Here is a 115,343-nt window from a genome sequence, read left to right as displayed (position 1 = left end):
CTCTGCGGCGCGCCCTGTTGCTGCTGCTGCTGCCCGTTCTGCGAGTCGAGCACCTTCTTGGCCAGGCCGATCATGTTCGAGAGCTTGGACATGCGGTCCGTTCCTTCCGTCGGGCGGAAGGACCACGTTTCCACGCGATCATGAGAAGTACGTGAGACCAGGATGAGAGATTCACCCCGTGGCCTGGCGAGATACGTCGATGTCCGACATCGTGTGGACCACGCGGGACGGCCGGACGGCCACCGAACGACGGAGGCACAGTGCATTCCCATCTCCCTGGACCCGGCCGCCGCACCCCGGTGAGCACCTACCGGCTGCAGCTCGGCCCCGACCTGACGTTCGCGGACGCCGAGAAGACGCTCCCGTACCTCGACACCCTGGGGGTCACGGACCTCTACCTCTCGCCGGTGCTGCAGGCGGCGCCGGGTTCCACGCACGGGTACGACGTCGTGGACCACACCCGGATCAGCGACGTCATGGGCGGCCGCGAGGGCCTCGAACGGCTCGCGGCGGCGGCGCACGCGCGCGGGATGGGCGTCGTCGTCGACGTCGTACCGAACCACATGGCCGTGCCGACGCCGGCCTGGCACAACCGCGCCCTGTGGTCCGCGCTCAAGCACGGTCACGAGTCGCCGTACGCGGACTGGTTCGACCTCGACATCGCCGCTGGTGAGGGCCTCCTCATGCCGGTGCTGGGGGCGCGGATCGGCACGGTGCTCGCGGCGGGGGAGCTCGTGCTCGACCGCGCCGTCGTGCCCGGGGAAGGGGATGAGGAGCAGCCCGTCCTGCGGTACTACGACCACCTGTTCCCCGTGCGCCCGGAGACGGAGGACCTGCCGCTGGCCGAGCTCGTGGGGCGGCAGCACTACCGGCTCGCGTACTGGCGCGTGGCCGACGAGGAGCTCAACTACCGGCGTTTCTTCGACGTCGGCACGCTGGCGGGCATCCGCGTGGAGGACGACGACGTCTTCGACGCCACGCACGCCCTGCTGTTCGAGCTCTTCGACGCGGGCGTGATCGACGGCTTCCGCATCGACCACCCCGACGGGCTGGCCGATCCCCGCGGGTATCTGCGCCGGCTGGACGCGGCGACGGGCGGGGCGTGGGTCGTGGCCGAGAAGATCCTGGAGGAGGACGAGGCGCTGCCCGACGACTGGCCCGTCGCAGGGACCACGGGCTACGACACGGCGTGGCGGCTGCACGCCCTCCAGGTCGACCCCGACGGCGCGGCCCCGCTCGCCGGCCTGATGCACGAGGTGACGGGCGAGCAGACCACCCTGGGCGACGTGATCGAGCAGGCCAAGCGGCAGATCGTCGAGACCTCGCTGTACGCGGAGATCCACCTGCTGACGACCATGCTCGCCGACATCTGCCGCGAGGACGTGCGGCTGCGCGACCACACGTTCCGGTCCCTGCAGGACTGCGTGGTCGAGCTGGTCGTCGCGTTCGGCCGGTACCGCGCGTACGTCGTGCCGGGGGAGGAGGCCCCGCCCGAGGCGGAGCGCGTGGTGCGGGAGGCGGCCGACGTCGCCCGGACGCGCCTCGACCCGGACCGGCACGACACGCTCGACCTCGTCGTCGAGCTGGTGCTCGGGCGCGAGGCCGGGTCCGCGGGCCGGCGGGACGAGGAGCGGCGTGCCGAGTTCGTCGTCCGGTTCCCGCAGGTGTGCGGCGCCGTCATGGCCAAGGGCGTGGAGGACACCGCGTACTACCGGTGGACCCACCTGGTCAGCCTGTGCGAGGTGGGTGCGGCGCCGGCGCGTTTCGGCGTCGGGCCGGACGAACTGCATGCCCATGCCCGGCAGACCGCGGAGTCGTGGCCCGCGACGATGACCGCCGGCTCGACGCACGACACGAAGCGGGGCGAGGACGTGCGGTCGCGGATCGGGGCAGTCTCCTCGCATGCGGATGCGTGGATCTCGCTGGTGCGGCGGCTGCGGGAGGCGACGTCGGACGTGCGGCCCGCCGACCTCGACGGGCGGACCGAGAACCTGCTGTGGCAGACGCTCGCGGGGACGTGGACTGTTGCTGGACCGATTGAGGCCGAAAGGCTTGCTGATTACCTGGTCAAGGCGTCGCGGGAGCAGAAGTCCTGGACTCTGTGGACGGCGCCGGATCTTGCTCGGGAAGCCGGTCTGGTGGAGTACGCGACCTCGCTGTTGGCGCATCCCGAGGTGGTCGCCGGTTTTGCCGACTGGGTGGAGCGGGTGACGCCGACGGTGCGGCGGTCGGTGCTGGCGACGAAGCTGCTGCAGCTCACGGTGCCTGGCGTCGCTGATGTGTATCAGGGGACCGAAGTGACCGGGACGTCGCTGGTTGATCCGGATAATCGGCGGGCCGTTGATTTTGAGGGGCTTGCGGCTGTACTTGAGTCGCTGGATGCGGGGCGGACGCCGTCGGGACTGGCCGAGGAGAAGCTGGTGGTGACGGCTGCTGCGCTGCGGGTTCGGCGGGCGTATCCCGGGGCGTTCGTCAGCGAGGGGGCCGGGTATGAGCCGCTGCCGGTGACGACTGCGCGGGCTGTGGGGTTCGTGCGGTCGGACGGTGCTGGGCCTCGGGTGGCTGTGGTGGCTACGCGGCTGGGGGATGCGCCCGGGCTTGATGAGGCTCTGGTGGTGTTGCCGGATCTTGGTCCGGGGGAGGGGTGGCGGTCTGTGCTGACCGGTTCTGTCTTTGAAGGTGGGGCCGTGCGGCTCGGGGAGCTGCTGGGGGCGTGGCCGGTTGCGTTGCTGGTAGCGGACTCGGGTGGTGCTGCTGGTGCCGGTGCTGCTGGTGCCGGTTCGGCGGACGGGGCCGGCGCATGAGCGGGGACCTGCGGGTCTGGGCGCCCTCGGCGTCGCGCGTCGACCTGGTGCTGCCCGCAAACGGCACCACGGAGGCGATGGTGGCCGACGACGGAGGCTGGTGGCGCTCGCCGCGGCCCCTGCTGGCCGGCACCGACTACGCGTTCTCGCTCGACGGCGGACCGTCGCGCCCCGACCCGCGCAGCCCCTGGCAGCCGGTCGGTGTGCACGGTCCGTCGCGCACCTTCGACGTCGGCGCCCACACCTGGGCCGACGGCGGTTGGGCCGGCCGCGACGCGCTCGGCGCCGTCACCTACGAGCTGCACATGGGGACGTTCACGCCCGAGGGCACGCTCGACGCCGCCGTCGGGCGCCTGGACCACCTGGCCGACCTCGGCGTCGAGATGATCGAGCTGATGCCGGTCGCCGCGTTCGGCGGGCACCACGGCTGGGGGTACGACGGCGTCGCGCTGTGGGCCGTGCACGAGCCGTACGGCGGGCCGGCGGCGCTCCAGCGCTTCGTCGACGCCGCGCACGCTCGCGGGCTCGCAGTCTGCCTCGACGTCGTCGACAACCACCTGGGGCCCTCGGGCAACTACCTCGCCGAGTTCGGTCCGTACTTCACCGACGAGCACCAGACGCCATGGGGCTCGGCCGTGAACCTCGACGGCGACGGCTCCGCGGAGGTGCGGGCGTTCGTCATCGAGAAGGCGCTGCGATGGTTCCGCGACTTCCACGTCGACGCCCTGCGGCTCGACGCCGTCCATGCGCTGGTGGACGACTCGCCGCGGCATGTGCTGGCTGATCTTTCTGATGCCGTTGCTGTGCTTGCGGCCGATCTGGGGCGGCCGTTGTCGCTGGTGGCGGAGTCGGATGCGAACGATCCGCGGACGGTGACGCCTACCGGTTCTCAGTTTGAGGGGCGGGCCGGGTACGGGATGACGGCGCAGTGGGCCGACGACGTCCACCACGCCCTGCACACCCTCCTGACCGGCGAGCGGCAGGGGTACTACGCCGACTTCGGCACCCCGGAGACGCTCGCCAAGGCGCTGACCGACGTGTTCGTGCACGACGGCGGCTGGTCCACCTTCCGCGGCAAGAACTGGGGCGCGCCCGTGCCGCCCGACATGGACCGACGCCGCTTCGTCGTCTGCTCGCAGAACCACGACCAGGTCGGCAACCGGGCGCTCGGCGACCGGCCGTCGCGCGTGCTGTCGCCGGGGGCGCTCGCGGTGAGCGCGGCCGTGGTGCTGCTCGGGCCGTTCACGCCGATGCTGTTCATGGGCGAGGAGTGGGGCGCGACGACGCCGTTCCAGTACTTCTCGGACCACGAGGAGCCGGAGCTCGGGGCGGCGATCTCGCGCGGCCGGGCCGCAGAGTTCGGTGGGCACGGGTGGGCGGAGCTGTACGGGGCGGATGTGGTGGTGCCTGATCCTCAGGCGGTGTCGACGTTTGAGGCTTCTCGGTTGGACTGGGGCGAGGCTGCTTCTGAGGGTGGGGCGCGGATGCTGGAGCTGTATCGGGGGCTGGTGGGGTTGCGGCGGTCGGAGGCGGCCGTGGCTTCGGGGGATCGGGGTTTGACGTCGGTGCGGGTGCAGGACGGGGTTGTGGTGATGACGCGTCTGGCTGCCGAAGGCGGTGGGCGCGTGGATGTGGTGCTGGCGGTGGAGGAGGGGTTCGTGTCGGTGGTTGTGGAGCGCGACCTTCGGGCGGCGTCGGTGGTACTCGATTCCGGGGCGGCGCTTGGGGGTGAGGCCGCGGTCGTGGAGAGCCGGGACGGGGCGGTGGCGGTGACCGTGCGGGGGCCTGGGGTTGTTGTGCTGCGGTGAACGGCCGCCGGGGCAGCGGGTTGATTCGGCTCATGCGCACGACCTGCGCAGGCTAGGAGGCAGGCAGGAATGTCGCCATTGGCGTGGATCAATGCGCGAAAATTCCGCAATATCCGTCGGCGCCGCCTAAGGCTTGGTGTCGTCGCCCATAGGCTATAGCTTTCGCAACTCAACCCGTAGGGGTGCCGGATGGCAGAGGAAATATGCTGCCCTGTGAAAATCCGTACCAATCGTGGCGGAACTAGACGTGCTGGCCATATCTCTGGCGGGCGAGATTGAGGTAACTGAGCTCGTTGGGACCGAACTGGACTTCGGAGGTACTAGCTCGATCGGCCGGCCCTTCCCTGTGCCAGACGATTTCGATGGTGAAGCTGCTAACGCTCCAGCTGCGTGTCGACTCCAACAGAACAACTACCGCAAGTCGCTGACGTCGATCGTCCTCATTCTCGACCGGTGCCCAAAGATCAATGTCGGTGCCGTGGTTGGTGTCACTGCGAACTGTCTGGAGAGCCCGTAATGCGGTTAGTGTGAGTTCGCGACGAATCCACGCTGTTTCGCCTTGTTCAGCTTGCCCGTTCGCTTCCATGCTCGATGCGACGGTGTCTTGCGGCAGGTAGGCGGGCACAGCGAAAACGGGAACGGGCACGAGATCAAGCACCACACAGCCAGCCTTGGCCGCCTCGCTTGGAGTGGTTCTCGTGGCTTGGCCAATTCGTCGCCCTATCTCCGAGTTCTCGGAGATCTGAGCGAAGAATGTCATTAAATTCTGGATGGCGGCAAGGGAATGCGTCGTACCCAATGGATCTTGAGTTTCAGTCGGCATCGCACGGAGCGCCACGCGGTCCATTCCGTCAGACAATACATCCCCGACGAGCCGCTCGACAGATGAATTATTCAGCATGGCGATTTCTTCGATCGCCTCTATCAGCCGTCGCGCGTAGTCAACATCACCCGGGTCGGTTGGAAGGTGAACAACCGCTTCCCGTTCGCCAGGTATGGGGCTAAAAATCCATGTCTCGTCAAAAGATCGTCGAGAATGCAGGGACCACTCGTCTTGCGAGTTAAGGAATTTCGACAACCTACGCGGCGTCAACATATCAACGTTTCGTCCAGGCCGGAACCCCGGAGTCGGGCTCACTGGTCGTATCGCCATTGTGCCGCCTCCTTCATGAGTTCGTCGAGCGACTTGGGTGTCAGCAGGTTACGTCGGGGGATGTGCACGACGATGCTGTTCTGATGCGAGGGTACCGGCGGGAGATGCTGACCTTGCAGGTAGAACGTGGCGAAGTTGCCGTAAATACCGGCGTCGTTGACTTCGAGCCACGTTGCTGGAGGTCCGCTGACCACTGTGATGCAGAGGATCGCCATCGAGTGGCGGTTGGGAGCCGACAGAATCACTGCTGATCGGCGGTCGAGTTGCCATGCGATCGACTCGGCGCGCTGGACATCCAGACGTTCTGTGCACTTCGACTGCACGTCGAGCTTGGGGTGGAGCGCGTTGGGCGCGTAGTCCCGGTCGGACACCAGGGTTAAGTCGACTGCGGCGAGGTCACGGCCAGCCAGGGAGACGTCGAGTCCCGCAGTCGCCGCGACGATGCCGATGGCGTTGCGGGCGAAGGCCTCCTTGTGGGCGGACAGAGGAATCCCGGTGTTGTCACCGCCTAGTTCGGCTGATTCGTTCGAGGAGACCTCTGTCACGCGAACTAAGGTACAGGCGAAAGGTCAGAAAGGCGCATGCTACAAAGTGGCGGCTATGGCAGAAAATTCTGGACCTTAGTGTTCAGTTCTGAGTGAGAGGGCTGTCGGTCCTCGTCCGCAACCCACCTGTTCGACCCACGCAGACGACCACTGACCTGGTGGTGTGAGTACATGCCGAGCTCGTGCGTGCTGCCGAGCGGCTCGCGCTGGGACGCCGTCGACCCGTGGAGCAGATCGTCGTCGAGGCGGCGGCGGGGCCGCATGACCTGTAGGTCGTCCTCGGCCGTTGATCGGCCTGCCGGGGTATGGACATGGTGCTGGCCACGGCGTCGGGCGCCTGACAGGATCTGCGGGTGCCATTCGCCCCTGACCTGACCATTCAGCCCGAGCAGCGAGTCGCACTGTGCGCGGACAGCCTGGCCGGTCTGTCGGTCGGTGACGCGCTCGGTGCCCAGTACTTCGTCCCCACCAACGATCCGGTGTCGCTCCTTCGGGACGGGACACTGCCCGACGGGCAGTGGCCATGGACCGACGACACCGACATGGCCTGCACGGTCGCTGCCGAGCTGATCGAGCACGGTGAGATCGACTGTGAGCGGATCGCCCGGGACTTCGCGCAGCGTTGCGATCCCTACCGCGGGTACGGCGCCGGTGCGGTCCAGGTGCTGCACCAGATCCGGGACGGCGTTCCGTGGCGCCAGGCGACCGTGGCCGCGTTCCCTGCTGGCTCGTTCGGCAACGGCGCGGCTATGCGCATTGCCCCGCTGGGCGCGTATTTCGCCGGCGACCTCGATCGTGCGGCCGAGCAGGCGATCCGGGCGTCGGAGGTTACGCACGCGCACCCCGAGGGGATCGCCGGTGCGGTCGTCGTGGCGGTGGCCACCGCGTTCGTGGCTGGCGTGCGGACGGCGCAGGTCCGGCCGGAGCCTCTTGAGTTGCTCGAAAGCGTCGAGCCGTACCTGCTGCCTGGTGCGACGGCGAGGGGCGTGGCCGCCGTCCGCGGCCTGCTTGGCGCGACGGTGGGGGAGGCTGCCTGGTCGCTCGGGAACGGGTCGCGTGTGTCCGCCCAGGACACGGTGCCGTTCTGTTTGTGGACCGCGGCTACCTTTCTGTCTGACTATCCCGGGGCGATCAAGGCTTGTATCGAGGCTGGTGGCGACGTCGACACCACTGCTGCGATCGTCGGCGGGATGGTGAGCGCATACACGGGGGTCGGTGGCCGGGACGGCGTCGTCGGCGTGCCGGGTGCGTGGCTGGGGCGGCGGGAGGGGCTTCCCGCGTGGCTCTCGTGAACGACTTCGACCTGCTTACGGCGCAATGCTCTTGGCTCGAGCGGGAGAGCGCCGACATCGGTCGTCCGGTGCCGCATCAACCGGTCGACCTTCCTGGCATGCCTGTCATGGCTGGCCTGTTCTCTACGGCCACGGTCACGCCTGTGCGGTTCGACGGCGTCGAGCACGAGATCCTTGCGTGGGGACCGCCGGCGGATCGTCGCGGGTGGTTGTGCCGGCTGCCATGGCAGGACGACGACGCCGACGTTCCAGAGGCGCTGCGGGCTGTCCGGGCGGTGACAGGTGGGATCGTCGAGCACTTCGGTGCTGTCACAGATTCCTGGTGGTGGCTCGACTGTGGTGACGTGCTGACCCGGGAAGCGTCGGGCCGGCCTGTTGAGGAGACACTCGGCGCGTACGAGTGGATCTGGGCCGACGAGGGCCTCCGTATCCCGATCGAGGCTGCTGACTACGTGACGGTCGCCGCCGAGGCGAACGGGAACCTCACCCTCGCGCACCGTCGCACTGGGGAGGTCGTCTGGTTCGCGCCGGACCACTCCGAGACCGGCGTCACCGTTCTGCCGGGATGCCCCGAGTACTCCTTGTACACCTTCGACGGCGCTCCGGATCTTGCCTCGTGGGTTGAGGTTGGCGCGACCCAGTGGGCGAGGAACTGAGAATGCTGAGCGAGCTGGAGCCGGGGCTTGTCGTGCTTTTTTAGCTGTCGATGATGGGCAGCAATGCGGGGGACCTTCCTGTTCTGTCAGGGCGCCGGCGGTAGCTGGAGCGCACTCGGAGAGATCGGCGGTAGCGTCGCGATCTTCTCCAGCAGGTACTCCGCGACGTCCTCCATGGAGCGCTCGCTCAGGCTGATGTGGCCGACGGTCGCAGGAAGTCCGGTGATCGCTGGTCGATTCGTACCGATGACGAGGGGCAGCAGGTAGTCCTCGGTCCGTTTGCTCGCCGCGTTCCTGCCGATCTCGAACTCAAAGGTGGTCCAGTCGCGCTCGGGGTAGTCGTCGGACAGACAGACGATCATGTACTGCGCCTGCCGGCCATAGACCCGGGCAAGTTCTTTGCGCAGGTCTTTTCCCCAGAGCTGCGCCTGCTGGTCGAAGTCGTAGAAGACCTCGAGCCCACGAGCCTTGAGAACCTCGACCAGGTTGTCGACGACCGCTCGGTCGCTCCCCGCGAACGACACCGCGACGTCGTACTCGTACCCGACCCTACGAATGTTCACCTGGGACTTGACCCGGGAAAAGTCGAGGTGGTCGAGATAGAAGCGGAGAGTCGGGTCGTCGATCGTCAGTGTGTCGTTCTCGTATATGAGAACCTCGGACAGCCCATTTTCCTCGATCACCGTAGGGAGTGCCTTGATCGCGCGGTAGAACGAGCTCCGGATCCGGTCCTTCTTGCGAGGGTCCGCGGGCGTGACGACAGCGTGGTAGAGCTCGTCACGGGAGATGTGGTTCTTGCTGCTCTTGGCGACCTGCTCGATGATCTCGTAGTAGGTGTCGTGCACGGAACGCGCTCCGCGACGTCCCCGAGCCAGGCTGACCACCTTCTTGAGATAGCGCCCGTCGTACTGCTGGACCACGAGCGAACCGATCTCGGGAAGGTCGACAGAAACCTGCAGCTCATCGGCAGCGGTTCGCATCACGTCGGCCTCGACGCAGCTCAACCGGCAGATCGCCTGGAAGATCGAGGGCGACCCGTTGGCGGCCTCGATCGCCGTGGCTCTGCTCGCCGCGTCGAACCTGATGTTGAGGGCCTGCTCCCCTTTCGTCATGAGCGCATCCATGAACGCGTCGCTCTGCGTGCCGAGCTGCCACGTGTCGTTCCGGATCGCCAGCTCGGGGTCGTGGCCGAGGATGGCCTCGCTGGTCTTGGCGATCCCGATCATGAAGAGGCGGATCCCGCGTTCGTGCCAGAGCTTGAGGTTGGAAGCGAGCTCGGTGCGTGCTTCCAGGGACAGGTGGTGAACGTCGTCGATCACGACCATCTCCAGCGCCCTCAGCCTCGCCTCGACCGCCTCGGCCGTGGTTGCTACCCCGAGCTCGGCGCCGAAGACGTCGATGATGCTCCGCGACTTGGCGTGGGTCCGACCGTTGAAGGAGTGGACCCGCTCCGCATCGATCCCGGCCGAGTCCAGCGCCCGTTTGGCGACCGTCGACTTGCCGCTCCCCGAGGGCCCGACGAGCGTGACGTGCTTGCCTGGCGTCACCAGCGATCCCTTGAGCCGTTGAGCTTCAGCCGGGGCCACATAGGTGACGTCCGGCAGGCTCGACTCGCTGAAGACCTGGCCGAGCCGGTACACGTCCCGCGTCATAACACTCCTCTGACCTGGGTGGTGATGCCTGGTGGGCCTCCATCCTTCCCGACCCGCGTCGTGCGCCGCCACTATCGGTGAAAGCTTGTTTCCATCATCTGAGGTATCTGGAAGAATTAGGGTGAAGGTGACGTACGGGACATGGTCCACGGTGGACGGCCCTGCCCTGTCCTGCGCGGAGAGGGGCTGACCCTGGCGACGTCCGACAGCTGCCCGTTCTGCAGGATCGTCCGCGGGGATGACCCTGCTGCGCGCGTGGTCTATGAGGACGAACGCGTCGTGGCGTTCTTCCCCACCAAGCCTGCCGTTGTCGGGCACGTCCTCGTCGTGCCGCGCCGTCATGTGCCGGACGTGTGGGCGCTGGACGAGGGTGAGGCTGCCCACCTGGGCAAGGTCTGCGTCCGGCTCGCCGGCGTGATCAGAAGGGCTCTCGATCCCAGCGGCCTCAACATCATCCAGTCGAACGGCGCGTCCGCCACGCAGACGGTGTTCCACCTGCATGTGCACCTCGTGCCGCGGCGAGCCGGCGACGCGATGGGACGGATCTGGCCCACGAAGGCGCGCTACCCGGCGTCCGAGAAGGACGAGGCGTGGTCACGCCTGCGAGTGGCCTCCTGGACCGAGGCGCCTGCGAGAGAAGGCCCGAGCGGCGAGGACCGTCGCAAGCACCTCGAGCTCGTCCAGGCCGTCGTGGCCCGGATGGCCGCGGCCTCGGGAAACGTGAAGACCTGGCTGCTCCCCGTGGTCATCGCGCTGTACGGCTTCAGCATCACCGAAGGCTCCGTCGCTCTTGCGCTGCTCGGGCTGGCCACGGTGATCCTGTCCATGTACGTGGACGCGAACTACCTCCGCGTCGAGCGTGATTTCAGGGGTCTCTACGACGCTGTCGCGCGGAACACGCGACCGGTCCGGGCCTTTTCGCTGGATCCTTCCGGGACTGCTGCACCGGTGCCGCCCGGCTCGTGGCGGGGCCTTTTGGCGGCCTCGGCCCGGCGATGGGTGCCGGGCTGGAGGGTCTGGCGCTCGTGGTCCATCCTGCCGTTCTACGGGGCGCTACTTCTGATCGGGCTGGTGATCGCGATCGGCGGGACCTGGTGAGACGCCACTCAGTTGGCATCTCTGACCAGTCGCTATGCTCGTCGCGCACACGCGTGAGATGAATCGAGGACTGGATGCCTCATCGAACGCACCAGAGATGTCGTTCGAAAGGGTCCCGTCATGAGTGCGTACGTTGTGTTCTTCAAGGAAAGCACCCACGACCAGTCCGAGGTCGACGCCTACCTCGAGAATGTCGGGAAGTCGTTCGAGGGGCACGACGCGAAGATCCTTGCCGCATACGGCGAGCAGCAGGTGCTTGAGGGACCGGCGCCTGAGGGAGTCGTCGTGATCGAGTTCCCGACGACGGCCGCGGCGCGTGCCTGGTACGAGAGCCCGGCCTACCAGGCCGCGGCGGAGCACCGGTTCAAGGGAGCGAACTTCCGCGTCGTCATCGTGGAAGGTGCCTGACCGCACCTGTTCGCAGGACAGGTGGTGGTGCGATGACTCATCTGCCGCCCGCGCTCGTACAGTGGCCTTTGTGTCGATCCAGGTAGCCGTCTGCGGCCCACGTCACTGCACCGATCAGGACGCCGAGAATGCGCGCGAGATTGGCCGCTTGCTGGCCCAGGCCGGCGTCGTCGTGCTCAACGGCGGGGGTATTGGAGTCATGGCTGCTGTCTCTGCCGGGGCTCGATCTGCCGGCGGCATCGTCGTCGGCGTCCGACCGGGGGCGACTCGCGACGACGCCAACTCCGACCTCGACGTAGTCCTTGCCACCAACATGGGTGAGGCGCGCAACGCGATCTTGGTGTGGTCAGCTGACGCCGTGATTGTCGTCGGAGGCTCGTGGGGCACCTTGTCCGAGCTCGCACTCGCGCGTCGGCGTGGCGTGCCGGTCATCAGCATCGGGGGCTGGCAGCTCCTTGATGCCGACGGCGAACCGGTGCCGGACGCCCCGCCTGCCGCGGCCACGCCGGTCGAGGCTGTGGACTTTGCGCTCAGCCGCGCGTGAGCCGCCTCGGAATCGGGCCGTAGCGGCGACTGATCTGCTGTTCAGCGCCTGCGGTATCGCGTCGCGTATGCCCGGATGAGCTCGCTTGCCGGTCCGATGTCCTCGGGTCGCAGTGCGCGCTTGGGCAACACAACCGGCGTCGAGAGGACAGCAGACGAGACGTGGAGCACGAAGGCATTCTTGCCCTCGATCGCGAGGAGGACCGCCGCCCACGTGAACGTCGACGACACGACCGACTGTTCGACCGCGACGCCGTCGACGGTGATCTGGAGGCTCGTCGGACGGCGGGCTGCGCTGTGGGCATTCCAGATCAGCCGTGGGACAAGAACGGGCGCAATCACGCCGACCCAGAACAGTACGGCTGCTGATGCGAAGACCAGCGTGAACGAGAAGGACCTGCCGACAGGATCGTTCCGCCAGCCGACAGACAGCAGCATCCCGATCAACAAGAGCGCGATCAAGAACACGACGAGCGCGCGCGGAACACCTGCCAGTCGGATGAGCGCGACGATGTCGCGACGTTCGGGGTTCCACTGAGCGGAGATCGTGCGCGTGGTGATTGAACCGTCGGAAGCCACCCGCGAAGTCTGGCACGCACCGACCTCGATGTACTGGTTGCTGCCCATTACTGCACGGCTGACATTTCTCGGCGGTGCCGGGACGTCTCTCTGGCTCACCGTCGCGCGCTCAGGGTCTTGCCGTGATCGAACAGCTGACGTTCGACGACGTCGGCCGTGGTTGCCCAAGAACTAGCCCAACGGGCTACGGTGTCCAGGTAGAGGGCGTACTGGTCGCGAGTCCAGGTCCAGTTCGTCCGCCAGGTGAGCTCGGCCTGCTCGTTGAAGGCTCGGACGACGAACCGGTCGAGAATCAACGGGCGCGGACCTGGCGCAGCATCCCAGCCGGCGAAGTAGAGCACCTTGGTGAAGAACGCCGGCCCGAGGCCTCTGAGGTTCGTGTCGCCACCCTTTTGGAGGCGTCGATAGGCGGCGACGGCGCCGTCCTCGCGGAGCGTCGTCATGGACTCAAGGAGCCGGTCGCCAGCGTCCTTGCGCGAGTGCAGCGGGCGGCTGCGCCGGGCGACGCCGATGCCCCCGGCCCCGGTACCCCACACGCACGCTGCGACGTAGCACTGCACCGCCTGGGCGGGCGTGTCGACGTCCGCGGAGAGCCTAAAGACGTCATCGCGAGTGATCCGGTGGAACTTGCCTGTTCCCTGGAGAAGATCGAGCTCGTCCGGCCAGAGGCCTTCCGGCAGCCATCGCTTCCAGGTCTCTGGGTTGAACGGCACCGCCTGGCCCAGCACGGCCTCACCGCGATCAGGCGCGATCTTCTCTCTCAGCAGCGCCGGAAGATCTGTCATCGCACGACCCTGCGGAGCGGTTGCGCGCCACTCCGTCGCGAACAGAGAGTGGACCGGACCATCTACCTCTTACCTCGTCTCTTCGTTGTTCCCGCGTCTGCGGAGAGCCCTCGTGGCGATCTCGCCTGACAGCCTGTCTGTCACGGATCTGGCCCGGTCGACGGTGCCATTGCCGACCCGTCTGGCAGCGTCGATGCCCTCGGCTCCGGTCTGCAGCGCCATGTCCTTCACCTCAGTGACGGCGTCCACCCATCGCCTCGCTTCCAGAGCCTGTCGGTCGTCGTCGATCCCGAGGCGTCCGTGGAAGTCGACGACGGCGGTCGCTACGTGGTTGCCGGCCTGCACCACGGCTCTGGACGAGGTCGGGTGCAGGAGCACCTTCGAGTTTGCTGTCCCCGCCGCTCTGTCGATTCGGGCCAAGAGGCGGGCGGTGCTGTGCGAGATGAGCTCCAGCCGCTTTCCGCGGGCGACCTTCAGCGCGATGCGATGACTGTCCAGCTCCTCCGGCGATGTGTCCAGCACACGGTCAAGCTCGAGCACTCCGATCGCCTCCTGCAGCTGGAAGCAGCGAGCGAGAACCGCGAGCCACTCTCTTACCGTGGACTCGGCGTCCCTCGACGCTGTGGCGAGATCACCGATGGAAGACTTGTGCTCGAGCTTCTCCGCGAGGGCATCGATCCGGCGCAAGGCGTACGCCTGGGTCTGTGCGATGGTCATCGGCGTGGCCTGGACCTTCGACCAGGTCACCTCCGAGACGCGCCCTACGTGCTCCCGGATCGTCATGGCCTCCTCGATCACGAGGTCCGCTCCGACCATCTCGGCGAGCGCAGCGTCCTTCTGGGCCCGCAGGATGTCGTCGACCTTCGCATCGATCGCGGCGAGATAGTCGGTGATCTCCTCCATGGCCTGCTGCATCGCGAGCTGCGCCATGATCCCGGCGGCACCCGCTAGTACCGCCGGGTTCGTCAGCAGTGCGCCAGGACCTTTCGCCGCGAACTCGACGAACCCCTTGACCTGACCGCTGGGTCCCTTCAGCACGCCGGAGCTCAAACCGGTCTTCGAGCTCGTCCGCAGCCCCCACTTGTCGACGAGCTGCGCCGACTCCTTGGACAGCTTCACCCAGCGACCGGAGCTGGCGGCGAGGTCGGAACCCGTCTGCGTGATGCCGGCCGCGGCGCCGAGCCGGGGCCCGAGCCGTTGGAGACCAAGGTCCTGTGACGGCAGACCCTCAGCGCTGAGGAATCGTTCGACGGCCTCAGCGTTCCCGATGACGGCCAGACCGCCGCCGTCACTGATCAGCTGGATCGCCTGGTTCACAGGAGGCTCACCGGTCGCTTGCCGAGGGCCTGAGTTCGTGTCTCCGCCACGGTCAGGTCGAAAAGGACCAGGGCGAGCTGAGCCTGCTCGCTTTCCTTCAGCTTCCTCGCGCTCATCGGGATGCTGTCGACGACCAGGGCCAAGGGGTTGGCTGCCAGGTGCCGGCAGAGGTCTGTGCCGAAAAGCACCTTGAACCAGTGGGCGCCGTCCTTCGGTCGGGGCTCTTCGCTGCGCACCACGCCTACACCCACTACCTGCGCCACGGGATTGTCCCGGTGCACGGACTCTCGCACCCAGATCAGGTCGCCGGTGGTGATGCCCAGCTTCCTCGGCAGGTGCCAGGTGTGGATGTCTTTCTTGCCTGCCATCACCTTCGTCGGTGGTTCCTTGTATCCCCAGGACTCTGTGTTCGTCGGGTTCACCGGATAGAGCCAGTGCGTCATTGCTGCCTCCATGTGACACAGGCTTGGGGCTTTGTCCGCTGTCGCCTTCTGCGACAGCGCGTATGCCACCGCCCAACCTTCGTCGAGATCGCGTTGCCGTGTCTGCTCGCGGACCGTTGTTCACCCGGGCGAACTGCCGAGGCCGCCGCCGCTGACGCCGCAGGTCAGCAGGCTTGCACCGCCGTGCGGGTGAGATACGGGCACGTGGCTGCATGTGGTGCCAGTACCTACGCGATCCCTACAACCTGGACACATCGGCCCGATCAATGGTCAGGCCATTCACAGGACGGGCCCTAAGCCGGATCTGGCAAGACGCGAGAGTGATCTGCCACCTTGTCCAGCTGGTCACGAAGGACCGCAACTACGACGTCCGCCGCAGCAGCAGGTGTCTCGTGCTCCCAGATCCGCACGACGCGCCATCCCATCTCCGTCAGCACACGGTTTGTGTCAGCGTCACGGGCCGAGTTGGCAGCAAGCTTCGTGGCCCACCACCCAGCGTTGGAGCGAGGCTTTGTTCCGTGGACCTGGCATCCGTGCCAGAAACAGCCATCAACCATGACGGCGACTCTGGCACGAGTGAACGCGATGTCGATCGTCCGACGCCGCTGCCCGGGAATCGGGTACGCAACTCGGTAACGCAGCCCACGGGCGTGGAGCTCGCGGCGAAGCGCTATCTCGGGGGCCGTGTCCTTCCGCCGTGCCGTCGACATCCGGCGGCTGATCGACGATGACGAGGCCCCCGGGTGTGCGCCGACATGTTGCGGCACCATCCCCGCCGTCGCCCTGGGCGGGGTGCTCTCAGGCAGTCGCTCAGCGTCGCGCAAAGCCCGCCTCTTCAAGCACCTTGCTCGCGGCCTGCCCAAGATCGGTCGTCGGATTGAGGTCGCCATTGATCTGCGTGGGCAGTGCGATTCGAAAGGTCACCGAGTTGTGCTCGACGTGAGGGATTCCTGCGACGTCCGACGACTGCAGTACGCGGATCCGCTCATCTCTCATGTCGTAGAGCCGTTCGAACGTCGCCATCAGACGCTTGGCGTACCTCGGTCCGTTCCGGTCAGCCGTGTGGTCGTACCCAACCCCGATGTCGCCGCCGTACTGGCGTACCCGCGTGATGAACTGTTCGCGGACGGAGGTGCTCAACCGCTCTGCGATGGCATCGACCAGCGCGGGGACCGAGGTGCCGCCCACCGCCGCAGGTGGCAACCACCGGACGCCGATGCTGAACAGGTAGAGAGCTGTTTCTGGCGCTCCCGTCACAGGATGCCCTAGCTCTACCTGGTGGAATCCCTGGATGAGGTGGCTGGTCGTCGCTCCCGTCGTTGCCTTCACCTCGACGCCCACCTCGCCCAGCTGAACGTCACGTGACGACGGGACGCTCCCGAACCAGCACGCCACCACTTCGTCTGGCGCACTCGACTGGCGCGTGAGCTCGTCCAGCAGAATCAGTTCACCGACCAGACCAGTGAGGACCTCGCTGCCAAGTTGCTGCTGTGCAAACAATGCGGCGATCACTGGCTCCGTGCGGGAGAAAGCTGGCTGCCGTTCTCTTCCGAACCCGTTGGCCAAGAGCTCCGCACAGATGAATGCGGCCACGCCTGGCAGGTTCGATGCCTCGGGGAGGGCCATGCGGTTGGCGGCGAGCGCACCGCCTCCCCTGGTCGTCCACGTCTGGTGCTCGAGCACATCCCGGAGAGCACGCGTCACCGGCTCGATCGGGTCCCCGACAAGGAAGATCTCGATAGTTCCTTTGTCGTCGCGCGAGACAGCGACCGTGTGCGCGGTGTCCGCCCAGATGAGGTCGCGGTCCCCCTGAGTGCTCGCGCGTGGGTGCCGATCGATCTCGGCCCTCAGCCACTCGAAGGACTCGGTGCGGTCGTAGGTCAACGCCCTGCCTCCGATCGTGCTCGGACGTGGTCGGGTCCCCCGAGCGGGATCGAGACGCCGACGGCGATCGTTGGGTCCGCCCCCTGGTGCCCGACAAGGTGGAAGAGGATCAGGCCGTCTTCCCCGGGTGGGCGCCTGCCGTCAAGCACCTGTGGCGGGTTCATGCCTCTCGCGACGTAGTCGAACAGGTCATCGCCCTGGATGCCGTCGCCGGAGTAATTCCTCGATCCCCAGTCCGCGTCGAGCGACGTCGTACCGTCTGCAAGCCTTCGCATCATGGGCCGCGCTGGCCAACGGAGGTGGGCAAGCGGCCCCCCGGTCAGCGGTTCACCGCGCCCGAACCGAACACCGACCCAGAACCTCGGCTGCCTTCGGGCTCGTGCCGTGGGCTCGACGAGACTCCACACCATCGGAGAGTCGTCGGTCGTCAGGAGACCGGGGACGGTTCGAGGCACGACAGCCGACCACAGGCGCAGATATGCCGCGACGGTGTACGGCGAGTCCTTGGACAGATCCAGCGAGCCTGCGACTAGGGGAGACCGGTAGAGCGGGAGGCACGGGTCACCGTCGGGTATCTGCGCGTGATGGGCTACCGACCGCCACCTGGCGGCCTCCCCGCTGTCCGGACCCGGCCCGTGGTCCTCGTACCGCAGAGATTCGAGCAGCTCCGCTGCATCGGTGAGGCTGAGCGCCTCGGAGAGCAGCAGGCCGCGTTGTCCCGATCCGGAGGGCACGGCGATCACGCCGTCATCGGAGAAGACGCTCGCCACGAGCTCAAGGTTGTCCCCGTCAGAGCCGGCTGGGTTCATGTGGCGGACGAATGGTTTAGGCCCCGGGAACAGCGGCTCGGCCTGAAGGTTTGCAATCTTCCCTGTCGCTTTGAACGCACGGCCCTGCAGGATGACCGGGGTCGGCGCAGCGCCCGACCCCATGGCTTTGAGTACGTCGCGCCGGAGGGCCTCATCGTTTTCGTGATAGTGGGTAAACAGGTCGATCTGGTCACGTGTCGTCAGCACACGGCACAGGTCGATAATCGTGCCCCGATAGCCGAACCAGCGCTGCATCTGCATCTGGGTGTCAGCGAGCGGGGTGGATGCGCTGCGTGTGAACAAAGTCGTAGTCAGGCCCTCGAGAGTCAGTCCGCGCGACATGACATTGCCGGACACGAAGATCGTAGAGAGGTTGGTCGCCGCGCGCCAGGAGCCGTCGGCGCACTGTCGAGGCGAGAACTCAGGACGGTCATCTGCTCTCTCGTCACTGTTGATGACAGCGACGCGAGTGCCGGGCACGACGTCCTCGAGGATCAGGCGAGCCACGCTGTCCCACTCGTCCAAAGTCGGGACTTGGCGCTCTTCAGCCGGGGCTAACCTGCCCACTACAAGGTCCGCGGTCTCGCGGTACGAGTCGAGCCATGCTGTCCACCGATCGCGGTGCTCGACCATGTCGGTCGCGATCCCCTCGACGCCGAGGTCACGGCCTTCGGACGCAGCCTCGCTAGACCGAGCTGACGACGCGCCGCCTGCCCAAGCAATCACGGCGTCGGCGGTATCGAAGTGTTCGTCCTTCTCCGCGGACGGGTTGATAAGCATCGACATGGGGTCGATGACCGCGGACCGTGCCTCCCCGAAAGTCGAGTATCGCTTGCCCCGCGCATGGAACGGGCCGAGCCGGTCAGGCGAACGCAGTAGGCGCACGGCTGCCGCCACGAGGTACGCCCTGACGGCATCAGGCACACGCTCTTCTTCAGGGATGTCGTCGGTTGCCACGCAGAGTGGTGCGTCTGCCAGGTCCTTGTAGAAGGTTTCTCCGCCCGTGTACCAACCTCTGAGCCCGTCCTCTGTGCGAAAGGTCGACTCGCGAACGGCAGCGTTGCCTCTGGCTCCTGGGGTGCGCAAGCTGGCGACGAAATCGGTAGGAGCGAGCGGGTTGGTGCCGTCCTGCAGGAAGTTCGCTTGGGGTGTCGCTGTGTACGCGAGATAAGTCGCGAAGATCTCCGGTCGCACCGTCTCGCCCGGCCGCTGTCGTGACTCCCACAGATCGATGATGCGCCGTGGCACAGGCCTGTTGCCTGCGACCGCCGACGTATCGACGACAGAGGCGTCATCAGCCTCGTCATCGATCACGAGTAGGTGGAACGATTCGCCCCGCTCCGATGCGAGGGGGTAGACGACATCCTGCAGATTGCGACTTACTCGTTCCAGGTGCGCAGCGTTCTTCATCACTACGGCGATGACCGGGCGCCGACGCGCCAGGGCGCGGTTCATGCGGGGCCCCGGCATCTCGTAGAGATTGCTGAGGTCGGTGCCCGGCAGATCGGATGCCAGGCCGCCCGGAATGCGTACTCGACGAGTGTGAGCGTTCGCGTCGGTGTCGATCTGGTCCACGAACCGCTCGAACGTCTGGAGCCAGAGGGCTGTCCTCGTGCCGGCGAGGATGACGAGTGCGTCGACGCCCCGATCGAGCGCCATCGCAGCGACCGCCATCATCGATGCTGTCTTGCCCGACTGCACAGCGCCCATGACCAGTCCTCGGCGCTCTCGCGTCAGCGGCCAGGCAGGACCGCCTGGCTCCCCTGCGCCGAAGATCCCGTGGTCCACGATGTACCGTGCGTCATCAGCGATCACCTCACGGCTAGTCACGCCTATGCCCGACGCTGCCAGCCTGGTTTCGTACGCCGACCACCACGTTGCGGGTCTTCGGGCCAGCGCGACGTGCTCGACGCCGTACCTAGCACCAGCCTCGCTTCTCATGCGCGGACGTAACCCTCGGGCGCGTGAGCGTGGTCGACGATCAACTTGAGACCAGAGGAACCAAACCGCTCGACCAGGGCGGCGTGCGCGTCTCCAGGGTCGACGTCCAGGATCGCGAGGATCTCGCTGACCACGAAGCCGATCCAGCGCCACTGCTCCTTCGACTGGTTGCGGACAGGCTTGCCCCACCTGGCCGCAGAGTCACTGATGGCCGGCACCGCGTCCTCCAACCGGTCGACGAGCTGGTCGTCCAAGGCGACGGCTGCCGCGGACAGAGCGACCAGTGTCGCCACCAAGCGAAGTTCCTGCCACTTTCCGGTGCCGCGGTCGTTGCCGCTACGGAAGCGCTTGGGCCATGCGTCTGCCACGGTGGCGTGGGCATCCAGGGCGTGATCGATCAGGAGCATAAGATCCCGGACCGTCGTGGATTTCTGCAGAGGGTCGCCCGAGTTTGCCTGCACTCGCTGCAACAACGCGTTGATGTGGGCAGACGTGGAACGCGTGATCCCGTCTTTTCCTGCGTCGTTGAGAAGTAGCGCTGCGGCGACCCACGACAACACCTTCGTACGCTTGTAACCGACGTCGCCGAACTGGTACCGCGCAAGGACCTCGCTCGTCGACTTGAGGTCTCCCCAGTCATCCGAGAGGAAGGAAGCCACGCTCAGATCCGTAGAGTCTCCCCCCATGACGAGGAGGCCACGCATCAGGTCGAGCCTGTGATACAGGGCATTACGAATTTCTTCGGCGTTGAGAGACTTGCCCTGCGTGTTATACAGGGAAAAAACCTCATGAATCTGCGCCATCGTAGCCGTCTTATAGATGATGACGGGGATCTTGTACGTAGCCGCCTGCTCGAAGACATATCGAACACGCCGAGGCGTCCCCTGGACCGGGATGGTGAGGTCCCGGATCTCGCCGTAGTACTTTTCACGCAGTGGCGCAAGATCACCAACAAGAGGGTTCGGGCTGTCAGGCGTCTCGCTCGACCGGAGCGGGAACGGAAAATGGTTCTTCCGTTCCATCTCCGTGGTGAGGCGGTCGCGCTCGTTCTTGTTCCAGATCTCCTTGAAACGCGGATAGTCGGTCTCGAACACATGCGGAAGGTCCGGCTCGTTCCACTCCAGACTCTTCTGAGCGACAACATCGAGAGCATGCGGGTGCGCGCCTGTAAAACGCAGGACCGACGTGAGTCGCTGCTTGCCATCGACGACCTCGTAGACGGTTCCGCGGTCCTCGCTCTTCTCCAGGATGATCACCGACGGTAGCGGGATGCCGCGGAGGATTGACTCGATAAGGCGCTGAGCGTAGTTGGTCGGCCAGACATCAGCCCGCTGGTAAGAAGGGCTGAGGTCCAGCTCGTCGTCGCGGGCATACTGGATGAATGTCTGGATCGGCCAGGTCTCAGCCCTGGCATCGATCATGCCGCTCGGTTCGGCGCCATCGTCGTCGGCGGCGTCGTCCCACGACGCAGCCCACGCGAGAGAAGCACTGGTCTTTGTCTCTGTCCCCTCCGCGGTCTGCTCCATCGCCTGTAGGAACTCGTCACGTCGCGCAGACGCCTCTTCGAGCAGCAACGCGAGAGCTGCGAAGAGCTCGTTGCCGGCATGCGTGGGCACGAGATTGAGAGCCTTGGCCAAACTCGCGTCAAACGCCTGCGGCGACGAGTCGTCCAACGTGATCCCTAGTCGGATCCAGCCCTCGACCTCCAGCAGCTTCTGACGCCACGTCCCGTCGTCGAACCGCACGTCAGTCGCCCGAAAAGCGAACGGCTCCCGACCGAAGTCTTCGGGTAGGGGACCAGGCTCGCTGAGGCGGGCGAGGTAGTCCGCCACATTTTGCTGTACGTCGGTGAGGGCCTCCGGCATGAGTTCTCTCCTGTTGTCGTTCGTATGTCCTACGGCGAGGAGCCGCTCGATCAGCTTGCTGGCCTCCTCCGGCTCGAGCTGCGCGACCTTTGCCATGGTCACAGCGTCCACGAGCCTGTTGATGCCTACGGACGTGATGGTGTCTCCGGCGGACCAGCAGCCGGTATCCCACTCGACGCCCACGGCGTCCGCGATGACCGCAGCGCAACGGTGCTTCGACCGCACGTCGACCAGATCCATGCCGATCGCAGTGCCGAGCGCTTCGAAAGCCGATCTCTTCTCTTTGGCGCCAGGCCCCAGCGGCTCAGGGTCTCGCCCGCCGAGCACGTACATCCGCGCGACGGCGGAAGCCTTCGAGGTAGCGCTCGTGTACTGCACCGATTGCTGCTCCTTCGGCTCTCTGACCTGGATTCATCACACTACACAGCGAGGTGAGAGTGTTGGCCTGATATCGGGTGAGCGATCCGGCTAGACGCGGGGTGAACTCCGCCGCGACGGTCTACACCGCCTCAGAACAGCGTTCGCTCGCGGGGACCAGAGGAGCCGACGCCCGACGCGCCTCTCCTTGCGCTGCTGGCTGTCGTGATCGGATCGAAGTTCCATGCAGAGTGTTTACGGCAGTTTTCGAGCAGCACGTCGAGGTCTCCGAAATAGTTCGGCTCTACTGAATCGAAATGGTGCTTCATGAAACGAACGAGGGCAAACTGAACAGTGCCGACATGGACGGCGTTGCCGAACTGCTTGTACGACTGCGCGTCGGGCTGAAGGTCTCGCATCGCTGCATAGACCTGGTCAGGGAAGCCCTGCACTCTTCCTGCCTCGTATGGGGTCAGTCTGCGGAGGTCCTTTCCTAGGATCGGAGCTTGGTTGATAGCGACGAGTGCCGGGGTGTAGGTCGCTTTTTTGACCCGCACGCCCGACGGGCGGACCTGAATGAGACAGTCGCGAAGTGACGTGGCATCCTGCGCCTGCCACTCGAACTTCCTCCAGGCGTTGTTTCCCAAGGCGCGGATCTCAGCGAGCAGCGGCCGTCTCGCCGGCCGCTCAAGGACGTCAGCAAACTCTGCGACGAATCGCTCCGACTTATCGAGGAACTCGTCCTTCCAGGGGCGCGCCTTGCGACCGAGCCCGTCGTGCGCACGCGCATCGTCGCGCTCCCTCTGCGCCCACACCGGATCAGTGACGTCGAACCAGATGGGATGGCCAGGAAATCGAGAGCCGCGTGCGTTTGGCCGGTGGTTCGTGCTCGCGCTCACCTTCTTTACCAGAGTCTCGTAGACCTTGAACCAAGCGGCGTCCGTGACCTTGTAGGGCTTGGTGTCCCCGCGCAGTGCTGTGACTTCCTTCGCGCGCGGGGCGAGGACCGTATCTCTGGCCGCGCGCAGCCATCCCTCGGTGATCGCGGCTGGTACACCGTCGGCCAGCGACGTCTCTGTCAGTGACCACTTCTCTGCCTGCCATCCGGGCGTTCGTGTTGGTCCCACAAAGGGCGCTTCTTCCCCGTGGGCAAGGTCGCCGCGCAGCCCGAGGATGAACACGCGCTCCCTGCTTTGGGGGCCGCCGCCATGCTCAGGCGAGAGGAAGTGCGGCGAGAACACCGTCGGCTCGTCGCTCACTACATACCCGAGCGCTCGGAGAGCCGTGATGATCGTGCGGAAAGTAGTTTCTCGGTGTTCCGGCCCGATGAGGTTCTTCACGTTCTCGAGGAACACGATCTTTGGCCGCCGGATCGCTACTACAACCAAGATGTTGTAGAACAGGGTGCCCCGAATCCTGTCGAGCACACCCATCTGCTTTCCCGATTTACTGAATGCTTGACAAGGAAAACCAGCCGTCAGCACGTCAAACTCGTCGGGGATCTTGCCCAGGTCTATCTGGCCGCTGCGTGCCCGTTCCAAGAGTTCGTCGATAGTGTGGCTCGCATCGATCTGCACATCGTCGTTGATGTCTTCTGCGAACGGGACGTCTTCGCCAGAGAGCCACGCCTTCCTGTAGACGCTCGCGGCGTGCCTGTCCTTCTCCGCCACATAGACGCAACGCCCGCCGAGCTCAGAAAGGGCCGCGTGGAACCCTCCGACTCCGGCGAAGAGGTCGACGAACGTAAACGCGTCGCTGGTCACTCGACTCCTGTCACGGTCACGGCGCGCCGAAGATCCAGCCGCGTCGTACATCAGTCCGAACTTGCCCTACGGAGTAGGTAAGCAGCTTCGCGCTCGCGACACAACTTCCGACACCCCGTCCCTGCCCAAGCTCACCCCGGATCCGCTAGGCACTCGAACTGGTACAGCTGCTCCGGTTCCTTCCTGGGTGCCAGGCTACGTGCCGCGAGGGTCCAAGCGCCCAACACAGCCACCATGACCAACTCAGGCCACTGTCGCGCTCATGGGACGAGCAACGGCGACGTGGCATGTCAGGACCATGCGGTCAGTGCGAGACACTGCTGTGCGGACCTCTGAGTCCTTTGCTCGCAACGTCAGCGACCACCCGTCCTGGCTCGCTCGGCCCCCTCACGTCCGGCAACCGCTTGAGTCAGCACGTTTGCACTACCCATCACGCCTTCGCCGCCGGCTCCCTTACGGTCAACCCGTCTTGGAGAGCGGCCTCAACCACGCTCCGCTCGATCGGGAACTCCGTCCCGAGGAACGCCTCCAGAGCATCCCGCCGACCAATGCCGCGGCGCTTCATGGACTCGACGATGTCCCGCCCGGTGATGAACACGACCGGATGCTGGTCCTCACGAATCTCGGTATACGCCTGCTGGCTGATGAACGACGTCGTCACGAAGACACCGAACTCCCGGTGCTTGAGCCGCGAGATGAGGCGGCTGATCATCTTCACACCAACACCGGTGTCGAGCCCGTAGCACTTGGCTTCGAGCGCGAACTGGAGTCTGACCGGGTCTGTCAGAGGACCCAGCCGATACGTCCCGAGCGCGTCACGGCCGCCGTCCCGGCTCGGGCGGGTGACTTCGACTGCTTCGACGTTGCTGTCGAACCGTGCCCAGATACTCGCTGCGAAGTGCTCGAACTGGATCGGGTCGTGGCTGAAGTGCTCGTAGATGGTTTCGAGGATCCACCGGTCGGCAGCCAGCGGGAGCTGCTCCTCCTTGGTGCGGATCGCGATCGTCCTCGGCGCTTCAAGAGCGCGGTACGACCGGCTCTTCACCCAGGCCCGCCACTCCGGTGGGCAGGCGCCTCCGAGCGGGTCGCCCGCCAGGATCTGGTCGATCCAAGAACGCGTGACGGCTGGTGTGTTCAGCATGGTGAAGTGGGCGCGGTAGTTCTGGAATCTCAAGTCCCGCGTCGTCCGCCAGACCGCGACGAGTTCCTCGTCGCTCTCCAGGCGGGGTGAGCCTGGCGCGAGAAGCCCGCGGAAGACGACGTCCCTGCCCGACGACTTCTGAAACAGGAGAAGGGGCGGCACCGCTGCTCTGTCGTTGGCGTCGCCGCGCGACCAGTCAAAGATGTCTCGCAGGAGCAGGTTGCCCTTCCGCTGCGTCTCGTGGAGACCGCGCCCAGGCTTCCGGTTGTCGCCGTAGTACGTGAAGTCGCCGGTGGTCGGGTCGAGCTGGTCGGGCCAGTCGGTCTCTTCGCCCGAGGTGTACAGGACGACGAGGCGTACATCCTGCTTCTCGACGCTGCCCTTGTATCGGAAACCACCCTGGTTGCCCACCGGCAGGAGCTTTCCGATGGGATCGTCGCCCATGTTGCCCTTCGACCCACCCTGGTAAACCCGGTCCAGCACGAGGTCGGCCATCTGGAGATCAGCGAAGAACACGCTCTCTGACATGCCGCAATGCTGGCACACGGGTCGTAAATAGCTTGGCAGCGCTCGGCCTGCGCCCAGTACCGCGAGGCGCTGTTCAACCCACCTCACCCGCACATTCACCCCGCCAGCCACCCAACCGGCCAGCCCTCCAGGCTTACGCTGCGCCGCGTGACACCAGACGACCACCGGCCGAACACCGCCAGCGCCACCTTCGCGGCGACATACGACTTCGCGCCCGCACAGTCGGACTACGCCGATCTCCTCCGCAGCATGCCCCAGATGCGGATATTGAAGGCGCTCGCCTGGGTGATGCTCGCCCTGCTCGCAGTTGCCGTCCTGATGGGCTTCTTCCTCGTTACCGACGACGGCCAACCTGCCCTCGACGCGCCAACGCTCCTGCCCCTCATCATGGTCGCTGCCTTGGCCGCCCTGGTCGCCTTCGGCTACGCGCCCTTCGGCGGCCGCGCCGCCTGGCGCAAGCCGGCGAACCGCGAACCCGTGCACGCGGTTCTGGACAACGAGGGCTTCCGGCACGAGGGTCCCAGCGGCAGCCAGTCCTTCACGTGGAGCGTGGCCACGCGTGCCCTGGAGACGAACCAGGGGTACTACGTCTACGTGTCGAATGGACTGGCCTCACTCGTCTACTGGCTGCCCAAGCGCGCCGTGCCCCTTGGCGACCAGGCAGCGGTCCGGGCTCACATCCAGGCTCACGTCCCGCGGTACCAGATTCGCTGAGCTGGGCCACGGACGCTACCAACCTCGGTTCCGGGGCAGCCGCCGAGGCACCCACCCCCGACTCACCACCCCCACTAGCCCCGGCGGCACCGACTTCCGCGCCCACGCCCGGAACACCACGTACATCACCACCAGCAGCACCCACCGCAGCACCACCGCGCCAGTGCTCGCGGCCGGGTTGTCGCAGAACGCCGTCGCCGAGCTGTCGTTGAGCGAGTGCACCACCATCACCAGCGCGATCCCACCCAGCGCGCCCCACGTGCCGCGACCTCCGTACAGGTGCCACAGCCGCCAGGCAATCGCCGCAGCAAGACCGGTCCAGAGCCAGTGCAGCGGCGAGACGGTGAACACCCGGAAGATCTGCTCCTGCACCACCGCGGAGGGTGTGGCATCCACAACGTCCGTCCCGCAGAAGTTCGGGCCCGACGCCGTCGCCGTCGCGTAGGCGTACTGCGTGGTCTCGGTGATCGCGAAGCCGAAGCCCGAGGCCAGGCCCACCGCGAGACCGGCGCGTGGGTCGCGGTAGCGGCCCAGCGCGAAGAGCAGCAGCGGGACGAGGAGCTTGGTCCCCTCCTCGACGACGCCGACCCACGCGGTCGCCGTCACGATCCCGTCCTCGTCGATGATCCACGAGTTGATGTTCGCGGCGATCAGGATGACGGCGCCGCTGGTTCCGACCGCGACCGCCAGGACGGTGACCGGGCGGACGACGTCGTGCAGCGCGAGCTGGCGGTCCACGAAACCGTAGAAGGCCCAGCAGACGCCGCCCATGCCGAGGAGGCTCGCCAGGGCCATGACGTGGATGTTCCCCGTCGCCTGGTAGAGGACGGACCCGCCCATCAGGACGACGATGCTGCCCAGTAGGTACCAGGCCCACGGGCCCCAGAACCGTCCCCGGAAGTGCCGACCACGTGCGGCGGCTGGATCGCCGTCGGCTACCTGGCCGGTCCAGGCGCGGCCGTCCCAGAACCGCTGCCGGGCCGCGCGGGTGCTCGGGTCGGGGTACCAGCCGGCGGCGGGAACGCCGTCCCGCCGTCGGGCGGCGAAGAACGCACCCGACGTGCCCGCCACGAACAGGATCGCGCCCACCACCACGAGTGCCATGACTGGAGAGAACCAGCAGGGGCGCCGGTCCGCCATCGGAGACGATGCTGCGGGCCGGCGCCGCTAGAGGACGGGTACTCGCGATGGTGCGGAACGGTCAGCGCCCTCGTCGATCAGCGCCCCTCGCTTCGCGAGGCTCGCCCGGAGCCCCGCGCGGAATCGTCGCGAGGCTCCCGGCGATGCCAGCATCGCGGACACCTCGTCGACCGTGAGCTCGCTCCGGCTCGCCAGTCTGAGGCCCGCGGCGTACGGCCGCTCACCCGCGGCAAGTAGCCGCTGAACACGTTCGAGAACGCTCAGCAGCACCGAGCGGTTCGCCTGATCGTTCCTGGCGATCAACGCCAGCAGCCGGTTGTCGTTCCACTCGGAGTCGGACTGGTGCACGAGTGCGCCGAGGACGTCCGCGGGCACATCGGGCCTGGTCGCGAGCGCCTGCCACACGAACGGGTACGGACTGGTGGCGAGCTCACGCATCTCGTCGGGCGTCGTCGTCGGCGCGAGTGCACGGTCGCGGTACTGGCCAGGCTCACGCATCGTTAGCCACCCGACAGTCCGAGCAGGCCAGCGGCGAGCTCGGCCGAAAGTGCGTTCGGTACACGTCGTACCGCTGCTCGCCGATGCCGCAGAGCGTGGTACCGCCGTCGGCGGCGTGCTCGACTGCGACCGTGGTGGCGATCGACGGCCACTTCAGATCGACACCTGCGGGGACGGGGCCGTTCGCGCTGATCCAGGTCTCCAGCTGGGTGCGCCACCGGCGCGCGTCCTCGAGCTCCTGACTCGTGAGGGTCCGGATCTCGCCGGGTACGAGTGCCATCGCGTGCTCCACGGGGCTCATTGTGTCGGGCATCCGCCCGTGTCGGTGACCGTCGCATCCGTGGTCGGCAGAGCCCCGAATTCCCGTGCGCTCCCCACCACCCCCGACCTACAGTCCACCCATGGCGAGAAGCACCCGCGGGTTCCGACCCCGCCCACTCAGGCGGGAGCTGTCCTGAGACGAGGTACCCATGGCGTTCCGACGCTTCTACCGCCGCACCTTTCTGAACCGCCGCGGCCACCACGCCGGCGCGTACGCGCTGGCCGACATCACCACCGAGCCCGGCTTCACCCGGGACGAGCAGGCCAAGCGCGTCAGCGCACGCCTGACCATCGCTGACTGCGGCCGCGTCGTCACGATCGACCTCGACGCCGACACCCCGGCCGACGCACGCAACGCCCTGCACAAGGCGCGCCTGCTGCGCGACATCGTCGACCGGTCCGTGGACGCCCTCGAACGCGCCGTCGCGGACGCCGGCCTGTCCAGCAAGAACAAGGGGTGAAGACGCCCGCCTCGCCGAGAGCCCGCGCCGTCCCGCTCGTACGATCGAAGCGTCAGGAGCCCGCGGCCCAGACCCGCGGGCGACGCTCGACGAGGAGCGATCATGTCTGATGAGACCCACACGGAAATCGACCCCCTCACCCGGCTGAGGGAGATCACGGCGACAAGCTCCGACGGCGCCGTGCTCGACCGGCTCGGCGCGGCCGGCCTGGTCGACCTGGGGGAGGACCTGCCCGTGCGCGACGTCCTCTACGAGGCCGAACGGGAGGGAAGGAACCTGGCCGCCGCCTTCGGCGAGGACGACGACGTCGCCGCGCTCGACGCCGCACCGATCGGGCGCATCAACCCCCGGCAGTCCCGGCGCAGCCTGCCGGGCGGACGCCTGCTCGGCATGTACGTCCAGGACTGCATCATCAACACGGAGGCGGAACCGCCGTACCACCGGCTCCCGAGCTTCGGCTCGCTCAACCCGTACCACATCGTCTATCTGCTCAAGTTCCCGCCGAACGCGACCCACACAGTCGAGGTCACGCTCCAGGTGTTCTCGGCGGGGACGGTGCGCATCACGGGCCTGAACAGCCCGGCCGCGCTCACCGTGGGGCAGAGCTCGTTCCCGCTCAAGGTGCCCGTCGGGGTCAGGACGACGAACGACGGGTTCGCGAGCATCCTGATCCAGCGCAACGGCGAGGTCGGGTTCGACTGGTTCTCCGCTGTCGTCTTCTGACGGGGCTCTTGTTCGGCGGGGCCGGAGGCGGTTGCGCGGCACACGGGCGGGCGCCGTCCCCGGAATTGAAGTGGTGCCCTGCCACCCGCTCCGGCAGGCTGCACGAGCATGACCCGCGTCCGCCCCACCTGGCCCGACCTGCCCAACCACATCCAGACGGCGATCGAGGACCGCCTCGGGGCCAAGGTCACCTCCTGGGTCTCGCACGACGGCGGATACTCGCCGGGCCTCGCCAGCGTCCTGACGACCGAGCGCGGCCAGGTCTTCGTCAAGACCGCCTCCCCAGACCAGACCGAGGCGCTGCGCCTGCACCGCAAGGAGGCGGCCAAGGCCGCGCTCCTGCCCGGGACGCTTCCGTCGCCCGCCTTCCTGTGGTCGCTGGAGGTGCCCGACGACGGAGCGGCGGCCTCCGCCTTCAGCCCGGACGGGGATGATGACGACGCCGACGCGCCCACCTGGGCCGTCCTCGCCTTCGAGCCGGTGCACGGCCGCGCCGTGCGCACCGACCCGTGGGACCTGGACGACGTCGACCTGCTCGCCCGCCTCGCCCTTCAGATCGGCGAGCATCCGGCGCCCGACGGCGACGTGTTCCCCGACGCCGCGGAGAAGGCCCGGACGGAGGCGCAGGCCCTGGCCGACGAGCGTCCGCAGGGGCTGGCGACCTACGACCCCTGGTTCGCCGAGCACCTCGACCTGATCGCGCAGGTCGCCGCCCCGGAGCGGCAGGCCGAGGCGTCCGGGGGCGACCGGCTGGTGCACGCCGACTTCCGGGCCGACAACGTGCTGATCCTCGGGCCTGACGACTCGCCGCGGGGCGTCGTCGTCGACTGGCCGCACGCCGCCCGGGGCGCCGCGTTCCTCGACCTCGTCGGCATGCTGCCGGCGATGCACGGGCTCGGCGGGCCGTCGCCGTCGGAGGTGCTGGACCGGACGCCGCTCCCGGTCGGCACCGATCCCGACGCCGTCGTGACCCGGGTCGCGGTGCTGGCCGCGTACTTCGTGCACGGGTCGCTCCAGGCGCCGCCGCCCGGCATCCCGCACCTGCGCCAGTTCCAGCGGGTGCAGGGCGAGGCCAGCATCGCCTGGCTGCGGGACCTGATGCAGGCAGGCTGAGCGGGAGTGTCAGTGGCTCCGCGTACCTTCCTCGCCATGGGTACATGGAGCACTGACATCCTGGGCAACGACAGCGCGCTGGACGCGCTGGCTGACCTCGCGCACAGCGGGTTCTCGTTCACCGGCCTGGCCGAGGAACTGCAGGAGGACTACATCGACGTGTCGGCCGGCGCCGCCGTCCTGGCGCTCATCGAGGTAGCGCTGGCCGTGCGGGGGCTGCGTGAGCTGCAGCAGGCCGACGCCGTGGAGGCCGGCCGGGCCGTGCTCGACGACGAGCGCGCCGCCTGGCTGCTCGCGCAGACCGACCGGGTGCTCGCGCCGAACTCGGAGGTGTACGACCTGTGGCTGGAGACGAGCGACGAGTCGTTCCGCGAGTGGCGGGGCAAGGTCGACGCCGCGATCGAGGACCTGCGCGGGGCGCTGGGATCGGCTGCGCCGGCCGGCGCCATGGGCGGAGGCTCCGGTGACTGACCGTCACGACTCCCCGGGCTCGGCAGACTCCGACGACGACGCGCACCTCGGGCCGAAGCACCCGGCCTTTGCCGCGCACTTCCGCGACCCGATCTATGACGACGAGGGCGACGACTTCGCCCCGTTCGGCAACGACGAGGGCTGGGACACCCTTGTCGTCGCGGCCAAGCGGGTCGACGAGCTGAGCAGCAGCACGACCCTGGCGCAGATCGAGCCGGAATGGTTCGACGACAAGGCCGCGGTCGTAGCCGGTATCGACGAGGACGACGTCGACATGATCGACGCGGTGATCGGCGCCGGTTTCACGCTGTTGCGCCTGACCGGTCAGATCGACGAGTTCGGTCGCGGGTTGCTGCTGCAGGCGCTGGACGCGCGCGACCGGGTCTACGACCCGCAACCCCAGACCGAGCGGATGCGGGCCGACCTGCAGACGTTCGGCCCTGGCTGATCGGCGAAGACGGGGCTTCAGGCCAGCGCCGCGGCGATCACCAGCGACCCGACCACCACACCGAACGCGGCGACCAGCGTCACCAGCACGGACGAGACCGTCCACCGCACGGGCGGCAGGACCCGCGTGAGCAGCACGAAGACCGGAACCAGCACCAGCACCGAGGTCAGCACGCCGGGCATGAAGCTCCACGAGACGACGCTCAGCAGCACGTGCCCGGCGGCGTTGACCAGCAGGGCGTAGCCCACCCACACCAGCACCTGCGCGCTCCACGCCGCACGCCGGGCGACGGCAGCGACGGCCAGCACCAGCGCCAGACCGGTGACGATCGCCAGCGCGACCGCGAACTGCGCCTGGTCCCCGTACAGCGCGCTCCCGGGGAGCCGGGGGTGGTCGGCCTGCCAGCGCGGCAGGTCTCGCAGCAGCTCCTCGGCGTTGTGCACCGCCAGCGCCACGACGGTCACGGCCCACAGCAAGGCGAGCCGGCCCCGGTCGGGCACCGCGACGCCGCTCGTGCCCGCGGTCTGCGCCGCGCGTTCCTCAGCCACGGCACGAAGGTAGCGTTCCGGCACCGGCACCGGCACCGGCACCGGCACCGGCACCGGCACCGGCACCGGCACGCGTCAGAACAGTGCGTCCTGCTCCGTCCCGGGACCCGTCCCGCCCGGCGCGGCGACGGGGGAGGCGCTCGCGGTCCCGGGCACCTCCGGATCGGCGCGGGTCAAGTCCCAGCCATCCAGCAGCCCGGTGTCGACCAGCACCACACCGCCCGAGGCCGCGGAGTCCGGCGCGCCAGGCCCCGACTCGCCGAGCCCAGGCGTCCTCAAGTACAGATCACGCCCGATCCGGCAGATCACCTCACCCGTCACCGTCGTCCCCGGCCGCAGCGGGTCGAGCTGCCGGGCGGGCGCCAGCCCCGTCTCCGGCAGCCCGTACGCCGGCGCGTGGTCAGCAGGTTCGGTCGGGTCCCAGGCCTGGCCGGGCGGCCAGTCCAGCGCGGCGGCCCGCCCGACGACGGCGGTCAGCTCGGCGGCACGCGACGCCGTCGTCCCCGGTGCCCAGCGGGCCAGACGCTTGCGCGCGGTGTGCACCTGCTGCGGCAGGCCGAGCGCCGCCGTGAGCAGGGACTCGCAGCGCCGGGCCGAGACCAGCGTGCCCGCCGACAGGAACAGCGACGACAGCGCACCCTGCTCCAGCAGCCGGTTCTGCCCGCGCGCCGACGCCGTGATGCCCGCCTTGACCACGCTTCCGTGGTGGGCGAGGTAGACGCGGAACTCCCGCGGGTCGTCGAGCGTCGTGTCGGTTGCGACGGACCGGGTGCGGGCGATCGCCGCGCAGGACTCGCACTGCCCCGACTTCGCGGCTGCGTCGATCCGGGATCCGGCCACGCACGGGACCCGGCGCCCGTCCCACCACAGCCCGAGGCAACGCCGGTCGGCGCCGACGGTCAGCCCCAGCCGCGCGCCGACGTCCAGCGTGCTGCTCCGCGTCGCCCCGGCGGGTGAGAGCCATTCCAGCGCGGCGCCGCCGTCGGACCAGTTCAGACCCGTCGGGCGCCAGGCGGGCGGGGTGGTGCGCGGCGGTGTGCGTGCGTCGGACACGGCACGACTCTAGGGGCAGCACGGCGGACGGATCGAGCCCGTTCCGGTCCGGACACCGAGCCCGTTCCGGCCTCGGCGCCCAGCCGCTTTAGGCCCGGGCGCCGAGCCCCTTCCGATCCGGACGGCGAGGCAGCAACGGCGGGCCCGGCCCAAGATAGGGGTACCGAGCAATGCGGCCGGAGGGAGACGACGAGATGACGACGATCGTCGTGCTGGGCGGCACCGGCACCATCGGCACCCAGGTCGTCCGCCTCCTGCGAGCGCGGGGCGCCGACGTCCGGGTTGCCTCCCGCTCGACCGGCGTCGACCTAGTCACCGGCCAGGGCCTGGCCGAGGCGCTCGACGGCGCCCAGGTCGTGATCGACGCCGCCAAGCCCGGCTCGCTGGACCCGGCCCGCATCGACGAGTTCTTCGCCCGGGCCGGGGAGAACGTGACGCGGCACGAACGCGAGGCGGGCGTGGGGCACCACCTCATGCTGTCCATCGTCGGGTCGGACCGGGCCCCCGACGTCCCGTTCTACACGGCGAAGGTGCGGCTCGAACAGGCCGTCCGCGCAGGTGAGGTGCCCTGGACCATCCTGCACGCGACCCAGTTCTTCGAGTTCGCGCCCGGCATCGCCCGCGCCTCCACAGGGCCCGACGGCGGGCCGGCGCACCTCGCCCCGCTGCTCGTGCAGCCGGTCGCGGGAGCCGACGTCGCCGCCGAGCTCGTCCGCCTCGCGGGCGGAACGCCGACGACGGCGGACCTCGACCTCGCGGGACCCGAGGAGTTCGAGCTCGACGACTTCGTGCGCACGGCCCTGGCCCGGCTCGGCCTGCCCGGCGACGTCGTCCGCGACCCGGCGGCGACCTACTTCGGCGGCGTGGTCGACCACCGCGCGCTGCTGCCTGGGCCCGACGCGAGCGTCGCCCCGACCGCGCTGCAGGACTGGCCCAGCAGCACGGAGCGCCCTGGCAGCACCGAGCGCCCGAGCAGCACAGCGCACCCCGGCAGCTAGCTCCACTCCCCGCCCAGCGGGTGCTCGTCGTCGGCGAAGATCCCCGCGAGCGCCTCCTCGCGCTCCGGCTGCGGCGGTTCGACGCCGTCGCGCTCGCGCACGTGCCGGACGGCGTCGTCCTGCGGGTGGAAGCCGATCGCGTGCCCGGGGCCGAGCGGGAACCAGCCGGGCGCGTTGTCGGAGACGCCCCAGACGATGTGGTGTCCCGGCCGGTCCAGGGCGGCGGCGGCCTCGACCAGGCGGGCGGCGTCGGCGGGGGAGAGCCACTGGGCGAGCGCCCGGCCCTCGCCGACCTCGGTGTTGAAGGCGCAGATCCGCGCGCTCACGACGGTCATGCCGAACCGGTCCGCGTAGACGCTGCCGAGCGCCTCCCCGGCGGCCTTGCTCACGCCGTAGAACGTGTCGGGGCGCGGGACGAGCACGTCGTCGGCGCCGGCCTCGGCGGGCGTCGCGTAGCCGACGGCGTGGATCGAGCTCGCCAGCAGCACGCGCGGCACGCCCGCCTCGTGCGCGGCGTCGAGCACCTTCTGGGTGCCGTCGATGTTGACGGCCAGGATCTCGGGCCACGGCCGTTCCCAGGGGTGGGCTGCGAGGTGCACCACCAGGTCGGCGCCCCGGAACGCGTCGTCGAGGGCGCCCGGCTCGGTGATGTCGCCGGTGAACCAGCGGTCCCGCTCGTCGCGGTCGGCGGGCACCGCCCGGTCGAGCAGGCGCAGCTCCCGCCCGGGGTTCCGCAGGAACGGGGCGACGGCGCGGCCGATCCGGCCGGCGGCTCCCGTGATCGCGACCACCTGCGGGGCATCGTTCGACATGCTCGGGCTCCTTCGTCCGGTGTTCTGACGAGAGGGTAGGGGATCGGCGCCCCGGGTACCCGCGACGACCTGCGGCGACGCGGGAGAATGAACTCATGAGCACCCCGCGCCGCACCGCGCACCCGGACCCGATCACCCCCGAGGAGCGCGAGGACCTCGCCGAGCGCCTGCGCGAACGCGTCTACGTCTCGTTCGCCTCGCTCGCCGTCATCATGACGCTGCTGGCCCACGCGCACGGGCTTGGCGCGGGGACGGCGGCGGCGTCGCTGACCATCACTGCCGTCGGCACCGTCGCCGCCGCCTGGCTCGCCGAGCTCATCTCCCACCTCGCCGCGCACGGCGGCTTCCCCGACCGCCACCACCTGGCTGCCATGACCCGCACCAGCGGCGGCGCCCTGCTGACCCTCGTGATCCCGCTGCTCGCCCTCGCCGCCGCGGGCCTCGGCTGGTGGGAGGTCACCACCGCGCTGCGCGTCGGCGTCGGCGTGCTGATCGCCACCCTGGTGCTCATCGCGTGGCTCGGCATCCGCCGCACCAAGCTGCCCTGGCTCGCGCGCATTCTCGCGCTCGGCGTGCTCGCGGCGCTCGCGGTCGGCGTGGTGGGGCTCAAGCTGCTCGCGCACGGCTGAACGGGCGTCGGGACGCCCCTGAGGCGATCACTTTCGCACATCTTGTTGACGTGAACATTTCGCGGGTGCCAGCCTGAGGCGCGGCGGTCCCGCAGGGCCCGCCGGAACGCAGAGTCGCGTTCCGCGAGGCCGGCGCCGTCCTTCGTCCTCGCGCGTCCACAGACTTCGAGGATGAAGGAGACGGACATGGGTCACCGCCGCGCCCCGCGCAGCAACCTTGCCGCACCACCAGCACTTTCCGGTCTTGCACGCCTCCGACCGACAACCCCGCGGCGCCGTGGCGCGGTCGCCGTCGCGCTGGCGGCGACGCTCGCGATCCCGGCGCTGCCCGCCGTCGGGCACGCGGCCACCCCGGAAGCCGCGCCCGCCGTCGTCCCGGAGGCCGCTCCCGCCGCTGCCAGCGCAGAAGAGGCAACCACCTACCCGCCCATCCTCGACCCCGGCGCCACCGCCCCCGACTACTTCACGCCGTCCTGGCCCGACACCGCCGGCAACCACATCCAGGCGCACGGCGGCCAGGTCGTCTCCGTCTCCGCGGAGGCGCTCGGGGTCGACGCCGGGTCCGTCGTCGAGGGCGAGGAGGCCGGCGAGACCGTCTACTACTGGTACGGCGAGGACCGCAGCAACGGCTACTACGGCAGCCCCGGCGTCCACGCGTACAAGTCGTACGACACGAAGAACTGGACCGACGAGGGCGTCGTCCTGCGCTCGGTGTCAGACGCCGCGGAGCTGGAGTCGAGCTATTTCGACGCCCTCTACGACACGGTCGACGACGCCGGCGAGCCGCGCGCGGACCGCATCGCCGAGGTCAACTACCACCTGAACACCAACGACGCCGCCGAGTACACGACGATCTTCGAGCGCCCCAAGGTGCTGTTCAACGAGCAGACGAACGAGTGGGTGCTGTGGTGGCACTCCGACGGGCAGACCACCCCGGGCGGCAGCATGTACGCGCGCTCGATGGCGGGCGTCGCCGTCTCGGACAGCCCCACGGGGCCGTTCAGGATGACGGGCGTGTACCGGATGCCGAACCGGACCAACTACCAGGCGTGCATCTCCGCGGCGGTGCCCGGCCAGGCCCGCGACATGACGGTCTTCCAGGACGACGACGGCACCGCCTACATCGTCTACTCCTCCGAGGAGAACCGGTCGCTCTACATCGCCGAGCTCGACGCGGACTACACGAACGTCACGCACACGACCGACGTCGACATGGCCGACGCCGGGCAGTACGCCGAGGACGGCCGCTACCCGTACCTGTTCGCCGACGGCAGCGCCGAGGCGCCCGTGCGCGGCGAGGACTTCCAGATCGTCAAGGAGTGCGGCGTGCTGGAGGCTCCCGCGCTGTTCCAGCACGGCGGCAAGTACTACACGGTGGCGTCGGGGGCGACGGGCTGGGCCCCGAACCCGCAGACCTACTACACGGCCGACAGCATGCTCGGCACGTGGATCCGTGGCGTCGAGGCCGGCGACCAGCACGAGAACGTGGCCTACAACGCGATCCCCGAGGGCGGCGACGGGCTGCTCTCGGTCGGCGACACGCGGCGCACGAGCTTCGGCTCGCAGTCGACCAACGTGCTCGACCTGGGCGGCGGCCGCTACGTCTACATGGGCGACCGGTGGAACTCCGGGGCCGCGAACTCCAACTACGTGTGGCTGCCGGTCACGATCGGCGAGAACGGCCGCGCCGAGATGCGCAACCCCGCCACCGAGGACCCGGCCCGCTGGGCCGACGGCTGGGACGAGAGCTACTGGGACGACAAGGGCACCGGGACCGAGATCTGGCGCGTCACCGACGACGGCCTGCCGGACGAGGTCGCTCCCGGCGAGGACTTCGGCGCCACGCTGCCCGACGCCGTCCCGGTCGAGGTCGACGGCGCGACCTCCGACGTCGCCGTGACCTGGAGCGCGACGTCGTTCGACGAGCGCGGCACCCAGACGATCACCGGCACGCTCGCCGCCGGCGACGGCTTCACGGCGGGCCGCACCTTCGCGCGCACCGTCGAGGTGCGCGAGGACGGCATCGCCAACCTCGCGCCCGGCGCGTCCGTCGCGGCGTCCAGCCGGGCGAACCTCGCGCCGACCGTCGTCGACGGCAACGTCAAGGGCAAGGGCTGGGACGACTGGACGTCGTCGGGCTACCCACGGAACAGCTGGCTGTCCTTCACCTGGCCGCTCACCCAGGACCTCGAGGAGGTCGTGCTGCACACCTACAAGGACGGTTCCGGCGCGACCTGGCCGTCGACGGTCGCGGCGGAGTACCTGGACGCGTCGGGCGCGTGGACGACGACGGACGTGCGCGTCGACCTCGCGCAGGACGCCGCGTCCGCGGCTCCGGTGGCGACGCTCGACGTCTCGGACCTGCCGGACACCAACGGCCTGCGCCTGCGGCTGACGACTGCGACGAACACGTGGCAATCGGTCTCGGAGGTGCAGGTCTGGGGCGCCGACGACGTCGTCGACCTCTGCCGCGCCGACGGCACCACTGTCTCGGCGAGCTTCCACCAGACCGAGTGGGAGACGCTGCCGGCCGCCAACGCGTGCGACGGCAGCGCCTCGACCTCCTGGTCGACGTGGTCCGGGAGCGCCGGCCGCGACGAGGTGACGTTCACGGTCGAGCCGGCGCAGCCGGGCGCCGTCGATCGCGTCGGGTTCACCTCGACCGAGGGCACGATCGCGCGCGTCGGCGTCGAGTACCGCGACGCCGCAGGCATCTGGCACGCGACGACGGCCCAGGACGTGGTGCCCTCGGCCGCTGGGGTGCCGACGTCGGTCGCGTTCGAGCCGGTCTGGGCGTCGGCCGTGCGGCTGACGTTCGCGACGCCGGGCTCGTACCTCAAGATCCCGGCGCTGGGGGTGGGGGCGCGGAGTACCGCCGTGGAGCCTTCTGTCGCGGCGCGGTGCGTGGGGCGCGACAAGGCCCAGCTCGTGACGACGGTCCGCAACACCTCGGAGCGGCGGGCGAGCTTCGAGATCCGGACGCCGTACGGCGACCGCGTGGTGCGCGACGTCGCGCCGGGCCGCACGGGGCAGGCCGTCGTCAGCACGCGCTTCACGGCTCTGGACGCCGGGGCGGTGACGGTCACGAAGCGCGGCGAGCCGGGCCTGACGGCAGGGTACGCGGCGACGGACTGCCGCTGACGTCTGGGACTGGCGACAGAGGCTGACGGCTGACATCTCCTTCGAGACCTAAGTTTCTTCGCTCTCGGACGCTCCAAAGCGAAGAAACTTAGGTCTCGAAGGAGACGGTGTCGGCCGCATCTTCAGCGGGCCGAGTCGGCCGGCTGCGGCTGCGGCTGCGGCTGTGGGTGTCGGTGTCGGTGTTCGTGACGGCCGCGGCCGGCGATTACAGCTGACCATCGGGTTGTTCTTCGAGACCTAAGTTTCTTCGCTTTCGGATGGTTCAAAGCTGAGAAACTTAGGTCTCGTAGGGGATTGCGTCCGGCGGGTCAGGTGACCAGGCCCGTGCGGTAGGCGTGGACTACCGCCTGCACGCGGTCGCGGAGGTTGAGCTTCGCCAGGATGCGCGAGACGTACGTCTTGACGGTCTCCTGGCTGATCACCAGGGTCGCGGCGATCTCGCTGTTGGACCGGCCGTCGGCGATGAGGCGCAGCACCTCCAGCTCGCGGGGCGTCAGGGCGGTGTCGGACGGCGCGCTCTCGGCGGGCCGGATGCGCGCCGCGTACCGTCCGACGAGCTGCCGCGTCACCTCGGGGGCCAGCAACGCCGCGCCGCTCGCGACCGTGCGGATGCCCGCCAGGAGCTGGCCCGCCGGGGCGTCCTTGAGCAGGAACCCGCTGGCCCCGGCCCGCAGCGCCTCGTACACGTACTCGTCGAGGTTGAACGTGGTCACCACCAGCACCTTGACCGGCCGCTCGACCCCGGCGCCGGCCAGCAGGCGGGTCGCCTCGATGCCGTCCAGCACGGGCATACGCACGTCCATCACCACGACGTCGGGCTCCAGGCGGCGGGCGTGGTCGACGGCGGCGCGCCCGTCCGCGCACTCGCCCACGACCTCCAGGTCGGGCTGGGCGTCGATGATCGTCGCGAATCCGGTGCGGATCAGCGCCTGGTCGTCGCACACCAGCACCCGGACGGGCGGGTTCGGCATTCCGTCGCCGAGGTTCGTCCGGCCTGTCGGCCCCGCCCCACGCGCCGGGGCCGGACCCGCAGTCCTGTCGCTCGGGCTCCCGGCCGGCACCCCGCCGCTCACGTCCGGTCCGCCACGGTCGAGTACGCGCGGGGGACACACGCCCGGACGACGAAGCCGCCGTCGTCGAGCCGCTGCGTGCCGAACTCGCCGCCCAGGGTCTCCACGCGCTCGCGGAGCCCGGCCAGTCCCCGGCCGCTTCCGGGGACGACAGGCCGGCCGCTCCCGCCGAACCTCGTCCGCGACGCGGCTGAGCCGGATCCCGGCTCCGCCCCGCCCGCAGCCGTACCCGCAGCACCCGCTGACGCGCCCCCCGACCCAGGCCCAGGCCCTGACTCGGCAGAGGCTCCCGGCCTTACCGTGACCCCCGCCGCAGCCGCCGCACCTCTCGAACCAGCCCCCGCCGTCCCGACCTCCACCATGATCTCCCTCTCCGTGTGCCGCACCGCGACCGTCGTCGCGGCGCCGTGCGCGTGCTTGAGCGCGTTCGTCAGAGCCTCCTGCACCACGCGGTACGCGGTGAGCCCGGCGCTGTCCGCCGACCCGGCGGGCTCGCCCTCCTCGGTCAGGTCCACGGGCTGCCCGGCCCGGCGCGTCTGCTCCACGAGGGCGCGCACCTCGCCGGCCGACGGCGTCCGCGCGGCGCCGTCGTGCCCGGGATCGAGCAGGTCGAGCAGGTGCCGCAGGTCGGAGATGGCGTGCCGGCCCGTGTCGGTGACGGCGTCCAGGGTCTGCTCCAGACGTTCGGGCGCCGCCGTCAGGTACTTCGCCGCCTCGGTCTGCACGACCATGGCCGTGACGTGGTGGGTCACCACGTCGTGCAGCTCGCGGGCGATGCGCGTGCGCTCCGCGACCAGGGTGTCCTGCGCGACGCGGAGCCGGCGCTCGGCCTCCGCCGCCCGCGTGGAGCGCAGCCAGGTGCCGATGCCCCACGCGAGGGCCATGGCCAGGTAGAACGTCACGAGCTCGTCCACACGCTCGGCGCCGGTCAGCCGGTCGAGCGTGACCGCGAGCGCCACGTAGGCCACGGTCAGCACCGCGCCGACGACGCGCCGTCGGCGGTCCAGGTGGGCGCCCGTGCTGACGAGCGCGACGCCGAGCGCGTTCCCGGCGAACGAGTGGTGGCCGGTCACCTGGGCCGCGGCGAAGCCGGCCGCGACGAGGATCATGCACACGGCGGGCCACCGCCGTCGGACGGCGAGGGGGAGGCACTCGAGCGCGATCACCAGCACCGCCCACCCGTCCAGGGGACGGGCGGGCAGCTCGCCCACCTGCGTGCCGTAGTCGCGCAGCGCGGGCAGGAACGCCAGGCCCGCGAGCCCGAGGGCGAGCGGGAGGTCCCGGACCGTGACGTCGAGACGGCGCCAGCGGTCCAGGGCCTGCTGGGGCTCGATCACGCGGGGAGCCTAGCGGCCTTGTCGGACGAGGCGGCAGCGGCGGTGTGTGCGGCCCGCGCCGCACGCCCCAGCGGCACGATGCGGCCGCGCCGGTGGGCGACCACGAGGAAGATTGCGGCGGTGATCGCGCAGAACACCACGGAGTAGAGGCTGCCCTCGGGGCCGAAGCTGCCGCCGGTGACCAGCACGTGGCCCTGCGTCGTGGCGTCGAGCAGGCCCTGCGGGGTGTCGTTGCCGGAGACGGCGGTGCTGAAGATCGTGCTCCCGGCGATGTTCCAGCCCAGGTGCAGGCCGATGGGCACCCAGAGCTTGCGGGTGGCGACGTACGCGGCCGTCAGCATGCCGCCGGCCTCGATGGCGATGGCGACGGCGCCCCACAGCGTGGCGTGCGGGTTGAGCAGGTGCGCCAGGCCGAACAGCAGGCCCGTGACGCTCAGCGCGACCCAGGTGCCGGTCCAGCCCTCGACGATCCGGAACAGGACGCCGCGCCACATCAGCTCCTCGGTCACGGCCGCGGCCGCCATGAAGCCGACGAGCCCGAGGGCGCCCAGCGGCGAGCCCAGGCCGTGCACCGTGTAGCTGCCGAGGAAGGCGAGGTTCACGATGACCAGGCCGAACAGCCCGATGCCGAGCAGCGTGCCCCAGGTCAGGGCGGGCGTCGCGCCCTTGAGGGCCACCTCGATGACCGTGCGGCGCTCGGTCAGCCGCACCACCCACGCGTAGACGACGACGCCGACCACCGCCGTGGCCAGCCCGACCGCCAGCGTCAGCCAGGGGTTGTCCTGGACCGCCATGAGGCCCTGACCGCCGAGGAACGAGACCGCCACTACGGCGATGAGCTGCCACACCAGACGCACGATGACTCCTTGGGAAGAAGCCGCGGCCGGGCGCCGCGGGCTACCCCGAACGCTATGAATTCCCAGGTCCGGGGTCGTCACCGCAGGGTGGACACTCGCACGTAGCTCGCACGGGGGACAGACTGGGCCCGTGTCCAGCACCCTCGACCTGATCCGCGCGGAGATCGTCGCCGACCCGGCCAACGCCTGGGCCTGCGAGGCGGGCTACGAGCCGCTGTACGCGGCGGCGTCGGGCGCCCGGATCGTGCTGGTGGGGCAGGCGCCCGGCCGCAAGGCACAGGAGAGCGGCAAGCCCTGGAACGACGCCAGCGGCGTGCGGCTGCGGTCCTGGCTCGGCGTGACCGACGAGCAGTTCTACGACCCCGACCTGTTCGCCATCCTGCCCATGGACTTCTACTACCCGGGCAAGGGCGTCTCGGGCGACCTGCCGCCCCGGCCGGGCGTCGCCGAGCGGTGGCACCCGCGCATCCTCGCGGAGCTGCCGCACCGCCGCCTGACCGTCCTGGTCGGCGGGTACGCCCAGAAGTACTACCTGGGCGGCCGGGCCAGGAAGACCCTGACCGAGACCGTGCGCGCCTACCAGGACTACCTGCCCGACATGGTGCCGCTCGTGCACCCGTCGCCACTCAACTTCCGCTGGCAGGCGAAGAACCCCTGGTTCGAGGAGGACGTCGTCCCGGCGCTCCGGACGGCGGTCGCAGCGGCGCTCGGTCCCGCCTAGCGCGGGGCGGCCCGACGGCGGTCACCCCGCCCAGGCGAACCCGTCCGGGTCCGTGAACTGGCCGACGTCGCCGCCCACGGTGAGCCGGTGCGAGCCCGCGCCCTCGGCCGGCACCCCGGCGTCCTTGGCCAGGGCGGCGCGCTTGTAGAGGCCGAAGCCGATGGGGCTGGAGCCCATGCTGAAGTCGACGTACGAGCCGAAGCTCTTGCCGACCTTCAGGCCGTGCCCGGTGTAGAACTTCTTGCTCGCCGAGACGTCGTCGGCGCCGATCAGGAGCACGATCTCGTCGAACCGGCGCGCGGCCGGGGTCGTGTCCTTCTTGGCGGACGTCGCGACCTTCCAGATGGTGCCGTCCGGCGCCTGGACCACGCCGCCGTGCCCCCACAGGGACTTGGCCAGCGGCTTGAGCACCGTGGCGCCGGCGCCGACCGCGCCGTCGAACAGGGCGTGGACGTCGCCCGGCTGGGAGGCGACGAGGGAGATGTGGAAGCCGCGGAACCCGGAGGTGGGCGACTCGCCGGCGGCCAGCCGGAGCCGGTCCTCGCCCAGGCCGAAGGCGGCGTCGTAGAAGGAACGTGCGGTGCTGGGGTCGGCCACCTCAAGGGTGACGGAGTCGATGTGTGCCATGCCGACCACGTTAGGGAGCGGGCGGCACGGCACGCTTCTCGATTCCTGACGGGTGCTCCCGCCCGGCCGAGTGGTCCCGCCCGACGACGCCGAAGCGCACCAGCAGGCCCCGGACCAGGCCCGACAGCGCCATGAGGAACAGCCACGTGTACGACGGGACGATCAGCGCCAGCAACAGGGTCAGCGTGAACAGCAGCGCCACGGCCAGCGGCGTCGCCGGGAGCGTCGCGTCCACCGCGAGCCCGGCCGCCCGCCGGTCCCGGCGCTCGACGACGGCGATCACGAACAGCAGCCAGGCGCTCACCGCGAGGTTGCCGACGTACGACGCCACCAGCGCGCGGTCCGTGTCCAGGCCGCCCGTCAGCGCCGTGACCACGGGCATCAGCGTGATGGTGAACAGCCACGCGAGCTGCAGCGTCAGGTGCTGCTGGGTCAGAGGCGTGTCCGGCGACTGGATGCCGTGGTGCATGCGCCAGAACATCGCGATGATCAGGAAGCTCAGCGAGAAGGCCAGGAGCTGCCAGCTGTGCTCCCCGGCGTAGTCGCCGAGGGTCTGCTGCTCGTCGACCGCCTCGGACACGCTCTCCATCAGCGGCAGGATGAGCAGCGTCAGCGCGATGGCGACCGCGGCGTCGAGGAACGAGATGAGGCGCTCGCTGCTGCGCGCGGGCGGTGGTGCGGTGTCCATCCGGACCTCCCTTGACCTGGACCTGCTGGAACCGGCCGAACCCCCTGCCGGTGATCCTGCCACGCCGTGCCGCGCTGAACCGCGCGGGGCGCGTAGGAACCGCCGGATGTTTGACGGATCATTTACAGCGCTGTAAATTCCGACGGTCGCCGCGAGCAACGGAGTTCGAGCATGGGAGATGCAGCGTGAGTCCAGGTCCTGGTCGTTCCGCCCCGGTGAGCCGACGTTCCTTTCTGGCCGGCTCCGCCGCAATGGTCGCGCTCGGCGTGGCTGGCTGCGCGCCCTCCTCGTCGTCCGGCGGCGGTGCCGGCGGTGGCGGCGTCACCCTGCGCTTCTACGAGCAGAAGCAGGAGGTCATCGCGTACTTCGACGAGCTGCTGCGGCGGTTCGAGAAGGAGCGCCCCGGCATCACGGTGATCCACGACAGCACCGTCGCCATCGCGCCGCAGTTCGTGCGCAACGAGCCTGCCGACGTCGGCTGCTTCAACGACAACCTGGAGCTGGCCCGCTACATCAAGCGCGGCGTGCTCGGCGACCTGTCCGACCTCCCGTCGGCGCCGACGGTCCGGACCGACATCGGCGAGCTCACCGACCAGTACGCCACCTACCCGGGCCGCACCAGCGTGCTGCCGTACTCGCTCGCCGCGGCCGGCGTCATCTACAACAAGAAGATCTTCGCGGACCACGACCTGCCCGTGCCGGAGACCTGGTCGCAGTTCGTCGACGTCTGCGACGAGCTGGTCGTCGCCGGGATCACGCCGGTCTACGCGACCGACCGCGACACCTGGACGCTCTGGCAGGGGCTGTTCGACTACTCGGTCGGCAGCCTGGTGGCCCCCGGCGAGTTCTTCCGCCGCCTCAAGGAGCTCGGGACCGACGTCGGGCCGGACTCCGAGGTCTCGTTCGAGAAGGACTTCGCGGTGCCGATGGAGCGCGCCAAGACCATCTCGTCGTACTTCAACAAGGACCACGCGGTGCGGGCCTACGCCGACGGCAACCTCGCGTTCGGCAAGGGCGAGGCCGCCATGTACCTCCAGGGTCCCTGGGCGCTGAGCCAGATCGCGCTGGTCGACCCCGACCTGGAGATCGGCACCTTCGCGCTGCCCGTCTCCGAGAACCCCGACGACCGGCAGGCGCGGGTCAACATCGACCTCGGCCTGTGGATCCCGACGGCGTCCCGGTTCCAGGACGAGGCGCGCGAGCTGGTCGAGTTCCTCATGCGGCCTGACATCATCAACGCGTACAACAGCGACAACCTCGCCTACTCGACGCTGACGGATGCCCCGCCGCAGCAGGACGAGCGGCTCGCCGGGCTGCAGGACTACGTGGACCGGGCGGCGTTCTACCAGGGGGCCGGGACATTCGTGCCGGCGTCGATCCCGCTCGGGAACTACCTGCAGTCCGCGATCCGCAGCGGCAACTTCGAGGGCATGCTGCGCCAGCTCGACGCCGACTGGCGTCGGCTCGCGGGACGGGAGGCCACGGTATGAGTGGAACAACGATGTACCAGCCCGGTGGCACGACGACGGCGCGGGGCACGACGACGTCCCGGCGCACGACCCAGCGACGGGTCGAGCCGCTGTACTACGTGTTCCTGGTGCCGACCCTGCTCGTGTTCACGGCGTTCGTGATCGTCCCGGCGCTGATCGGCATCTTCTACAGCCTCACCGACTACGTCGGCTTCGGCGACTGGTCGTTCCTGGGACTGAGCAACTACGCGGCCCTGTTCAGCGACCCGCGCATCCTGGAGTCGTACGGCTTCACGCTCGGGTTCGCGCTGGTCACCGTCGTCGTCGCCCAGGTGGTCGCGCTCGCGCTCGCCGTCGCCCTGACCCGGCGCATCCGCTTCGCGACGACGCTGCGCACCGTGTTCGTCATCCCGATGGTCGTCTCCGGGATCGTCGTCGCGTACGTGTTCAACTTCCTGTTCTCCAACTCGCTGCCGGCCATCGCGACGGCGGTCGGGTTCGGGCCGCTCGAGGAGAGCATCCTCGGCAACCCCGACCTGGCCTGGCTGTCCATCGTGATCGTGTCCGCGTGGCAGACCATCCCGGGCGCGCTGCTGGTCTACACCGCCGGGCTCACGTCGATCCCGAGCGACCTGTACGAGGCCAGCGCACTGGACGGCGCGACGCCCTGGCGGCAGTTCCGGTCCATCACCGTGCCCCTCATCGCGGGCTTCATCCTGATCAACACGATCCTCGGCGTGAAGGGGTACCTCGGCGTGTACGACGTCATCGTCGGCCTGACCGGGGGCGGCCCCGGCACCGCCACGAGCAGCGTCGCCATGACGATCTTCGGCGGCTTCACGGGCGGCGACTACGCCTACCAGATGGCCAACGCCACCGTGTTCCTGGTCGTCACCGCGCTCATCTCCGTCGCCCAGATCGTCGCCACCCGAGGAAGGGCGGTCCAGCTGTGAGCACCGTCGACGCACCCCGCGCGGCCGGCCCGCGCCCCGGACCGGGCTCTGGCCCGCGGCCGGCCGGCCGGCCCTCCGCCCGGTGGTCCCGGCCCGGCCGCGTGCACCGCACGAGCTGGCCGCTGACCGTCCTGCTCGGCCTCGCCACGCTCACCGTCCTCGTGCCGCTGTACGTCACGCTGTCGATGGCGTTCAAGACGAGCGGCCAGTCCGCGGACGGCAACGCGTTCTCCCTGCCGGCCCCGTTCAACCCCGCGAGCTTCGCCGAGGCCTGGACGCTCACGCGGTTCCCGGTCTCGTTCGGCATCTCGCTGGCCGTGGCCGCGATCGCCGTCGTGCTGACGCTGTTCCTCAGCTCGCTGGCTGCCTACGCCATCGCGCGGAACTGGTCGCACCGGTTCTTCCGCTGGTCGATGATCTACCTGCTCGCGGCCCTGTTCCTGCCGTTCCCCGTCGTCGCGCTCCCGCAGATCCAGCTCACGGCCCTGACCGGCCTGGACAACCCGTTCGGCGTCGGCATCCTGCACGCGATGTTCCAGCTCTCGTTCAGCGTGCTGCTCTACACCGCGTACCTGCGCTCCATCCCGATCGAGCTGGAGGAGAGCGCGCGGATCGACGGCGCGAGCACGTGGCAGATCTTCTGGCGCATCATCCTGCCGCTGCTCGGGCCGATGAACGCGACGGTCGGCATCTTCGCGTTCCTGGCGTCCTGGAACGACTTCATGATGCCGTCGCTCATCATGTCCGACCCCACGTTGCAGACCCTGCCCGTGGTGCAGAACATCTTCCAGAGCCAGTTCGGCACCAACTACAACGTCGCCTTCGCGTCGTACCTGATGGCGATGGCGCCGAGCATCATCGCCTACCTGTTCGCGCAGCGCTGGGTGATCAGCGGCGTGACGCAGGGCGCCGTCAAGAGCTGAGCTGTCGCAGGGCCCGAGATCGAGCTAGCACCGAGCCGGAAAAGCACCGAGGAGTTCCATGTCAGAGATCGTCGACAGCCTGTCCGTCGTCCGGCCGCTGCCGGAGGCGGCGCCCCGCGCGCTGCCCGAGCAGCAGGTGCTCGGCGCTGGCTGGCGCATCACCGTGCTGAGCGACGGCGTCTTCCGGATCGAGCGGTCCGCGGACGGCGGGTTCGAGGACCGCGCCTCCACGTTCGCGATCCGGCGGGACCTGCCGCCCGCGGAGTTCGCCGTCGAGCGCGTCGGCGACGGCGTGGTGCTCACCACCGCGCGCGCCCGGCTGCGGTACGACGGCGGGGAGTTCACGGCGAGCGGTCTCGTCGTCGAGATCCTCGGGCGCGACTCGGGGCGCTGGCGGTACGGCGAGCCGACGCGCGACCTCGGCGGCACCGCCCGCACGCTGGACGACGTCGACGGCCGGGCCGAGCTCGAACCCGGCGTGGTGGCGCCCGACGGCATCGGCGTCGTCGACGACTCGACGTCGTTCCTGTTCGAGGACGACGGCTGGGTGGGCTCCCGCGTGCCCGGCCGCCAGGACCTGTACGTGTTCGCGTTCGGCCGCGACTACGCCGAAGCCGTCGGCGACCTGTACCGGGTCTCCGGCCACCCGATGCGGCTGCCGCGCTGGGCGCTCGGCAACTGGTGGAGCCGCTACCACCCGTACAGCGACGAGTCGTACCTGGCGCTCATGGACCGGTTCTCCGGCGAGGGCATCCCGTTCTCCGTGGCCGTGATCGACATGGACTGGCACCGGGTCGACTCCGTGCCGGAGCGCTTCGGCAGCAGCTGGACCGGCTACTCCTGGGAGCCCACGCTGTTCCCCGACCCCGACGCCTTCCTCGGCGCGCTGCACGAGCGGGGACTGCGCACCACCCTGAACCTGCACCCGGCCGACGGCGTCCGCGCCTTCGAGGACGCCTACCCGGCGATGGCCCGCGCCCTGGGCGTGGACCCGGACACCGAGCAGCCCCTCCCGTTCGACCCGACCGACCCGGCCTTCCTGCGGGCGTACTTCGAGCACCTGCACCACCCGCTGGAGCAGCAGGGCGTCGACTTCTGGTGGATCGACTGGCAGCAGGGCCGCACCTCCGGGATGACGGGCGTCGACCCGCTGTGGGTGCTGAACCACTTCCACCACCTCGACGCCGCCCGCGACGGCAAGCCGGGCATGACGTTCTCCCGGTACGCGGGCCCCGGCAGCCACCGGTACGCCGTCGGTTTCTCCGGCGACGCCGTGGTCTCGTGGGAGTCGCTGGCGTTCCAGCCCGAGTTCACCGCGACCGCCGCCAACATCGGCTACGGCTGGTGGAGCCACGACATCGGCGGGCACACGCGTGGCGTGCGCGACGACGAGCTCGCGACCCGGTGGGTGCAGTTCGGCGTCTTCTCGCCGATCATGCGGCTGCACTCGGCCAACAACCCGTTCATCCGCAAGGAGCCGTGGGTGTTCCCGCCCGAGCACCGCGCCGCGATGGACGACGCCCTGCGGTTCCGCCACCGCATGGTGCCCTACCTGCACACGATGAACCACCGTGCCGCCGCGGGGGTACCCCTCGTCCGGCCGATGTACCACCTGGAGCCGCGGCGCGGCGAGGCCTACCGCGTGCCCAACCAGTACGCGTTCGGCAGCGAGCTCGTGGTCGCGCCGATCACCGCGCCGCGCGACGCCGAGTCGCTGCGGGGGAGCACGCGGGTGTGGCTCCCCGAGGGGCTGTGGACCGACATCTTCACCGACGCCGTCTACCAGGGCGGACGCACCGTCGAGATGCACCGGACCCTCGGCTCCGTGCCGGCGCTGCTGCGCGCGGGCGGCATCCTGCCGCTCGACGCCGGGACCGACCTGGACGCGACGCGCAACCCCGAGGCGCTGGAGGTGCTCGTGGCGCCGGGGGCGTCGGGCGAGCTGGTGCTGGGGGAGGACGTCGAGGACGGTGGGGTGGGGGCGGCCGGTGCCGGAGCCAGTGCGGACAGCGCCGGACCCGCGGCGACGACCGCGCTGCGCTGGGACCGCGACCGCGGCGAGTTCCGTATCGAGCCGGTGCGCGGCGACGCGAGCGCCGTGCCCGCCCAGCGGGACTGGACCGTCACGTTCCTGGCCGGCATCCCCGCCGGCCCGGTGACGGTGAACGGCGTCGCGGTGCCGGTGGACGGCGTCGACGGCCGGTGGAGCGTGCGCGCGTCGGGGCCCGCGGCGGACGAGATCGTCGTCCGGATCGAGGGCGGCCCGCTGCGCGTCGGCTCGGACCGTACCGAGGCGGCGCGCGTCGTCCTGGAGTCGGCGCAGTCGGGCAACCCGGAGAAGCTGGAGGCCTGGGACATCGTCAGCAGCACGCGCCCGGTCGCCCAGAAGCTCGCGGAGCTCGCCGCCGTCGACCTGCCGGAGTCGGTACGCGCGGCCCTGGTGGAGCAGCTCGCGGCGGTCGACCCGTCGGCCCGCTGAGGGTCGGATCCGGCTCGGCCGGCGACACGATGACAGACGAAGGGTGCCGGGTGGGCTGAACTTCGGACGGCTGAGCCCCGAGCTCTCCGGCTGTCCCGGACTGTCCGGTCGCGGTGAAATTTCAGGGTCCCAGGCGAACGAAGTTCAGCCCACCCGGCCACCCCTGGAAACTCACCTGTCGACCAGCCGGCCGTGTCTAGCGGGGGAGCTCCGGGGCGCTCTCGCGGTAGCGGATCGTGTGGCCCACCGTGACGTGGCGGCCCGGGCCCGCGTAGCCCTCCAGTCGTTCCAGCAGGAGGTCGAGGGCGCGCTCGGCGAGCTCGCGGGTGTCGGGCGCGACCGACGTCAGGCTGGGCGCCGTGCTCGCGCCGAGCTCGATGGCGTCCCAGCCGACGACGGCGACGTCGCCCGGGACGTCCAGGCCGTGCCGGCGCAGCGCGCGCAGGGCGCCGATCGCCGCGAGGTCGTCGCGGCACAGCAGCCCGTCGAGCTCCAGGCCGGCGTCCAGCGCGGCGGCGAGGGCCTCCTCGGCGTCGCGGGCGTCGCCGTCCTGCCGCCGCGCGACGAGCAGGGACGGGTCGACGGGCAGCCCGGCCTCGGTGAGCGCGGCCCGGTAGCCCTCCATCCGCAGCGTCGAGGTCCACGAGACGTGGTCGGTCTCGTGACCGAGGAACCCGATGCGGCGTCGTCCGGCACGCACCAGGTGCCCGACGGCGTCGCTGGCCGCGGCGACGTTGTCGATCGCGACCTGGTCCGCGCCGTCGGGCTGCGGGTCCTCGCCGAGGAAGACGATGGGCAGGCCGTGCCGCTCCCCGTCCAGGTCGCGGGCGGTCAGGACCTGCGGCTGCAGCACCATCCCGTCCATGATCCCGGCCTCGGGGTCGCGCAGCACGGACCGTTCGCCGTCCGCCGTCGCGCCCGTCTCCGCGAGCAGCAGCCGGTAGCCGCGCGCCTCGGCGACCCGGGCGAAGACGTGCGCGAGCTCCGCGAAGTACGGCCGGCGCAGGTCCGGGAAGGCCAGCCCGAGCATGCTCGACCGGCCCGTCGCGAGGCTGCGGCCGGTGCGGTTGGGGCGGTACCCGAGCTCGTCGATCGCGGCCTGCACGCGCTCGCGCATCCGCGGGCTGACGTGCTGGTACCCGCGCACCACGTTGGACACGGTCTTCATGGAGACACCGGCGTGATCCGCGACGTCCTGCAGGGTCACCCGGTTCATGACGAAAGATTAGATCAGGCCCGGTCCCGCGCTCGGAACCGGGCCTGACCGTCCAAGCAGGTCAGCCGACGACGGCGTCCACGGCCGACGTGCTCGACACCGCCAGGCAGGTGATCGCCGCCGCCGCCGACCAGGCCTGCGGGCGGCACGCCGCCGGGTACGGCGTGGGGACGCCGGCGCGGGTCGCGGGGTCGCCGCCGTGCAGCTCCGGGACGCGGTACTCGAAGCCCTCGGCCGCGGCGAGCAACCCGTCGACGGCCTGGCGCGCCTGGCCGGCGAGCCCGGCCCGGTGCATGCCGTGCACCGCGATGGCGGTGTCGTGCGTCCAGACGCTGCCGCCGTGGTACGACAGCGGCCAGTAGCCCGCCGCGCCCGTCGACATCGTGCGGATGCCGAAGCCGGTCGACATCGTCGGCCCGAGCAGCAGGCCCGCGACGTGCTCCTCCTCGGCCGGGTCGAGGATGCCGGTGCCGAGCAGGTGCCCGATGTTGCTCGTCAGCGTGTCGACCGGGCGCTTGTCCCGGTCCAGCGCGACGGCCGGGTACCGGCCCTCGGGCGTCTCGACCCAGTACGACGCCGCGAACCGCGTGCGCAGGTCGGCGGCCCAGGCGCGCAGGGCGGCGGGGCGCAGGTGGTCCGACGTCGTCGTGCCGGAAGCCGCGGTGCCGGAAGAGTCAGGGTCGAACGCCTCCAGGAGGTCCGCGCCCGCGAGCGCCGCCTCGTACGCGTAGCCCTGCACCTCGCAGAGCGCGATCGGGCCGTCGGCGAGGGCGCCGTCCCGCCACTGGATGGAGTCGCCGGAGTCCTTCCAGCCCTGGTTGGCCAGCCCGCGCCCGGTGCGGTCGATGTAGTCGAGGAACCCGTCGCCGTCGCTGTCGCCGTGCTCGACCAGCCAGGTCAGCGCGCCGCGGAGCGTGGGCAGCAGGGCGGCGACCTCGTCGTCGGGCATACCGGCGCGCCAGGCGTCGGCGAGGAGGCAGACCCACAGCGGCGTCGAGTCGACGCTGCCGTAGTAGAGCGGGGGCAGGACGACGCCCTCGCCGGGGATCTCGAGCGGCGTCGCGCGCAGCTCGTGCAGGATCTTGCCGGGCTCCTGCGCGGTCTCGGCGTCGTCGGCGGCGCCCTGCAGCCGCGCGAGGACGCGCAGCGTGGAGGCCGCGACGCGGACGTCGAGGGGAAGCGCGAGCCGGGCGGCCCAGATCGCGTCCCGGCCGAACAGCGTGAAGAACCAGGGCGCGCCGGCGGCGAAGAACTCGTCGCCGGGGTGGCCGGGCAGGGTCAGGCGCAGGGCGTCGAGGTCGTCGAGGGCCGTGTCGAGCCAGCGGCCGAGGCGCGGGTCGGCGCCGTCGGGCAGGGTGATGCCCGACGTGCCCACCGTCGAGCCGGAGCTCAGCCAGTCGCCGGAGGCGCCGCGGACCACCATGGTGTCGTCCTGCAGGGCGAGCGACCAGGCCGCCTGCGCCTCGCCGCGGGCCGGGACGTCCAGGGCCCAGACGGCCTCGATCTCGCCGTCCGTGCCTACGGTCACGGTGGCGCCGTCGGCGGTCAGCGTGAAGGAGGCGCCGCCCGAGCGCGCCGTCGCCGAACCCTCCGCGACGGTGACGGCGGGGGAGGTGCCGGTGCCGCTCGCATCAGCACCGCCCGCGAGCCCCGCCTTGACCTCGTGCAGCGTCGCGAAGTCGGGCCGCAGCCGGAGCCGCAGCGTCACGCGCGTCGGCGCGGTCAGGTGCGAGGCGACGGTCCAGGTCTCGGCGAGCGACCCGTCGGCGACCCGGCGGTCACGCACGAGGCGCACCTTGGGGTCGGGCGTCGTGTCGTCGGCGCCGCGCAGCAGGCCGCCGAACACCACGTGCGAGGCGCTGTCCGGGGCGACCGTGATGTACTCCACGGCTGACTCGGCGCACTCCAGCACCAGGCCGCGCACGTGCCGGACGTCGCCGTGGTAGACGCCGTCGATCGGCGCGGCGCCGAGGTCGCCGTCCCGCCCGGACCACACCTGGGTCGGGGCGCGCAGGGCGATGACGGCGTCGCTGAGCAGCGGCTGCAACGGCTGGGCCGGCTGCGGCGACGGGGTGGTGGACGGCGTCGTGCTGGGCGTCATTCCTTGACGGCTCCTTCGCTGGTGTTCATGATGCGTCGCTGGAACACGAAGAACACGACCGCCACGGGGATGGTCATGATCGCCGCGGCGGCGAGCTTGATCGGGTACTGGCTGCCCTGGCTGAGCTGGCCGCTCGCCAGGGAGGCGACACCCTTGGTGAGGGTCGTCAGCTCGGGGGACTGCGCGGCGACGATGAAGTGGCTCAGCTCGTTCCAGGAGCCCTGGAACGACAGGATCACGATCGTCACCAGGGCGGGCCGGGCCATGGGCAGCACGACGGACCAGAAGATCCGGAACGTGCCGGCGCCGTCGATGCGGGCCTGCTCCTCGACCGACGCGGGGATCGACTCGAAGAAGTTCTTCATGATGAACACGCCCGCGGCGTCGACCAGCAGCGGCAGCACCATGCCCGCGTACGAGTCGTAGATGCCGAGCTGGTTGATCACGAGGAACTTGGGGATCAACAGCACGACGGTCGGCACGGCCATGACGGCGACGAGCGCCGCGAAGACGACGCCGCGCCCGCGGAACTGCAGCCGGGCCAGCGCGTAGCCGGCGAGCGAGTCGAAGAACACGCGCCCGGCCGTGACCAGCACGGTCACGACGGCGGAGTTCGCGAACCACACCGGGAAGTCCGACCGCAGGAACAGGCGCCCGTAGGCGGACCAGGTCAGCGGGTCGGGGACCAGGGAGACGGGGTCGGCGGCGGCGTCGGCCTCGGTCTTGACGGACGTCGCGAGCTGGACCAGGAACGGGTACACGTAGACCAGCGCCAGGAGCACCAGCAGCGCGTAGAGGCCGATCTGCCAGGTCAGGGCCTTGCGGGACAGGTGGCGTACCCGACGGCGCGGCGCGCTGCGGGGCGCGTCCATCGGCGGGCGGGCGGTGGTGGCGAGGCTCATCGGGGGTCCTCCGTCGGGGAGGTCCGGCCGGAGTCCGGGGTGGCGTCAGGGGCGGCAGCGGCAGCAGCCGCGGCCGCGCGTCGTCGGGCCCGCTGAGCGGCCGCCCGCCGCGCCTTGCGCGGCACGTCCGGGCTCTCGCGCAGGACGAACCGCTGCAGGATCGTCAGCAGCACGATGATGACGAACAGGATGAACGCGATCGCCGCGCCCTGGCCCCACTCCTGGGACAGGAACGCCGACTGGTAGCTGAGGTACGCGGGAGTCAGCGTGGTCTTGCCGGGGCCGCCCTGCGTGCCGGTGTAGATCTGGTCGAAGACCTGCCAGCAGCCGATCAGGCCGAGGGTCAGCACCGTGAACAGCGTGGGCCGCAGCTGCGGGAGCGTGATGCGCCAGAAGCGCTGCCAGCCGTTGGCGCCGTCGACCATCGCTGCCTCCTCGACCTCGGGGGTGATGTTCTGCAGGCCGGCGATGAACAGCAGCATGAACGTGCCGCTGGTCGTGAAGATCGCCATGAGCACGAACGCCGACATGGCCACGGACGGACCGGCCAGCCAGTCCCACCAGGTCACGCCGAGAAAGCCGTGCTGGGTCAGCGCGTCGGGGCCGCCCTGCACGCCGAACACGCGCAGCAGGTTGTGCAGCACGCCGCTCGGCTCGTTGAACCAGTTGGGCCCGGCGATGCCGAGCCGGGCGAGGACCGTGTTGACCACGCCCGACGTCGAGAACAGGAACAGCCACAGCACGGTGATCGCCACCGAGCTGGTGACCGACGGGAAGTAGAACGCGGTGCGGAAGATGCCGCGGCCCCGCAGGACGGCGCGGTTGACGAGCACCGCCAGGAACAGCGCCAGCGCCGTCTGGAGCGGCACGACCAGCAGCACGTACCAGGCGTTGTTGCGCAGGGCGATGCCGAAGTCGCGCTCGGCGAGCCCGCCGCCGGTGGTGACCGCCGCATAGTTGTCGAACCCCACGAAGCCCACGCCGGACGACAGCGGGCTGCCGCGTCCGGACCAGTCCGAGAAGCTGACCCAGAGGGCCATCAGGACCGGCACGAGCAGGAACACGCCGAGGATCACGAGGACGGGCAGCGTGAAGAGCCAGCCGGCCACGGCCTCGCCGCGCCGGATCCCGCGACCGGGACCCTGCCGGGCCTGGTCAGGCCCGGCAGGGTATCCGGCGTCGCGTGGCGTCGCGAGAAGAGACATCGTGACTACTCGGCGATCGCTTCGAGGTTGGACTGCGCCGTGTCGAGGATCGCCTGCGCGTCACCGGTCTTGAGCGACTCGAGCTGCGCGTTGAGGTCGGTGATGACGTCGGTGGCGCCGGCCCAGTTCGGCGGGAACTGCGCGTAGGCGGCCCCGTCCAGGAACGCGGTGAGGTCCGGGTTGGCGCTGGTCCAGTCGGCGGCGGCCGACTCGATGGACGGCATCGGGCCGAACGCCTCGGAGAACGCGAGCTGCTGCTCGGTGCTCGTCAGGTGCTCCACCAGGCTCAGCGCGGCCTCCTGGTTGGGGCTGTCGGCGGCCATGCCCCAGCAGTTCGTGAACTGGAGGGTGCCCGGGCCGGCGGGGCCGGCGGGCAGCTCGGCGACCGTGTACTCGACGTCGGGGAAGTCGTTCGTGAGCGCGCCGGTGACCCAGTTGCCCTCGATGACCATCGCGGCCAGCTCCTTGCCGAGGGCCTCGCCGCCCCAGCCGGCACCGAGGTCCGCCGCGTAGGCGAACGTGCCGTCCTCGAGGTGGCTCTGCACGTAGGTCAGGCCCTCGACGCTGCCCTCGCTGTTGGCGACAGGCTCGCCGTCGACCACGAGGCCACCGCCGGCCTGCGCCATGAAGGTGCCCACGCGCTGGTACTCGGCGCCGAACGAGAGACCGACCTGGTCGTCGGTGGTCAGCGTCTTGGCGACGTCGGCCAGCTCGTCCCACGTGGTGGGGATGTCGGCGTCCGTCAGGCCCGCGTCCTCCCAGAGCTGGGTGTTGATGACCAGGCCCAGCGTGGAGAAGTCCTTGGGCGCGCAGTAGAACGTGTCGTCGACCGTGAAGTTCTCCACGAGCGACGGGTAGAAGTCGTCCTTGTTCGCCAGGAGGTCGCCGTACGGCTGGAGCGAACCGTTGTCCGCGTAGCCGGCGATCGCCTCCGGGGCGAGGTAGAACAGGTCCGCGGGCGTGCCGGCCGCGAAGCCCTGCGAGAGCTGCTGGGGCAGGTCGCTGGCGACCTGGACCTCGGCCTCGACGCCGGACTCCTCGGACCACGCCGCTACGGCCTCGGTGACCGCGTCGGTCTCGGCGTCGCCGGACGAGCCGATGAGGACCGAGAGCGCGTCGTCCGAGCTGGTGAGCTCCTCGGCACCCGCGGACGGTGCGTCGGCGGTGTCCTCGAAGCCGGAGCCGCCACAGGCGGTGAGCGTCAGCGCGCCGGCGACGAGGAACGCGCCTGCGCCGGCGAGCCTGCGCGAGATGGGCCGTGTCATGTCTCTTCTCCCTTGATGAGCCACGTGTGTGGTGCAGTTTGAACGATCAAATTATGCTGTGCAGGAGGCTATGGAGAGCTCGGGTGCTGTGTCAAGGTGGACCGGGGTACTGACGGCGCACCTAAGATGACGTTCCGAACATTCACGACACTGCCGGGCGGGGTAGCCCGGTTCGTGTCCGGTTCATGACAGCGCAGGCACTACGACGGCACAGGTCCGACGACGTACAGGGGAGGGGGCGCGATGACGAAGGCCCCCACCGTGGAGGACGTCGCCCGCGCGGCCGGCGTCTCGCGCCAGACCGTCTCCAACGTGCTGAACTCGCCCGACATCGTGCGCGGCCCCACCCGCGAGCGCGTCCAGCGTGCCATCGCCGAGCTCGGCTACCGCCCGCACGCCGCCGCCCGCCGCCTGCGCACCCGGCGCAGCTCGACCATCGGGGTGCGGCTCGACCCGTACGCGGGCGGCATCTCCGGCGTGGTGCTCGACCGATTCGTGCACGCCCTGACCGAGCGCGCCAGCGAGCGCGGCATGCGCGTCCTGCTCTACGCCGCGCGCACGCCCGGCGAGGAGATCGAGCGCATCGGCGACCTCGTCGACGGCGGCGAGATCGACGCCGTCGTCCTGACCGGCACCTCCCACGAGGACACGCGCACCACCTGGCTCCAGGCGCGGAACGTTCCCTTCGTCTCGTTCGGCCGCCCCTGGCGGGCCGACGGCGTGGCGGGCGGGGACGCGGTTGACGGCGAACCGGCGCATGCTGAACCTGCGCACTCTGAGCCAGCGCACTCCTGGGCCGACGTCGACGGCGCCGCCGGGACGCGTGCCGCGACGCGGCACCTGCTCGCCGAGGCCGGTCCGCGGATCGCCTTCCTCGGCTGGCCCGAGGGCTCGGGCACCGGCGACGACCGTGCCCGTGGTTGGAGCGAGGCGATGGCCGGCGCCGGTTCGGCCGGGCCGCGGTGGCACACCGAGGAGAGCGTCGGCCTGGCGCGCGAGCTGACCGGCGCAGCGCTCACGGCCGACCCCGCCGTGGACGCCGTCGTCTGCGTGAGCGACTCCCTGGCGATCGGCGCGCACCTCGCGGCGACCGCGCTCGGCCGGCCGGACCTGCCCGTCGTCGGGTTCGACAACACCCCCGCCGCCGAGGCCCTGGGCATCAGCAGCGTCGAGCAGCTCCCGGAGCAGGTCGCGGCCGGGGTCCTGGACCTGCTCATGGGCCCGACGGGCGGCGTCGTTATCCGTCGTGACCCCGCCGAGCAGCCGGAATACGTGCTGGTCGAGCCACGGCTCGTCGTCCGAAAGACGCACGCGAACCCCTGACCCCCCAACCCGCCGAACACCCAGCCCCACCCGCCCAAACGGCCTCGTTGAGTGCTGGATATTCGTCCTTCCGCGGCCCGAAAAGGGCGAAAACCCAGCACTCAACGACGCCGTTTGGGCAGGCTGGGTCAGGGGAGCGAGGCCGTGGCCCAGGTCGTGCCGTCCGGGGTCGTGAGGCGGACCGAGAGGACGTCGCGTACCGGGACGCCGAGCACCCCTCCCGCCGTGCACGTGCCCGTCGTCACGACGCACGAGCCGAGCGCGATCTCGCGGTCGGGCGGCGTCCCGGTGTCCGTGGTCCGGCGGTCGAAGTTCGTGTGTCCGGGCTCCGTCGCGCGGACGCCCCTGCCGTAGGGCGCGACGGTGTTCGTGCCGTCGGCGTCGCCCGCCGCGACCACGGTGACGTCGTAGCGGGTCGCGGTTCCGGCGTCGCGCACGACGACGTAGGCCCAGGAGGGGTTGCCCTCGTAGAGGAAGGCGGTGCCGACCGACGTCGCCGCGTCGCCTGCCGAGCCGTTGGTCGCGCCGTCGACTGAACCGCCCGCTGAACCGTCTGCTGAGTTGTCCGTCGGGGCATTCGTGACGAGGTCGGCGGCGGCGAGGTAGCGGCCGCCCGCCGTGTCGAGCGTCGCGCGGTACGACGAGGCCAGCTCGCGGTCCGGCGCCGTGACGACCCAGACGCTCGCGCCGCCCGCCGCGAGCAGGCCTACCCCGAGGGCCGCGGCGACGACGGCGCGCGGGGCGCGATGCCGCCGGACGGTCGCCGGGCCCGGGTCGTCGTTGTGCTGGGTGTCGCTGTGTCGGCGGCTGCGAGCCGGGCGCGTGCCTGCCCCGGGACGGCCGGTCCAGTTCCCGGTTCCTGCCTTGTCCCCGCGCTCGCGCACGCCCTCGGACGCGCCCAGCCGCGCCAGGACACGCCCCTCGAAGTCGGCCGGGGGCTCCCGCTCGGGGACCAGGAGCAGCAGCTCATCGGCAGCCGCGGCCAGCGACGACAGCTCGTCGCGGCAGCGGTCGCACGTCGCGAGATGCTCCATGACGGCGCCGCGCGTCGGGCCGTCGGCGACGCCCAGCGCCACCTCGGTGAGCGCATCGCGCAGCTCGGCGCAGCGGTCGGTCCCGCCTGTGCCCGTCCCCCCGATGCCCGTCCCCCCAGTACCCGTCCCGCCTGTACCCGTCCCGCTCATGACCGATCCACCTCCCGGCTGCTCGCCAGCTCGTCGCGCAGGTGCCGCAGCCCCAGCCGGATGCGTGTCTTGGCCGTCCCGAGCGGCACACCGGTCCGCTGCGCCACCTCGGACCCGCTGAGCCCGAACACCGCCGCGAGCACCACCGCCGTCGCCTGCTCGCGCGGCACGTGCGCCAGCGCGGCGTTCACGGTGGCGCCGGTCGCCACCTGGTCCGCGAGCCGGTCGGGGTCGGCGGCGGTCGCGTCCGCGCTGTGCGCCGCGATCCGGTCCGCCATGACCACCGGGTCCACGGGCACGTCACGCCGCATCCGCAGCACGTCGATCGCGGCGTGCCGGGCGATCGCGAGCAGCCACGTCGTCGCCCGACCGCGCCGCGGGTCGAACCCGTCGGCGTGCCGCCAGGCGCGCACGAACGTCTCCTGCGCCACCTCCTCGGCGACCGCGGGGATACCGACCACGAAGAGCGCCAGCCCGTACACCCGCGCCTGGTGCCGGCGCACGAAGACGGCCGCCGCGTCCGGGTCGTCCGCGGCCATCCCGGCGAGGAGCGCCTCGTCCGATGCCGTCATGTCCTTCCCTACGTACCGGGACCCGCTGCCGGATCTCGACCCTGGGATATTCGACCGCTCCGATCTTCGGCCGCACATGTTCGACCGGTGCGATATCCGACCGCCGCGACTTTCGACCGCCGCGATTTCGACCTTCGCGATTTCGACCTTCGCGATTTCGACCGTCGCGCGGTGCGAGAGATCCGCTGGGCGCCCCGCCGCGTAGGAACAGATGACGGACGTCGTCAGCGGCGCCCGGACGTACCCGGTTCGACAGGGGCCGGGAGCGGACCCGGACCGAGGAGGTAACCATGTCCAGACTACGAGGAGCACTCGCAGACCGGGGAGCAAGGGGAGTACGCGGAGGCCGGAGCGCCCGGCTCGCCGCCGGGGCGGCGCTGAGCCTCCTGCTCCTGGCGGGGTGCGGCAGCGGCGGTGGCATCGGAGGCGGCTACGGAGGTGGCGGCGACCAGGGCGGCTCGGGCAGCTCGGGCGGTTCCAGCAGCTCGAGCGACTCCGGCAGTTCCGGCAGTTCCAGCGGGGGCGGCGGGGGCGGCGGTATGACGCTCAAGATCACCTCACCCGACGCCGGAGCCACGGTCGAGGTGCCGTTCACCGTCGACCTGTCCTCCAGCGTTCCATTGGGCCCGACGGATTCGGGCAAGCACCACGTGCACGTCTTCTTCGACGGCGACGACCAGCAGTACCTGGTGGTCGAGGGCGACAGCGTCCAGGTGACCGACCTGCCAGCCGGCGAGCACGAGATCGACGCCTCGCTGCGCAACGCCGACCACTCGGCGGCCGGGGTGGAGACTCACATCGACGTCACCGTGGGCTCGGCCGGCTCAGGCGGCTCGGGCAGCTCGGGCGACAGCAGCACGGGCGGTATGGAGGGCGACGGTGGCAGCTACTGAGCACCACGACTCCGCGGCTGACCCGGCGGCTGGCCCGGCCGAATCCGCTGGGCCGGCCACGGGCCGCGACGTCGGGCCTGGGGCTGATTCCGGTGCCGACGATTCCGGCACCGACCTTTCCGGCAAGACGACGGTCGAGCGCAACCCCCGCGTGGCCCGCTGGTTCCACGCCGCCGTCTACGTGGCCGTGATCCTGTTGCTGGTCACCGGATGGTGGCTGCTGCTCGGCAACGAGGGCGACCCGAGCGTCGTCGCGCGGATCACCGGCGTGTCCGACACCGACGTGCACACCGTCACGGGCTGGGTCCTGGCCGGGCTCACCGTGCTCGCCGTCGTCGTCGGAGCGAAGGGCTGGCGCACGTTCTGGCGCGAGTCCGTGCGCTTCCAGCACGGCGACGGCGCGTGGTTCCGGCGCTGGCCGGCCGCCGTCCTCACGGGGCGGTTCGGGCGGCACGAGGGCCGGTTCGACCCGGGGCAGCGGGTCGCGAACCTCGTGCTCGTCGCGACGCTGCTGGTCCTCGTCGTGTCCGGCGTGGGGCTGGCGCTCGTCAGCGGTGGGCCGGCGTTCGTCTGGTTCGCCGCGGTGCACCGCTGGGCGGCGTACGCGGTGACGCCCGTCGTCGTCGGGCACGTGATCATCGCCTCCGGCATCCTGCCTGGGTACCGCGGGGTGTGGCGGGCGATGCACCTGGGCGGCCGGCTGCGCGAGCGCGACGCGCACCGTGTCTGGCCTGGCTGGACCGAACGTACGACGGGCCGCACCCACACCCCGCGCCACCTCCACTGACCCCGACCGACCTGACCCGACCCCCAAACCCGGCCCGCCCCCAAACCACCCCGAAAGTTGGGTGCTGGATATTCGCCCTTCTGGAGCGCGAAAAAGGGCGAATATCCAGCACTCAACGAAGCCGCTCCGAAGCGGGGCGGGAGGGGCGGGACGGGAGGGGGGTTACTCGACCAGCTTGCCCTCCGTCGAGACCTCCTGGGCCGCGATCAGGGCCGCGATCTCCGCCGGGACCTCCGGGATCTCCTCGCGGACGATGCCGGTCTTCGGCGACCAGACCAGGTTGACCTGCAGCGTCGGGTCGAGGTCCGGGTAGTCGCTCCGGTTGTGGCAGCCGCGGGTCTCGCGGCGCTCGCGGGCCGCCTCCAGCGTGGCGCGGGCCGCGATGAGCGACGCCTTGAGGTCGAAGGCGTGCGCGAGGTCCTGGAACCCGGCGATGTCGGGGTGCACGCCGATCTGAGCGGCGCGCGCCTCGATCTCGTCCAGCTCGCGCAGACCCGCGGTCAGTCCCTCCTCGTCGCGGACGACGCCCGCGTGCTCGGTCATCGTGTTGCGGACCGCCCGCTGCTGCGCGCGCACGTTCTCGTGCCCGTCGGCCGTCAGCAGGTCGGCGACCTCGGCGCGGGCGAAGGCCTCGGCGTCGTGCGAGCGGCGCTGCGCCTCCAGCCCGGCGGAGTAGGCCGCGGCGGCGCGTCCGACGAGGCGCCCGAACACCAGCAGCTCGATGAGCGAGTTGCCGCCCAGGCGGTTGGCGCCGTGCAGGCCGCTGGAGGCCTCGCCGATCGCGTACAGGCCGTCGACCTCGGTGCTGTGGTCCTCGGGCCGCACCCACACGCCGCCCATGGAGTAGTGCGCGGTCGGTGCGATCTCGATGGGCTCGGCCGTGATGTCGAGCATCTGCAGCTCGAGCATGGTCTGGTAGACGCGCGGCAGGCGCGTCATGATCGTCTCGCGCGGCAGGTGCGAGACGTCGAGCCAGACGCCGCCCTTCTCGGTGCCGCGCCCCTCCTTGATCTCGGTGTACGCCGCGAGCGCCACCCGGTCGCGCGTCGAGAGCTCCATGCGCTCGGGGTCGTAGTTCTGCATGAACCGCTCGCCCAGGGCGTTGCGCAGGATGCCGCCCTCGCCGCGTGCCGCCTCCGAGATGAGCGTGCCCGCGGCGTTCTCCGGCTCCAGGATGCCCGAGGGGTGGAACTGGACCAGCTCGGGGTCGCGCAGGCGTGCGCCCGCCTCGACGGCGAGGCGGAACGAGTCGCCGGTGTTCTCGTCGCGGCGGGACGACGTGCGCCGCCAGATGCGGTTGTGACCGCCCGCGGCGAGTATCACGGCGTCGGCGTGGATCAGGTACGGCGTGCCGTCCGTGAGGTCGAACCCGTAGGCGCCGAACACCGCGCCGTCGTGGGTCAGGATCCGGGTGACGTAGACGGAGTCCAGGATCGGGATGTCGAGCTGCGTCGCCCGGTTCACGAGGGACCGCTGGATCTCCAGGCCGGTGTAGTCGCCGGCGAAGGCGGTGCGGCGGTAGGTGTGCGCGCCGAAGAACCGCTGGGAGATGCGCCCGTCGTCCTCCCGGGCGAAGGCCATGCCGTACCGCTCGAGGTCGGCGATGCCCTGCGCGGCACCCTGGGCGACGATCTCGGCCGTGTGGGGGTTGGCCAGGAAGTAGCTTTCCTTGATGGTGTCGGCGGCGTGCTGCTGCCAGCTGTCCTCCGCGTCCATGGTGCCCAGCGCGGCGTTGATCCCGCCGGCGGCGAGCGAGGTGTGGGCGTCCATCCGGGGCCGCTTGCCCAGGGCGAGGACGTCCACGCCCTGTTCGGCGAGCTCGATGGCGGCGCGCAGGCCGGAACCGCCCGTACCGATGACGAGCGCTGTCGTGGAGATGCGACGTTCGGTGGTGTTCATACTCGAGTTGACACCGCAGACCGCCCGGTTGTGACCCCTCTCGGCTGTGACAAGTCAGACGTTGTGACATGTCGGACGGCGACATGTCAGGTGCTCGTCACGCGACAGCGCGCCGCACGTGTCAGACGTACAGGTCACCAGGGTGACCTGTACGTCTGACACGCGCCGGGAGGTGGGGCCGTCAGCAGTGGATCTCGGCGAGCTCCGTGAAGACCGCGCGGTTCAGCGTGAACGCGAGGAGCGTCTCGTCGAGGGTGGCGGTCACCTCGTCGTCGTCCAGGTCGAGCTGGTCCAGGGCGTCGCGGTAGGCGTCCTTGAACACCTTCACCTTGGGGATGTCGGGGAAGGTGTAGAAGGCCACGCCCTCCTCCTCCAGCCCGTAGTGCTGCTTCATCATCCGCTTGACGATCTGACCGCCGGACAGGTCGCCCAGGTACCGCGTGTACGAGTGCGCGGCGTAGTGCGGCAGGCTGCCGCCGACCTCGCGGATGTGGTCGGCGTACGCGTGGGTCGCCGGCAGGATGCGGATCTCGTCGCGCCAGGCCGGGCCGTACAGGAAGGCCAGGTCCCGTTCGAGCGCCGGGACGCGGGCGAGCTCGGTGAAGACGAGGCCGGCGCCGCGGTCATCATCGCCGAGCGCGGCGCTCGCCTCCTCCAGGGCCTCGTAGACCGGCAGAAGCTGGGCCGACAGGTCGGCGTGCGCGGCGCGGCTCAGCCCGCCGGACAAGAGCTCCTCGATGAACTGCTCTGAGTTGGCCTCGCCGTGCGCGGCACGAGTGCGCTCGCGCAGCAGGGCGGACAGGGGGACGGGGGCGGTTTCCTCGACGGGCAGGCTCACGGGGTCTCCTCCGGCGCAGTGCTGACGTGCTGACAATGTGTCATCACCCGGCGATCATAGCAACAGAAGTAAGGCTAGCCTCACCTTATTCACCCGTCGGGGTCAAGGGTTGTTGTCCGACGTCGGCGGGCCTGTCGTAGGTCGTGCGTCAGGCGCCGGGCTAGCGTCGGGGGATGCCTGGTTCAGTGCCCCTCTCTGATGCGTCCCTCTCGGCCGCGCTGCCCGCGCCCGTCCTCGTCGACGTCGAGGTGGACGGCGACGTCGAGCGCATCGCCACCTGGGTGCTGGAGCCGGCGGACCGCGCACCGGCCGGCGACGTCGTGCTCTGCCACGGCACGCCCTGGTCGGCGCGGGTCTGGGCACCCGTCGCGCGTGCGCTCAGCCAGGAGTACCGCGTCTTCCTGTGGGACATGCCCGGGTACGGCGCCTCGCCGAAGGATGCCGGGACGCCGGTCGACCTCGTGGCCCAGCGCCGTCGGCTCGCCGCGCTGCTGCGGCACTGGTCGCTGGGCGGCTCGGTGGACCGGCCGGCGGCCCGGCCGCACGTCGTCGCGCACGACGTCGGGGGAGCGGTCGCGCTGGGCGCCCACCTCCTGGAGGACGCCGACCTGGCCAGCCTGTTCCTGCTCGACATCGTGACGCTCGACCCCTGGGGCTCGCCGTTCTTCCGGCTCGTCGCGCGCAACGAGCCCGTGTTCGCGGCGGTGCCCGGACCGCTGCACGGGGCCCTGGTCCGGGAGTACATCGCGGGCGCCGCGAACCACGCGCTCGCCGCCGACGTCGTCGGCATGCTCGCCGAACCCTGGCTCGACGACGTCGGACAGGCTGCCTTCTACCGCCAGATCGCCCAGCTCTCGCCCGAGCACACCGCGCCGATCGTGAGCCGGCTCGGCGACGTGCGCTGCCCGGTCCGGATCGGCTGGGCCGAGGACGACCCGTGGATACCGTTCGAGCAGGCCGGACGGCTGCGCGACCTCCTGCCCGCGGACTCCGACGGCGGCAGCCCCGAGGTGGTCGCCTTTCCCGGGCGCGGTCACCTCGTGCCCCTGGAGGACGACGCCGCGGTCGGCCGCGCCGTGCTGGCGTGGCTCGCGGGACTCGACGCCGGCGCGGGCCGGGGCTGACGCGCGCGGGCGTGCTGTGCCGGCGTGCTCTGCTGGCGTGCTGTTCTGGATGTGCCGTCGCGGCTGTGCTGTCGTGGTGAGCCGCAAACCTGTGGCGGGCCGGACGCCGTCGGGCATAGCGTGTGCCGTGGTGAGCGTGAGGCGTGACGCACCTCGGCCCGGTCCGCCGGGCGAGCGGCCACCCGCGCGTGCGGCGTACCGACGAGAGGCCGGGGCTTCCCGGCAAAGGAGTGGTGGCACCGCGACCTAGCCCCCGCCCGCTCCTCCAGGGCCTGCGCCTGCTGGAGGAATGATGAGACCACCCTTGCCGTACCCGAGCACGTCCCCGAGTGTTTCCGCGCCCGCCCGCACTCTCGCCCGCGACCTGCCGTCCGTCCCGCCGGGGACGGCCGTGCGGCTGCAGGGCTGGGTGCACCGCCGTCGGGAGCTCTCGACCGTGACGTTCCTGGTGCTGCGCGACCGCACCGGCCTCGCCCAGGTGGTGATCCGGACCGCTGCGGGACCGGACGGCGTCGGACACGGGGCGCCGGACGTGCCGCCCGAGGAGACCACCGTGGAGGTGAACGGCACGGTCACCGCGAACCCGCAGGCACCCGGCGGCGTGGAGATCACCGGGCCGGCCAGTGCTGGGACGAGCGACGCCGGAAGCGGCGAGTCCGGACCGGTGATCACGCCGCTCACGGACCTCGCCGAGACCCCGCCCGTCGAGCTCTGGCGGCCCACTCTGACCGCCGCGCTGCCCACGCTGCTCGACCACGCCGCTGTCGCCTGGCGGCACCCCGCCCAGAAGGCGCGCTGGGAGGTCGCGGCCGCGAGCCTGCGCGGGTTCCGCGCGACGCTCGACGCCGCGGGCTTCACCGAGGTCTGCACGCCCAAGCTGGTCGGCACGGCCACGGAGTCGGGGGCGAACGTGTTCCCCGTCGACTACTTCGGCCGGCCCGCCTACCTGGCGCAGTCGCCGCAGTTCTACAAGCAGCAGCTGGTCGGCGTCTTCGAGCGGGTCTACGAGGTGGGGCCCGTGTTCCGGGCCGAGCCGCACGACACGGTGCGGCACCTCGCGGAGTACCGCTCGCTCGACGTCGAGCTCGGGTTCGTGCGCGACCACCGCGACGTGCTGGCCGTCCTGCGCGACGTGCTGGCCGGGATGGCCGACGCCGTCCGCGCGTCCGGGGCCGCCGAGCGGCTCGGCGTCGAGGTGCCGAAGGTGCCGGACCGGTTCCCGGTGCTGCACTTCGCCGACGCCCTGGAGCTGGTCGGCGCGCCTGCCGACGAGCCGGACCTCGCGCCCGAGCACGAGCGCGCCCTGGGGCAGTGGGCGCTGGCCGAGCACGGGTCCGACTTCGTCGCGGTCGAGGGGTACCCGATGGCGAAGCGGCCGTTCTACACGCACCCTGAGTCCGCGCACCCCGAGCCCGGTTCTGGGCCGGAGGCATCCCGGTGGAGCAACAGCTTCGACCTGCTGTTCCGCGGCCTGGAGCTGGTCACGGGAGGGCAGCGCCTGCACCGGTACGCCGACTACGTGGCGGCGATCGAGGCCCGGGGCGAGGACCCGGCGTCGTACGCGTCCTACCTGGAGGCGTTCCGGCACGGCATGCCGCCGCACGGCGGGTTCGCCATCGGGCTGGAGCGCTGGGTGGCGCGGCTCGTGGGGGCGACGAACGTCCGTGAGGTGACTCCGTTCCCGCGGGACCTGCACCGGCTCGTGCCGTAGCTGTCTCGTGCCCTGGTAACTGCCGCAGGACTGTCGCACGTCCGGGCGGTTGATTTGCGGTGTTTCGGCCGGTTCGGCCTGCTTTGCCGGTCGACGGCAGGCCGGTCGGCCGGTCGATTCACCCGGGCGTTTTGTCCGGCGTCCGGCCCGGCGCCCGGGTGTGTCAGAGGCCACCAGTAACTTGTGGCGCGTGCTGCTGAAAGCAACACATTCCAGGGGCGAGCTCTGCCCCGGGGCCGACGACGACGTGATGGGGCGAGATGCTGCAGGAGCTGATGGACCGGGTGCGGGGCGGCGACGAGACGGCGCGAGGCGTGGCGGATGCGCTCGCACCGCTGTCGCTGCTCGGCACCGGTCAGTACGAGGACGCGGTGGGCTACGTGCTGGAGGGCACGACGCCGGAGATCTTGACGAGCCTGGCGTCCGCCGCCACGGACGACGTCGACAAGCTGCTCGACGAGCCGGGGCGCACCAGCTACTGGTCGAGCTGGGTCTCGCCCGACCTCGTCAAGAAGGTCGCCGCCCAGCACAAGAACTGGACCAAGGACAAGGGCATCAACGGCCGCCGCCGCGTCTACGCCCTCGGCGCCATGTCCCAGGTCGTCCGCCTCGCCCGGCTGATGGCGCAGACCGGCGACACCGTCGAGATCCCGGGCGCGCCGGAGTGGTTCTCCCTCCTGCTGCACGACGTCGGGCACATCGGCACGCCGAAGCGGAACCGGTCCGGCTCCGGCGACCAGGCCACGCGCACCCGCTGGACCCCCGCCACGTTCGAGGAGGCCGCGATCGAGGGCGGCATCCCGGCCGACGACGCCCCGCGCCTCGTGCTGTTCGGCATCGCGCACCGCTCCGCCAAGGGCCGCTCCTGGTACTCCGACGCCCGCGAGGGCATCCTCAAGTCGCCCGGGTTCGACGAGTACTCCGCGCGGCACGCCGCGCTCCTGGCCGACGTCGTCCCCACGCTGGGCGCCTCCGGCAAGGAGGAGGTGCTCGACCGGATCGGCAAGCGCACCTCCACGCAGGAGGCCGCCAGCGACGAGTTCGCGCAGATCGTCGCGGCCCTCGCCGTCGACCAGGCCAAGGGCGTGCGGATCTCGGCTCTCAAGGACCTCGCCCGCCTCTCCGACGACCAGCAGGTCGCGCTGCTCGCGCCGCACCTGGCCACGGCGCCGTCGGGCCGCCTCGTCGAGGCCGTGACCCGCCTGGCCGGGCTGGACGGCGGCCTCGCTGCGTGCGAGGCGGCGCTCGCCCCGCTGCGCGACGAGAACGGCAAGATCGCGGCCGGGCAGAGTGCCCGCGCCAAGCTGCTGGAGCAGACCGTCGAGCGGTCCCGCGCGCTGGACACGCCCGCCGAGCCGGTCCACATCGAGCTGCCCGAGTGGCAGCCGCTGCCCGACGTCCTGCTCGACGACGCCTGGCTGGCGCAGCTCAAGGCCGAGATCCAGAAGACGACCGCCGAGACGCGCGACAACCTCGCGGAGCTGAAGAAGCAGGCCAAGGGCGGAGGCCGCAAGGACTGGGCCCTCAAGTCCGTCCAGGGCAACCTCGACCGGCTGGAGAAGATCACCGAGAAAGACCTCGACGCGCTCCCGGCCGCACTGTCCGGCGCGCTCCCGGGCGCGCCGTCCGACGGGGCACCCAGCAAGAAGAAGTCCGCGCAGTACCGGTCCTCCGCGCTGATCCAGTGGCTTACCGAGCGCCGTCGCGACCCGTTCGCCGGGCAGGGCCTCATGGTGCACATCCGGCTCCAGGCGCTGGCGCACGCCGGCAACGGCAACCAGAACCACCTGCTGTGGAGCCTGCGCGGGCACCTCGACGAGCTCACCGACCTGCGCCAGCTCCACGACGCCCTCGTGCGCGCGCGCATCCAGGACCCCGAGCAGCTCATCACCGACCTCGTGCTCCACCGCTGGTGGGGACAGGAGGAGATCACGACGTCCGTGTCCTGGCCCTGGTTCGCCGAGCGGCCGCACCTGCTGGAGCGCGCCCTGCAGTCGGGCGAGAACAGCGGCGACCGCATCGCCAAGGCGCTCGACGTGCTGCGCGAGTTCCCCGTCGTGCCGCCCATGGTGCTCCCGAACCTCACCGGGCTCGCCCTCGGTTCGGGCAAGACCCACCGCATCGCCGCGCAGCAGGTCCTGGAGGCCCACGCCGGAGCACGGCCCCTGGCCGAGCAGGCGCTCGCGGACACCAAGAGCGAGGTGCGCGCGTCGGCCGCGACGTGGCTGGCCCGCATCGGCGACCCCGCCTCGGTGCCGGCCCTGCGCGCCGCCCTGAAGAAGGAGCGTCGCGAGGCGGCCCGAGCCGCGCTGCTGTCGGCCCTGGAGTCGCTCGGCGACGACATCTCGGCCGACCTCGCGCCCGAGATCCTGGAGGCCGAGGCCACCAAGGGGCTCAAGGCCAAGATGCCGGCGAGCCTCGACTGGTTCCCGTTCGAGCAGGTCCCGGACGTCCGGTGGGCCGCTGGTGCTGGTGCTGGTGCTGGTGCTGGGGCCGGCGATGTCGTTCCCCGGGACGTCGTCCGCTGGTGGATCGTGCTCGCGACCAAGCTCAAGGCGCCCAGCGGCGAGGGCCTGATCGCCCGGTACGTCGGGCTGCTGGACCCGGCCTCGCGCGGCGCGCTCGGCTCGTTCGTGCTGCGCGCCTGGGTCGCCCAGGACACCCGCAACCCGTCCGTCGAGAACTCCCGCAAGTACGCCGACCAGTACGCGCAGTCCCGCTGGGACGGCCTGCAGTCCTCGATCAAGCGCTACCCCGAGTACTACGCGGACCAGGCCGGGCAGACCGTGGAGGACTTCTGGAAGCGGCTCTACCGCGAGGACCAGGCCACCTACCTCGGGTCGGCCACGCAGGAGAAGGGCCTGCTCGCGCTGACCGTCGGGATGCCCGGCGCCGGGCTCGCCACGACCGCCCAGCACTACTTCGCCGCGCACAAGGGTCGTCGCGCCCAGGCCGAGTACCTGGTGCGGGCGCTTGCCGCCAACGGCGACCGGGCCGCGGTGCAGCAGCTCCTTGCCGTGTCGCGCCGGTTCAAGCAGCGCACGGTCCAGGAGACGGCCGGTGCGCTCGCCCAGGACATCGCGGACCGCAACGGCTGGGACGGCGACCAGCTCGCCGACCGTACCGTGCAGACCGCCGGCTTCGACGACGACGGCATCCTGCGCCTCGACCTGGGCGGGCCGTCCGCTGCTGGTGGTGAGGGCGGTGAGGGCTCTGGTGCCGGGGAGGGCGCGAGCGAGCGCGTCGTCACCGGGCGCATCACCGAGGCCTTCACTCTGGAGCTGCGCAACCCCGCGGGCAAGGTGGTCAAGGCCCTGCCGGCCAAGCGAGCGTCCGACGACGACGAGACGTACGCCGAGGCGAAGCGCCAGCTCAAGGAGTCGCGTGCCGAGCTGAAGGCCGTCGTGGCGCTCCAGACGCAGCGGTTCGCGGAGGCCATGGTCACCGGCCGTACGTGGAGCTTCGCCGACTGGCGCGAGTTCGTGCTGGGCCACCCCCTGATGTCCCGCCTCGCGGCGCGCCTGGTGTGGGCCGCTGAGGTGCCCGGGGCTGACGGCGCTGAGGGCTCGGCTGCGGGCTCTGCTGCCGGCTCGGTCGTGACGTTCCGGCCGGGCGACGGCGGCGCGCTGATCGACGTCGACGACGAGGACGTGACCCTCCCCGCGGAGGCCCGCGTCTCGCTCGTGCACGCCGCCACCCTCGGGGACGAGGCCGCGGACGCCTGGCGCGGCCACCTCGCGGACTACGAGATCACGCCGCTGTTCGACCAGGGCCTCGGCGCTGACGCGGGCGCGGGCACGGCCGATGCGCTGCCGGACCTGCCGGGCACCGCGACCGTCATCGACACCCGCAGGGGCTGGCTCAGCGACTCGTTCACGATCCGCGGCCGGGCCACCAAGCTCGGGTACTCGCGGTCGCAGGCGGAGGACGCCGGCTGGTTCTCGGCCTACACCAAGGACTACCCGACGCTCGGCCTGACGGTCGAGATCGAGTTCACCGGTGCGTTCCTGCCCGAGGAGAACATCACCGCCGCGGTCCAGGATCTCGTGTTCCGCCGCACCGGGACGTGGGACGACCGGGGCCGGCTCGCCCTCAAGGACGTGCCCAAGGTGCTGCTCGCGGTGTCCTACCGGGACTACGTGAACGTGGCCGACGGCGGGGTCTTCGACGCCGACTGGGAGAAGAAGAGCCAGTACTGAGCAGCACCCACCGCACTCTCACCGAGGGGCTCCGGCCCCTCGGCCGGCGTGTGGGTGGCTCCCGCTACCTTGATCGCACGCCGACCGCGGCGGCCCTGACCTGGGCCGCCGCGTCCCCAGACATATCCCCAGACATATGCGAGCACCGAAGGACGTCATGACCACGGACACCACTGCCCCGGACACCACTTCAGGTACCACCGCCGCGGCAGGCACGAACGCCGAGATCCGCCCGCCCGCCGAGATCCGCTACGCCGCCGAGCTGGCGACCCTCGACGCCTGGGACGCCGAGCGCGGGCACGAGCGCCCTCCGGGCTGGCGGCTGAGCCCGCGTGCGGTGCGCGCGTTCGTCGTGGGCTCCGAGGAGCTCGGCGTGACCCGTAAGTTCTACGGCGACGACCCGCTGGTCGACCGCGCCGTCGTCTCCCTGATGGGGCGCCAGGGCCTGATGCTGGTGGGCGAGCCCGGTACGGCCAAGTCGATGCTGTCGGAGCTGCTGTCGGCGGCGGTGTCGGGCAGCTCGACGCTGACGGTGCAGGGCACCGCGGGTACCACCGAGGACCACGTCCGCTACTCGTGGAACTACGCGCTCCTGGTGTCGGAGGGCCCGAGCGAGCGGTCGCTGGTGCCGTCGCCGATCTGCACGGGCATGCGCGAGGGGCGCGTCGTGCGCTTCGAGGAGATCACGCGCTGCGCCCCGGAGATCCAGGACACGCTCGTCTCCATCCTCTCGGAGAAGCAGCTCATGGTCCCCGAGCTCGGCCCCGACGCGCGGGTCGCCGCCCGGCCTGGCTTCACCGTGATCGCCACGGCGAACCTCAAGGACCGCGGCGTGCACGAGATGTCCGCGGCCCTCAAGCGCCGGTTCAGCTTCGAGACCGTGGCCCCGGTGCGGGACCGCGCGTTCGAGATCGAGCTGGTGCAGCGCCAGCTCGCGGCCGAGCTCGGACCGGAGGGCGACCGGCCCGAGGTGCCGCGCGACGTCCTGGAGGTGCTGGTCACCGTGTTCCAGGACCTGCGCACGGGCAGCACGCGCGAGGGTGCGCCGGTCAAGCGTCCGGAGACCGTCATGTCCACGGCCGAGGCCGTCAACGTCGCCGTCGCGGCGTCGCTGGAGGCCCGGTACCTCGGGGACGGCACGGTCACGGCCGCGGAGGTCGCGCGGCAGGTGGCCGGCGTGGCGCTCAAGGGCGAGGACGAGGACGCGCGCCGCCTGCGGCACTACGTCGACAACGTGGTGCGCGAGCGCGCCCGCACCGACGCCCGCTGGAAGGCGTTCTTCACCGCGGCAGAGCCGCTGTGGCGGTGAGCGGCGGGGCCGCGGCGCTGACCGACGCCGAGGTGCGGGACGACGCTGATGTGCGCGAAGGCGCCGCGGTGCGGGACTCCGCCGTCGGCCGGCGCGCGGGCGCCGTCTGGGACCTCGCGCCCGACCGCCTGCGCGCGGCCGCGGACGCCGTGGCGCGGCTGCGGGCCGAGCGCGGCATCTACTTCGCGCCCGTGCGGCACCACAGCCCGGCGTGCGCCGTCGCGGTGCGCGCGGCGATCGAGGAGCTGCGGCCGTCGGCCGTCCTCATCGAGGGGCCGGAGGAGTTCACGCGGCTCATCCCGGACCTGCTGCACGAGGCGACCCGCCCGCCGATCGCGGTGCTGAGCCTCGGTGACTCGGGCTCGGGTGCTGGGTCTGGCTCCGGGTCGGGCTCGGGTGCGAAGCCCGGAGCGCAGGGCGACGGCGACCGCGGGGAGGGCGCGGGGTTCTACCCGCTCGCGTCCTTCTCCCCGGAGTGGGTCGCCCTGCACGCGGGCCGCGACGTCGGCGCGGACCTGAGGTTCATCGACCGGTCCTTCGGGGAACGGTCGGCCGCGGAGCGCGCGGTGTCGGGGCCGGGTGAGCCGGGCGCGACGTCGGGCCTCGACGAGCAGCCCGACCCCTTCGCGCGGACGCTCATGTCCGAGCGGTACCTGGCGCACTCCGAGGCGGTCGCGACGCTCGCGCGCCGGCTGGGCTGCCGCGATCACGACGAGGTGTGGGACCACCTCTTCGAGTCGCGGCGCAGCGCCGAGCTGGCCGACTGGCGCGCGGTGTTCGACGACGTCTTCGCCTGGGCTGCGCTCGCCCGACTCGACTACGAGGAGAGCGTCCTCGCCGCCGACGGGTCCCTGGACCGCGAGGCCCGGATGTCGGCCCGCATCGGGGAGGCAGTAGTAGAAGCAGCACTGTCGGCTGAGGCAGGGGTGGATGCCCGGGCCGAGAGCGCAGATGGCGCAGACGGTGCTGCCGTCGGCCCGGTGCTCGTCGTGACCGGGGCCTTCCACACGCTGGCCCTGGTGGAGGCGCTGTCCGGCGCGCCGGAGGGTGCGCCGGTCCGCGACCGGCAGCCCGAGGGTGGCTTCGGCCCGGTGCAGCACCGCGAGGCCTGGCTGGTGCGCTACGACCACGAGCGCCTCGACGGGCTGCGCGGCTATGGCGCGGGCATGCCGTCGCCCGGCTACTACGAGCGCCTGCACGCGGCGCACCTGCGCGAGCTGGCGGGCGACACCGAGACATTCCCAGCACTTCGCACGGCTCTCGCGGCTGACGCAGCGAAGGCCGACGCATCGAAGAGCGTCGCACTGAAGGGTGACGTGGCGAAGCGCGGGGCGGCGAAGCGTCGCACGGCGAAGGGCGGAGCAGCGTCATCGGCCACGGCGGCGGCCGGCACAGCATCATCGGGCACGGTGTCATCGGGCACGGTGTCATCCAGCACAGCGTCATCGGGCACAGCGTCATCCGGCACGGCGGCCTCCGGCACCGGGGACGCGTCGCTCGCGGCGCCCGGCCCGGTCGGCGCGCGCGCCCTCGCCGCGGAGATCCTGGTCGACGTCGCCCGAGGCGCCGTCGAGCGCGGCCACGCGGTGAGCCTGCCGCAGGTGGGCGCCGCCGCGGCGTCCGCGACCCGGCTCGCTGACCTGCGCGAGCGCGCGTTCGCCGGTCGCACCGACCTGCTGGACGCGATGCGTTCGTGCTACGTGCAGGACGACGGCGGAGTCGGCGGGCCGGGCGAGCCGGAGCGGCCGTTGGGGCTCGCGATCGCCGAGGTGTTCGGCGGCCGGGCGCTGGGCGACGTGCCGCCCGGCAGCGCCTCCCCGCCGCTCGTGCGCGACGTGCGCGAGCGGGTACTGGCCGTAAAGCTCACCATCGACGACTCGGTGCCGCGCACGGCGCGCCTCGACGCGCGCCGGACGGCGTCGCACCGCGCCAAGCGGCAGGTGCTGGCGCTGCTCGACTTTGTCGGCGCCGGCTTCGGGCAGCTCGTCTCGGGTCCGGACCACGTGGCCGGCCGCGGGCTCGGGCTGATCACGGAGGAGTGGCAGTACTGCTGGACGCCGCTGGTCGAGGCGCGGCTCGTGGAGATGGTGCACCTCGGCGCGACGCTGGAGGCGGTCGCCGTCGCCAGGCTGACCGAGGCGGAAGCGCGTCTCGCGGGCTCGGGCCCCAGCTCGGCGCCAGCTGCCGGGCCTGGTGCTGGGGCTGGGTCAGGAGCAGGGGCGGGGTCGGGAGCTGCCTCGGGGACGGGGTCGGCGTCGGTCGACGCACTCGCGCGGCTCGTCGCGCAGGCGCTGGTGATCGGGATGGGGTCGCACCTGCCCCGGATCGTCTCGCTGCTCCGCGTCACCCTCGACACGGACCGCAACGTGGACTCCGTCGTCTCGGGTGCGCGCCGGCTGCTCGGCCTGTGGGAGGCGAGGATCGAGCTGGGCGCCGAGGAGTACGCGGGCGAGCTGCTCGACCTGGTCAGCCAGGCGCTCGCCACCGCGGCGTACCTGGTCAGCGACCTGGGCAAGGTCCGGGCCGAGGACGAGGACGCCGCGATCGGCACCCTGATCGGCCTGCGCTCCCTGCTGCGGGACGCGGCCGCCGCCGACAGCGCGAACTCCGACGCGGTGAACGCGGGCGCGGCGAACATTGGTGCTGCGAGCTCCGACGGCGTCGGCTCCGTCAACCGCATCGCCGTCGAGCGCGAGCTCGCGCGCCTGCGCGACGACGAGGACACCGCACCCGCCGTCTCCGGCGCGCTGCTCGCCCTGGGCTTCACCGACGGCGAGGTGGCCGACGACGTCCTGGTCACCCGGGTGCGCGGCGCCCTGTCCGCGGGAGCCGACCCGGGAGCGGCTGTGCGCTTCCTCGGGGGTGTGATGCGCGCGGCGCCGGACCTGATCCTGCACACGCCGGAGATGTTCGACGCCGTCGACGACGCGCTGCGCACGCTCGAGGGCGACGCCTTCCTGGCGGTACTGCCGGATCTGCGGCGCGCCTTCACCTGGCTGCGCCCGACGGAGACGCACCGGCTGGCCAAGCGCGTGGCGGAGCGGACCGGGGCGCGCGTCGACCAGGTGGACGTACGGGTCGCGCTGTCGGAGGACGACCTGACGACCGGCCTGCTCCTGGACCGGGAGCTGACCGCCGTGCTGGAGCGCGACGGCCTGGCCCACTGGGCCGCGGGAACCGGAGGTGTTGCGGGAGCCGCGCCGGCAGCAGCTGTGGCGGTGGGATCAGGAACAGCAGCAGGAACAGCAGGAACAGCAGGATCAGCAGCAAGAACAGCGGCGCGAGAAGCCGCAGGAGGAGAAGCATGAGCGCGATCGATCGGGCGGCGCCCGGTCCCGACGTCGCCGGCCGGTCGCCATCGGTGTCGGACGAGGTCTCGGACGACGAGGCCGCGCGGCGCTGGCGCCTCGTGCTCGGCCGGTACGCGGCCGACGAGCTCCAGGTCGGGCAGCAGGACCAGGGGCTGGAGCGGTCCCTGCGCTACCTGTACGACCGGGAGTACACGGCCCGCGGGCACCGCGTCGGCCGGGGCCCGGGCGGCTCGGGCGAGGGCGGCGGTCGCAGCGGTGGCGGCGCGGGGCTGGGCGGGTCCCAGCCGCACGGCGTCGACGTGACCGCGCTCGGCTGGCTCAACGAGGCCGGCAGCCTGTTCCCGCGCGAGACCTTCGAGCGCATGCAGGTCGACGCCGTGAGCCGGTACGGCCTCACCGAGCTGCTGCAGGACGAGACCGCGCTCGAGACCCTCGAACCGTCGCGCGAGCTCGCCGTCGCGATGCTCCAGGTGCGCGGCGCTCTCAACGAGCAGGCCGCCTCCGGTCTGCGGCGCATCATCAAGCGTGTCGTCGACGACATCGTGCGGCGCCTGCGGCCCCGGTTCACCACCGCGGTCAACGGCCGTATCGACCGGTCGCGCCGGTCGATGCACCGGGTCGCGCGCAACTTCGACTGGAAGCGCACCCTGCGTGCCAACCTTGGCCGCGTCGACGCCGAGGGTCGCATGACGGTGCAGGACGTCCGCTTCTCCGCCCGGTCGAAGCGCACCCTGACCTGGGACGTCATCCTGCTCGTCGACCAGTCGGGATCGATGGCTCCCTCGCTGCTGTACTCCGCGGTGTGCGCGGGAATCCTGTCGGGCCTGCCCGGCATCAACGTGCAGCTCTACCTGTTCGACACCTCCGTCGTGGACATGTCGCACCTGGCCGCCGACCCCGTCGAGGTGCTGATGACCGCGCAGCTCGGCGGCGGCACCGACATCGCGCGGGCCGTCCGGCACGCCGAGCAGCAGGTCCGCAACCCCTCGCGGACGGTCGTCGCGCTGGTCAGCGACTTCTACGAGGGCGGATCGGTGTCCAACCTGCTGACGACCGTGCGGCGGATGGCGTCGTCGGGCGTCACCATGCTCGGGCTCGCGGCCCTGGACGAGGCGGCCGAACCCGTCTACGACCAGGGCACGGCCCGCCATCTCGCGGAGTGCGGCATGGAGGTCGCCGCGCTCACGCCCGAACGTTTCGCCGAGTGGCTGGGGGAGGTGCTCTCATGAGCGACCGCACGACCTACGCCTGGGCCGCGCCCTACGCCGGCCTGGACGACGACGCGCTCAAGGCGCTCGGCAACGCGGGCCTGCTCCGCCGCGCCCGCAAGGACACCGTGACCGAGGTGTCGCACGACGCCAAGGGCGCCGTCCTCGACGTCTCCGGCGTCACGGTGCGTGTTGACGGCCGCGGTCCGGCCGCCGTGGCGTGCGACTGCCCGACGGCGGGCGTGTGCCAGCACGTCCTCACCGCCTGTCTCTGGGCGACGGGGGTCGCACCCGACGTGCCGGCCGGTGCTGCGGCGTCGGGCGCTGCGACGTCCGATCCTGGAGCCTCCGGTGCGGCGGCTTCTGGTGCTGCATCGTCCGGCACTGCGGGGTCCGGCTCCGCTCCGGTGGTGGCGCAGTCCGTGCCTCGGGCGGGCGGTGGGGTAGCCGGCGGGGCGGCCGGGTCCGGTGTTCCGGGTGAGCCTGGAACAACGGCGGCACGCCCCCCGTCCCCGGCGGTGCTGAAGCGGCGCCGGGAGGTGCTCGCGGAGGTGCGCGACGTCGTCGGGCGGCTCATGTCGGGCGGCCTGTCCCACCTCGGCGCCGACGACGCCGAGTCGCTGACCGCGCTGGCAGGCCGGGTGCGGGTCGCCGGGTTCGACCAGGTCGCGTCCGACCAGGTCGGCAACGTGCGGTTCCACAGCCTCGTCAAGGTCACCGGGGGCCTCGTCGCGGGCCTCGCAGGCCGCGACGACGCCGTCACGGAGTCGGACCTGCTCGACACGCTCGCCGAGGTCTGGGCGATGTGCGAGGTGCTGGAGCGCGCGACGGACCCGACTGTCGACGGGACGATGCCGGGCGGCTCCACCCAGGCAGCGGCCGACAGGGCGGCATCTGCCAACGGCCCGGGGTCGGACAACAGTGCAGGGCTGTTGGCAGACCCCGCCAAGCCTGGGTCTGCCAACCGATCTGCGCCGGCCGTCGTCGGAGGGTCGGCCAGCTCTGGTCCGGGCCGTGGTGCCGGGTCCGGCAAGGCCGGCAAGGGCGCGGACGACGAGGTCGACGTCCCGCGCTGGGTCCCGCTCGGGGCCCGGTGGTGGACGTCGCAGAGCGGATCGCGCGGTCTGGCGTACCTGGGTTGGGACGCCGAGACCGAGGCGGGCGCCTCCTCCGTGCCAGGCTCCGGCCAGGTGCGGCAGCTCGTGACGGGCCGCCCGTCGGGCACCGACCCGAGGTTCCAGCGGAGCTGGACCAGTCCGCTCCTGTGGAACAGGTCCCTGAGCACGCTGTGCGAGGGCGCGTTCGCCCTGACGAAGGTGCGGACCAAGCCCGACGGCGGCCTCGGCGCCGGCGGCACCCCGGTGCTCCAGCGACTGGAGGGCGACGGGTTCGACCTCGAGGAGCTCCGCGTGATCGCCGAGCGCACCGGCGCCGGAGTGCAGCCGCGCGACGTCGTCGGCTTCGGACGGCGTCCGGCGAACGTCCGGCTGGTGCTGGTCCGCGACGTCGGCGAGGTCGGCATCGACGAGGTGCGGCAGGAGCTGACGCTCTCGGTCGTCACGTCGGACGGCGAGACGCGGCTGCTGCGCCTGCCGGTCTCGGGCGAGCAGGCGGTCCAGACGCTGCTGTCGGTGCGGTCCAAACTGGTGGCGGTGACGATCGAGCGGCGCGAGGACCGGGACGAGCCGGTCGGCCTGTTCGTCCGGGACAAGAGCGCGATCAGGCTGGTCAGCCCCACGATCACGCCCCCGTGGTCGCTCGAGACCACCTACTGGGACTTCTGGCGACGTCGGCTGAAGAAGCTGAAGGCGCAGGCGTCGTCGGCCAAGACCGTGCGGCCGCCCGCCGCCCCGCCGTCCCCGGTGCGTCGCGTCACGCTGCTGCTGGGCGACGTCCTGCTGGCCGCCGCGGCCACGGGCCGGCCGGCGCTGACCACCCGGCAGCGGTCCGACGTCGAGCAGGCGCGCGTCCTGGCCCGGGACCTCGGCCTGGCGACGCTGGAGCGCACGGCTCAAGAGTTGCTGGCCGGCGACCTGACCCCGCCCGCGGTACTGCACGCGGCCTTCGTCGTGGGCCGGGCCCGAGCCGTGGCGGACGTCGCGAGCTGACCGCGAGGGTGCCGCCCGGCGACCAACCACTCTGTAGACCTGCACGTTCGGTCGGCAGGGCGATTGGTCGCCGGTCGGCTGCCTCGTGGGTCGCTTGGCGGGTCGGTCGCACGCGCGGGTCATGTTCGCCGCCAGGTCGCACCGGGTGGGGTGCCCGCCGGAGCGAGCTCACGGCCGTGCCGGTCGACGAGGGTCCAGCCCGAGTGTCGGGCGCCGTCCGGGTTCCCGGTCCACCGCATGGTCATGCCGGTCCTGTCGACGAGGTCGTGATGGTGCCAGCACAGCAGTGCCGCGTTCCGCACGCTGGTGTCTCCGCCGTCGGCCCAGTGCCGTTCGGCGTGATGGACCTCGCAGCGTGCGGGCGGCTGGGTGCAGTCGACGTAGACGCAATGCTTGTCGCGGGCGATCACCGCCCGGCGCATCTGCCCGGTGACGGTGCGCTGCGCTCGTCCGACGTCGAGCACCTGGCCATCCGGGCCGAACACCACCCGGGTCACTGCGGAGTCGCAGAGCAGGCGCCGCAGGGTGGCGGTCGGTACCAGTGACGCGGAGATGCCGAATCTTGCGGGTGCCGCGGTGACGTCGGTCAGGCCTGGCGGCTCCTCCCCGGCGTGCCCGCGGCCGGTGCGCTTGTCCCTGTGGTGCTCGTGCCCCGTGTGCTCGTGCTCGGCCGGCTCTTGCCCGGTGTGCTCACCGGCCGGGTGGGACCGACCGGTCAGGCGTGCGAGCTCCGTCCACGACACGGTCACGGTGAGGTGCGGCCGGACGGCCGCGCCGGTTCCCGTGAGGCCGTTGTCGAGCGTCGTGCGGGCGAGGTCGGCAAGCGCCTGGGCACGACGCTGTCCGGGTGTGCGCTCGTCGCCCGGCGTGGGAGCTCCCATCACCGAGTCCATCGCGGTCTGCAGCGCCTCGCCGTGCTCGTCGGTCAGGAATCCGCTGACGTGGTAGCCCCCGAAGGTCTTGGCCACGTCGAGGTGCTCACGCTCGGAGGCCTGCTTGTACCCCCGCTCGTCGGACTCCGGGTCGGCGACGCGGGCGAACCGGTCCACGAACCGCCGGAACACGAGGGGGCCGTGCAGGTCGGCCAGGTCGAGAAGCACCTCCTCCCCGGTCGGGCCGTGAACCGCAGCGCCTGAAACGTCATCCGTACCGTCGCCCGCCAGGTCGCACGCCCGGTCTCCGGCCAGCCCTCCCGCAGGATCTCCTGCGGCGTCTCCGTCGTCGGACGCAGGGTCGTCGCCGCCGTCCACACCTGGCACGTCGAGACCTTCGGTCGACGCGACGCCGGGCAGTGCCGGCCCAGGCGGATCGACCGGGCTGACGAGTGCCCTGCGCCGGTCGTCCGACGTCGGGCCGACGTCGACCATGGCTCGCACCTGGTCCATCCCGAGCCGTCCGCTCAGGGCAGCCGCGAGCGTGGCCGGAAGGTGCTCCAGCAGCCGTTCACCGGTGAGCGTGTCCCGGCTCGCGGTGCGCATGGTCACCTTCTCCCGGCGGGCGAGCCACGTCCGGAACGTGCGCGAGCCGTCGAGAGCCCACATCCCGTCCGACTCGATGCGAGGAAGCCAGGTCATCCGGAGGATGTCCAGCTGCGAGCAGACGGCGCGCAGAAGCGGTGAGGCCGCCGTGAGGCGCACGCCTATCCCGGTACCGCCGCCCAAGGCCGCTTCGTCCAGAGCTGTCGGGCCTGCTGCACCGATCAGCTCCCTCGCCACGGTCTGGAGGTCCGTGAGGATCTCCTCGAGCGAGCGTGCGCCTTCGGTGGTCGCGGTCGGTTGTGCCAGCACCATCGGTCCACCCCCTCGATCCGTCGTTCCGGCCTGCTGCCGGCGACACGAACGACGGTATAGAACATTCGTGCGTGCTTCTAGGCGGATTTGAGATCTGTGGATAACTCATCGAGGAGCCGTGGGGAGCTCGGTAGGCGGTGGAGGTCGTCCGCCGAGTGTCAGTGGTGCACGGCAGACTGGACCCATGCACACGGTGGTCTCGCAGGACGGCTCCGGCATCGGCCTGCGGCCGGTGTCCGACACGGGCGTGCCCGAGGGCGCACCGCGGGTCGTCGAGGCGACCGCCCTCGCCCAGGAGGTGGTGGTCGACGAGGCAGCCCACGTCCGCTGGACCTGGGACGACACCAACAGCTGGTATCCCGGGCTGCTCGCCGAGGGCGTCCGGCTCGACCGCGCGCACGATCTCCGGCTCGCGCACGCAGTGCTGCGGGCCTCGGCCCTGTCGGCGCGCACGGCGCTCGCCGAGGCCGGGCCCACGGCCTGGGACCGGCTGCCCGCCGTCCCGCCCCCGGGCGGCCCGACGGCGGCCGCTCTGGTCCGGCCCGACCGGCACCCCGGTGCCGAGCCGCTCTTCGACCTCGGCGAGATGACAGCTCCTCCGGCTCGGCCGGAGGCTGGCCGACGCGGACACGCGGGTTCAGGCGCGGGAGGCACCCATGCGGCGGCCCGAGGCGGCGCGGCACGCGAGGCGCGGGGCGGATTCGGACAGGGCGACGACGGGCCCGGCCGGGACGGGTACGGCGTAGGCGGATTCGGCCGGGACGGACAGGGCAGAGACGGACAGAGCGGAGACGGACAGGGCAGAGACGGGCGAGGCGGAGACGGACAGGGCCCAGACGGACGGGGCCGAGACGGACGGGGCCGAGACGGACGGGGCCGAGACGGACGGGGCCAAGATCGACATGCCCCCGACACCGCATCAGCCGGCACCACCGCCGGACCCGCCGACCCGCTCGACCCCGTCGCGGAGCTGGCCGCCCAGCTCCGCGCGATCAAGGACAGCACCGACCCGGGCCGGCTCCGCCTCCTGCTCGCCGCCGAGTCCGCGGGCGCGCTGGCCGCCGCCGAGATGCACCACGCCGGGCTCCCGTGGCGCGGCGACATCCACGACGAGATCCTCACCGAGGCGCTCGGCCCGCGTCCGCGGCCGGGCGCACGTCCGGCGAAGCTCGAGGCCCTGGCCCAGCAGATCCGGACCGCGCTGGACGCCCCGCCCACGCTCAACCCCGACTCTCACCCCGATCTGCTGCGCGCCATGGAGTACGCCGGTGTCGGCGCGCGCAGCCTGCGCAAGTGGGAGCTGGAGAAGCTCGACCACCCCGTGATCGCGCCGCTCCTGGAGTACAAGAGCCTCTACCGCCTCTACACCGCCAACGGCTGGAACTGGCTCGACACCTGGGCTCCCGACGGCCGGTTCCGCATGGAGTACGTCGTGGGCGGCGTGGTCACCGGACGCTGGGCCAGCACGGGCGGCGGCGCCCTCCAGCTCCCGCACAACGTCCGGCGCGCGGTGGTCTCCGACCCCGGCTGGACCTTCGTCGTCGCCGACGCCGCCCAGCTCGAACCCCGCGTGCTCGCCGCACTGGCCCGGGACGAGCGCATGGCTGCCGCCGGACGCACCAAGGACGGCGCCAGCACCGACATGTACGCGGGCATCGTCGCGACCGGCGCCGTCGACTCTCGCGAGCACGCGAAGGTGGGCATGCTCGGCGCCATGTACGGCGGCACCACCGGCGTCAGCGCCCAGGTGCTGCCGCGGCTCGCGCGCGCGTTCCCGCAGGCCATCGAACTGGTCGAACGCGCGGCGCGGGCGGGGGAACGGGGCGAGGTAGTCACCACCCGACTCGGCCGCAGCTCGCCGCGGCCCGGGGACTCCTGGGCCGCCGTGCAAGGTTCCGCGTTCGACGAGGACGCCGGCGCCGACGCCCAGTCCCGCGCCCGCAGCCAGACCCGCTCCTGGGGGCGGTTCACCCGGAACTTCGTGGTCCAGGGCACCGCGGCGGAGTGGGCGCTGTGCTGGATCGCGTCCATCCGCCGTCGGCTCTGGGCACTGGGCCAGGTCACGGCCGACGACGCCGTGCCGGGCCTCGCCCCGGCGCCGTTCGACCGCCGGCCGCACCTGGTGTTCTTCCTGCACGACGAGATCGTGGTGCACGCCCCGGCGGCGCTCGCCGACGTCGTCGCGCAGGAGGTGCGGGCCGCCGCCGAAGAGGCCGGGCGGCTCCTGTTCGGCGACTTCCCGGTCGACTTCCCGCTCAGCGTCGCCGTGACCGAGAGCTACGCGGACGCGAAGGGCTGAGGCCGCGACAGCCTTGCCGGTCCAGCCCAGCCCGGTCCAGCCCAGCCCGGTCCAGCCCGGTCCAGCCCAGCCCGGTCCAGCCCAGCACCTACCGGTCCAGCACCTCCTTGAGCGACGCCTCCAGGATGTCCACGCCGCCGTGCAGGTCGTCCTCGCTGATCGTCAGCGGCGGCGCGATCCGGAAGATGCCGCCCATCCCCGGGAGCTGCACGATGTTCATGTGCAGGCCGCGGTCCAGGCAGGCCGCGGTGACGGCGTTGCCCAGCGCGTCGGCGGGGGCCTTGCTCACCTTGTCCTGCACGAGCTCCACGCCCTGCAGCAGGCCCCGCCCGCGCACGTCGCCCACGACGTCGTACGTGTCGCGCAGCGCGAGCAGCCGCCCGGTGAGCTGCTCGCCCAGCCGCGCGGCCCGCTCGACCAGGCCCTCGCGCTCGATGACGTCGAGGACCGTGAGCCCGACGGCGGCCGCCAGCGGGTCGGAGACGTGCGTCGTGTAGAAGAGGAAGCCGCGCTCGTGGCAGACCTGCTCGATCTCGGCGCTGGTGACGACGGCGGCCACGGGCAGCCCGGCGCCGAGCGTCTTGGAGAGGGTCAGGAGGTCCGGGGTAACGCCGTCGCGCTCGAACGCGTACATCGTGCCGGTGCGGCCCAGGCCGGTCTGCGCCTCGTCGAGGATGAGCAGCATCCCGCGCTCCTCGCACATCTCCTTGAGCCGGCGCAGGTACCCCGGCGGCAGGTCGATGATGCCGCCGGACGACAGGATCGGCTCGACGACGCATGCCGCGAGGCTGCCCGCGGACTGCTGGTCGACCAGCGCGAAGCCGTACGCGAGCTCGGCCTCCCAGTCGTAGGAGCCGTCGCCGTTCCGGAACGGTGAGCGGTAGGCGTTCGGCGTCGGCAGCGCGAGGTTGCCCGGCGTCGGCGGACCGTAGCCGCGGCGCCCCGCGGAGAAGGTCGCCGACGCCGCGCCCTGGGTCATGCCGTGCCACGAGCGGTCGAACGAGACGATCTCGTAGCGGCCCGTGAAGAGCTTGGCCAGCTTGATCGCCGCTTCGTTCGACTCCGCGCCCGTGCTGAGCAGCAGCGCCTTGTCCAGGCCGTCGGGCAGTGTCGCCGTCAGCCGGTCGGCCAGCCCCAGCACGGGGGCGCTGAGCATGCCGCTGAACAGGTGGTCGAGCGACGCGACCGCGGACGACACCGTCGCGACGATGTCCGGGTGCGCGTGCCCGAGGATCGAGCTCATCTGTCCCGACGTGAAGTCGAGGATCGGCGTGCCCTCGCTGTCGTAGACGTACGCCCCCTCCGCGCGCTCGATGAGCCGCGGGCTGAAGCTGGGTCCGTAGCGGATCAGAAGGCGGTCCGCCTCGTCCTGGAACGTCATGTCACGGAACGTCATGCCGCCATCCTCGGCCGCCCGCAAGGATCAGGACAAGCAAACAAAAACCCGCGACCGTTCGCGACGCCCGTACAGTCACGTCATGCTCAACCCCCGACGACTCGAGATCCTGCGGGCGGTCCTGGCGGCCGGCTCCATCAACCAGGCGGCGCGGAACCTCAGCTACTCGCCCGCGACGATCAGCCAGCACATGAGCGCCCTCGCACGCGAGACCGGCCTCGTCCTGTTCGAGAAGCAGGGGCGCGGCATCGTCGCCACCGACGACGCGCGGCACCTCGCCGACCAGGCGCAGGCGCTCCTGGCCGACTTCGGCCGCCTCGAACGCGTGGTCGCCGACCTGCGCGGCGGCCAGGGGCAGCACCTCGCCGTCGCCTGCTTCGCGTCGGCCGCCGAGCAGTGGATGCCCGCCGTCGTGCGGGCGGTGCGCGCGCTGCAGCCCAACCTCACCGTCGAGATCAGCCTGAACGAGCCGGTGGACGGGCGCGGACGACGCCTGCCGGACCTCGATGTCCGGACCGAGCCCGCCGGCGGCACCGAGGTGCACCTCGACGGGTACGCGCGGCACGAGCTGACCGTCGAGGGCTTCGTCGCCGTGCTCCCGGAGGCCCACCCGCTCGCCGCCGAGCCGGAGGTCAGCCTCGGGGACCTCGCCGGCGAGCCCTGGATCGACTACGACATCTACGACAGCCCGATCGGGCAGATCGTGCTGTCGGCGTGCAACGCCGCGGGGTTCATCCCGCGGTTCGCCGCCCGGCTGGACGACCACCGGGCGGCGCTCCGGCTGGTGGCGGCGGGCATCGGGGTGACGGTGCTCCCACGGCTGGCCGTCACCCGGCTGCCCGACGGCCTCGTCGCCCGGCCCGTGGTCCGGCCGGCCGTGGCGCGGCGCATCGTCGTGCACGCCCGCCGCGACCCCCGCCGGGCCGCGCTGCTCGGCCACGCCGTGGCGCGGCTCCGGGCGGGCGCGCGCGAGACCGACGCCGCGTAGGGCAGGGGCCCGACGACGCCCGGCCCGACGACGCGGCCCGACGACGCCCGGCCCGACGGCGCGGCCCGACGCCGCTCAGCGGCACAGTGCCCTGGCAGCTCGACGCCGCAGCTCGACGCCGTCGCGCCGCCCGCCGGAACCCGGATCAGCCGCCCAGCAGCCCGATCGCCGCGGTGACGACCAACGCCGAGCGGTGCGCGGCGTCGTCCACGTGGGTGCGGAACTCGGTGCCGTCGGGCGCGCACAGGTCGGACACGGCCCGCACGGAGACGAAGTCCACGCCGAAGTTGTGGCAGAGCTGGGCCAGCGCGGCGGACTCCATGTCGACGGCGAGCATGTCGGGGAAGTCGGAGCGGAGCTGGTGTGCCAGGTCGGTGGTCACGAACTTCTCGCCGGACCCGATGACGCCCTCGCGCAGCACCTGCTGCTCACCAGTGCCAGTGCCTGTCCCCGCCACCGTGCCTGCCCCGCCGCGGACGGCGTCGGCGAGCGCGGGGGCGGCGTCGTACGCCTCCGGCATGCCCGGCACCTGGCCGAGCACGTAGCCGAAGGCGCGCGCGTCGGCGTCCGCGTTGACGAGCCGGGTGCCGACCACGACGTCGCCCACGGCGACGTCCTTGCCGAGACCACCGGCGCTGCCCGCGCTGATCAGCGGCACGCCCGTGCCGTACCGGAGGATCGCGGCCGCGGCGGCGGACGTCGTGTTGACGAAGCCGATGCCGCTGCGCACCAGGAGGACGGTCCGGCCGCCCAGCGTGATCAGGCGCTGCTCGGCGAGGCCGACCCGCTCGGCCTCCCCGACGTCGGACGCGAGGGAGAGGAACGGCGCGGCCTCGTCGTCCATCGCGACCAGGACGACGGCGACGGGAGCAACATCAGCAGGACCATCAGCAGGACCGACGGCGGAAACACCAGTGTGCTCGGCGCTCACCGGTCCGCGCCGCCGGTCTGCTCCGGTGTCAGCGGCGAACCGTCGATCGGGGTGCCGGGCAGCGGCGCGCCAGGCCGGTTGATGCCGACGGCAGCGTCTCGGGCTGCGGCCTCACGGACGGCCGCGTCGCGGGCGGCGGCGTCCCGGGCCGAGGCGTCGCCCGGCGCCTCCGTGGCGTAGACCTCCGACCACACGCCGCGGGCCGACAGGAACGCGGAGGCCGCCTCCTGCGCGCCGATCAGCGTGTGGTTCGCGCCCCAGCCGCACTGCACCTCGTTCGCGGCGGGTACCTCGCTGGCCGCGACGATGTCGCGCAGGGTCGCGTCGATGAGGGCGAGCACGTCGTCGTAGGCGGGCTCGCCCTGCAGCATCAGGTAGAAGCCGGTCTGGCAGCCCATGGGGGAGAAGTCCAGGACGGCGTCGGAGTGGTTGCGCGAGTGCTCGGCGAACAGGTGCTCCAGGGAGTGCACCGTGGGCATCTCGAGGTGCGCGACGTTGGGCTGGGTGAACCGCACGTCGTACTTGACGATGACGTCGCCGTGCGGGAGCTCCTTGCGGTCCGCGAGGCGCACGTACGGCGCGGCCACGGCGCGGTGGTCCAGGTTGAAGGACTCGACGTTCATACGGGGCGCTGGGGAGGAAGCTGACTCGGTCACGGCAAGAGCCTATGCCGTTCCGGGCCGCGTACTACGCTGCTTCGCGTGAGCAGCAGCGACACCCCCGCGCCCGACGTCCCGGCCACGGCCGACCCAGGCCCAGCCGCCCCGTCCGACGAGCGGCCCACGCTGGCCCAGGTGGTCGGCGCCCTGGACGGCCTCTACCCGCCGTCGACGGCGGAGGGGTGGGACGCCGTCGGCCTCGTGGCCGGCGATCCGGCCGCCCCGGTGCGCAAGGTCCTCTTCGCGGTCGACCCGGTGTCCGCCGTCGTCGACCAGGCCCTGGACTGGGGCGCCGACCTGCTGGTCACCCACCACCCCCTGTTCCTGCGCGGCACCAGCTCCGTGGCCGCCACGACCTTCAAGGGTTCCGTGGTGCACCGGCTGCTCACGGGCGGCTGCGCCCTGCACGTCGCGCACACCAACGCCGACGCCGCCCCGCGCGGCGTCGCCGACGCCCTCGCGGACCTGGTCGGCATCACCGACCGGCACCCGCTCGAGGTGAGCGGCACGGCTTCGGACGACGACGCCGGGGCCCGCGGCATCGGCCGCGTCGGCCGGCTCGCCGAGCCCACCACCCTCGCCGCCTTCGCCCGCCGGGTCGCCGCCGCGCTGCCCGCCACCGCCCAGGGCATCCGCTTCTCCGGCGACCCGGACGCCACGGTGACCACGGCCGCCGTCCTCGGCGGGTCCGGCGACGGCTACTTCGACGCCGTCCGCGCCGCCGCCGCCGACGTCTACGTCACCTCCGACCTGCGCCACCACCCCGCCTCCGAGCTGCGCGAACGCGCCGAGTTCGAGTCCCGCGCGGCCGGCGCCCCCGGGCCGGCGGGCACCCCGTTCCTCGTGGACACCGCCCACTACGCCAGCGAGTGGCCGTGGCTGCGCTATGCCGTCGAGGACCTCGCCGCGGCGCTCGCGGCCGACGGCCTCGCGGTCGAGGCCCGCGTCAGCGAGCTCGTCACCGACCCCTGGACGGGCCAGGTCCCGTCCCGCTGACCCTCCCCAGCCCCGCGAAGCCTCCCCACCCCCGCACGTGTCAGACGCTCAGGTCCCCCGGGTGACCTGAGCGTCTGACACGTCGCTCGGGCCTGGCGCGGTCCCGGCGCGAGCCCCGCCCGCGTGCGCCCGCGCCGTCGGTCGCGGGGTAGCGTTGGACCACCCCCAGATCACGACCGAGAGGACGCCTCCCGTGGCTACTGCACCACCCGAAGACCAGCGCAGGCTGCTGGAGGTCCAGGCGCTCGACACCCGCGCTCAGCAGCTCGCCCACCAGCGCAAGAGCCTGCCCGCGCTCACGCAGCTGACCGAGCTCGACGGCCGGATCGCCGACCTGCGCGCCTCGCTCGTCGAGTCGCGGACCCGGGTGGCCGACCTCAAGCGCGAGCTCACCAAGGCGGAGGGCGACGTCGAGCAGGTCCGCAACCGCGCCGCACGCGACCAGCAGCGCCTGGACACGGGCAGCGTCACCGCCAAGGACGCCGTCGCGCTCACCGACGAGCTCCGCTCCCTCGCCGCGCGCCAGTCGGCGCTCGAAGAGGTCGAGCTGGACGTCATGGAGCGTCTCGAGGCCCACGAGGACGCCCTGGCCAAGGTCGAGTCCGCGAACGACGAGCTCGTCGCCGAGAAGACCAAGGTCGAGGGCGAGCGCGACGCCGGCTGGGCCGACCTCGACGCGCAGGTCGCGGCGCTCGCGGCCAGCCGGGTGACGACGATCGACGGGCTCGACGCCGGTCTGGTCAGCCTGTACGAGAAGATCCGCACGCAGCTCGGCGGCACGGGCGCGGCGGTGCTGAACGGCAACCGCTGCGACGGCTGCCGCATGGACCTGCCGCCGGTCGACCTGGACAAGATCCGCAGCGCGGCGCCCGACGCCGTCGTGCGCTGCGAGGAGTGCGGCCGCATCCTGGTGCGCGTCGCGTCGCCGACGGGCGCTGCCGCCGGATGAGTTCCGCGGGAGCAACCCCGCGCCTGGACGCCGCCCTTCCGCTCACCGTGGTCCTCGTGCGGCACGGCGTGACCCCGCTGACGGAGGCCGGCGTCGGCTCCGGGTCGGACGTCCCGGGCCCCGCGCTGAGTCCTCACGGCAGGATTCAGGCCGCCCAGGCCGCGGACGCCGTGTTCCGCATCGGCCGCGCGCCCCGGGCCGGGGCGCGCTCGTCGGGCGGCATGCGCGGCGGCGGCCTCTGGCCGGACCTGCCTCGTCCGACGGCGCTCGTCGCGTCCCCGGCGGTGCGCGCCCAGGAGACGGCGGCCGCCGTCGGACGCCGCCTCGGGCTGCACGTCACCACCGACGACCGGTTCGCCGAGTTCCGGTTCGGGAAGTGGCAGGGGCGTACCGCGCAGGAGGTCGAGCAGGACTGGCCGGGGGACCTGGAGCGGTGGCGCTCGACCGGCACCTTCGCGCCGCCCGACGGCGAGTCGTACGCGCAGCTCGGCGCCCGCGTGTGGGACGGCCTGACCGACCTGCTGGCCGGGGGCGTGGACCGCACGGTCGTGGTGGTGGGGCACGCCGGGCAGATCCGGACCGCCGTCGGGCAGGCTCTCGGGGCACCCGCCTCCCACTGGTCGCGGCTGCGCATCCCGCCCGCGTCGCTGTCGGTGCTGCGCCTCTGGGCGGACGGCACCACCGAGGTGACCGCCGTCGGCGTGCCTACCGACGGCTGAGCGCGCCCCGGGCAAAGGCCGGCGCGAGCGGCACCAGGGCGAGTACGAGGACGGCGGGCAGGGCGAACCCGAGCCGCAGGTTGTCGGCGCCGACGAAGCCGGTGAGCACCGCGCCGAGCAGCGCGCCCACGTAGTTGAACTGGTTGAAGCGCGCGATGACGGCGTCGGTCCGGGCGCGGTCGGGCTCGGCCGACGTCGTCCCGTCCGCCGGGGTGCCGTCCGTCGTGGCGTCGCCGGCAGCCGGGCCGTCCGCCGTCGGCCCCGCCGCGATGCGGCCCGCCGCCGAGAAGCTGAGCGGGGCCACCAACGCGACCGCCGCGCCGAGAACCGTGAAGCCGGCGACCGCGACCTGCCAGGTCGGCGCCAGGGCCACCAGCGCCAGGGCCCCGCTGGCGACGACCGCGCCGATCCGGAGCAGCGGCGTCACCCCGAACCGGGTCACGAGCGCTCCGCCGGCCAGCCGCACCACGATCGACGTCACGAGGTAGGGGAAGGTCGCGAGGGCCACGAGGTTGCCGGGCGCGTCGAACGACCGCGCCAGGTAGACGGGTCCCCAGGTCGAGGCCGTGGTGTCGACCATGTAGAACACGACCAGCCCGGCGCCCACGAGCCAGATCGGCTTCCACGGGACCGGCGCGGGGACGGGTGCGGCGTCCGACGGCGCGGCCTGATGAGGGGGAGCGACGCCCACCCCCGGCCCGACGTCGGCCCCGGGCGCGACCCGCGGGACGAAGCGCGCGAACGCGATCGCCAGCGGCACGACCGCGACGAACGCGCCCACCTCGGGGGAGAGGCGCCCCGTGGCGAGGGCGATGGCGGCGGCGATGATGCCGCCGGTTGTCCAGTACCCGTGCGACGACGGCAGGATGGGGCGGCCGTACCGGTGCTCCAGGTCGACGGCCTGCATGTTGGAGGTCGCGTCGACCAGACCGAGCGCGATCCCGTAGAGCGCCACCCCGCCGACGAAGAAGCCGACCGCGGGGGCCAGCGTGATCGCCGGGACGGCGACGACCATCAGCGCGAGCCCGAGCCGGAGCATCGGCGCGCTGCCGACGCGGTGCGCGGCGCGCTCGGCGACCAGCGATCCGACACCGGCGAGCAGCACCATCATGAGCAGCAGCAGGGAGAGCGCCACCTCGTCGAGCCCCCACTGCTCCAGGAACCGCGGCAGCCGGGTGGTGAGGCTGATGAAGACGAAGCCCTGCGCGAAGAACGCCGCGGCGACTGCGATCCTGGCGCCCGTCAGGCTGCTGATCCTCATGACCGCACATCCAACCGGTCGGTAGGCATCAGCGCCAGGGTTGCGGCCCACCTGGCCCCGGACATCACCTTCGAGACCTAGGTTTCTTCGCTTTCGGCGGCCCCAAAGCGAAGAAACCTAGGTCTCGAAGGGAAGGTGCCATCAGCGGGGAGGGTGCCAGCGGGGAGACGGCCAGCCGGAACCAGCAGGGACGACGCCGGGGCCCTCAGGCCAGGACCAGCTCCAGCGTTCGCGGGCCGCGGGGCTTGCCGTCCAGCAGGTTCGCCTCGATCAGCGTCTGGTCCTTGCCCGAGCCGATCTCCGTGAGCACCACCGACCCGACCAGCTCCTGGGCGGCCTTGAGCACGTCCTCGCTGGTCCGGGCCTCGTGCTCGCGGCGCAGCAGGTGCCCGGCCAGCACCCCGCGGGTGTGCTTGGCGTTGTGCGACACGACGGTCCGCTTCCCGTCGGTCTCGCGCAGCACACGCACCTCGACCCACTCGGCGGGCGGCGTCCCGTCGGCGCCCACCCCGACAGTCCGCGGCTTCCACGCCGCGACATAGGTCGCCGACCGGCAGTCGACGACGACGTCGCCCGCGGCCCGCGCGTCGAGCACCTCCGCGAGGGCGGGCTTCCAGAACGTGGCGAGCCGGCCGGCGTCGGGCAGGCCGACGCCCATGCCGAGCCGGTAGGCGGGGATGCGGTCGCCGGGCGCGACCACGCCCCACAGCCCCGAGAAGGTGAGGACGCTGGCCTGGGCGCGCCGCGCGGCGGCGTCGGGCAGGGTGGCCAGGCCGGCCGCCGTGTACAGGACGCCCGTGTAGACCTCGGCCGCGGGGGCCGCCGGCGCCTCGTGGAGCGTGGTGTTGCGCGCCACCTCGTCGGCGAGCCCGTCGCTGACGCCGAGTGCCGCCGTCGCCCCGGGCCGCGCGCTGACCTGGGCCAGCTCCGCCAGCACCTGCCGACGTCGGGCGGTGAGCTCCGGGTGGGCCAGGGCGGTCAGGTCGAGGGGCGCGGCGCCGTCGGGCGCGGGCGTCTTGCCCTCGGAGGGCGGCAGGAGCAGGAGCACCCGCCTAGCCTAAGTCGCCGTCCGGGTAGGTCGCCCGGGCCGGCCCACTAGGTTGGCGGGCATGGCGCAGGTCAAGGTGTACGGGAACCGGTCGGTCTGGGGCGAGCGGCGCGCGGAGGTCTCCGACGCGCTGCACGAGGCGCTCGTGCGCACCTGGCAGCTCCCCGCGGAGAAGCGGTTCCACCGCTTCCTCCTGCTGGACGACGGCGACCTGGTCGCCCCGCGCTCGGACGCCTACCTGGTCGTCGAGATCGTCTGCTTCACCGGCCGCAGCCGCGAGGCCAAGCGCGCGCTGATCGCCACCCTGTACGACGACGTCGCGCCGCGCCTCGGGCTGTCCGCGGACGACCTGGAGATCGTGATCCTGGAGAGCCCGCGCGAGAACTGGGGCATTCGCGGGGTGTCGGGCGACGAGCTCGCGCTGAGCTATCGCGTGGACGTGTGACGGCGTTGTCTAACCGGCTGCCGTGGCGAGCGGGATGGAGGGTTGACGGTACTCTTTCTCCTGCGGACGAGTCGGTCGGGCGGTCGCGTCGGGCACCCTCGGGTGCCCGCCGAGGAACGTCCGGGCTCCACAGGGCAAGGTGGTGGTTAACAGCCACCCGGGGTGACCCGCGGGACAGTGCCACAGAAAACAGACCGCCCTCGGTCTCCGGACCGGGGGTAAGGGTGAAACGGTGGTGTAAGAGACCACCAGCGCCGCCGGTGACGGCGGCGGCTAGGTAAACCCCACCTGGAGCAAGGTCAGACAGGCTGTGTTCGAGGGCTGCTCGCCCGATTCTCCTCGCGAGAAGCACAGCCGGGTAGACCGCTCGAGCCCTGCGGCAACGCAGGGCCTAGATGGATGACCGTCGCCCGCGCGGGGGCAACCGCGCGCGGGAACAGAACCCGGCGTACAGACCGGCTCGTCCGCTTTTAAGGCCCTGACCTGCATCGGAGCATCAGTCGGAGGCTTCCAGGGGCGAGATCACGTTCGCAGTTGCGCCATGGTCGCCTGGCCTGAAGGCCGTGGTGATACCAGTAGGTGTCCAGGGTCTCACTCGCGTCCTTGTGGCCAGTCGTGCCTGAACCGCCTTGACGGGACGCGCCGACCGCCATGGCGACGGGTGCCGCGAGTTCCGGTCCGGCACCTCGCTCGGGCCGACCGGAATGCTGACGATCGTCTCGGGCGCGCTTCCCGGGGCCAGCATTGTCGCTGGCCCCGCCGGCCTTTCGTCGACGAGGAGCCGCTACCTCGCGTCGGCAAGGGTGATCCGGCGCCGCAGGGCCTGGGCTAGTGGTGCTTCCCACACGTCGGTGCCCTCCGTCGGATCGGGACCGTCGTGCGGAAGCCGGGCCATCGTCTGCTTGGTGACGCGGATAGCCTCCCGGTCGCGCCGGGCGATGCGCCGGGCCAGGCGCTTGGCCTCGGCCCACACGTTCTCGGTCGGGACGACGGATTGCACGAGCCCGCCCTCCAGCGCCTCCTGGGCGTTGACGGCATCGCCGAGCAGCAGCATCGCGCGGGACCGGCCGGAACCGATCTCGGCAACCAGGCGGTCCAGCACCTCGCTCGGACCCACCGGGATGCTGACGACCGTCTCGGGCGCGCGGAACCGTGCGTCCTCGGCGGCCACGCGCAGGTCGCTCGCGACCGCCAGCCCGAGCCCTGTTCCGGCGACGTTGCCGTGCAGCGCCGCGACTGTCACCGCCGGGCAGGTGCGCCAGGCGCGCAGCACCTCGTCGCTGAGCTCGACGAGGTTCCGGTAGCCGTCGGGGTCGTTGGTGGCGAGCTGGCCGAGCTCGTCCAGGTCGCCGCCTATGCAGAAGTGGCTCCCTTCGGCGCGCAGCACGACGGCGGCGACGTCGTCGGGCAGCGTCGTGAGCACGTCGCCCAGGGCGGTCAGCGTCGCTCGGTCGAGCCGGTTGTCGCCGTCGGGTCGCGTGAGGGTCACCACCAGCACGGCGTCCTCGCGGTTGACCACGACGGGTCCGGCGGCGGACGCGCTCTCACCAGCGGCCACCGCCGCACCAGCACCCGCGGTCGCGGCTGGACGGGGTCGCCGCCGTACCGGCACCGAACGTGTTCCGCGGAAGGCGAGGGTCTCGTCGTAGCCCACTGGCCCGGCGAGCTCGAGATCGAACCGCTGCAGCACCTCGGGGAACAGTGTCGTCGCTTCCAGACGGGCCAGCGGCGCGCCTAGGCAGTAGTGCATGCCCACGCCGAAGGCGAGGTTGCGGCGGGGTGGGCGCGAGAGGTTCAGGTCGTGCGGCGAGTCGTAGGCGTCGGGGTCGTGGTTGGCCGCGGCGACCACGGCGTGCACGATCTGCCCGGCTGTCACCGGGATGCCGCCCGGCAGCTCCGTGTCCTGCGCCGCGTACCGGGTCATGAGCTGTACGGGCGATACGAAGCGAACCAGCTCCTCGACGGCGCCGTGCACGGCTTCCGGGTGCTCGAGCATCCACGTGGCCTGGTCGGGCCGGCGCAGGAGCTGCACCACGCCGTCGGACAGCAGGGACGTCGTCGTCTCGAGGCCCGCCTCGATCATGACGTTGAGCTGGGAGCCGGCCACCGCGCGCACCGCGGGGTCGGTCTCTGTGTCGAGCCACATTCCCAGCGGGGAGTCCTCCGGGAGCCGGGGTCTGGGCTGGGCGACGAGCTGTTCCCAGTACGCGTTCCACAGCTTGCCCGCGCGGTCGGCCTGCGCCATCCGCGCCTTGCTCGGCGCGAGGTCGTGCACGTTCGAGAGCTTGCGGCTCATCTCGCACAGCAGCGGGATGTCCTCGCGCGGCAGCCCGAGAACGATGCAGAGCACCGCCATGGGCAGCCGGTCGCCGACCAGGGCCCCGAAGTCCGCCTCGCCGTCGGCGCGCAGCACCGCATCGAACCGGTCGAGGTACTCGTGGACGGTCTGGACGATCTGCGGTGTGAGGTCAGCGACCGACTGCGGCGAGACGAACGAGCCAAGGCTGCGGCGCAGCCCGGCGTGCCCGGGCGGGTTGGTGCCGAGCGCGGAGTCGTGCAGGAACTTCAGGCCCGGGTGCCGCACCCACGTCGGCTGGCGCGCGGTGCGCCAGGCGGCGTCCACGGTGCGCCAGCCGGATCCGCTGAGCACCTCGTGGCTCGCGCCGTGCGAGGTGACCATCCAGGCTCCCCACGGCATGCGTACCGCCGGGCCCATGGCCCGCAGCTCGTCGTAGACGGCGTGGGGGTCGGCGCGCCCTTCGGGCGTGCTCAGGTGCCGGATCAGCTTGGTCACACGGCGGCGGGACTCGCGGTCCGAACTGGCTGCGACGGCGTCTGTCGTCTTCCGGGATCTACCGGTGTGGTCAGGCACTGGGGGGCTCCTTCTTCAGCCAAGACACCATCTCGTCTGCCGACGGACAAGGTTAAACATAACGTGCATACCGGGCAGAACATTCGACCCTTGCGGGTCGCTGTGTGATCATTGCGTAAAGAAGTGACTATGAGGCGGCCATGTTGCGGTGTGGGTAGTCTTGTGCGCCGTTGGCGCAGCCTGGCAGCCTCGGCAACCGCCTGCCACGCCGACCCCGGTGTCGAAGACCTTCTGTCGGTTCGTCACGAACGACACCGTTATTGCCGGGTCGGTCGGCGGAGAGGTGCGACGCCTCGGGGAGGCTGCGGTGGACGAGGTCGAGTCCTGGGTGCGCACCGGGACGTTCCGTACGCCGGTGCACCCGGAGACCCGACGGCGAACCCCGCGCGGGCACGGCGCACGAAGACTTGCGTGAACGGCAAGGCGCACCTCGATGCCGTCTGACGCTCCAGGGGCAGGTCAGACGCGGGCAGGCGTGCGGGCGGCCTGGCGCTCGGGAGTGAACGTCACCGGTAGCGTGGACGGGTAGCGCGACCACGGCGATGGCGCCCACTTCACCACCGGGTCGGTGAGCCTCAGGTCGAGCCGCTCCATGAGGCTCTCCACCGCGATCTTGACCACGAGCCGCCCGGGGCGCTTGGCGGGGCACGCGTGCGGCCCGACGCCGAAGGACAGGTGCGACCGGTTGCCCGCCTCGAAGAGGTCGTCGCTGGTGCGTACCCGCGGGTCGTTGTTCGCGGCGGCCACGCCCATCACTATCGCGTCACCGGCGCGGATCTGGGCGGTGCCGAGGGTGCAGTCGGTCACGGCGTACCGGGCGGGCAGGTTCGCCACGGGCGGCTCGCTCCACAGCGTCTCGTCCATCGCGTCGTCCAGGCCGCGGCGCACGCCGGTGACGCGACCGGTGTACCGGGGGTCGGTGAGCATGCGGCGAAGTGTGGTCGCGATCCAGGTCACGAGCATCTCGTTGGCCGCGCAGATCGCGATCACCATGGAGTGCACGATCTCGGTGTCGTCCTCGAAATTCGGGTGCTCGATGAAGCTGGTGGTCAGGTTCGGGCCTGGCTTCGCCCGGGTCGCGATGACGTGGTCCAGCACGATCTGGTCCATCCGGACCAGGGCTGACACGGGATCGCCGCCGTGCCCGAAGATCTCGCTCGCGCAGCGCAACAGGTCGATCCCCTGCTGCTCGTCGAACCCGAACATGCCCGACACCGCCAGGAACGACACCGCCGCCGCATACTCGCCCATCAGGTCCGCACTGCCCTTTGCGGCGAACGAGTCGATGAGCCGGCCGCAGACGACGCGCACGAGCGCTGCCGTCCGGACCTCGTCCATGTCGGCGAACGCCTCGTCCACCGGGAGCCGCAGCCGCCGGTGCTCCGCGCCGTCCGAGAAGTACAGGTTCCGCCGTCCGGTCGGGGACAGGATGGCGTGCAGGGTCGACTGCGGTGGTAGCTGCTCTCGCCAGTGCCGTGGGTTCCGGGCGAAGACGCTCTCGGTGCGCATCACCTCCATGACCTCGGCGTGCCCCAGCACGAGCCAGCCCGGTACGCCTGGCTCCAGGTCCACGGGGGCCACCGGCCCCCACTGGTCCTGCAGCTTGCGCAGTGCCGCAGTCATGTCCTCCGCACCGGTCAGGTCCACCAGCGCGACCCGGCCCTCGCTCCGCTGCGGTTCCAGGTCAGGCATGCTTCTCCACCCGTCGACACTCATCTAAATTATCCATCGAAATATGGGGCGACCTGCGTAGACGCCCGACCCGGCGTTTCTATCACGGGCAGCAGAGAACACGAAACACGCGGCGTTCTTCCCCACGGCGGCCAGGTCCGGGCTCATCGCCGTCGCGAACGCCAGCACCCGGAACGCCTCTCGCGAGACCCCCGCTCTGTTCATGACCGCTCAGGGCCAGCTCGACCCCATCCTGTGGTGGCCTGCGGTCCGCTCCGGTAGAACGATCGCTATGAGCTCGGTGGCGAACGTCATGATCTCGGTCGATGTGGACGACACCGAGAACGTGGAGGCGCTGAGCGAGTGGCTGCGGACAGAACCCCCCCCCGCCGGTCGAGTCCCGCTCGCACCGAGCGAGGACGACGAGGTCCGCACCCAGAGTGCGATTGCTGCGCGGTGCGGCGACTACGCCGTGAGGCGATCCGCTTCTGCCAGCAGCAGCTCGCCGAACGGCTGAAAGCCGATGCTGTAGGCGTAGACGCCGCTGAACACCCGGTGGATGGTTCCCCATTCCCAGATGGCGGTGGCGTCCACGCCGGTGCGCGATGCCAGTCGCTCGGTCCGCGCCCGGAGGTCGTCGCCGAGGTCCGGGTTGCAACGCACGATGGTGCCGAGATCGCACGCCGGTTCGGCCCGCAGCCCGGCTGGATCGATGAGCTTGTAGCTGCCGTCACTCGCCTGCAGGGCGTTCAGCTCGTGGATGTCGCCGTGAACCAGAACAGCGGATCGATCGTCGTGGGCACGGCGACGACGGTTCATACATTCCAGCGCGTCCGCCACGGTGGCCGGCGAACACGGCCGCCCGGCCTGCTCCCAGAGTCCTGGTAGCCGGTGGGCGTCCTGCTCAGCCAGTTCCGCGCCGGTCGGAAGGTCGATGTCGGGGCCGACCGGACGCCACAGCCGAACCGCCACATCGCACAGCAAGCTGTGACGGCTGACCGGGTCGGCCACGATGTCGTGCATGGGAGCCCCGAGGCGCTCCAGCAGAAGGGCTTGCCGATCCATGTCCTCGCCCAACAGCTCGGCGCATCCCTCGCCGTCCGCGAGGCGGAGCAGCGTGGCCTCCGGGCCGATGTCCCGACCCGGCACGCCGATCTTGAGGACCGCCGGCGTTCCGTCGACCAGCGTCGCCTCGACGACCAGGGCGACGTGACCGCCCGCGAGGCTGGACCCGATCGTCAGCGACCACTCCTGGGCCAGTGAGTCGACCATGTCCGGGAGTTCGTCCAGCCAGGACTCGTTCCCGCCGGCTACGACCGTCTTGCGGACCTGTTCGGGAACGTCGAGGATCACACCGCCACGCTAGCCCGTACGGCCACGGTGGCGTACGGACCGGCTCGTCCGATTCAAGGCTCGCACACGGAGTGTCAGTGGGTGCTGGCACGATGCCGGCCATGCCAGTTCCCGACGTGATCCCCATCGCCCACGAACCCGACTACCGGACTGCCACGATCGGCCGGTACGACGGTGGGCAGTTCTTTGCGTCCCTCACCTACGCGTTCCGTGACGGGTACAACGCGACATGGGGCGACTGGCGGGATCACAAGCTCGCCTTCGCTGTGCTGCACCGGTTCGACGACGACGGACGCCATGTCGAGTCAGAGATCCTTACTGGCGGCACCGTCCGTGAGGAGCGGGACGGCGTCACCGTCACACCGGGGTTGGAGGAGTGGCTCGATGATCGGCTCGACGCGCTCTCAGGGCGCGAGTTCCGCAGTATCGCGATCCGTCCGTTTCAGACCACGCACGACGGAGTCCTGTTCGGGCTGGTCCTCGAGCGCCACGGCGAGGGCACAGGTGCTGACGATTGGGCCGAGCTCTATCCGGATGGGCTCGGCTTCCATGAACCCTGGGACGGCTTCTACGACACCTGAGTCGCTGGCGTGCTCGGACTCAGCGTGCGGGCGTCCGTTGCGGCCGCAGGATTGACGCGTCGTCGCTGACCAGGGCGACGGCCACTCCGTGCTTGGCGGCCAGCATGGTGAAGGCGGCTCTTGCGGTCCTGGCTTGGCTCCAGGAGAACGTCCCGTAGACCAGCGAGGTGCCGATGCTGTAGTCCGTCATCCGGCTTTCGAGTTCCGGGTCGCGACGCAGGTCCTCGTCCGTGACCGCGTCCGGACCGTTCATCGGCGGGAAGGCCTGGATCAGCTCGCCGTAGAAGGACCGGAGATCCGGCGTCGTCACATCCGGGTCGTCGTACGAGTGGTCCTCGGACCACTGGGACTGCTCGTCCCACCACGCGGGGAAATCGCCGTCGGCGACCACTGCGGGGTCGAACGCGAGGAGGTCGTAGCTCATGGGCACACCGTAGCGACACCTTCGGTCGCTCGGCTTGGACGATGCGTAAAGTATCCGAGACTCTCCGTTATTCATCGTACTCGGCTGGATGCCTACATTGGGTGTCGCGGGCGAACCAGCCCGCGACAACCGCCCGGTGGACGGGCAGAGAGAGGAAGCACCGTGTCCGAGTTCGACATCAAAGAGTTCTACGGCCGCTACGTCGACGTGATCAACTCGCACCAGTGGGACCGCGTGGGTGAGTTCATGGCCGATACCGTCGTGGCCCACGGGGTGTCAGTCACGCGCGAACAGGGGATCGCGAACTTCGCGAGCATCACGGACGCCATCCCCGACCTCACGGTCGAGGTGAAGCAGACCGTGTACGCCGGCGACACCATCGGCACCCACGCTGTGCACCGCGGCACGCCCGTGCAGGAGTGGCTCGGCGTGCCGCCGAACGGCAAGCCGATCGAGGTGCACGAGATCACGACCTACAAGGTCGAGAACGGCAAGTTCGTGCAGATGTCCAACGTCTGGGACCTCGAGACCCTCAAGCGGCAGCTCTCGAACTGAGCACGGGAGACAGCCTCGCCTGAGATGCCCAACGCCCCGACCTCTCGGGGCGCTGGGCATCAGTGCGGAGGCGTGCCGAGAGGCCTGACCAGCGAGGCGACGTCACGCACTAGTGCCTCTCCGTCATGTCGGGGCTCGGCGTGCCTTGTGTCGCATGGGCCCGACAATGACACCGACGCAAATCGCAACTCCCCCAAGGAGAACAAGAATCGGAAAGACGATGTCACCAGGGTGCGCGAGGTGCGACAGGTCAGCCTCGGCAACCACCCAGTTGCTGTGGTCAGCGTCGTACCGCACGTCGAACTCGAAGTCGTACGGGGCGATGTTCGTATACCAGCCAGGGTCGAGGGACTCATCGACCGCACGAGTGGGGACAAGTAGTTCGACCGGCACTTGCTCCCGGTTCCCTTTCTGGTCGGGGACCTCGATCTCGGCGAACACCTCGTGCGACACCATGCTGCCCGACCTCGTGTCGAGGGTGATCAGGGCGTCCGACGCCGTCGTCAGCGATCCCGATGTCTGAAGGTGCGTAGCGATCGCTGCTGTTCGCGCGTCGGTCGCGCACAGCAGGACTCCTACTCCCGTCAGCACCAGGCCGCCCGCGAGCACAAGGTCTGCGAAACGGTTCGTTCGAGTTCGTTCCCGTGTCCGGGTCTCGATCCGGTCCAGCGCCTCCACGATCGCTTCGTCGACCTGTGATGCTTGGGTGCCATGGACGGCGATCTCATCGCTGTGATGGCCCATGGCTGATCGCACGGCACGGATCTTTTGTTCAGCTTCTACATGCGCGCGCACGGTTGGTCGTACCCAGCACGAGGTCAGCACAACTAGCACGCCGAACGCGATCCAGTAGCCGGTGATGTCGTTGCTGTAGACCCAGCGCTCGACATCCTCGACCGTCATGATGCGGCTGGTCGCGCGAGGGTGGTCAGGGTAGTAGTAGACGACGAAGATCCCGTCGTACGGGGGCGGTGCGGTGACCCATTTCCCGGTCGGTACGTCGTCTCTGTTCCAGTCGACATCTGTGAGCTCAACCGTACGGCTGCCGTCGGGAAACGTAATCGTGGCTCGGAACGTGGAGTCACAGCCCCGGCAGTCCCGGTAATAGACCTCAGCGTCGAACGCACCGGCGAAGTCGCCAACCTGGTAGAGGTCATGAGCCTGGTCGGACTTCGCCTGGCTCCAGATGCAGAACGTAAGCCAGACTCCTGACACGGTGAGACCCATGATCAGCATGAACATCGCGAGGTAGCCGACCTTCGAGAGTCCCTGGCGCGGCAGTAGCTGGGCCGCCTGGGCCCGGGGCACGCGATGTTTCTCCGAGGCCAAGTGCCTTCCAAATCGTGGCTGGGCTGCGTTGATGTGGTGAGGTTGAATCCTCGCGGGCTTGGGCCCGGGCGATCAACGCAGTCGGTCAGAGTTCACCCTCTGTCACCGGAGAATCGCGCTCAGCGCCTCGTCTCGTACCGGTTCATGACCACCCCTCCCGGAAACGTCCGCGTCTCCAGCAGGTTCAGGTTCACCCAGCTGTCCAGCGCGGAGTAGAACGGTGCGCCGCCGCCCACGAGGACCGGATGGGTGACGATCGCGTACTCGTCGATCAGCCCGGCCCGCATCGCCGCCCCGGCGAGTGTCGCGCCGCCGACCCGCATCGGCCCGCCGTCGTCGGCCTTGAGCCGGGTGATCTCGGCGACGGCATCGCCGTCGAACAGGCGGGTGTTCCAGTCGACCGTGTCGATCGTCGACGAGAACACCACCTTCGGCGTGTCCCGCCAGTTCCGCGCGAACTCGACCTGCGCCGGGGTGGCGCCCGGCTGTTGGTCGCCCGTCGGCCAGTAGGAGCTCATGATCTCCCACAGCTTGCGCCCGTACAGGAACAGCTCGATGGCCCGCTCCTCGTCGAGCCACCACTGGAACAGCTCTTCGTTCGGCTCGCCCCAGCCGAGGTCGTCGCCGGCCGCGGCGATGTAGCCGTCCGCGCTCACGTTCATGCCGTAGAACAGTTTCCGCATGGCTCCATGCCTTCCGTCGGTCGTCTCCAGCCTGCAGCGCTGAGACCGGTATGGCGCGGGAAAGTCATCGGTGCGGTCGGGCTCTACTTCCGTCGATTCCCGGGCGGTTCGATGGCACGCTTCACCCCATGACCGACGAGACGTACGACAAGGCGGGCGGCGCCAAGAAGCCCGGCTCCACGGAGCAGGTCGTCCACGATTCGGCCGGCACTCTCGGGCTGGGGCTCGGGCTGACCATCGGGGGCACGGTTGTCCTCCTCGTCGTGGGCGTGCTCCGCTTCGTACCCAATGCCACGGCGTACGGGTTCTTCATGTTCTTCGGGGGCATCGCGGTCGTCGTCGGCGTGATTCAGACCGTCATCGGCGTCTACCAGCTCGCCCAGAACATCGACCGCATGGCCAAGGCAGTGCTCAAGAGGCAGCGGGACTAGCGAAGGCGGCGGAGTCGTGAGGCGAAGCAGCCGGAGGCGATAAGCGCGTAGGGGGTTCAAGTCCCCCTCCGGACGGACGCGACTCGCTGCCCCAAATCGCTAGCCTGTCCGGGTGCTGATCGAGCGAGTGAGCGTCCGACCCGCCCTGGTCGAGGACGGCGCCTGGCCGTGGACCGTGCCCGCCGTCGCCGAGATCGCCGCGCGCGGCGTGCGGCTGACCAGCAGCATCGTGATCCTCATGGGCGCGAACGGGTCCGGTAAGTCCACCGTGCTCGAAGCGATCGCGGAGCAGTACGGCATCGACGTGCGGGGAGGCCACGGCGGCCGCAAGTACGCGAGCCAGCTCGAGCCGAGCCCCCTGGGTGAGGCACTCGTCCTGGACCGGACGATCGCCGGGGCCCGCATGCTCCGCCAGAAGGCGAAGGGCTTCTACCTGCGTGCCGAGACAGCCGCCGGGATGCTGGAGTTCATGACCGGAGCCGGGGTGAGCGGGTACGGCGACCGGCTGTCGACGGAGGTCAGCCACGGGGAGTCGTACCTCCAGGCGATCTCCGGCAGGTTCGACGGCCCCGGCCTCTACCTGCTCGACGAGGCCGAGGGGCCGCTGTCGTTCGAGTCGACCCTGCAGCTCCTGTACCGGCTGCAGGACCTGGCCGCCGACCACGCCGCCCAGATCATCTACGCGACGCACTCGCCGCTGGTCGCCGCGATCCCCGGGGCGCAGATCCTGGAGATGACCGAGCACGGGATCGCCGAGCGCGAGTGGTCCGAGCTGGAGTCGGTCGCCCTCTGGAAGAGGTTCCTGGGGCGCCCGGGCACCTTCTTCGACGCCGAGTGACCCGCTGACATGAGCTGGGTGGCGAACGTGATGGTCTCGGTGGACATGACGGACAGGGAGAACGTCGAGGCGCTGAGCGGATGGCTGCGGACCGAAGCACCTCGGCTGTCGGGGCGCGAGGGGCGCGGGGTGGGTTACCTCAGCCCGCTGACCGACGTCGGAAGCGCGCAGTGGGGCGGGTGGAAGGCGCCGGAGTGCGAGGTCTGGGCCGGTGCGCTGAACCACGCGGACCTCGAAGCTCTCCGGCAGCGGTTCCTCGAGACGCCGTGGCGCGAGCCGAACGTGGCGCAACTCTTCGTGATGGACCAGGAAGAGGCCTACTTCCGTCTGTGGATGATCGCGGTGGAGAGCTGCGGCAGTTCGCGCCACTCGTCCCGGACGAGGACGACGATGACTTCTACCAGGGCTGGTAGCCACGCCACCGATCGGCAGAGCCCCGGCTCAGAGCTCCAGCGTCAGATACACCGAGTCCCCGTGCTCGGCGTCGGCCTCCACCCGGCCGCTCCGGGCGAACCCGACCTTCTCCAGCACCCGAAACGACGCCTCGTTCCACTCCCGGACCGTCGCCCACAGTCGTCGGTAGCCCGACGCGCGCGCCCAGTCGAGCACGGCGCCCGCCGCCTCGGTCGCGTACCCCTGGCCCCGGGCCCGGCGCAGCAGCTCGTACGCCAGCTCCGGCTCGTCCCGTGGCAGGTCGGTGCCCGCGATCAGCCCGCAGTAGCCGACGACGTCCCCGCTGGCCTTCACCTCCAGCGCCGGCAGCCCGAGGCGTTCCAGCGGGGAGCCGTCACGGATCCAGCCCTCGACGTCGGTCACGCTCGGGCGGCCGTCCACGCCGATCCGCCGGTGCGGCGGGACCCGCGGGTCACGCTCGATCCACATCTCGTGCTGGACGGCGGCCTCGGACACGCGCCAGGGCCGCAGCAGCAGGCGTTCCGTCTCGAGCACGAACATGCCGTCGAGCCTAACCGGAGCTTTCACCCGGCGCCGCTGAGCCGGCCGCCAAACCGAGGTGCCAAACCGAGCCGCCAAACAGGGGCGCCAAACCGAGCCAGCAACCAGCGCCGCTGCATGAGTTTGCACCAAACGTCGGACTGCCAGTTTCGCGTTCCCGGGGCGGAAGTTATGGTCCGAACGGCGGCGCGTCGGGCGCCGACGGGTCGCTGTCCGCACGCGACCGGAGTGCAGGGGGCGCACACGTTGATCTCGTTCAGGAGCGGTACCGGTCGCGGCCGCGTCACGGCTGCCGCTGCCGCCATCGGGCTGACCGCGCTGGCCGCCCTCACCGGCCTGGCCGGCGTCTCGGGCGCGGTCCCCGCGCACGCCGCGGTGTCGGCCTACAACCCGTTCGACGTCAACAGCGACTTCACGATCGTCACCACCGGGGACGCCCACCTGAACAACGCGGAGCTCGAGGGCTCCGTCGCCGCGTTCGGCAGCATCTCCTCGGGGAACCCGAACGGGTACACCGTGCTCCACCAGACGGCGGGCCAGGCCGACTACACCGTGCCGCTGGTCGACGGCGACCCCGTGCGCATCCTCGCCGGGCAGTTCACCGGGACCGGCTCCTTCGACATCTCGAATCGCGACGACTCCGGGACCATCGGCACGTCGAGCCCCGAGGCGAACGCCCTCGCCAAGCTCGCCGACACCACGGGCCTGACCGCCCAGGTCCGCGGCGGCGGCGTCGGCGACAACGCGGGCGGCGACTTCCCACGCGTCACCAACGCCGACGGCGGCTTCCTCGACCTCAAGGCGGCCCCGTTCGCCGACTTCGCCGTCGACGACCTGGGGACCGGGCAGGACGCGGTCGCGGAATACTTCCCCGGCCTGGAGGCCGACGTCGCCCGCACCAACGAGTGCCTCGCCTCGATGTACGGCAACCCGGACCTGTCGAACGCGGTGACCGTCACCGACGAGGGCGGCCTCGTCTACCTCTCCGGCTTCTCCACCACGATGCCGAACGTCGTCGACTACGAGGACATCGCCGGCGCGACCGTCAAGATGGACCGCGCCGACGGCTACGTCCCGACGGCGCAGGCGCCGCTCGTGATCCGCGTGCCCGAGGGGACCACCACGATCGGGCAGATCGACATCGAGGGCTGGTCCGCGGGCAGCGGCGAGCAGCAGGACTACGCGCGCTACATCATGCTCGACCTGTCCGCCGTGACCGGCACCGTGACGGTCGACGGCCTGGAGCTCGGCGCCATCTGGGCGCCGAACGCCATGGTCGAGTTCTCGTCCGGCGTCACCACGAACGGCCAGTGGTTCACCGACGGCGTCAGCACCAGCGGCGGCGGCGAGATCCACCACCACCCGTTCGGCGGCCAGCTCCTGTGCGACGACGCCGTGACCGCCGTACCCGAGATCGGGTCGAGCGTCGCGGTCGAGGGCACCGACGACACGGTGCTCCCGGTGACCGGCGGCACCGTGATCGACACCGTCACCTACAGCGGCCTGACGCCCGGCGTCGAGTACGTCGTGACCGGCACGGTCGTCACCGCCGACGGCGCGAGCACCGGCGTCACGAGCAGCACCACCTTCACCCCGACGGCGCCGTCCGGCACGGTCGAGGTGCCGCTGGAGTTCACCGCGGAGCAGGCCGAGACCTACGCCGGGCAGCCGCTCGTCGTGTTCGAGGTCCTGAGCCGGGGCGGCGTCGAGGTCGCCACGCACGAGGACCTCGCGGACGAGGCACAGACGTTCGCGGTCGCCGAGGACGTCGGCCCGTCGCCGAGCCCTAGCCCGAGCGCCAGCCCCAGCACCACCCCGAGCCCCGGCCCGTCGCCGTCGGGCAGCCCGTCGGCGAGCACCCCGGCGCCGTCCGGCGCGCCCACCCCCACACCGTCCGGGAGCCCGGGCATGCCAGGTTCGCCCGACGGCGGCCCCGGATCGCTCGCCGTGACCGGCTCGCCCGCCGGCGTCCTGGGCGGGCTCGCCGCGGCGGCCGTCGTGGTCGGCGCGCTCCTCATCGCCGTCCGACGCCGCGCGGGCAGGTAACCCGCTCCGGCAGGTATCCCGCTCCGGCAAGAAGACAGGCACCCGGCTCAGTACCCGGTACCAGTCTTCGCCCGCCGCCGCTCGCTCGGGTGCGCGCCGCCCTTGAGGTCGAGGGTCTTGCACGCCTCGTCGATGTCCTGGGTCAGGCGATCCACCTGGGCCCGGCTCATCGTCTCCTTGACCAGGGCGCGGAGGATCTTCACGTCCTGCGCGTCCGGGGGCAGCGTGTACGCGGGCACCATCCAGCCGCGCTCCGCCGAGAGCTGCCACGCGATGTCCGACTCGTCGTAGCCGACGTGGTCGCCCGCGAGCCGGAACGCGACCAGCGGGAGCTGCTCCAGGTCGTCGCCGATCACCTCGAACCGACCCGTGTCCCGCAGGTTCGCCGCCAGCACGCGGGCGTTCTGCTGCATCTGCTTCATCACGTAGGTGTAGCCCTCGCGCCCGAGCCGCACGAAGTTGTAGTACTGCGCGAGCACCATGGCTGCGCCCGTCGAGAAGTTGAGCGTGAACGTCGCGTCCGTCTTGCCGAGGTAGTTCTCGTAGAAGACGAGGTCCTGCGCCAGGTCGGCCGTCTCGCGGAAGACCAGCCAGCCGATCCCCGGGTAGACCAGCCCGTACTTGTGCCCCGAGACGTTGATGGACCGCACCTGCTCCAGCCGGAAGTCCCACGGCGAGTCCGGGTACAGGAACGGCCAGACGAACCCGCCGCTCGCGCCGTCGACGTGCAGCGGGATGTCGAGCCCACGCTCCGCCTTGACGTCCAGGAGCAGCCGGTTGATGCCCACGATGTCGTCCATGTGGCCCGTGAAGGTGGTGCCGAGCACCGCGGCGACGCCGATCGTGTTCTCGTCCAGGAACGGCGCCACGTCGTCCGGGCCGATCGTGTACTTGTCCTTCGCGAGCGGGATGATCCGCGGCTCGACGTCGAAGTACCGGCAGAACTTCTCCCAGACCACGTGCACGTCGCCGCCGAACACGAGGTTGGGGGTGCCCACGGACAGACCGGCGGCCTGGTGCCGCTCCTTCCACTTCCACTTCAGCGAGAGCGCACCCAGCATGATCGCCTCCGACGACCCCTGGGTGCGGCACCCCGTCGTCTCGCCCGGGGCGTGGAACAGGTCCGCGAGCATCCGCACGCACCGCTGCTCGATCTCGGCCGAGATCGGGTACTCCGCGTGGTCGATGAAGTTGCGGTGCAGGTTCTCGGCGATGATCCGCTGCGCCTCGGGCTCCATCCAGGTCGTCACGAAGGTCGCCAGGTTCCGCATCGGGTCGCCCTCGAGCGCCAGGTCCTCGCCGAGCATCCGCATCGTGTCGGTGGGACTCATCCCCGTGGCCGGGAACAGCGTCGAGGGGACTTCCTCGGTGAGGAAACGGTTGCCGTAGAGCGCCGCAGTGCGCTCGTCGCGCGTGGCCATGTCTTCGAGTCAAGCACGGCGGTCTGACGCCGTCGACCGGAGCACGGGCGATCTTCGACGGCGCTCGCGGGCCTCAGCGATCGGGGCGTTCGGCGAGCTGCAGCGCCCCGCCTACGACGAAGCAGACCGCCCCGCCGAACGTGCCCCAGTTGACCAGGCCGGCGTCGACCACGGTCGAGGTGGCGGGCCGCGTGAACGCGGCGAGCCCGGCCAGGAAGAACAGCACGGAGCCGAGCTGGTTGACCGCCACGACCCACCAGCCGAGGTCGTGCGGGCGTAGCCCGATGCGGCCGTGGCAGACCTCGACCAGGGCGAGGTGTCCCGACAGCAGGAAGAAGACGCAGCCCAGCATGTCGGGCAACCAGATCCACCCGTTGGACTGCCGGGCCGTGAGGTCGGACGCGAACGCCGCGACCAGGCTGACGCCGAAGAACAGGGTGCCGGCAAACAGCACGGCGGCGCTGAGCCAGCCGATCTGCAGGGGTTGCCAGGCCCACCAGGTCCACGACGTGGAACGCAGGGTGCCGCCCTCGTCGATGCTGGTCGGCGCGTTCGACGCCTGCACCACGGACACGTAGCCGCCGGTGCTGAAGAATACCCCGCCGACGAGGTAGACCAGGTCGACGGCGCGGACGCTGCCGACGTCGAGCTGGGCGAGCAGTGGACCCAGGGCGAACAGGGACCCACCCACGATGAATGCGACGCCCGCGGCCACGTTGGCCCGGGCCAGCCGGGTCGCGGTGGTGGGCTCGGCGCCGACGACGCGGGTCACGTTCCCCGCGGCGTCCCGGACCTCGACCCGGCCGCGGCGCCGGACCGGCCGCGACGCCCAGCGGACCGACGACCCGTCGACGAGGTGCCAGGTCATCCGGGTGACGAACCCGCCAGAACGCTCGACCCGCCCCAGCGCCCACCGCGCCGGACGGGCGATCCGCGGGCCGTGCGGCGCGTCGTCAGCCACGTTCCCGAACGTAGCACCGGCCGTGCGGGCCCGCGCCTGTGATCCCGAGCGGTCCTACCAGTCGGGGAGAATGCGCACATGCGACTTCTGCTGCTGCGCCACGGACAGACCCCGTCGAACGTGGGAGGCCTGCTCGACACGGCCTACCCCGGCCCCGGGCTGACGGCGCTCGGCGAGCGTCAGGCGGCCGCCGTCCCCGGCGCGCTGCGCGACCGTCAGGTCGACGCGATCGCCGTCTCCTCGCTGGTCCGGACGTCGATCACGGCGGCTCCGCTCGCCGAGGCGCGGGGGATCGAGCCGCAGGTGTTCGACGGCCTGCGCGAGATCGAGGCCGGCGACCTGGAGATGGCCGGCGCGCACGAGGCGCACCTGCGCTACCTCGACACGGTCTTCGGCTGGGCGCGGGGCGACGTCGGCCGGGCGATGCCCGGCGGCCCGGACGGCCGCGCGTTCCTCAGCCGGTACGACGACGCCGTGGCGCAGCTCGCCGCCCAGGGCCTCGAGAGCGTCGTCGTGGTCTCGCACGGCGCCGCGATCCGCGCGTGGGCCGCGGCACGCGCCACGGGCGTCGACGTCGACCACGCCGAGCAGACGCCGCTCGCGAACACCGGCCTGGTCGAGGTCGAGGGCGACCCGGTCGGCGGCTGGCGCGTGACGTCCTGGAACGCCGAGCCCGTGGGCGGGGCCGAGCTGGCCCCGCTGGTGGCGGACGACCCGACGGGGGAGCCCGTCGAGCCCTGACCCCACCCGACGCAGACCCCATCCGACGCAGGCCCCGCCGCCGCCCCGGCTCACGACCTCCGACGGCTCACGTCGTCCCGACGTCGTACCGGGCGCCGGTGGCGACGGCGCCCAGCTTGTCGGGGTTGGCGACGTTGTGGATGGCCGCGATCCGGCCGTCGGCGTCCACGTCGAACGTGACCGTGGAGATGACCCGGCCCGCTCCGCTGAACACGAGGCCGGGCCCGCCGTTGATCTCGACGAGCTCCGCCCGCATGTCGGCCGGATCGACGCCCTGGTAGGTGACGGTCCCGAGCGCCGCGAACCACTTCGCCACCGTGTCCGCGCCTACCACGGGCTTCAGCGCCTGGCGCACCTTGCCGCCGCCGTCGGTCCACAGGGTGACGTCGGGGGCCAGGAGCTCCAGCAGGGCGTTGAGGTCGCCGCCGGCCGTGGCCGCGAAGAACCGCTCGGTCACCTCGCGCTGCCGGGCCCGGTCGGCGCCGTACCGCGGACGCCGCGCCTGCACGTGCTCCCGGGCCCGGTGCGCCGCCTGCCGCACGGCCGGCTCCGACCGCTCCGTCGCCTCGGCGATCTCGGCGTGGCTGAAGCCGAAGACGTCCTTCAGCACGAACACCGCGCGCTCCAGCGGGCTCAGCGTCTCCAGCACGACGAGCATCGCCATCGAGACCGACTCGGCGCCGACGGCGGCGTCGGACGCGTCCCCGCCGGTCAGGATCGGCTCGGGCAGCCAGGGTCCCACGTACGTCTCGCGCTTGTACCGGGTGGAGCGCAGCCGCTCCAGCGCCAGGTTCGAGACGATCCGCGTCAGGTAGGCCTTCGGGTCGGCCACCTGCGAGCGGTCCGCCGCGGTCCACCGGATCCACGCGTCCTGGACGGCGTCCTCGGCGTCGGCGGCGCTGCCGAGCAGGCGGTAGGCCACGGAGAACAGCAGCCGGCGGTGCTCCTGGAAGACCTGCTGCCCGGGTCCGGCGCCCTGCCCGGGCGCGACGTCGTTCATGCCGCCCTCCGGGTGAAGCGCCCGCCGGTGGGCCAGAACGCGCCGGAGGCGGGCATCTTCTTCATGCGGCCGTAGGTGGGCCAGGGTGATGCGGTCACGGTCTCCTTGTACCTCATCGCCGTCCGCCCGGTCAGGCTGATCCGGCGCGGGCTGTCGTCGGGGTGGGTGAACTGGACCACGGCGTCGGCCCGGCCCAGGCTGACCGGCGTGTGGTAGTAGCCGAACCGGAACGGCTTCGGCTCCAGGCCCCGGAGCACCCGGTCGATCGAGAGCGCGGCGTGCACGCCGGTCGGCATGCCACCCTGGCAGGTGCCGTGCATGACGCCGTAGCCCTGGCGGACCGCCGCGGCGTCCCCGACCGCCCAGACGTCCGGGTGCGACACCGAGCGCAGGGCCGCGTCGGTGACGACCCGCCCCCGCTCGTCGACCCCCAGCCCCGCGGCGGCGGCCAGGGGGGACACGCGCGACCCGCCCGTCCAGAGCACGACGTCGGCGGCGACGCTCCCGCCCCCGGCCAGCTCGACGCCGTCGGGCCGTACCTTGACCACCTCGGCGCCGGCGCGCACCGTGACCCGCAGCCGGTCGAGCGCGCCCCGCAGGTACGTCCGGGCCCTGGCGTTCATCGTGGCGCCCGGCTCGGCGCGACCCACGAGGACGACGTCGAGGTCCGGCCGCTGCTCGGCGATCTCGGCGGCCGACTCGATGCCCGTGAGCCCGGTGCCCACGACCACGACGGTGCCGCCGCGGAGCCGGCCGAGCCGGTCGGCGAGCAGCTCGGCGTCCTGCGCGTTGCTCAGGGCGTAGGCGTGGTCGTCGGCGCCCGGTACGCGCGCCGTGTCGGCGACGCTGCCCAGCCCGTAGACGAGGGTGTCGTAGGGCAGCACCTGGTAGTCGTCGATCCGCACCGTCCGCGCGTCCGTGTCGACCGCCGTCACCCAGCCGCGGACGAGCTCGGCGCCCGTCCCGTCCAGCATCTCTGGGATGCTGAGCTCGCCGACCTGCTGCCCCGTCGCGGTCATGTGCAGGCGCAGCCGCTCCGTGAACCGGTCCGACCCGTTGACGAGGGTGACCTGCACGTTCGCCAGCCGCCGGGTCCGCGCCGCGAGCTGCACGGCCGCGGCCATGCCCGCGTACCCGGCCCCCAGGATCACCACCCGGTGCGTGCCCGTCGTGCCCGCCGTGCTGCTGGTCCGCTGTACGTCGCGCTGTGCGTCCATCGTCCTGCTCCTTCGTTCGATGCTGATGACTGGTGGATGGAGGCAGGCCACCCGGACGTGACATCGGGCCAGTGTGACGCGCGACACACCAGCGAGGAGCGGGGCAGGAGCAGACGGGAGCAGGCCGGGGCAGAACCTCTCAGCCGACGACGCCGGCCGGCTCCCCGGCGCGCGCGTCGAGGCCGAGCTCCGGCGGCAGGTCGTCGTCGTGCCGCACGACAAGCGACGTGACCGCTCGCGTGAGGCAGACGTAGAGGCGGCGCAGGCCGGTCGCGTGGTTCGGCTCGGCCGCGACGATCGCGGCCGGGTCGAGCAGCACCACGTGGTCGAACTCCAGGCCCTTCGCCAGCGAGGCGGGTACGAGGTCGAGGTGGGACTCGAACTCCGAGGGGTCGAGGCCGGCGGGGTCGAGGGCGTCGCCGTCCGGCCCCGCCTCCGCCTCCGCGGCCGCAGCGCCCGGTCCGGCGTCCTCCTGCTCGCCGACGACGGCGAACGTGAGCCCGACGGCGCCCAGCGCCTCGCGGACGTGCGGCACGTCGGCGTCGGGCACGATCAGCCCGACCGAGCCCTCCAGGTCCGCGATGCCGACCTCGACCAGCAGGTCGTCGAGCGGCGCCGTGGTGAACCTGAGCCGGCCGCGGGTGCGCCGGACCGCCGTCGGCGGCTCCAGCCCGGGCGCGATGCTCGGCAGGAGCCGGGCCGCGAGCTCGATCACGTCGGCGGGTACGCGGAACCCGGCCGTGAGCTGTTCCACGTGCCCGTCAGGCTGGGCCAGGTGGCCCAGCACGTCCGCCCAGTCCCGGGACGCCCACGGCGTGGTGGCCTGGGCCAGGTCGCCGAGCACGGTGAGCGAGCCGGTCGCGGCGCGGCGGCCCAGGGAGCGCAGCATCATCGCTGACAGGTCCTGCGCCTCGTCGACGACGATGTGCGCCACCGACTCGGTCCGGTCCAGCAGGTCGGTGACCTCGTCGAGCAGCACGAGGTCCGCCGTCGTCCAGCGGGCCGAGCCCGCCGTGCGCGGCGGGCGCGCCCAGACCAGGAGGGCCTGCTCGGCGTCGGACAGGAGACCGTCGGCGTGCTCGGCCAGGAACTCCGCGTCGGAGAACAGGCGGAACAGCAGCCTGCGCGGGTCGACCGCGGGCCAGACGGCCGCCGCGTAGTCCCGCACCGGCTTGGTGCGCGCCAGCACGTCCCAGGCCTTGTCGTCGAGCGCGTCGCCGGTCTCCTCGATCTGCACGAGCACCCGGTGCGCCAGCGCGTGCCGCAGCTGCGCCGCGCCCAGCGAGTAGCGCACGTCGCGCGCCCGGACCTGCTCGACGGCCTCGCGCGCCTCGTACGCCGGGACCCGCCAGCGGAACGAGCCGCGCGGCAGCACCAGCGTCTCCTCCGGGGTTCCGACGTGCGACCAGACGGCGCGGCGCAGCACCTCCGCCATCCGCCCGTCACCCTTCAGCGTCGCGACGTCGGCGCCCTCGGCGGCGCGGACCGGGGCGTGGTCGCCGACGATCTCCTCGATGGTCGCCTGGCGGGCGTGGATCTCGCCCAGGGCGGGCAGCACGTCGCGGATGTACCGCAGGAAGCTCTTGTTCGGCCCGACGACGAGCACGCCGCGGCGCGTGAGCTGCTCCCGGTGCGCGTACAGGAGGTATGCGGCGCGGTGCAGGCCCACGGCCGTCTTGCCGGTGCCGGGGGCGCCCTGCACCACGAGCGTGCGCTCCAGCGGCATGCGGACGATGACGTCCTGCTCGGGCTGGATGGTCGCGACGATGTCGCGCATCGGGCCGGAGCGCGGCCGCTCGATCTCGGCCTCGAGGATCTCGGAGTGCGTGGCGCCGTCGTCGTCCACGCCGCCGTCCGCCGGGTTCCCGCGGGTCAGGGACTCGTCCTCGAACGCCGTCAGGTGGCCGCGGGCGAATCCGTACCGGCGCCGGGCGCCGATGCCCATGGGCTCCTTGGCCGTGGCCCGGTAGAACGGCGTGCTGACCGGGGCACGCCAGTCCACGACCATCGGCTCACCGTCCGGGTCGGAGACGTGCCGGCGTCCGATGTGGAAGGTCTCACCCGCGAGCAGGTCGATGCGGCCGAAGAAGAGCGGGATCTCCGGGTCGTCGGTGAGCTGTTCCATCCGGCGCGCGAGCGTGGCCTCCAGGACCTCCGCGCTCACCCAGTTGCCCGCGTAGCTGCCGTCGAGCGCGGCGACCCGGTCGCGCATGCGGCCGAGCTGTGACCGGGCCTCGGCAAGAAACTCCCGCTCCGCGGCGAGCTCGGACACGTCGGCGGGCATGGGAGGACCTCCAGGTTTCGGGATGGGGTGTGCTGGCGCGCTGATCAGGAACCATATGTCCTTCGAGTCCGTTTCCACTGTCGCGCCAACCTGCCCCACGGTACGGTCGGGTGCACCGCCCGGCCTATCGAGGAGCACCAGTGTCGTCCGACGAGCTGCCCCAGGAGTTCCAGATCGACGTACCCGACGAGATGGAGACCGGCGTACCGGCCGACTTCGCCTCCGTATGGCACACACCGACGTCGTTCATCCTGGACTTCATCGCCGTGAAGCAGCCGCCGAGCCCGGCGACCGACCCGGAGTCGGGTGAAGTTACTTCCATCACCGTTCCGGGGCGTGTGGTCTCGCGCGTGCGCATTCCTCCGCAGCAGGTGTTCGAGCTCGCGAAGGCACTCACCATGCAGCTCGATGCATGGGAGAAGGAAAGCGCACCGAACGTCCGCAATCCCGGCGCAGCAGAAGGCCCGGATGGGCCGAATCGAACGCCGGAGAATTAATTCTGGTGAATTTTTTTCTTGGACGTATGTCCAACTCGGTATCTATTTGTCCGATCTGACCGGGAGTGTTGTGCTGGTTTGACCTGAGAAATACGGGTGTATACCAGTGGGCACTTCGAAATGTAACCCTTGCAGGCTGTTCCACTTGCGATCTTCACGGATGTAGGCTGCCCGTGATCGCGACGAAGGCGTTGCAATCTCCCAGAGTTGCCCGGGGGGTCGGGCGACCCGTTCCGGCGGCCGTGTCGGGGAGCAATGAACAGGGGCGATGCAAGTGAGCAACACCGAGTTCGACAACAGGGGGCGCACGGGCGGGATCATGTTCGAAGAACAGGCCCGCACGAGCGTCGTGAGCATGTGGGGAGAGATCGATGTCTCTTTGCGCGGTGAGTCGAGTGCTGCCATAGCCAACGCCCTTGAGCGGGCCAAGGCGGTCGTCATCGACACGTCCAAGGTCACGTTCATGGACTCGACCGGCGTCGCGTTCCTCATGCAGATGTATACCTATGGAACGCAGGAGGGCCTGACCGTCAGCCTTCCGGAGCCACCCCCGGTGGTCCGGAACGTCATCGAGATGCTCGGGGTCGACGCGCTCTTCGCGCAGCCCGCCCACCGCGGCGCGGCACGCGAGGCCTGACCCGCGGCAGCGCCCGGCCCGGAGGCCGGACGCGACGTTAGCGTGCGTTGCACGCGTGCTCTGAGTGCGTGCCGGGCGTGTGCCCTGCGGTTCAGCGCCCCGCGGCCAGGGCCGCGGCGCCCACGATGCCGGCCGCGTTGCGGAGCTGCGCCGGGACGATCGGTGCCCGCAGGTGCAGGTGGGGCAGGTACTTCTCGTGGTGCTTGCTCACGCCGCCGCCCACGACGATGAGGTCGGGGGAGAGCAGGTCCTCGACCACGCCGAAGTAGCGCTGCAGGCGCTCCGCCCACTCCTCCCAGGACAGGTCCTCGCGCTCCCGCGCGGAGTCGGCCGCGCGCGACTCGGCGTCGAACCCGTCGATCTCCAGGTGGCCCAGCTCGGTGTTGGGCACCAGCACGCCGTCGATCACGAGCGCCGACCCGATCCCCGTGCCGAGCGTCGCCACGAGCACCACGCCCTCCGTGTCCCGGGCGGCGCCGTAGCGCACCTCGCCCACGCCCGCGGCGTCGGCGTCGTTCACCGCGACGACGTGGCGGCCCGTGGTGCGCTGCACCAGCGCGGGCAGGTCGACGCCGGTCCAGGACTGGTCGAGGTTCGCCATCGACCGCACGACGCCGTGCTGCATCGGGGCGGGGAAGGCGACGCCG

The 115,343-nt window shown here is 71.1% G+C and carries 97 protein-coding genes, 1 other RNA gene and 1 pseudogene (2 of these 99 cut by a window edge); 46 read left to right on the top strand and 53 right to left on the bottom strand.

The annotated features are described in order from the left end of the window. Positions 1-92: the start of a cation-transporting ATPase gene (locus tag FHX71_RS15920; protein WP_182617979.1), read on the bottom strand. It extends 907 nt beyond the left edge of the window; the window shows 92 of its 999 coding nt (coding positions 1-92); its start codon is at positions 90-92; the stop codon falls past the left edge of the window. A 168-nt stretch (positions 93-260) separates the two neighbouring features. Here FHX71_RS15920 and treY point away from each other — a divergent pair, with 168 nt between their 5' ends. Together treY and treZ are read left to right on the top strand one after the other, a co-directional pair. Beyond that, positions 261-2,804, top strand: a complete 2,544-nt coding sequence (gene treY, locus FHX71_RS15915) for a malto-oligosyltrehalose synthase (protein ID WP_182617977.1) — start codon at positions 261-263, stop codon at positions 2,802-2,804. Beyond that, positions 2,801-4,612, top strand: a complete 1,812-nt coding sequence (treZ, locus tag FHX71_RS15910) for a malto-oligosyltrehalose trehalohydrolase (RefSeq protein WP_182617974.1) — start codon at positions 2,801-2,803, stop codon at positions 4,610-4,612. Before treY ends, treZ begins: the two co-directional genes overlap by 4 nt. Positions 4,613-4,853: 241 nt before the next feature. Here the strand turns inward: treZ and FHX71_RS15905 are convergent, their stop codons facing one another. Together FHX71_RS15905 and FHX71_RS15900 are read right to left on the bottom strand one after the other, a co-directional pair. Next, complete coding sequence (locus FHX71_RS15905; RefSeq protein WP_182617972.1) at positions 4,854-5,708, bottom strand: hypothetical protein; 855 nt, start codon at positions 5,706-5,708, stop codon at positions 4,854-4,856. A 38-nt stretch (positions 5,709-5,746) separates the two neighbouring features. Next, positions 5,747-6,310 (bottom strand): DUF4365 domain-containing protein, encoded by a 564-nt coding sequence (locus FHX71_RS15900; protein ID WP_182617970.1) that lies wholly within the window; start codon positions 6,308-6,310, stop codon positions 5,747-5,749. Positions 6,311-6,663: 353 nt separating this feature from the next. On the opposite strand from FHX71_RS15900, the gene FHX71_RS15895 reads away from it, so the two are divergent. Continuing rightward, positions 6,664-7,602 carry an ADP-ribosylglycohydrolase family protein gene (locus FHX71_RS15895; protein ID WP_312877064.1) on the top strand — a complete coding sequence of 313 codons (939 nt, stop codon included), beginning with the start codon at positions 6,664-6,666 and terminating at the stop codon, positions 7,600-7,602. Next, positions 7,599-8,258, top strand: a complete 660-nt coding sequence (locus tag FHX71_RS15890) for a hypothetical protein (RefSeq protein WP_182617967.1) — start codon at positions 7,599-7,601, stop codon at positions 8,256-8,258. Before FHX71_RS15895 ends, FHX71_RS15890 begins: the two co-directional genes overlap by 4 nt. Positions 8,259-8,344: 86 nt before the next feature. Here FHX71_RS15890 and FHX71_RS15885 read toward each other — a convergent pair whose 3' ends face one another. Beyond that, complete coding sequence (locus FHX71_RS15885) at positions 8,345-9,910, bottom strand: TIR domain-containing protein (protein ID WP_182617965.1); 1,566 nt, start codon at positions 9,908-9,910, stop codon at positions 8,345-8,347. Between the two features lie 141 nt (positions 9,911-10,051). Here FHX71_RS15885 and FHX71_RS15880 point away from each other — a divergent pair, with 141 nt between their 5' ends. The 3 genes from FHX71_RS15880 to FHX71_RS15870 all read left to right on the top strand — a co-directional run bounded on the left by FHX71_RS15880 (position 10,052) and on the right by FHX71_RS15870 (position 11,960). Continuing rightward, positions 10,052-11,008 (top strand): HIT family protein, encoded by a 957-nt coding sequence (locus FHX71_RS15880; protein WP_182617963.1) that lies wholly within the window; start codon positions 10,052-10,054, stop codon positions 11,006-11,008. Between the two features lie 120 nt (positions 11,009-11,128). Next, entirely contained in the window at positions 11,129-11,416 is a 288-nt protein-coding gene (locus FHX71_RS15875) for a DUF1330 domain-containing protein (RefSeq protein ID WP_182617961.1), read from the top strand. A gap of 70 nt (positions 11,417-11,486) precedes the next feature. Continuing rightward, positions 11,487-11,960, top strand: coding sequence for a TIGR00725 family protein (locus FHX71_RS15870; protein ID WP_182617958.1), 474 nt, complete (start codon positions 11,487-11,489; stop codon positions 11,958-11,960). A gap of 41 nt (positions 11,961-12,001) precedes the next feature. On the opposite strand, the gene FHX71_RS15865 is transcribed toward FHX71_RS15870, so the two are convergent. From FHX71_RS15865 to FHX71_RS15820, 10 genes are all read right to left on the bottom strand, one after another. Then, complete coding sequence (locus FHX71_RS15865) at positions 12,002-12,538, bottom strand: YcxB family protein (RefSeq protein WP_182617956.1); 537 nt, start codon at positions 12,536-12,538, stop codon at positions 12,002-12,004. Between the two features lie 95 nt (positions 12,539-12,633). Then, positions 12,634-13,323: an 8-oxoguanine DNA glycosylase OGG fold protein gene (locus tag FHX71_RS15860; RefSeq protein ID WP_182617954.1), complete on the bottom strand. Its 690-nt coding sequence runs from the start codon at positions 13,321-13,323 to the stop codon at positions 12,634-12,636. Positions 13,324-13,392: 69 nt separating this feature from the next. Further along, positions 13,393-14,640 (bottom strand): hypothetical protein, encoded by a 1,248-nt coding sequence (locus FHX71_RS15855; RefSeq protein WP_182617952.1) that lies wholly within the window; start codon positions 14,638-14,640, stop codon positions 13,393-13,395. Next, on the bottom strand, positions 14,637-15,152 hold the full coding sequence (locus FHX71_RS15850) for a hypothetical protein (RefSeq protein WP_182617950.1): 516 nt from the start codon (positions 15,150-15,152) through the stop codon (positions 14,637-14,639). Before FHX71_RS15850 ends, FHX71_RS15855 begins: the two co-directional genes overlap by 4 nt. A gap of 224 nt (positions 15,153-15,376) precedes the next feature. Then, a complete protein-coding gene (locus tag FHX71_RS15845) occupies positions 15,377-15,793 on the bottom strand; it encodes a very short patch repair endonuclease (protein WP_182617948.1) in 417 nt (138 codons plus the stop codon). Between the two features lie 100 nt (positions 15,794-15,893). Continuing rightward, positions 15,894-16,967, bottom strand: coding sequence for a PD-(D/E)XK motif protein (locus FHX71_RS15840; RefSeq protein ID WP_182617945.1), 1,074 nt, complete (start codon positions 16,965-16,967; stop codon positions 15,894-15,896). Continuing rightward, positions 16,964-19,486 (bottom strand): Z1 domain-containing protein, encoded by a 2,523-nt coding sequence (locus tag FHX71_RS15835; RefSeq protein ID WP_182617942.1) that lies wholly within the window; start codon positions 19,484-19,486, stop codon positions 16,964-16,966. The genes FHX71_RS15840 and FHX71_RS15835 overlap by 4 nt, the downstream gene beginning before the upstream one ends. Before the next feature lie 227 nt (positions 19,487-19,713). After that, positions 19,714-21,960: a DUF262 domain-containing protein gene (locus FHX71_RS30085; RefSeq protein WP_182617940.1), complete on the bottom strand. Its 2,247-nt coding sequence runs from the start codon at positions 21,958-21,960 to the stop codon at positions 19,714-19,716. Positions 21,961-22,091: 131 nt separating this feature from the next. Next, the gene (gene dcm, locus FHX71_RS15825) at positions 22,092-23,702 is read right to left on the bottom strand and encodes a DNA (cytosine-5-)-methyltransferase (protein WP_182617938.1); all 1,611 of its coding nucleotides are present in this window, start codon (positions 23,700-23,702) and stop codon (positions 22,092-22,094) included. Positions 23,703-24,132: 430 nt separating this feature from the next. Then, complete coding sequence (locus tag FHX71_RS15820) at positions 24,133-25,371, bottom strand: restriction endonuclease (RefSeq protein WP_182617936.1); 1,239 nt, start codon at positions 25,369-25,371, stop codon at positions 24,133-24,135. 147 nt (positions 25,372-25,518) lie between these two features. Between FHX71_RS15820 and FHX71_RS30080 the strand changes: the two genes are divergently transcribed. Then, a complete protein-coding gene (locus FHX71_RS30080; protein WP_182617933.1) occupies positions 25,519-26,085 on the top strand; it encodes a YcxB family protein in 567 nt (188 codons plus the stop codon). A 15-nt stretch (positions 26,086-26,100) separates the two neighbouring features. Here the strand turns inward: FHX71_RS30080 and FHX71_RS15810 are convergent, their stop codons facing one another. From FHX71_RS15810 to FHX71_RS15800, 3 genes are all read right to left on the bottom strand, one after another. After that, on the bottom strand, positions 26,101-27,189 hold the full coding sequence (locus tag FHX71_RS15810) for a PrsW family glutamic-type intramembrane protease (protein WP_182617931.1): 1,089 nt from the start codon (positions 27,187-27,189) through the stop codon (positions 26,101-26,103). A gap of 63 nt (positions 27,190-27,252) precedes the next feature. Then, complete coding sequence (locus tag FHX71_RS15805; RefSeq protein ID WP_182617929.1) at positions 27,253-27,723, bottom strand: hypothetical protein; 471 nt, start codon at positions 27,721-27,723, stop codon at positions 27,253-27,255. Further along, positions 27,716-28,015, bottom strand: a complete 300-nt coding sequence (locus FHX71_RS15800; RefSeq protein WP_182617927.1) for a hypothetical protein — start codon at positions 28,013-28,015, stop codon at positions 27,716-27,718. Before FHX71_RS15800 ends, FHX71_RS15805 begins: the two co-directional genes overlap by 8 nt. A 178-nt stretch (positions 28,016-28,193) precedes the next feature. Here FHX71_RS15800 and FHX71_RS15795 point away from each other — a divergent pair, with 178 nt between their 5' ends. The 5 genes from FHX71_RS15795 to FHX71_RS15775 all read left to right on the top strand — a co-directional run bounded on the left by FHX71_RS15795 (position 28,194) and on the right by FHX71_RS15775 (position 31,260). Beyond that, a complete protein-coding gene (locus FHX71_RS15795; protein ID WP_182617925.1) occupies positions 28,194-28,505 on the top strand; it encodes a hypothetical protein in 312 nt (103 codons plus the stop codon). A 102-nt stretch (positions 28,506-28,607) separates the two neighbouring features. After that, positions 28,608-29,228, top strand: coding sequence for a hypothetical protein (locus tag FHX71_RS15790; RefSeq protein WP_182617923.1), 621 nt, complete (start codon positions 28,608-28,610; stop codon positions 29,226-29,228). A gap of 108 nt (positions 29,229-29,336) precedes the next feature. Then, on the top strand, positions 29,337-30,341 hold the full coding sequence (locus FHX71_RS15785) for a phosphotransferase (protein ID WP_182617921.1): 1,005 nt from the start codon (positions 29,337-29,339) through the stop codon (positions 30,339-30,341). A 36-nt stretch (positions 30,342-30,377) separates the two neighbouring features. Further along, the gene (locus tag FHX71_RS15780; protein WP_182617918.1) at positions 30,378-30,812 is read left to right on the top strand and encodes a DUF4259 domain-containing protein; all 435 of its coding nucleotides are present in this window, start codon (positions 30,378-30,380) and stop codon (positions 30,810-30,812) included. Continuing rightward, a complete protein-coding gene (locus tag FHX71_RS15775; RefSeq protein WP_182617916.1) occupies positions 30,805-31,260 on the top strand; it encodes a hypothetical protein in 456 nt (151 codons plus the stop codon). Before FHX71_RS15780 ends, FHX71_RS15775 begins: the two co-directional genes overlap by 8 nt. Positions 31,261-31,277: 17 nt before the next feature. On the opposite strand, the gene FHX71_RS15770 is transcribed toward FHX71_RS15775, so the two are convergent. Both FHX71_RS15770 and FHX71_RS15765 read right to left on the bottom strand, forming a co-directional pair. Beyond that, on the bottom strand, positions 31,278-31,808 hold the full coding sequence (locus tag FHX71_RS15770) for an HXXEE domain-containing protein (protein ID WP_182617914.1): 531 nt from the start codon (positions 31,806-31,808) through the stop codon (positions 31,278-31,280). 75 nt (positions 31,809-31,883) lie between these two features. Then, the gene (locus tag FHX71_RS15765; RefSeq protein WP_312877063.1) at positions 31,884-32,861 is read right to left on the bottom strand and encodes a DUF2797 domain-containing protein; all 978 of its coding nucleotides are present in this window, start codon (positions 32,859-32,861) and stop codon (positions 31,884-31,886) included. 194 nt (positions 32,862-33,055) lie between these two features. Here FHX71_RS15765 and FHX71_RS15760 point away from each other — a divergent pair, with 194 nt between their 5' ends. Then, positions 33,056-33,859, top strand: coding sequence for an SDR family oxidoreductase (locus tag FHX71_RS15760; protein ID WP_182617912.1), 804 nt, complete (start codon positions 33,056-33,058; stop codon positions 33,857-33,859). On the opposite strand, the gene FHX71_RS15755 is transcribed toward FHX71_RS15760, so the two are convergent. After that, positions 33,856-34,671, bottom strand: a complete 816-nt coding sequence (locus FHX71_RS15755) for an NAD-dependent epimerase/dehydratase family protein (RefSeq protein WP_182617910.1) — start codon at positions 34,669-34,671, stop codon at positions 33,856-33,858. The two genes, FHX71_RS15760 and FHX71_RS15755, sit on opposite strands and share 4 nt — an antisense overlap. A gap of 95 nt (positions 34,672-34,766) precedes the next feature. Here FHX71_RS15755 and FHX71_RS15750 point away from each other — a divergent pair, with 95 nt between their 5' ends. Both FHX71_RS15750 and FHX71_RS15745 read left to right on the top strand, forming a co-directional pair. Continuing rightward, positions 34,767-35,300 carry a hypothetical protein gene (locus tag FHX71_RS15750; RefSeq protein WP_182617908.1) on the top strand — a complete coding sequence of 178 codons (534 nt, stop codon included), beginning with the start codon at positions 34,767-34,769 and terminating at the stop codon, positions 35,298-35,300. Positions 35,301-35,486: 186 nt separating this feature from the next. Then, entirely contained in the window at positions 35,487-38,441 is a 2,955-nt protein-coding gene (locus FHX71_RS15745; RefSeq protein WP_182617906.1) for a glycoside hydrolase family 43 protein, read from the top strand. Positions 38,442-38,749: 308 nt separating this feature from the next. Here FHX71_RS15745 and FHX71_RS15740 read toward each other — a convergent pair whose 3' ends face one another. From FHX71_RS15740 to FHX71_RS15730, 3 genes are all read right to left on the bottom strand, one after another. Next, positions 38,750-39,412, bottom strand: a complete 663-nt coding sequence (locus tag FHX71_RS15740; RefSeq protein ID WP_182617903.1) for a response regulator — start codon at positions 39,410-39,412, stop codon at positions 38,750-38,752. Positions 39,413-39,510: 98 nt separating this feature from the next. After that, positions 39,511-40,848, bottom strand: coding sequence for a sensor histidine kinase (locus FHX71_RS15735; protein WP_312877062.1), 1,338 nt, complete (start codon positions 40,846-40,848; stop codon positions 39,511-39,513). Then, a complete protein-coding gene (locus tag FHX71_RS15730) occupies positions 40,845-41,705 on the bottom strand; it encodes a CPBP family intramembrane glutamic endopeptidase (RefSeq protein ID WP_182617901.1) in 861 nt (286 codons plus the stop codon). The genes FHX71_RS15735 and FHX71_RS15730 overlap by 4 nt, the downstream gene beginning before the upstream one ends. A gap of 130 nt (positions 41,706-41,835) precedes the next feature. Here FHX71_RS15730 and FHX71_RS15725 point away from each other — a divergent pair, with 130 nt between their 5' ends. Then, entirely contained in the window at positions 41,836-42,426 is a 591-nt protein-coding gene (locus FHX71_RS15725; protein ID WP_182617899.1) for a uracil-DNA glycosylase family protein, read from the top strand. Between the two features lie 21 nt (positions 42,427-42,447). On the opposite strand, the gene FHX71_RS15720 is transcribed toward FHX71_RS15725, so the two are convergent. Then, a complete protein-coding gene (locus FHX71_RS15720) occupies positions 42,448-43,053 on the bottom strand; it encodes a VOC family protein (RefSeq protein WP_182617897.1) in 606 nt (201 codons plus the stop codon). A 10-nt stretch (positions 43,054-43,063) separates the two neighbouring features. After that, positions 43,064-43,741: a TMEM175 family protein gene (locus FHX71_RS15715; protein ID WP_182617895.1), complete on the bottom strand. Its 678-nt coding sequence runs from the start codon at positions 43,739-43,741 to the stop codon at positions 43,064-43,066. 215 nt (positions 43,742-43,956) lie between these two features. Between FHX71_RS15715 and FHX71_RS15710 the strand changes: the two genes are divergently transcribed. From FHX71_RS15710 to FHX71_RS15695, 4 genes are all read left to right on the top strand, one after another. Beyond that, positions 43,957-45,231 carry an ABC transporter substrate-binding protein gene (locus tag FHX71_RS15710; protein ID WP_182617893.1) on the top strand — a complete coding sequence of 425 codons (1,275 nt, stop codon included), beginning with the start codon at positions 43,957-43,959 and terminating at the stop codon, positions 45,229-45,231. Further along, positions 45,228-46,163, top strand: coding sequence for a carbohydrate ABC transporter permease (locus FHX71_RS15705; protein ID WP_376770133.1), 936 nt, complete (start codon positions 45,228-45,230; stop codon positions 46,161-46,163). The genes FHX71_RS15710 and FHX71_RS15705 overlap by 4 nt, the downstream gene beginning before the upstream one ends. A 101-nt stretch (positions 46,164-46,264) precedes the next feature. Continuing rightward, positions 46,265-47,086, top strand: coding sequence for a carbohydrate ABC transporter permease (locus FHX71_RS15700; protein WP_182618750.1), 822 nt, complete (start codon positions 46,265-46,267; stop codon positions 47,084-47,086). Positions 47,087-47,144: 58 nt separating this feature from the next. Beyond that, complete coding sequence (locus FHX71_RS15695; protein ID WP_182617891.1) at positions 47,145-49,565, top strand: glycoside hydrolase family 31 protein; 2,421 nt, start codon at positions 47,145-47,147, stop codon at positions 49,563-49,565. 196 nt (positions 49,566-49,761) lie between these two features. Here FHX71_RS15695 and FHX71_RS15690 read toward each other — a convergent pair whose 3' ends face one another. The 5 genes from FHX71_RS15690 to FHX71_RS15670 all read right to left on the bottom strand — a co-directional run bounded on the left by FHX71_RS15690 (position 49,762) and on the right by FHX71_RS15670 (position 56,254). Next, complete coding sequence (locus tag FHX71_RS15690) at positions 49,762-50,781, bottom strand: LacI family DNA-binding transcriptional regulator (RefSeq protein WP_182617889.1); 1,020 nt, start codon at positions 50,779-50,781, stop codon at positions 49,762-49,764. Positions 50,782-50,842: 61 nt separating this feature from the next. Then, positions 50,843-52,882, bottom strand: coding sequence for a glycogen debranching N-terminal domain-containing protein (locus FHX71_RS15685; protein ID WP_182617887.1), 2,040 nt, complete (start codon positions 52,880-52,882; stop codon positions 50,843-50,845). Further along, positions 52,879-53,754 (bottom strand): carbohydrate ABC transporter permease, encoded by an 876-nt coding sequence (locus FHX71_RS15680; RefSeq protein ID WP_182618749.1) that lies wholly within the window; start codon positions 53,752-53,754, stop codon positions 52,879-52,881. The genes FHX71_RS15685 and FHX71_RS15680 overlap by 4 nt, the downstream gene beginning before the upstream one ends. Positions 53,755-53,780: 26 nt before the next feature. Further along, a complete protein-coding gene (locus FHX71_RS15675; RefSeq protein WP_220489699.1) occupies positions 53,781-54,989 on the bottom strand; it encodes a carbohydrate ABC transporter permease in 1,209 nt (402 codons plus the stop codon). A gap of 5 nt (positions 54,990-54,994) precedes the next feature. After that, on the bottom strand, positions 54,995-56,254 hold the full coding sequence (locus tag FHX71_RS15670; protein WP_182617885.1) for a sugar ABC transporter substrate-binding protein: 1,260 nt from the start codon (positions 56,252-56,254) through the stop codon (positions 54,995-54,997). A gap of 243 nt (positions 56,255-56,497) precedes the next feature. Between FHX71_RS15670 and FHX71_RS15665 the strand changes: the two genes are divergently transcribed. Next, positions 56,498-57,577, top strand: coding sequence for a LacI family DNA-binding transcriptional regulator (locus FHX71_RS15665; protein ID WP_182617883.1), 1,080 nt, complete (start codon positions 56,498-56,500; stop codon positions 57,575-57,577). Between the two features lie 128 nt (positions 57,578-57,705). Here the strand turns inward: FHX71_RS15665 and FHX71_RS15660 are convergent, their stop codons facing one another. Both FHX71_RS15660 and FHX71_RS15655 read right to left on the bottom strand, forming a co-directional pair. Then, complete coding sequence (locus tag FHX71_RS15660; protein ID WP_182617881.1) at positions 57,706-58,761, bottom strand: zf-HC2 domain-containing protein; 1,056 nt, start codon at positions 58,759-58,761, stop codon at positions 57,706-57,708. Further along, positions 58,758-59,333, bottom strand: coding sequence for an RNA polymerase sigma factor (locus FHX71_RS15655; RefSeq protein ID WP_220489698.1), 576 nt, complete (start codon positions 59,331-59,333; stop codon positions 58,758-58,760). Before FHX71_RS15655 ends, FHX71_RS15660 begins: the two co-directional genes overlap by 4 nt. A gap of 290 nt (positions 59,334-59,623) precedes the next feature. Between FHX71_RS15655 and FHX71_RS15650 the strand changes: the two genes are divergently transcribed. Both FHX71_RS15650 and FHX71_RS15645 read left to right on the top strand, forming a co-directional pair. Next, complete coding sequence (locus tag FHX71_RS15650) at positions 59,624-60,226, top strand: hypothetical protein (protein WP_182617879.1); 603 nt, start codon at positions 59,624-59,626, stop codon at positions 60,224-60,226. Beyond that, positions 60,213-61,013 carry a cytochrome b/b6 domain-containing protein gene (locus FHX71_RS15645; protein WP_312877061.1) on the top strand — a complete coding sequence of 267 codons (801 nt, stop codon included), beginning with the start codon at positions 60,213-60,215 and terminating at the stop codon, positions 61,011-61,013. Before FHX71_RS15650 ends, FHX71_RS15645 begins: the two co-directional genes overlap by 14 nt. A gap of 162 nt (positions 61,014-61,175) precedes the next feature. Here the strand turns inward: FHX71_RS15645 and FHX71_RS15640 are convergent, their stop codons facing one another. Together FHX71_RS15640 and FHX71_RS15635 are read right to left on the bottom strand one after the other, a co-directional pair. Continuing rightward, positions 61,176-62,912: an L-aspartate oxidase gene (locus FHX71_RS15640; RefSeq protein ID WP_182617877.1), complete on the bottom strand. Its 1,737-nt coding sequence runs from the start codon at positions 62,910-62,912 to the stop codon at positions 61,176-61,178. Positions 62,913-63,093: 181 nt separating this feature from the next. Then, positions 63,094-63,750: a biliverdin-producing heme oxygenase gene (locus tag FHX71_RS15635; RefSeq protein ID WP_182617875.1), complete on the bottom strand. Its 657-nt coding sequence runs from the start codon at positions 63,748-63,750 to the stop codon at positions 63,094-63,096. Positions 63,751-63,923: 173 nt separating this feature from the next. Here FHX71_RS15635 and FHX71_RS15630 point away from each other — a divergent pair, with 173 nt between their 5' ends. The 7 genes from FHX71_RS15630 (at position 63,924) to FHX71_RS15600 (ending at position 78,720) form a co-directional block, all read left to right on the top strand. Further along, the gene (locus FHX71_RS15630; protein ID WP_182617873.1) at positions 63,924-64,874 is read left to right on the top strand and encodes an alpha/beta fold hydrolase; all 951 of its coding nucleotides are present in this window, start codon (positions 63,924-63,926) and stop codon (positions 64,872-64,874) included. 292 nt (positions 64,875-65,166) lie between these two features. Further along, a complete protein-coding gene (gene aspS / locus FHX71_RS15625) occupies positions 65,167-66,585 on the top strand; it encodes an aspartate--tRNA(Asn) ligase (RefSeq protein ID WP_182617871.1) in 1,419 nt (472 codons plus the stop codon). 260 nt (positions 66,586-66,845) lie between these two features. Next, positions 66,846-70,784 (top strand): DUF4132 domain-containing protein, encoded by a 3,939-nt coding sequence (locus FHX71_RS15620; protein WP_182617869.1) that lies wholly within the window; start codon positions 66,846-66,848, stop codon positions 70,782-70,784. A gap of 136 nt (positions 70,785-70,920) precedes the next feature. Continuing rightward, the gene (locus FHX71_RS15615; RefSeq protein WP_246402590.1) at positions 70,921-72,093 is read left to right on the top strand and encodes an ATP-binding protein; all 1,173 of its coding nucleotides are present in this window, start codon (positions 70,921-70,923) and stop codon (positions 72,091-72,093) included. Continuing rightward, positions 72,090-75,401 (top strand): DUF5682 family protein, encoded by a 3,312-nt coding sequence (locus FHX71_RS15610; RefSeq protein WP_182617867.1) that lies wholly within the window; start codon positions 72,090-72,092, stop codon positions 75,399-75,401. The genes FHX71_RS15615 and FHX71_RS15610 overlap by 4 nt, the downstream gene beginning before the upstream one ends. Then, entirely contained in the window at positions 75,398-76,633 is a 1,236-nt protein-coding gene (locus tag FHX71_RS15605; RefSeq protein WP_246402588.1) for a VWA domain-containing protein, read from the top strand. The genes FHX71_RS15610 and FHX71_RS15605 overlap by 4 nt, the downstream gene beginning before the upstream one ends. Then, positions 76,630-78,720 (top strand): hypothetical protein, encoded by a 2,091-nt coding sequence (locus FHX71_RS15600; protein ID WP_182617865.1) that lies wholly within the window; start codon positions 76,630-76,632, stop codon positions 78,718-78,720. Before FHX71_RS15605 ends, FHX71_RS15600 begins: the two co-directional genes overlap by 4 nt. A 119-nt stretch (positions 78,721-78,839) precedes the next feature. On the opposite strand, the gene FHX71_RS15595 is transcribed toward FHX71_RS15600, so the two are convergent. Then, on the bottom strand, positions 78,840-80,294 hold the full coding sequence (locus FHX71_RS15595; protein WP_182617863.1) for an HNH endonuclease signature motif containing protein: 1,455 nt from the start codon (positions 80,292-80,294) through the stop codon (positions 78,840-78,842). Between the two features lie 400 nt (positions 80,295-80,694). Between FHX71_RS15595 and FHX71_RS29330 the strand changes: the two genes are divergently transcribed. Beyond that, a complete protein-coding gene (locus FHX71_RS29330; RefSeq protein ID WP_246402587.1) occupies positions 80,695-82,809 on the top strand; it encodes a bifunctional 3'-5' exonuclease/DNA polymerase in 2,115 nt (704 codons plus the stop codon). An 88-nt stretch (positions 82,810-82,897) separates the two neighbouring features. Here the strand turns inward: FHX71_RS29330 and FHX71_RS15580 are convergent, their stop codons facing one another. After that, complete coding sequence (locus tag FHX71_RS15580; protein WP_220489697.1) at positions 82,898-84,205, bottom strand: aspartate aminotransferase family protein; 1,308 nt, start codon at positions 84,203-84,205, stop codon at positions 82,898-82,900. Positions 84,206-84,287: 82 nt separating this feature from the next. On the opposite strand from FHX71_RS15580, the gene FHX71_RS15575 reads away from it, so the two are divergent. Then, on the top strand, positions 84,288-85,193 hold the full coding sequence (locus FHX71_RS15575) for a LysR substrate-binding domain-containing protein (RefSeq protein ID WP_182617861.1): 906 nt from the start codon (positions 84,288-84,290) through the stop codon (positions 85,191-85,193). Positions 85,194-85,338: 145 nt separating this feature from the next. Here the strand turns inward: FHX71_RS15575 and mtnN are convergent, their stop codons facing one another. Together mtnN and FHX71_RS15565 are read right to left on the bottom strand one after the other, a co-directional pair. Further along, entirely contained in the window at positions 85,339-86,124 is a 786-nt protein-coding gene (gene mtnN, locus FHX71_RS15570; protein ID WP_312877060.1) for a 5'-methylthioadenosine/S-adenosylhomocysteine nucleosidase, read from the bottom strand. A gap of 173 nt (positions 86,125-86,297) precedes the next feature. Then, a pseudogene (locus FHX71_RS15565) lies at positions 86,298-86,747 on the bottom strand (S-ribosylhomocysteine lyase); the annotation flags it as partial. Between the two features lie 78 nt (positions 86,748-86,825). Between FHX71_RS15565 and FHX71_RS15560 the strand changes: the two are divergent. From FHX71_RS15560 to FHX71_RS15550, 3 genes are all read left to right on the top strand, one after another. Next, positions 86,826-87,779: a Nif3-like dinuclear metal center hexameric protein gene (locus FHX71_RS15560; protein ID WP_376770132.1), complete on the top strand. Its 954-nt coding sequence runs from the start codon at positions 86,826-86,828 to the stop codon at positions 87,777-87,779. Between the two features lie 193 nt (positions 87,780-87,972). After that, positions 87,973-88,728: a zinc ribbon domain-containing protein gene (locus FHX71_RS15555; RefSeq protein WP_182617858.1), complete on the top strand. Its 756-nt coding sequence runs from the start codon at positions 87,973-87,975 to the stop codon at positions 88,726-88,728. Further along, positions 88,725-89,447, top strand: a complete 723-nt coding sequence (locus FHX71_RS15550) for a histidine phosphatase family protein (protein WP_182617856.1) — start codon at positions 88,725-88,727, stop codon at positions 89,445-89,447. Before FHX71_RS15555 ends, FHX71_RS15550 begins: the two co-directional genes overlap by 4 nt. Here FHX71_RS15550 and FHX71_RS15545 read toward each other — a convergent pair. Beyond that, a complete protein-coding gene (locus FHX71_RS15545) occupies positions 89,434-90,708 on the bottom strand; it encodes an MFS transporter (protein ID WP_182617854.1) in 1,275 nt (424 codons plus the stop codon). The two genes, FHX71_RS15550 and FHX71_RS15545, sit on opposite strands and share 14 nt — an antisense overlap. Positions 90,709-90,913: 205 nt before the next feature. After that, a complete protein-coding gene (locus tag FHX71_RS15540) occupies positions 90,914-91,756 on the bottom strand; it encodes a YaaA family protein (RefSeq protein WP_182617852.1) in 843 nt (280 codons plus the stop codon). Between the two features lie 61 nt (positions 91,757-91,817). On the opposite strand from FHX71_RS15540, the gene FHX71_RS15535 reads away from it, so the two are divergent. Both FHX71_RS15535 and rnpB read left to right on the top strand, forming a co-directional pair. Next, complete coding sequence (locus FHX71_RS15535) at positions 91,818-92,201, top strand: tautomerase family protein (protein ID WP_182617850.1); 384 nt, start codon at positions 91,818-91,820, stop codon at positions 92,199-92,201. A gap of 67 nt (positions 92,202-92,268) precedes the next feature. Then, an RNA gene (gene rnpB / locus FHX71_RS15530) (RNase P RNA component class A) lies at positions 92,269-92,668 on the top strand. Between the two features lie 317 nt (positions 92,669-92,985). On the opposite strand, the gene FHX71_RS15525 is transcribed toward rnpB, so the two are convergent. The 3 genes from FHX71_RS15525 to FHX71_RS15515 all read right to left on the bottom strand — a co-directional run bounded on the left by FHX71_RS15525 (position 92,986) and on the right by FHX71_RS15515 (position 98,097). Then, positions 92,986-94,995 (bottom strand): cytochrome P450, encoded by a 2,010-nt coding sequence (locus tag FHX71_RS15525; RefSeq protein WP_182617848.1) that lies wholly within the window; start codon positions 94,993-94,995, stop codon positions 92,986-92,988. A 537-nt stretch (positions 94,996-95,532) separates the two neighbouring features. Then, positions 95,533-96,765 carry a cytochrome P450 family protein gene (locus FHX71_RS15520; RefSeq protein ID WP_182617838.1) on the bottom strand — a complete coding sequence of 411 codons (1,233 nt, stop codon included), beginning with the start codon at positions 96,763-96,765 and terminating at the stop codon, positions 95,533-95,535. 444 nt (positions 96,766-97,209) lie between these two features. Next, positions 97,210-98,097, bottom strand: a complete 888-nt coding sequence (locus FHX71_RS15515) for an aminoglycoside phosphotransferase family protein (protein ID WP_182617836.1) — start codon at positions 98,095-98,097, stop codon at positions 97,210-97,212. A 101-nt stretch (positions 98,098-98,198) separates the two neighbouring features. Between FHX71_RS15515 and FHX71_RS15510 the strand changes: the two genes are divergently transcribed. Next, on the top strand, positions 98,199-98,678 hold the full coding sequence (locus tag FHX71_RS15510) for a hypothetical protein (protein ID WP_182617834.1): 480 nt from the start codon (positions 98,199-98,201) through the stop codon (positions 98,676-98,678). A gap of 19 nt (positions 98,679-98,697) precedes the next feature. On the opposite strand, the gene FHX71_RS15505 is transcribed toward FHX71_RS15510, so the two are convergent. Beyond that, positions 98,698-99,102: a hypothetical protein gene (locus FHX71_RS15505; RefSeq protein ID WP_182617833.1), complete on the bottom strand. Its 405-nt coding sequence runs from the start codon at positions 99,100-99,102 to the stop codon at positions 98,698-98,700. Between the two features lie 162 nt (positions 99,103-99,264). Here FHX71_RS15505 and FHX71_RS30075 point away from each other — a divergent pair, with 162 nt between their 5' ends. Next, positions 99,265-99,657, top strand: a complete 393-nt coding sequence (locus FHX71_RS30075; RefSeq protein WP_182617831.1) for an ester cyclase — start codon at positions 99,265-99,267, stop codon at positions 99,655-99,657. 123 nt (positions 99,658-99,780) lie between these two features. Here the strand turns inward: FHX71_RS30075 and FHX71_RS15495 are convergent, their stop codons facing one another. Then, positions 99,781-100,899, bottom strand: coding sequence for a hypothetical protein (locus FHX71_RS15495; RefSeq protein ID WP_182617829.1), 1,119 nt, complete (start codon positions 100,897-100,899; stop codon positions 99,781-99,783). Positions 100,900-101,105: 206 nt separating this feature from the next. Further along, on the bottom strand, positions 101,106-101,669 hold the full coding sequence (locus FHX71_RS15490; RefSeq protein ID WP_182617827.1) for a dihydrofolate reductase family protein: 564 nt from the start codon (positions 101,667-101,669) through the stop codon (positions 101,106-101,108). A 128-nt stretch (positions 101,670-101,797) separates the two neighbouring features. On the opposite strand from FHX71_RS15490, the gene FHX71_RS15485 reads away from it, so the two are divergent. Next, on the top strand, positions 101,798-102,100 hold the full coding sequence (locus FHX71_RS15485; protein WP_182617825.1) for a hypothetical protein: 303 nt from the start codon (positions 101,798-101,800) through the stop codon (positions 102,098-102,100). Positions 102,101-102,212: 112 nt separating this feature from the next. Next, positions 102,213-102,938, top strand: coding sequence for an AAA family ATPase (locus FHX71_RS15480; RefSeq protein WP_182617823.1), 726 nt, complete (start codon positions 102,213-102,215; stop codon positions 102,936-102,938). A gap of 441 nt (positions 102,939-103,379) precedes the next feature. On the opposite strand, the gene FHX71_RS15475 is transcribed toward FHX71_RS15480, so the two are convergent. After that, on the bottom strand, positions 103,380-103,892 hold the full coding sequence (locus tag FHX71_RS15475) for a GNAT family N-acetyltransferase (RefSeq protein WP_182617821.1): 513 nt from the start codon (positions 103,890-103,892) through the stop codon (positions 103,380-103,382). Positions 103,893-104,138: 246 nt separating this feature from the next. Between FHX71_RS15475 and FHX71_RS15470 the strand changes: the two genes are divergently transcribed. Continuing rightward, complete coding sequence (locus FHX71_RS15470) at positions 104,139-105,938, top strand: collagen-binding domain-containing protein (RefSeq protein ID WP_182617819.1); 1,800 nt, start codon at positions 104,139-104,141, stop codon at positions 105,936-105,938. A 47-nt stretch (positions 105,939-105,985) separates the two neighbouring features. On the opposite strand, the gene gad is transcribed toward FHX71_RS15470, so the two are convergent. Together gad and FHX71_RS15460 are read right to left on the bottom strand one after the other, a co-directional pair. Continuing rightward, entirely contained in the window at positions 105,986-107,359 is a 1,374-nt protein-coding gene (gene gad / locus FHX71_RS15465; RefSeq protein WP_182617817.1) for a glutamate decarboxylase, read from the bottom strand. A 73-nt stretch (positions 107,360-107,432) separates the two neighbouring features. Beyond that, positions 107,433-108,320 carry a hypothetical protein gene (locus FHX71_RS15460; RefSeq protein ID WP_182617815.1) on the bottom strand — a complete coding sequence of 296 codons (888 nt, stop codon included), beginning with the start codon at positions 108,318-108,320 and terminating at the stop codon, positions 107,433-107,435. A 78-nt stretch (positions 108,321-108,398) separates the two neighbouring features. Between FHX71_RS15460 and FHX71_RS15455 the strand changes: the two genes are divergently transcribed. Then, positions 108,399-109,061 carry a histidine phosphatase family protein gene (locus tag FHX71_RS15455; RefSeq protein ID WP_182617813.1) on the top strand — a complete coding sequence of 221 codons (663 nt, stop codon included), beginning with the start codon at positions 108,399-108,401 and terminating at the stop codon, positions 109,059-109,061. A 67-nt stretch (positions 109,062-109,128) separates the two neighbouring features. On the opposite strand, the gene FHX71_RS15450 is transcribed toward FHX71_RS15455, so the two are convergent. The 3 genes from FHX71_RS15450 to FHX71_RS15440 all read right to left on the bottom strand — a co-directional run bounded on the left by FHX71_RS15450 (position 109,129) and on the right by FHX71_RS15440 (position 113,562). Beyond that, positions 109,129-110,061 (bottom strand): RNA polymerase sigma-70 factor, encoded by a 933-nt coding sequence (locus tag FHX71_RS15450; RefSeq protein ID WP_182617811.1) that lies wholly within the window; start codon positions 110,059-110,061, stop codon positions 109,129-109,131. After that, a complete protein-coding gene (locus tag FHX71_RS15445; protein WP_182617809.1) occupies positions 110,058-111,278 on the bottom strand; it encodes an NAD(P)/FAD-dependent oxidoreductase in 1,221 nt (406 codons plus the stop codon). The genes FHX71_RS15450 and FHX71_RS15445 overlap by 4 nt, the downstream gene beginning before the upstream one ends. 139 nt (positions 111,279-111,417) lie before the next feature. Beyond that, positions 111,418-113,562 (bottom strand): HelD family protein, encoded by a 2,145-nt coding sequence (locus tag FHX71_RS15440; RefSeq protein ID WP_182617807.1) that lies wholly within the window; start codon positions 113,560-113,562, stop codon positions 111,418-111,420. A 140-nt stretch (positions 113,563-113,702) separates the two neighbouring features. Between FHX71_RS15440 and FHX71_RS15435 the strand changes: the two genes are divergently transcribed. Continuing rightward, positions 113,703-114,059, top strand: a complete 357-nt coding sequence (locus tag FHX71_RS15435) for a DUF3467 domain-containing protein (RefSeq protein ID WP_182617805.1) — start codon at positions 113,703-113,705, stop codon at positions 114,057-114,059. Between the two features lie 268 nt (positions 114,060-114,327). Continuing rightward, complete coding sequence (locus tag FHX71_RS15430) at positions 114,328-114,696, top strand: STAS domain-containing protein (RefSeq protein ID WP_182617803.1); 369 nt, start codon at positions 114,328-114,330, stop codon at positions 114,694-114,696. 91 nt (positions 114,697-114,787) lie between these two features. Here FHX71_RS15430 and ppgK read toward each other — a convergent pair whose 3' ends face one another. Further along, positions 114,788-115,343: the 3' portion of a polyphosphate--glucose phosphotransferase gene (gene ppgK, locus FHX71_RS15425; protein WP_182617801.1), read on the bottom strand. Its footprint extends 191 nt past the window's final position; 556 of the gene's 747 nt are visible here — the last part of the coding sequence; its start codon lies beyond the right edge, outside the window; its stop codon occupies positions 114,788-114,790.

This window comes from Promicromonospora sukumoe (assembly GCF_014137995.1).
Taxonomy (GTDB): domain Bacteria; phylum Actinomycetota; class Actinomycetes; order Actinomycetales; family Cellulomonadaceae; genus Promicromonospora; species Promicromonospora sukumoe.
The sequence above is the reverse complement of the archived record's forward strand: the minus strand, read 5'-3'. Positions and strand labels throughout refer to the sequence as shown.

What these genes read in the sequence shown, in the direction of transcription:
- treZ (WP_182617974.1), top strand. Translation starts at nt 2,801, where the DNA reads ATGAGCGGGGACCTGCGGGTCTGGGCGCCCTCGGCGTCGCGCGTCGAC.
- FHX71_RS15905 (WP_182617972.1), bottom strand. Translation starts at nt 5,708, where the DNA reads ATGTTGACGCCGCGTAGGTTGTCGAAATTCCTTAACTCGCAAGACGAG.
- FHX71_RS15885 (WP_182617965.1), bottom strand. Translation starts at nt 9,910, where the DNA reads ATGACGCGGGACGTGTACCGGCTCGGCCAGGTCTTCAGCGAGTCGAGC.
- FHX71_RS15880 (WP_182617963.1), top strand. Translation starts at nt 10,052, where the DNA reads ATGGTCCACGGTGGACGGCCCTGCCCTGTCCTGCGCGGAGAGGGGCTG.
- FHX71_RS15875 (WP_182617961.1), top strand. Translation starts at nt 11,129, where the DNA reads ATGAGTGCGTACGTTGTGTTCTTCAAGGAAAGCACCCACGACCAGTCC.
- FHX71_RS15860 (WP_182617954.1), bottom strand. Translation starts at nt 13,323, where the DNA reads ATGACAGATCTTCCGGCGCTGCTGAGAGAGAAGATCGCGCCTGATCGC.
- FHX71_RS15845 (WP_182617948.1), bottom strand. Translation starts at nt 15,793, where the DNA reads ATGTCGACGGCACGGCGGAAGGACACGGCCCCCGAGATAGCGCTTCGC.
- FHX71_RS15835 (WP_182617942.1), bottom strand. Translation starts at nt 19,486, where the DNA reads ATGGGCGCTGTGCAGTCGGGCAAGACAGCATCGATGATGGCGGTCGCT.
- FHX71_RS15820 (WP_182617936.1), bottom strand. Translation starts at nt 25,371, where the DNA reads ATGTCAGAGAGCGTGTTCTTCGCTGATCTCCAGATGGCCGACCTCGTG.
- FHX71_RS15810 (WP_182617931.1), bottom strand. Translation starts at nt 27,189, where the DNA reads ATGGCACTCGTGGTGGTGGGCGCGATCCTGTTCGTGGCGGGCACGTCG.
- FHX71_RS15805 (WP_182617929.1), bottom strand. Translation starts at nt 27,723, where the DNA reads ATGCGTGAGCCTGGCCAGTACCGCGACCGTGCACTCGCGCCGACGACG.
- FHX71_RS15795 (WP_182617925.1), top strand. Translation starts at nt 28,194, where the DNA reads ATGGCGTTCCGACGCTTCTACCGCCGCACCTTTCTGAACCGCCGCGGC.
- FHX71_RS15790 (WP_182617923.1), top strand. Translation starts at nt 28,608, where the DNA reads ATGTCTGATGAGACCCACACGGAAATCGACCCCCTCACCCGGCTGAGG.
- FHX71_RS15785 (WP_182617921.1), top strand. Translation starts at nt 29,337, where the DNA reads ATGACCCGCGTCCGCCCCACCTGGCCCGACCTGCCCAACCACATCCAG.
- FHX71_RS15780 (WP_182617918.1), top strand. Translation starts at nt 30,378, where the DNA reads ATGGGTACATGGAGCACTGACATCCTGGGCAACGACAGCGCGCTGGAC.
- FHX71_RS15760 (WP_182617912.1), top strand. Translation starts at nt 33,056, where the DNA reads ATGACGACGATCGTCGTGCTGGGCGGCACCGGCACCATCGGCACCCAG.
- FHX71_RS15755 (WP_182617910.1), bottom strand. Translation starts at nt 34,671, where the DNA reads ATGTCGAACGATGCCCCGCAGGTGGTCGCGATCACGGGAGCCGCCGGC.
- FHX71_RS15750 (WP_182617908.1), top strand. Translation starts at nt 34,767, where the DNA reads ATGAGCACCCCGCGCCGCACCGCGCACCCGGACCCGATCACCCCCGAG.
- FHX71_RS15745 (WP_182617906.1), top strand. Translation starts at nt 35,487, where the DNA reads ATGGGTCACCGCCGCGCCCCGCGCAGCAACCTTGCCGCACCACCAGCA.
- FHX71_RS15740 (WP_182617903.1), bottom strand. Translation starts at nt 39,412, where the DNA reads ATGCCGAACCCGCCCGTCCGGGTGCTGGTGTGCGACGACCAGGCGCTG.
- FHX71_RS15720 (WP_182617897.1), bottom strand. Translation starts at nt 43,053, where the DNA reads ATGGCACACATCGACTCCGTCACCCTTGAGGTGGCCGACCCCAGCACC.
- FHX71_RS15715 (WP_182617895.1), bottom strand. Translation starts at nt 43,741, where the DNA reads ATGGACACCGCACCACCGCCCGCGCGCAGCAGCGAGCGCCTCATCTCG.
- FHX71_RS15705 (WP_376770133.1), top strand. Translation starts at nt 45,228, where the DNA reads ATGAGTGGAACAACGATGTACCAGCCCGGTGGCACGACGACGGCGCGG.
- FHX71_RS15695 (WP_182617891.1), top strand. Translation starts at nt 47,145, where the DNA reads ATGTCAGAGATCGTCGACAGCCTGTCCGTCGTCCGGCCGCTGCCGGAG.
- FHX71_RS15690 (WP_182617889.1), bottom strand. Translation starts at nt 50,781, where the DNA reads ATGAACCGGGTGACCCTGCAGGACGTCGCGGATCACGCCGGTGTCTCC.
- FHX71_RS15685 (WP_182617887.1), bottom strand. Translation starts at nt 52,882, where the DNA reads ATGACGCCCAGCACGACGCCGTCCACCACCCCGTCGCCGCAGCCGGCC.
- FHX71_RS15680 (WP_182618749.1), bottom strand. Translation starts at nt 53,754, where the DNA reads ATGGACGCGCCCCGCAGCGCGCCGCGCCGTCGGGTACGCCACCTGTCC.
- FHX71_RS15675 (WP_220489699.1), bottom strand. Translation starts at nt 54,989, where the DNA reads ATGTCTCTTCTCGCGACGCCACGCGACGCCGGATACCCTGCCGGGCCT.
- FHX71_RS15670 (WP_182617885.1), bottom strand. Translation starts at nt 56,254, where the DNA reads ATGACACGGCCCATCTCGCGCAGGCTCGCCGGCGCAGGCGCGTTCCTC.
- FHX71_RS15665 (WP_182617883.1), top strand. Translation starts at nt 56,498, where the DNA reads ATGACGAAGGCCCCCACCGTGGAGGACGTCGCCCGCGCGGCCGGCGTC.
- FHX71_RS15660 (WP_182617881.1), bottom strand. Translation starts at nt 58,761, where the DNA reads ATGAGCGGGACGGGTACAGGCGGGACGGGTACTGGGGGGACGGGCATC.
- FHX71_RS15655 (WP_220489698.1), bottom strand. Translation starts at nt 59,333, where the DNA reads ATGACGGCATCGGACGAGGCGCTCCTCGCCGGGATGGCCGCGGACGAC.
- FHX71_RS15650 (WP_182617879.1), top strand. Translation starts at nt 59,624, where the DNA reads ATGTCCAGACTACGAGGAGCACTCGCAGACCGGGGAGCAAGGGGAGTA.
- FHX71_RS15640 (WP_182617877.1), bottom strand. Translation starts at nt 62,912, where the DNA reads ATGAACACCACCGAACGTCGCATCTCCACGACAGCGCTCGTCATCGGT.
- FHX71_RS15630 (WP_182617873.1), top strand. Translation starts at nt 63,924, where the DNA reads ATGCCTGGTTCAGTGCCCCTCTCTGATGCGTCCCTCTCGGCCGCGCTG.
- aspS (WP_182617871.1), top strand. Translation starts at nt 65,167, where the DNA reads ATGAGACCACCCTTGCCGTACCCGAGCACGTCCCCGAGTGTTTCCGCG.
- FHX71_RS15620 (WP_182617869.1), top strand. Translation starts at nt 66,846, where the DNA reads ATGCTGCAGGAGCTGATGGACCGGGTGCGGGGCGGCGACGAGACGGCG.
- FHX71_RS15615 (WP_246402590.1), top strand. Translation starts at nt 70,921, where the DNA reads ATGCGAGCACCGAAGGACGTCATGACCACGGACACCACTGCCCCGGAC.
- FHX71_RS15605 (WP_246402588.1), top strand. Translation starts at nt 75,398, where the DNA reads ATGAGCGCGATCGATCGGGCGGCGCCCGGTCCCGACGTCGCCGGCCGG.
- FHX71_RS15600 (WP_182617865.1), top strand. Translation starts at nt 76,630, where the DNA reads ATGAGCGACCGCACGACCTACGCCTGGGCCGCGCCCTACGCCGGCCTG.
- FHX71_RS15595 (WP_182617863.1), bottom strand. Translation starts at nt 80,294, where the DNA reads ATGACCTGGCTTCCTCGCATCGAGTCGGACGGGATGTGGGCTCTCGAC.
- FHX71_RS29330 (WP_246402587.1), top strand. Translation starts at nt 80,695, where the DNA reads ATGCACACGGTGGTCTCGCAGGACGGCTCCGGCATCGGCCTGCGGCCG.
- FHX71_RS15580 (WP_220489697.1), bottom strand. Translation starts at nt 84,205, where the DNA reads ATGACGTTCCGTGACATGACGTTCCAGGACGAGGCGGACCGCCTTCTG.
- FHX71_RS15575 (WP_182617861.1), top strand. Translation starts at nt 84,288, where the DNA reads ATGCTCAACCCCCGACGACTCGAGATCCTGCGGGCGGTCCTGGCGGCC.
- FHX71_RS15550 (WP_182617856.1), top strand. Translation starts at nt 88,725, where the DNA reads ATGAGTTCCGCGGGAGCAACCCCGCGCCTGGACGCCGCCCTTCCGCTC.
- FHX71_RS15545 (WP_182617854.1), bottom strand. Translation starts at nt 90,708, where the DNA reads ATGAGGATCAGCAGCCTGACGGGCGCCAGGATCGCAGTCGCCGCGGCG.
- FHX71_RS15535 (WP_182617850.1), top strand. Translation starts at nt 91,818, where the DNA reads ATGGCGCAGGTCAAGGTGTACGGGAACCGGTCGGTCTGGGGCGAGCGG.
- FHX71_RS15520 (WP_182617838.1), bottom strand. Translation starts at nt 96,765, where the DNA reads ATGCCTGACCTGGAACCGCAGCGGAGCGAGGGCCGGGTCGCGCTGGTG.
- FHX71_RS15510 (WP_182617834.1), top strand. Translation starts at nt 98,199, where the DNA reads ATGCCAGTTCCCGACGTGATCCCCATCGCCCACGAACCCGACTACCGG.
- FHX71_RS15505 (WP_182617833.1), bottom strand. Translation starts at nt 99,102, where the DNA reads ATGAGCTACGACCTCCTCGCGTTCGACCCCGCAGTGGTCGCCGACGGC.
- FHX71_RS15495 (WP_182617829.1), bottom strand. Translation starts at nt 100,899, where the DNA reads ATGTTCATGCTGATCATGGGTCTCACCGTGTCAGGAGTCTGGCTTACG.
- FHX71_RS15490 (WP_182617827.1), bottom strand. Translation starts at nt 101,669, where the DNA reads ATGCGGAAACTGTTCTACGGCATGAACGTGAGCGCGGACGGCTACATC.
- FHX71_RS15485 (WP_182617825.1), top strand. Translation starts at nt 101,798, where the DNA reads ATGACCGACGAGACGTACGACAAGGCGGGCGGCGCCAAGAAGCCCGGC.
- FHX71_RS15475 (WP_182617821.1), bottom strand. Translation starts at nt 103,892, where the DNA reads ATGTTCGTGCTCGAGACGGAACGCCTGCTGCTGCGGCCCTGGCGCGTG.
- gad (WP_182617817.1), bottom strand. Translation starts at nt 107,359, where the DNA reads ATGGCCACGCGCGACGAGCGCACTGCGGCGCTCTACGGCAACCGTTTC.
- FHX71_RS15455 (WP_182617813.1), top strand. Translation starts at nt 108,399, where the DNA reads ATGCGACTTCTGCTGCTGCGCCACGGACAGACCCCGTCGAACGTGGGA.
- FHX71_RS15450 (WP_182617811.1), bottom strand. Translation starts at nt 110,061, where the DNA reads ATGAACGACGTCGCGCCCGGGCAGGGCGCCGGACCCGGGCAGCAGGTC.
- FHX71_RS15445 (WP_182617809.1), bottom strand. Translation starts at nt 111,278, where the DNA reads ATGGACGCACAGCGCGACGTACAGCGGACCAGCAGCACGGCGGGCACG.
- FHX71_RS15440 (WP_182617807.1), bottom strand. Translation starts at nt 113,562, where the DNA reads ATGCCCGCCGACGTGTCCGAGCTCGCCGCGGAGCGGGAGTTTCTTGCC.
- FHX71_RS15430 (WP_182617803.1), top strand. Translation starts at nt 114,328, where the DNA reads ATGCAAGTGAGCAACACCGAGTTCGACAACAGGGGGCGCACGGGCGGG.